General features: G+C 53.4%; 106 protein-coding genes and 1 tRNA gene (1 of these 107 running past the window's edge). 39 read left to right on the top strand and 68 right to left on the bottom strand.

Features of this window, described 5'->3' with window-relative positions:
* Positions 1-752 carry the 3' portion of a phosphoglycerate dehydrogenase gene (serA, locus tag ACP7IZ_RS00535; RefSeq protein ID WP_006115262.1) on the top strand. The gene continues 508 nt to the left of window position 1, outside the view, so the window shows 752 of its 1,260 coding nt (coding positions 509-1,260); its start codon lies off the left edge, out of view; it ends in the stop codon at positions 750-752.
* Positions 753-754: 2 nt separating this feature from the next.
* Positions 755-2,266, top strand: a complete 1,512-nt coding sequence (locus ACP7IZ_RS00530; protein ID WP_426847425.1) for a YifB family Mg chelatase-like AAA ATPase — start codon at positions 755-757, stop codon at positions 2,264-2,266.
* Between the two features lie 28 nt (positions 2,267-2,294).
* Here the strand turns inward: ACP7IZ_RS00530 and metC are convergent, their stop codons facing one another.
* Positions 2,295-3,503, bottom strand: a complete 1,209-nt coding sequence (gene metC, locus ACP7IZ_RS00525) for a cystathionine beta-lyase (RefSeq protein WP_426847424.1) — start codon at positions 3,501-3,503, stop codon at positions 2,295-2,297.
* Positions 3,500-4,441 (bottom strand): sulfurtransferase, encoded by a 942-nt coding sequence (locus tag ACP7IZ_RS00520; protein WP_426847423.1) that lies wholly within the window; start codon positions 4,439-4,441, stop codon positions 3,500-3,502. Before ACP7IZ_RS00520 ends, metC begins: the two co-directional genes overlap by 4 nt.
* A 69-nt stretch (positions 4,442-4,510) precedes the next feature.
* Here ACP7IZ_RS00520 and ACP7IZ_RS00515 point away from each other — a divergent pair, with 69 nt between their 5' ends.
* The gene (locus ACP7IZ_RS00515; protein ID WP_426847422.1) at positions 4,511-5,602 is read left to right on the top strand and encodes an AI-2E family transporter; all 1,092 of its coding nucleotides are present in this window, start codon (positions 4,511-4,513) and stop codon (positions 5,600-5,602) included.
* The gene (locus ACP7IZ_RS00510; RefSeq protein WP_006115267.1) at positions 5,599-6,282 is read left to right on the top strand and encodes an endonuclease/exonuclease/phosphatase family protein; all 684 of its coding nucleotides are present in this window, start codon (positions 5,599-5,601) and stop codon (positions 6,280-6,282) included. Before ACP7IZ_RS00515 ends, ACP7IZ_RS00510 begins: the two co-directional genes overlap by 4 nt.
* A 3-nt stretch (positions 6,283-6,285) precedes the next feature.
* Here ACP7IZ_RS00510 and cls read toward each other — a convergent pair whose 3' ends face one another.
* Positions 6,286-7,713, bottom strand: coding sequence for a cardiolipin synthase (gene cls / locus ACP7IZ_RS00505; RefSeq protein ID WP_426847421.1), 1,428 nt, complete (start codon positions 7,711-7,713; stop codon positions 6,286-6,288).
* On the opposite strand from cls, the gene ACP7IZ_RS00500 reads away from it, so the two are divergent.
* Complete coding sequence (locus ACP7IZ_RS00500) at positions 7,712-8,161, top strand: YraN family protein (RefSeq protein ID WP_426847420.1); 450 nt, start codon at positions 7,712-7,714, stop codon at positions 8,159-8,161. The two genes, cls and ACP7IZ_RS00500, sit on opposite strands and share 2 nt — an antisense overlap.
* A gap of 59 nt (positions 8,162-8,220) precedes the next feature.
* Here ACP7IZ_RS00500 and ACP7IZ_RS00495 read toward each other — a convergent pair whose 3' ends face one another.
* The 9 genes from ACP7IZ_RS00495 to purB all read right to left on the bottom strand — a co-directional run bounded on the left by ACP7IZ_RS00495 (position 8,221) and on the right by purB (position 15,043).
* Complete coding sequence (locus ACP7IZ_RS00495) at positions 8,221-8,538, bottom strand: hypothetical protein (RefSeq protein WP_089178941.1); 318 nt, start codon at positions 8,536-8,538, stop codon at positions 8,221-8,223.
* A 72-nt stretch (positions 8,539-8,610) separates the two neighbouring features.
* Positions 8,611-8,949 (bottom strand): Grx4 family monothiol glutaredoxin, encoded by a 339-nt coding sequence (gene grxD, locus ACP7IZ_RS00490; RefSeq protein WP_006115271.1) that lies wholly within the window; start codon positions 8,947-8,949, stop codon positions 8,611-8,613.
* Positions 8,950-8,976: 27 nt separating this feature from the next.
* Complete coding sequence (locus ACP7IZ_RS00485) at positions 8,977-9,207, bottom strand: BolA/IbaG family iron-sulfur metabolism protein (protein WP_006115272.1); 231 nt, start codon at positions 9,205-9,207, stop codon at positions 8,977-8,979.
* Between the two features lie 27 nt (positions 9,208-9,234).
* Positions 9,235-11,439, bottom strand: coding sequence for a phosphoribosylformylglycinamidine synthase subunit PurL (gene purL, locus ACP7IZ_RS00480; protein ID WP_426847419.1), 2,205 nt, complete (start codon positions 11,437-11,439; stop codon positions 9,235-9,237).
* On the bottom strand, positions 11,436-12,137 hold the full coding sequence (gene purQ / locus ACP7IZ_RS00475; RefSeq protein ID WP_035351398.1) for a phosphoribosylformylglycinamidine synthase subunit PurQ: 702 nt from the start codon (positions 12,135-12,137) through the stop codon (positions 11,436-11,438). The genes purL and purQ overlap by 4 nt, the downstream gene beginning before the upstream one ends.
* A complete protein-coding gene (locus ACP7IZ_RS00470) occupies positions 12,134-12,505 on the bottom strand; it encodes a Rap1a/Tai family immunity protein (protein WP_035351396.1) in 372 nt (123 codons plus the stop codon). Before ACP7IZ_RS00470 ends, purQ begins: the two co-directional genes overlap by 4 nt.
* Complete coding sequence (gene purS, locus ACP7IZ_RS00465; RefSeq protein WP_063354001.1) at positions 12,502-12,744, bottom strand: phosphoribosylformylglycinamidine synthase subunit PurS; 243 nt, start codon at positions 12,742-12,744, stop codon at positions 12,502-12,504. Before purS ends, ACP7IZ_RS00470 begins: the two co-directional genes overlap by 4 nt.
* Positions 12,745-12,772: 28 nt before the next feature.
* On the bottom strand, positions 12,773-13,540 hold the full coding sequence (purC, locus tag ACP7IZ_RS00460; protein ID WP_003630621.1) for a phosphoribosylaminoimidazolesuccinocarboxamide synthase: 768 nt from the start codon (positions 13,538-13,540) through the stop codon (positions 12,773-12,775).
* A gap of 153 nt (positions 13,541-13,693) precedes the next feature.
* Positions 13,694-15,043 (bottom strand): adenylosuccinate lyase, encoded by a 1,350-nt coding sequence (purB, locus tag ACP7IZ_RS00455; protein ID WP_012812894.1) that lies wholly within the window; start codon positions 15,041-15,043, stop codon positions 13,694-13,696.
* Positions 15,044-15,214: 171 nt separating this feature from the next.
* On the opposite strand from purB, the gene ACP7IZ_RS00450 reads away from it, so the two are divergent.
* From ACP7IZ_RS00450 to ACP7IZ_RS00435, 4 genes are read left to right on the top strand one after another with little or no spacing between them, the layout of a single operon-like run.
* Positions 15,215-15,826: a TerC family protein gene (locus tag ACP7IZ_RS00450; RefSeq protein WP_426847418.1), complete on the top strand. Its 612-nt coding sequence runs from the start codon at positions 15,215-15,217 to the stop codon at positions 15,824-15,826.
* Between the two features lie 58 nt (positions 15,827-15,884).
* Positions 15,885-17,861 (top strand): transglycosylase SLT domain-containing protein, encoded by a 1,977-nt coding sequence (locus tag ACP7IZ_RS00445; RefSeq protein WP_426847417.1) that lies wholly within the window; start codon positions 15,885-15,887, stop codon positions 17,859-17,861.
* Between the two features lies 1 nt (position 17,862).
* On the top strand, positions 17,863-18,339 hold the full coding sequence (locus ACP7IZ_RS00440; protein ID WP_426847416.1) for a phosphatidylglycerophosphatase A family protein: 477 nt from the start codon (positions 17,863-17,865) through the stop codon (positions 18,337-18,339).
* Between the two features lie 18 nt (positions 18,340-18,357).
* Positions 18,358-18,870, top strand: coding sequence for a CinA family protein (locus ACP7IZ_RS00435; RefSeq protein WP_426847415.1), 513 nt, complete (start codon positions 18,358-18,360; stop codon positions 18,868-18,870).
* A gap of 59 nt (positions 18,871-18,929) precedes the next feature.
* On the opposite strand, the gene ACP7IZ_RS00430 is transcribed toward ACP7IZ_RS00435, so the two are convergent.
* The 13 genes from ACP7IZ_RS00430 to ACP7IZ_RS00370 all read right to left on the bottom strand — a co-directional run bounded on the left by ACP7IZ_RS00430 (position 18,930) and on the right by ACP7IZ_RS00370 (position 32,878).
* A complete protein-coding gene (locus tag ACP7IZ_RS00430; RefSeq protein WP_426847414.1) occupies positions 18,930-19,355 on the bottom strand; it encodes a hypothetical protein in 426 nt (141 codons plus the stop codon).
* 148 nt (positions 19,356-19,503) lie between these two features.
* Complete coding sequence (locus tag ACP7IZ_RS00425; protein WP_006115282.1) at positions 19,504-19,992, bottom strand: type II toxin-antitoxin system RatA family toxin; 489 nt, start codon at positions 19,990-19,992, stop codon at positions 19,504-19,506.
* Positions 19,992-20,972 carry a lipoyl synthase gene (gene lipA, locus ACP7IZ_RS00420; protein ID WP_426847413.1) on the bottom strand — a complete coding sequence of 327 codons (981 nt, stop codon included), beginning with the start codon at positions 20,970-20,972 and terminating at the stop codon, positions 19,992-19,994. The genes ACP7IZ_RS00425 and lipA overlap by 1 nt, the downstream gene beginning before the upstream one ends.
* Positions 20,973-21,093: 121 nt before the next feature.
* On the bottom strand, positions 21,094-22,506 hold the full coding sequence (gene lpdA, locus ACP7IZ_RS00415; RefSeq protein WP_426847412.1) for a dihydrolipoyl dehydrogenase: 1,413 nt from the start codon (positions 22,504-22,506) through the stop codon (positions 21,094-21,096).
* Between the two features lie 30 nt (positions 22,507-22,536).
* Complete coding sequence (locus tag ACP7IZ_RS00410) at positions 22,537-23,784, bottom strand: pyruvate dehydrogenase complex dihydrolipoamide acetyltransferase (RefSeq protein WP_426847411.1); 1,248 nt, start codon at positions 23,782-23,784, stop codon at positions 22,537-22,539.
* 11 nt (positions 23,785-23,795) lie between these two features.
* Positions 23,796-25,145 carry a pyruvate dehydrogenase complex E1 component subunit beta gene (locus ACP7IZ_RS00405; protein ID WP_426847410.1) on the bottom strand — a complete coding sequence of 450 codons (1,350 nt, stop codon included), beginning with the start codon at positions 25,143-25,145 and terminating at the stop codon, positions 23,796-23,798.
* Between the two features lie 8 nt (positions 25,146-25,153).
* Positions 25,154-26,164, bottom strand: coding sequence for a pyruvate dehydrogenase (acetyl-transferring) E1 component subunit alpha (pdhA, locus tag ACP7IZ_RS00400; protein WP_426847409.1), 1,011 nt, complete (start codon positions 26,162-26,164; stop codon positions 25,154-25,156).
* Positions 26,165-26,291: 127 nt separating this feature from the next.
* Entirely contained in the window at positions 26,292-26,768 is a 477-nt protein-coding gene (gene moaC / locus ACP7IZ_RS00395) for a cyclic pyranopterin monophosphate synthase MoaC (RefSeq protein ID WP_003625539.1), read from the bottom strand.
* A 1-nt stretch (position 26,769) separates the two neighbouring features.
* Positions 26,770-27,636, bottom strand: coding sequence for an indole-3-glycerol phosphate synthase TrpC (gene trpC / locus ACP7IZ_RS00390; RefSeq protein WP_426847408.1), 867 nt, complete (start codon positions 27,634-27,636; stop codon positions 26,770-26,772).
* Between the two features lie 17 nt (positions 27,637-27,653).
* The gene (trpD, locus tag ACP7IZ_RS00385; protein WP_426847407.1) at positions 27,654-28,766 is read right to left on the bottom strand and encodes an anthranilate phosphoribosyltransferase; all 1,113 of its coding nucleotides are present in this window, start codon (positions 28,764-28,766) and stop codon (positions 27,654-27,656) included.
* Entirely contained in the window at positions 28,766-29,362 is a 597-nt protein-coding gene (locus ACP7IZ_RS00380) for an anthranilate synthase component II (protein WP_426847406.1), read from the bottom strand. Before ACP7IZ_RS00380 ends, trpD begins: the two co-directional genes overlap by 1 nt.
* A 58-nt stretch (positions 29,363-29,420) precedes the next feature.
* Entirely contained in the window at positions 29,421-30,962 is a 1,542-nt protein-coding gene (gene trpE / locus ACP7IZ_RS00375; protein WP_426847405.1) for an anthranilate synthase component I, read from the bottom strand.
* The gene (locus ACP7IZ_RS00370) at positions 30,959-32,878 is read right to left on the bottom strand and encodes a SurA N-terminal domain-containing protein (RefSeq protein WP_426847404.1); all 1,920 of its coding nucleotides are present in this window, start codon (positions 32,876-32,878) and stop codon (positions 30,959-30,961) included. The genes trpE and ACP7IZ_RS00370 overlap by 4 nt, the downstream gene beginning before the upstream one ends.
* A 246-nt stretch (positions 32,879-33,124) precedes the next feature.
* Between ACP7IZ_RS00370 and tpiA the strand changes: the two genes are divergently transcribed.
* The 4 genes from tpiA to kdsA all read left to right on the top strand — a co-directional run bounded on the left by tpiA (position 33,125) and on the right by kdsA (position 36,842).
* Complete coding sequence (tpiA, locus tag ACP7IZ_RS00365) at positions 33,125-33,865, top strand: triose-phosphate isomerase (protein ID WP_426847402.1); 741 nt, start codon at positions 33,125-33,127, stop codon at positions 33,863-33,865.
* A gap of 26 nt (positions 33,866-33,891) precedes the next feature.
* Positions 33,892-34,236, top strand: a complete 345-nt coding sequence (secG, locus tag ACP7IZ_RS00360; protein WP_006115295.1) for a preprotein translocase subunit SecG — start codon at positions 33,892-33,894, stop codon at positions 34,234-34,236.
* 141 nt (positions 34,237-34,377) lie between these two features.
* Complete coding sequence (locus tag ACP7IZ_RS00355) at positions 34,378-36,012, top strand: CTP synthase (RefSeq protein WP_003625521.1); 1,635 nt, start codon at positions 34,378-34,380, stop codon at positions 36,010-36,012.
* Entirely contained in the window at positions 36,009-36,842 is an 834-nt protein-coding gene (gene kdsA / locus ACP7IZ_RS00350) for a 3-deoxy-8-phosphooctulonate synthase (protein ID WP_426847401.1), read from the top strand. The genes ACP7IZ_RS00355 and kdsA overlap by 4 nt, the downstream gene beginning before the upstream one ends.
* Positions 36,843-36,956: 114 nt before the next feature.
* Here the strand turns inward: kdsA and gyrB are convergent, their stop codons facing one another.
* The 6 genes from gyrB to mutM form a co-directional block, all read right to left on the bottom strand.
* Positions 36,957-39,395 carry a DNA topoisomerase (ATP-hydrolyzing) subunit B gene (gene gyrB / locus ACP7IZ_RS00345; RefSeq protein ID WP_426847400.1) on the bottom strand — a complete coding sequence of 813 codons (2,439 nt, stop codon included), beginning with the start codon at positions 39,393-39,395 and terminating at the stop codon, positions 36,957-36,959.
* 90 nt (positions 39,396-39,485) lie between these two features.
* Complete coding sequence (recF, locus tag ACP7IZ_RS00340) at positions 39,486-40,634, bottom strand: DNA replication/repair protein RecF (protein ID WP_426847398.1); 1,149 nt, start codon at positions 40,632-40,634, stop codon at positions 39,486-39,488.
* A 45-nt stretch (positions 40,635-40,679) separates the two neighbouring features.
* A complete protein-coding gene (gene dnaN, locus ACP7IZ_RS00335; protein ID WP_426847397.1) occupies positions 40,680-41,804 on the bottom strand; it encodes a DNA polymerase III subunit beta in 1,125 nt (374 codons plus the stop codon).
* Positions 41,805-41,919: 115 nt separating this feature from the next.
* Positions 41,920-43,353, bottom strand: coding sequence for a chromosomal replication initiator protein DnaA (gene dnaA, locus ACP7IZ_RS00330; protein ID WP_426847396.1), 1,434 nt, complete (start codon positions 43,351-43,353; stop codon positions 41,920-41,922).
* 339 nt (positions 43,354-43,692) lie between these two features.
* Positions 43,693-43,962, bottom strand: coding sequence for a 30S ribosomal protein S20 (gene rpsT / locus ACP7IZ_RS00325; protein ID WP_012812907.1), 270 nt, complete (start codon positions 43,960-43,962; stop codon positions 43,693-43,695).
* 137 nt (positions 43,963-44,099) lie between these two features.
* A complete protein-coding gene (gene mutM / locus ACP7IZ_RS00320; protein ID WP_426847395.1) occupies positions 44,100-44,939 on the bottom strand; it encodes a bifunctional DNA-formamidopyrimidine glycosylase/DNA-(apurinic or apyrimidinic site) lyase in 840 nt (279 codons plus the stop codon).
* Between the two features lie 29 nt (positions 44,940-44,968).
* On the opposite strand from mutM, the gene ACP7IZ_RS00315 reads away from it, so the two are divergent.
* Genes ACP7IZ_RS00315 through ACP7IZ_RS00295 form a run of 5 tightly spaced genes read left to right on the top strand, consistent with a single transcriptional unit; the run spans position 44,969 to position 50,623 of the window.
* On the top strand, positions 44,969-45,751 hold the full coding sequence (locus ACP7IZ_RS00315; RefSeq protein ID WP_006115302.1) for a class I SAM-dependent methyltransferase: 783 nt from the start codon (positions 44,969-44,971) through the stop codon (positions 45,749-45,751).
* 11 nt (positions 45,752-45,762) lie between these two features.
* Positions 45,763-46,995, top strand: a complete 1,233-nt coding sequence (coaBC, locus tag ACP7IZ_RS00310; protein WP_426847394.1) for a bifunctional phosphopantothenoylcysteine decarboxylase/phosphopantothenate--cysteine ligase CoaBC — start codon at positions 45,763-45,765, stop codon at positions 46,993-46,995.
* Positions 46,996-47,027: 32 nt separating this feature from the next.
* Positions 47,028-47,507 carry a dUTP diphosphatase gene (gene dut, locus ACP7IZ_RS00305; RefSeq protein ID WP_426847393.1) on the top strand — a complete coding sequence of 160 codons (480 nt, stop codon included), beginning with the start codon at positions 47,028-47,030 and terminating at the stop codon, positions 47,505-47,507.
* Complete coding sequence (locus tag ACP7IZ_RS00300) at positions 47,504-49,252, top strand: ABC transporter permease (protein WP_426847392.1); 1,749 nt, start codon at positions 47,504-47,506, stop codon at positions 49,250-49,252. Before dut ends, ACP7IZ_RS00300 begins: the two co-directional genes overlap by 4 nt.
* Positions 49,253-49,267: 15 nt before the next feature.
* Positions 49,268-50,623 carry a nitrate/sulfonate/bicarbonate ABC transporter ATP-binding protein gene (locus ACP7IZ_RS00295; protein ID WP_426847391.1) on the top strand — a complete coding sequence of 452 codons (1,356 nt, stop codon included), beginning with the start codon at positions 49,268-49,270 and terminating at the stop codon, positions 50,621-50,623.
* Between the two features lie 11 nt (positions 50,624-50,634).
* Here ACP7IZ_RS00295 and msrA read toward each other — a convergent pair whose 3' ends face one another.
* The 5 genes from msrA to ACP7IZ_RS00270 form a co-directional block, all read right to left on the bottom strand.
* Positions 50,635-51,171 carry a peptide-methionine (S)-S-oxide reductase MsrA gene (gene msrA / locus ACP7IZ_RS00290; protein WP_426847390.1) on the bottom strand — a complete coding sequence of 179 codons (537 nt, stop codon included), beginning with the start codon at positions 51,169-51,171 and terminating at the stop codon, positions 50,635-50,637.
* A gap of 79 nt (positions 51,172-51,250) precedes the next feature.
* Entirely contained in the window at positions 51,251-53,944 is a 2,694-nt protein-coding gene (locus ACP7IZ_RS00285) for a valine--tRNA ligase (RefSeq protein WP_426847646.1), read from the bottom strand.
* 141 nt (positions 53,945-54,085) lie between these two features.
* Positions 54,086-54,727, bottom strand: a complete 642-nt coding sequence (locus ACP7IZ_RS00280) for a DUF2497 domain-containing protein (protein WP_006115309.1) — start codon at positions 54,725-54,727, stop codon at positions 54,086-54,088.
* A gap of 36 nt (positions 54,728-54,763) precedes the next feature.
* The gene (locus ACP7IZ_RS00275; RefSeq protein WP_426847388.1) at positions 54,764-56,203 is read right to left on the bottom strand and encodes a TolC family outer membrane protein; all 1,440 of its coding nucleotides are present in this window, start codon (positions 56,201-56,203) and stop codon (positions 54,764-54,766) included.
* 120 nt (positions 56,204-56,323) lie between these two features.
* Positions 56,324-57,040 carry a protein-L-isoaspartate O-methyltransferase family protein gene (locus ACP7IZ_RS00270; RefSeq protein ID WP_426847387.1) on the bottom strand — a complete coding sequence of 239 codons (717 nt, stop codon included), beginning with the start codon at positions 57,038-57,040 and terminating at the stop codon, positions 56,324-56,326.
* Between the two features lie 153 nt (positions 57,041-57,193).
* Here ACP7IZ_RS00270 and ACP7IZ_RS00265 point away from each other — a divergent pair.
* Both ACP7IZ_RS00265 and ACP7IZ_RS00260 read left to right on the top strand, forming a co-directional pair.
* Positions 57,194-57,267: transfer RNA gene (locus tag ACP7IZ_RS00265), tRNA-Cys, on the top strand.
* Positions 57,268-57,625: 358 nt separating this feature from the next.
* A complete protein-coding gene (locus ACP7IZ_RS00260; RefSeq protein ID WP_087636314.1) occupies positions 57,626-57,886 on the top strand; it encodes a hypothetical protein in 261 nt (86 codons plus the stop codon).
* Between the two features lie 429 nt (positions 57,887-58,315).
* On the opposite strand, the gene ACP7IZ_RS00255 is transcribed toward ACP7IZ_RS00260, so the two are convergent.
* Positions 58,316-59,158 carry an SDR family NAD(P)-dependent oxidoreductase gene (locus tag ACP7IZ_RS00255; protein WP_426847645.1) on the bottom strand — a complete coding sequence of 281 codons (843 nt, stop codon included), beginning with the start codon at positions 59,156-59,158 and terminating at the stop codon, positions 58,316-58,318.
* Between the two features lie 31 nt (positions 59,159-59,189).
* Here ACP7IZ_RS00255 and ACP7IZ_RS00250 point away from each other — a divergent pair, with 31 nt between their 5' ends.
* Entirely contained in the window at positions 59,190-60,338 is a 1,149-nt protein-coding gene (locus tag ACP7IZ_RS00250) for a hypothetical protein (RefSeq protein ID WP_426847386.1), read from the top strand.
* Between the two features lie 24 nt (positions 60,339-60,362).
* On the opposite strand, the gene thiL is transcribed toward ACP7IZ_RS00250, so the two are convergent.
* From thiL to nrdR, 3 genes are all read right to left on the bottom strand, one after another.
* Positions 60,363-61,352 (bottom strand): thiamine-phosphate kinase, encoded by a 990-nt coding sequence (thiL, locus tag ACP7IZ_RS00245; protein ID WP_426847385.1) that lies wholly within the window; start codon positions 61,350-61,352, stop codon positions 60,363-60,365.
* Entirely contained in the window at positions 61,321-61,845 is a 525-nt protein-coding gene (nusB, locus tag ACP7IZ_RS00240; RefSeq protein WP_006115316.1) for a transcription antitermination factor NusB, read from the bottom strand. Before nusB ends, thiL begins: the two co-directional genes overlap by 32 nt.
* 65 nt (positions 61,846-61,910) lie before the next feature.
* Complete coding sequence (gene nrdR, locus ACP7IZ_RS00235; RefSeq protein ID WP_006115317.1) at positions 61,911-62,387, bottom strand: transcriptional regulator NrdR; 477 nt, start codon at positions 62,385-62,387, stop codon at positions 61,911-61,913.
* 138 nt (positions 62,388-62,525) lie between these two features.
* Between nrdR and ACP7IZ_RS00230 the strand changes: the two genes are divergently transcribed.
* A complete protein-coding gene (locus ACP7IZ_RS00230; RefSeq protein WP_426847384.1) occupies positions 62,526-63,044 on the top strand; it encodes a copper chaperone PCu(A)C in 519 nt (172 codons plus the stop codon).
* A gap of 63 nt (positions 63,045-63,107) precedes the next feature.
* Here the strand turns inward: ACP7IZ_RS00230 and glpK are convergent, their stop codons facing one another.
* The 12 genes from glpK to ACP7IZ_RS00170 all read right to left on the bottom strand — a co-directional run bounded on the left by glpK (position 63,108) and on the right by ACP7IZ_RS00170 (position 77,107).
* Positions 63,108-64,607 carry a glycerol kinase GlpK gene (glpK, locus tag ACP7IZ_RS00225; protein WP_426847383.1) on the bottom strand — a complete coding sequence of 500 codons (1,500 nt, stop codon included), beginning with the start codon at positions 64,605-64,607 and terminating at the stop codon, positions 63,108-63,110.
* 27 nt (positions 64,608-64,634) lie between these two features.
* Positions 64,635-65,465 (bottom strand): MIP/aquaporin family protein, encoded by an 831-nt coding sequence (locus tag ACP7IZ_RS00220; protein WP_006115320.1) that lies wholly within the window; start codon positions 65,463-65,465, stop codon positions 64,635-64,637.
* Positions 65,466-65,510: 45 nt separating this feature from the next.
* On the bottom strand, positions 65,511-67,031 hold the full coding sequence (gene glpD, locus ACP7IZ_RS00215) for a glycerol-3-phosphate dehydrogenase (RefSeq protein ID WP_089178968.1): 1,521 nt from the start codon (positions 67,029-67,031) through the stop codon (positions 65,511-65,513).
* A gap of 140 nt (positions 67,032-67,171) precedes the next feature.
* Entirely contained in the window at positions 67,172-67,942 is a 771-nt protein-coding gene (locus ACP7IZ_RS00210) for a DeoR/GlpR family DNA-binding transcription regulator (protein WP_006115322.1), read from the bottom strand.
* Complete coding sequence (recQ, locus tag ACP7IZ_RS00205; RefSeq protein WP_426847382.1) at positions 67,939-69,819, bottom strand: DNA helicase RecQ; 1,881 nt, start codon at positions 69,817-69,819, stop codon at positions 67,939-67,941. Before recQ ends, ACP7IZ_RS00210 begins: the two co-directional genes overlap by 4 nt.
* Positions 69,820-69,823: 4 nt before the next feature.
* Entirely contained in the window at positions 69,824-70,201 is a 378-nt protein-coding gene (locus ACP7IZ_RS00200) for an OmpA family protein (RefSeq protein WP_426847381.1), read from the bottom strand.
* Between the two features lie 78 nt (positions 70,202-70,279).
* Positions 70,280-71,974 carry a thiol reductant ABC exporter subunit CydC gene (cydC, locus tag ACP7IZ_RS00195; protein ID WP_426847380.1) on the bottom strand — a complete coding sequence of 565 codons (1,695 nt, stop codon included), beginning with the start codon at positions 71,972-71,974 and terminating at the stop codon, positions 70,280-70,282.
* Between the two features lie 2 nt (positions 71,975-71,976).
* Entirely contained in the window at positions 71,977-73,698 is a 1,722-nt protein-coding gene (gene cydD / locus ACP7IZ_RS00190) for a thiol reductant ABC exporter subunit CydD (RefSeq protein ID WP_426847379.1), read from the bottom strand.
* 92 nt (positions 73,699-73,790) lie between these two features.
* Entirely contained in the window at positions 73,791-75,473 is a 1,683-nt protein-coding gene (locus tag ACP7IZ_RS00185; RefSeq protein ID WP_426847644.1) for a sensor histidine kinase, read from the bottom strand.
* Between the two features lie 101 nt (positions 75,474-75,574).
* Complete coding sequence (locus ACP7IZ_RS00180; protein WP_003624310.1) at positions 75,575-75,787, bottom strand: NepR family anti-sigma factor; 213 nt, start codon at positions 75,785-75,787, stop codon at positions 75,575-75,577.
* 74 nt (positions 75,788-75,861) lie between these two features.
* Positions 75,862-76,455, bottom strand: a complete 594-nt coding sequence (locus ACP7IZ_RS00175) for a sigma-70 family RNA polymerase sigma factor (protein ID WP_426847378.1) — start codon at positions 76,453-76,455, stop codon at positions 75,862-75,864.
* Between the two features lie 100 nt (positions 76,456-76,555).
* Complete coding sequence (locus tag ACP7IZ_RS00170) at positions 76,556-77,107, bottom strand: sigma-70 family RNA polymerase sigma factor (protein ID WP_426847643.1); 552 nt, start codon at positions 77,105-77,107, stop codon at positions 76,556-76,558.
* Positions 77,108-77,195: 88 nt separating this feature from the next.
* Here ACP7IZ_RS00170 and ACP7IZ_RS00165 point away from each other — a divergent pair, with 88 nt between their 5' ends.
* The 3 genes from ACP7IZ_RS00165 to treF all read left to right on the top strand — a co-directional run bounded on the left by ACP7IZ_RS00165 (position 77,196) and on the right by treF (position 81,925).
* Entirely contained in the window at positions 77,196-77,945 is a 750-nt protein-coding gene (locus ACP7IZ_RS00165) for a response regulator (protein ID WP_426847377.1), read from the top strand.
* A 51-nt stretch (positions 77,946-77,996) separates the two neighbouring features.
* Entirely contained in the window at positions 77,997-79,805 is a 1,809-nt protein-coding gene (locus tag ACP7IZ_RS00160; RefSeq protein WP_426847376.1) for an ABC-F family ATP-binding cassette domain-containing protein, read from the top strand.
* A gap of 65 nt (positions 79,806-79,870) precedes the next feature.
* Positions 79,871-81,925, top strand: coding sequence for an alpha,alpha-trehalase TreF (gene treF / locus ACP7IZ_RS00155; RefSeq protein WP_426847375.1), 2,055 nt, complete (start codon positions 79,871-79,873; stop codon positions 81,923-81,925).
* 15 nt (positions 81,926-81,940) lie between these two features.
* Here the strand turns inward: treF and ACP7IZ_RS00150 are convergent, their stop codons facing one another.
* Positions 81,941-83,056, bottom strand: a complete 1,116-nt coding sequence (locus ACP7IZ_RS00150) for an S-(hydroxymethyl)glutathione dehydrogenase/class III alcohol dehydrogenase (RefSeq protein WP_426847374.1) — start codon at positions 83,054-83,056, stop codon at positions 81,941-81,943.
* 215 nt (positions 83,057-83,271) lie between these two features.
* On the opposite strand from ACP7IZ_RS00150, the gene ACP7IZ_RS00145 reads away from it, so the two are divergent.
* Complete coding sequence (locus ACP7IZ_RS00145) at positions 83,272-83,613, top strand: zinc ribbon domain-containing protein YjdM (protein WP_426847373.1); 342 nt, start codon at positions 83,272-83,274, stop codon at positions 83,611-83,613.
* A 59-nt stretch (positions 83,614-83,672) separates the two neighbouring features.
* Here ACP7IZ_RS00145 and ACP7IZ_RS00140 read toward each other — a convergent pair whose 3' ends face one another.
* Positions 83,673-84,977: an aromatic amino acid transport family protein gene (locus tag ACP7IZ_RS00140; protein WP_426847372.1), complete on the bottom strand. Its 1,305-nt coding sequence runs from the start codon at positions 84,975-84,977 to the stop codon at positions 83,673-83,675.
* Between the two features lie 227 nt (positions 84,978-85,204).
* Here ACP7IZ_RS00140 and ACP7IZ_RS00135 point away from each other — a divergent pair, with 227 nt between their 5' ends.
* The gene (locus tag ACP7IZ_RS00135) at positions 85,205-86,119 is read left to right on the top strand and encodes a ketopantoate reductase family protein (protein WP_426847370.1); all 915 of its coding nucleotides are present in this window, start codon (positions 85,205-85,207) and stop codon (positions 86,117-86,119) included.
* Positions 86,120-86,134: 15 nt separating this feature from the next.
* Positions 86,135-87,007: a PhzF family phenazine biosynthesis protein gene (locus ACP7IZ_RS00130; RefSeq protein ID WP_426847369.1), complete on the top strand. Its 873-nt coding sequence runs from the start codon at positions 86,135-86,137 to the stop codon at positions 87,005-87,007.
* 27 nt (positions 87,008-87,034) lie between these two features.
* On the opposite strand, the gene ACP7IZ_RS00125 is transcribed toward ACP7IZ_RS00130, so the two are convergent.
* Both ACP7IZ_RS00125 and ACP7IZ_RS00120 read right to left on the bottom strand, forming a co-directional pair.
* Positions 87,035-88,405 carry an amidohydrolase family protein gene (locus ACP7IZ_RS00125; protein ID WP_426847368.1) on the bottom strand — a complete coding sequence of 457 codons (1,371 nt, stop codon included), beginning with the start codon at positions 88,403-88,405 and terminating at the stop codon, positions 87,035-87,037.
* On the bottom strand, positions 88,402-89,415 hold the full coding sequence (locus ACP7IZ_RS00120; protein WP_006115339.1) for an ABC transporter substrate-binding protein: 1,014 nt from the start codon (positions 89,413-89,415) through the stop codon (positions 88,402-88,404). Before ACP7IZ_RS00120 ends, ACP7IZ_RS00125 begins: the two co-directional genes overlap by 4 nt.
* A 148-nt stretch (positions 89,416-89,563) precedes the next feature.
* On the opposite strand from ACP7IZ_RS00120, the gene ACP7IZ_RS00115 reads away from it, so the two are divergent.
* From ACP7IZ_RS00115 to ACP7IZ_RS00100, 4 genes are all read left to right on the top strand, one after another.
* A complete protein-coding gene (locus ACP7IZ_RS00115) occupies positions 89,564-90,094 on the top strand; it encodes a DUF2165 family protein (RefSeq protein ID WP_426847366.1) in 531 nt (176 codons plus the stop codon).
* Positions 90,095-90,130: 36 nt separating this feature from the next.
* Positions 90,131-90,922 carry an ABC transporter ATP-binding protein gene (locus ACP7IZ_RS00110; RefSeq protein WP_426847365.1) on the top strand — a complete coding sequence of 264 codons (792 nt, stop codon included), beginning with the start codon at positions 90,131-90,133 and terminating at the stop codon, positions 90,920-90,922.
* A 3-nt stretch (positions 90,923-90,925) separates the two neighbouring features.
* Entirely contained in the window at positions 90,926-91,693 is a 768-nt protein-coding gene (locus ACP7IZ_RS00105; protein ID WP_426847364.1) for an ABC transporter permease, read from the top strand.
* 235 nt (positions 91,694-91,928) lie between these two features.
* Positions 91,929-92,939, top strand: coding sequence for an isopenicillin N synthase family dioxygenase (locus tag ACP7IZ_RS00100; protein ID WP_426847363.1), 1,011 nt, complete (start codon positions 91,929-91,931; stop codon positions 92,937-92,939).
* Positions 92,940-92,959: 20 nt separating this feature from the next.
* Here ACP7IZ_RS00100 and ACP7IZ_RS00095 read toward each other — a convergent pair whose 3' ends face one another.
* Positions 92,960-94,330, bottom strand: a complete 1,371-nt coding sequence (locus ACP7IZ_RS00095; RefSeq protein ID WP_426847362.1) for an 8-oxoguanine deaminase — start codon at positions 94,328-94,330, stop codon at positions 92,960-92,962.
* Between the two features lie 65 nt (positions 94,331-94,395).
* On the bottom strand, positions 94,396-96,735 hold the full coding sequence (locus ACP7IZ_RS00090; RefSeq protein WP_426847361.1) for a TonB-dependent receptor: 2,340 nt from the start codon (positions 96,733-96,735) through the stop codon (positions 94,396-94,398).
* Between the two features lie 330 nt (positions 96,736-97,065).
* Between ACP7IZ_RS00090 and ACP7IZ_RS00085 the strand changes: the two genes are divergently transcribed.
* Genes ACP7IZ_RS00085 through ACP7IZ_RS00065 form a run of 5 tightly spaced genes read left to right on the top strand, consistent with a single transcriptional unit; the run spans position 97,066 to position 101,610 of the window.
* A complete protein-coding gene (locus tag ACP7IZ_RS00085; RefSeq protein ID WP_426847360.1) occupies positions 97,066-98,391 on the top strand; it encodes an allantoate amidohydrolase in 1,326 nt (441 codons plus the stop codon).
* A gap of 2 nt (positions 98,392-98,393) precedes the next feature.
* Positions 98,394-99,635 (top strand): pyridoxal-phosphate-dependent aminotransferase family protein, encoded by a 1,242-nt coding sequence (locus tag ACP7IZ_RS00080; protein WP_426847359.1) that lies wholly within the window; start codon positions 98,394-98,396, stop codon positions 99,633-99,635.
* 17 nt (positions 99,636-99,652) lie between these two features.
* Entirely contained in the window at positions 99,653-100,057 is a 405-nt protein-coding gene (gene hpxZ, locus ACP7IZ_RS00075) for an oxalurate catabolism protein HpxZ (RefSeq protein WP_035351335.1), read from the top strand.
* Between the two features lie 12 nt (positions 100,058-100,069).
* Entirely contained in the window at positions 100,070-100,258 is a 189-nt protein-coding gene (locus tag ACP7IZ_RS00070) for a DUF4089 domain-containing protein (RefSeq protein ID WP_426847358.1), read from the top strand.
* Positions 100,255-101,610, top strand: coding sequence for an AtzE family amidohydrolase (locus ACP7IZ_RS00065; RefSeq protein ID WP_426847357.1), 1,356 nt, complete (start codon positions 100,255-100,257; stop codon positions 101,608-101,610). Before ACP7IZ_RS00070 ends, ACP7IZ_RS00065 begins: the two co-directional genes overlap by 4 nt.
* A gap of 3 nt (positions 101,611-101,613) precedes the next feature.
* On the opposite strand, the gene xdhC is transcribed toward ACP7IZ_RS00065, so the two are convergent.
* The 8 genes from xdhC to ACP7IZ_RS00025 are packed head-to-tail and all read right to left on the bottom strand — an operon-like array spanning position 101,614 to position 110,935.
* Entirely contained in the window at positions 101,614-102,429 is an 816-nt protein-coding gene (gene xdhC, locus ACP7IZ_RS00060) for a xanthine dehydrogenase accessory protein XdhC (RefSeq protein WP_426847356.1), read from the bottom strand.
* Between the two features lie 9 nt (positions 102,430-102,438).
* Positions 102,439-104,787: a xanthine dehydrogenase molybdopterin binding subunit gene (gene xdhB / locus ACP7IZ_RS00055; protein WP_426847354.1), complete on the bottom strand. Its 2,349-nt coding sequence runs from the start codon at positions 104,785-104,787 to the stop codon at positions 102,439-102,441.
* Positions 104,780-106,261: a xanthine dehydrogenase small subunit gene (gene xdhA, locus ACP7IZ_RS00050; protein WP_426847353.1), complete on the bottom strand. Its 1,482-nt coding sequence runs from the start codon at positions 106,259-106,261 to the stop codon at positions 104,780-104,782. The genes xdhB and xdhA overlap by 8 nt, the downstream gene beginning before the upstream one ends.
* Positions 106,262-106,296: 35 nt before the next feature.
* Entirely contained in the window at positions 106,297-107,757 is a 1,461-nt protein-coding gene (locus ACP7IZ_RS00045; protein ID WP_426847352.1) for a nucleobase:cation symporter-2 family protein, read from the bottom strand.
* 3 nt (positions 107,758-107,760) lie between these two features.
* Entirely contained in the window at positions 107,761-108,093 is a 333-nt protein-coding gene (gene uraH / locus ACP7IZ_RS00040; RefSeq protein WP_426847351.1) for a hydroxyisourate hydrolase, read from the bottom strand.
* Complete coding sequence (gene uraD / locus ACP7IZ_RS00035; RefSeq protein WP_426847350.1) at positions 108,090-108,599, bottom strand: 2-oxo-4-hydroxy-4-carboxy-5-ureidoimidazoline decarboxylase; 510 nt, start codon at positions 108,597-108,599, stop codon at positions 108,090-108,092. The genes uraH and uraD overlap by 4 nt, the downstream gene beginning before the upstream one ends.
* Entirely contained in the window at positions 108,596-109,489 is an 894-nt protein-coding gene (gene puuE, locus ACP7IZ_RS00030) for an allantoinase PuuE (protein WP_426847349.1), read from the bottom strand. The genes uraD and puuE overlap by 4 nt, the downstream gene beginning before the upstream one ends.
* A 27-nt stretch (positions 109,490-109,516) precedes the next feature.
* Positions 109,517-110,935, bottom strand: a complete 1,419-nt coding sequence (locus tag ACP7IZ_RS00025) for an NAD(P)-binding domain-containing protein (protein ID WP_426847348.1) — start codon at positions 110,933-110,935, stop codon at positions 109,517-109,519.
* 156 nt (positions 110,936-111,091) lie between these two features.
* Here ACP7IZ_RS00025 and ACP7IZ_RS00020 point away from each other — a divergent pair, with 156 nt between their 5' ends.
* Complete coding sequence (locus ACP7IZ_RS00020; protein WP_003624361.1) at positions 111,092-111,994, top strand: LysR family transcriptional regulator; 903 nt, start codon at positions 111,092-111,094, stop codon at positions 111,992-111,994.
* 4 nt (positions 111,995-111,998) lie between these two features.
* Entirely contained in the window at positions 111,999-113,321 is a 1,323-nt protein-coding gene (gene guaD, locus ACP7IZ_RS00015; protein ID WP_426847347.1) for a guanine deaminase, read from the top strand.
* Here the strand turns inward: guaD and ACP7IZ_RS00010 are convergent.
* Positions 113,318-114,910, bottom strand: a complete 1,593-nt coding sequence (locus ACP7IZ_RS00010) for a gamma-glutamyltransferase family protein (RefSeq protein ID WP_426847346.1) — start codon at positions 114,908-114,910, stop codon at positions 113,318-113,320. The two genes, guaD and ACP7IZ_RS00010, sit on opposite strands and share 4 nt — an antisense overlap.
* 84 nt (positions 114,911-114,994) lie before the next feature.
* A partial coding sequence (locus ACP7IZ_RS00005; RefSeq protein ID WP_426847345.1) for an ExbD/TolR family protein occupies positions 114,995-115,343 on the bottom strand: 349 nt, incomplete at its 5' end.

Here is a 115,343-nt window from a genome sequence, read left to right as displayed (position 1 = left end):
CCGTGCTGGCAGAAGCCTTTGGCATGCGCGTGGTGTATTACGATGTGGTGGACAAACTGGGCCACGGCAATGCGCTGCCAGTAGAAACGCTGGAAGACCTGCTGGGGCAGAGCGATGTGGTTAGCCTGCACGTGCCACAGTTGCCCACAACCAAAAACCTGATGGGTGAAGCCCAGATCAAGGCGATGAAGAAAGGATCTTTCCTCATCAACAATGCACGCGGCAACGTGGTTGATCTGGATGCCTTGGCAGAAGCGCTGAAAAGCGGCCATCTGCTGGGTGCTGCTATTGATGTGTACCCCAAGGAGCCCAAAGGCCCGAACGACAAGCTGGAAACACCATTGCAGGGGCTGGATAACGTTATCCTTTCCCCGCATGTTGGTGGTTCCACCGTGGAAGCGCAGGAACGCATTGGCGTGGAAGTGGCGCGTAAGCTGGTGGAATATTCCGATGTGGGGTCCACCTTTGGTTCCGTAAATTTCCCCGGCGTACAGTTGCCGCAAAGCCCACGTGGCACCCGCTTTATGCATGCGCACCGCAACGTGCCGGGCATGATGATGCGCCTGAACGAAATCTTCATGAATGCAGATTGCAACGTTACGGCGCAGTTTTTGCAGACGGATGGAGAAATCGGTTACGTGGTGATTGAAGCCGATACCGGTGGCAGCACGGAACTGGATGATCGTCTTTTGCAGGCATTGCGTGGGCTGGAAGGCACAATCCGCGCACGCTTGATTTACAAAGGTAAATAAGCGTGTCTATCGGGGCGGGAATACTCAATTCCCGCATCCGAAGCTTTGCCTTTTGCGGCATAGAAGCCCGCCCTGTTTGGGTGGAAGTGCAAATTTCCAACGGTTTGCCAGCCTTTTTAATGGTTGGCCTGCCGGATAAAGCCGTGGCAGAAGCGCGCGAGCGTGTGCGTGCGGCACTCACTTCCATTGGGCTTGCGCTGCCCGCCAAGCGTATTCTGGTTAATCTGGTTCCTGCGGATATTCCCAAGGAAGGATCTCATTTCGATCTTCCCATTGCGTTGGCATTGCTCACCGCTATGGGCGTGATACCGGGTGAGGAAGTGGCGCGTTATGCCGCTTTAGGTGAACTTTCCCTAGATGGACGGCTTAACCCTGTTGCGGGCGTGCTTTCTGCTTCTCTGGAAGCCTCTTCCATGAACCTGGGTTTGGTGTGCCCTGCGGCGCAGGGGCAGGAAGCCCTGTGTGGTGGAGATATTTCCATTCTGGCCGCACCAGATTTGCTAGCACTTATCAACCATTTTAACGGGCTACAGGTTTTATCTCCCCCAGTATTTTCTGCGCAGGAAGATGAGCCGGTATCTGAACCCGATTTGTCAGATATACGTGGGATGGAAACAGGCCGCCGCGCGCTGGAAATTGCAGCGGCAGGCGGACATTCCCTCTTGTTAAGCGGGCCGCCGGGCGCGGGTAAATCTATGCTGGCAGCGCGTTTGCCTAGCCTGTTGCCAGATCTTTCTGTGGCGGAAAGTTTGGATGTCTCGCGCATTTATAGTGCGGCGGGCTTGCTGGTAGGCGGTCGGCCTATCAGACGCCCTCCATTTCGTGATCCGCATCATTCGGCCAGCCTGCCTGCTTTGGTAGGTGGCGGTGCACGTGCGCGACCGGGCGAAATTAGTTTGGCGCATCGAGGTGTGCTGTTTCTGGATGAATTGCCAGAATTTTCCCACTCTGCTTTGGAAGCACTGCGGCAACCGTTGGAAACAGGCCAGATCAGCATTGCACGTGCTGCCGTGCATGTCACCTACCCTGCTCGCTTTCAGCTTATTGCGGCCATGAACCCATGCCGTTGCGGTTATCTGGGTGATGCCAGCCGGGAATGCAGAAAAGCTCCGCGCTGTGGTGAGGATTACATGAACCGTCTTTCTGGCCCACTGCTGGACAGAATAGACATGCATCTTGCCATGCAGCCCTATGAACCGTTGGGATATATGGCCGGTCCACCGGGAGAAAACAGCGCAACAGTAGCAGAGCGTGTGCGGTGTGCCCGCCAGATGCAGGCAGAGCGGCAAGGCGCGCGCAAAAACGCAGAAGCCGCTTTGGAAGATTTGTGCGTATCGGCAGAAGCGCAGAATATGGCACAAGCTATAGCGGCCAGATTTCGTTTTTCAGCACGTGGTTATACGCGCATGTTACGCGTAGCGCGCAGCATTGCTGATCTTGCTGCCGAGGCAGATATTCAGCCCCAGCATGTGGCAGAAGCGGCTACCTATCGCAGCCGGAGTTCTGCTCATTAACTCCGGCTGGTGGCTATGGTTTTCTTGGTTACTTACCGGGTAGCACTTGCAAGCCTTGTTCCAGATCAGCAATCAGATCATCCGGGCTTTCCAATCCAATTTGCAGGCGGAAGGCGGGGCCGTCCTGCACGGGGGATTCACTGCTTCGGGTAATGCTGCCAGTAGTCGGTAGAATCAGGCTTTCATACCCACCCCAAGATGCGCCGATGCCATACATCTTCAGGGCATCAATCATGCGCTGCATATCCTGCGCTGTGTAATCGGCTTTCAGCACAACGCCAAATAGGCTGCCTGCTCCGGTAAAATCGCGTTTCCAATATGTATGGCCGGGGCATTCTGGTAATGCTGGGTGCAGCACGCGGGCCACTTCCGGCCGGGTTTGCAGCCACTTGGCAATCTGCAAGGCAGATTTTGCCTGCTGGGCTAACCGCACGCCCATAGTGCGAAGGCCACGTAGCGTAAGCCAACATTCATCTGGCCCAGCCACCTGCCCCATCTGAATGGCCGCATCGCGCAAGGTATGCCACAGGCGCGTGTCCGCAACGGTAATGGCCCCTGCAATAACATCTGAATGGCCTGCCGGGTATTTTGTAAGCGCCTGAATGGAAACATCTACACCATGCTTGAATGGCGCAAAAATGCCAAAGCCCCATGTATTATCAAAAAACAGCAAAGCCCCATGCGCATGCGCAACTTCTGCCAGCATGGCAACATCCTGCACCTCAAACGTGTGGCTGCCGGGGCTTTCTGTAAACACCACGCGCGTATTGGGGCGCATAAGGGCGGTTATGGTTGCGGCATCTGCGCAAGGTGGAAAATAGGAAATTTCCACGCCAAAGCGCTTAAGCATGTTTTCTGCAAAGCGCCGGGTTGGGCCATATACGTTATCGGCCAGCAGGCAGTGATCTCCTGCTTTTAGAAAAGCCAGAAGCGGTGTGGTGCAGGCAGCCAAGCCAGAGCAGACAATTTGTGTATCTGTACCGCCTTCTATGGTTGCAATAGCCTTTTCCAACGCGTGTTGGGTGGGGGAGCCCATAGCCCCATAAATACTCACATGCTCATACCGTTTGCGGCCAGTTTGCTGCATGGCATCCAAGGATGGAAACACAACGGTAGAGCCACGTTCCAGCGGCAGGTTTACATAGGTTCCTGCCTCTGCCGCTTGTGGGCGGGCAACATGGCTGAGGGAGGATGCCAATTTCAGCCAACCGGTGGAAACCCTGTTTTCGTCTGTCATGCTGTGCGTTCCACTGTTACGGGCGCATGGGGGAAGCTGCCCCATTCTGCCCAGGATCCATCATACAAGGCGCCCATATTAAGCCCGGCAATAGCCAAACCTGCCGTGAGCACTGCTGCTGTCATACCAGAGCCACAGGTGGTTATGGGGGCATCAGATTCCGTAACGCCTACTTGTGCAAATAGAGCGTGCAACTGTTCTGGGAGCAAAAACTGCCCTTTTGTATTCAGCAGGTTTTTATACGGCAGGCTGCGTGCGCCTGGCATGTGGCCAGAGGCAACATTGGGCCGTGGTTCTGGGGTTTCACCATAAAAACGGGCAGCACTGCGGGCATCCAGAATAGGGCGTGTATTGTGTTTTACAACATCCAGCACGTCTCCTAGCCCTACAATACGCGTATAGCATGTACGTGGCTGATAGGGCGCGGGCAACGCTGCGGTAGGGGCTGCTACTTCTGTTGGGTGCCCACCACGCACCCATGCTGGCAATCCACCATCAAGAATAAAGCTGCGTTCATGCCCAAACAGGCGTGTGAGCCACCACCCGCGGCAAGCCGATGCAACATTGCCCTGATCATAAAAAACCACCGTATCTTGCGCGGTTACGCCCAGCCTGCCGAACAGGTGGCTAAACCGCGCAGCAGAAGGGGCTGTATGCGGCAATGCGCTTTCTGGATCAGAAAACAGTTCGATATCAAAATACCGGCTGCCGGGAATATGCGCTGAAGCAAAGTTTTGCTGCGGGTTAAAGGTTTCTCCGGGCAACAGAGCGGTGGCATCCAGCAGATGCACACCGGGCGTACCAAGCATTTCAGCCAGTTTTTGTGTGGAAATAAGTGGTGACATATCGGCTGCCTGACCCATTGTGATTTTGAATATTCTGCGGTCAAGATCACACAGCCCTGTCTGGCTGGCAAACAAAACATCATGGTGCGTCATGTTGGTTGTGCATAGAGAAGTTTTGTTTTCACACCAGACAAAAACCGGATTTCATGATTTAATGGCGGAATGGCAACTGGTCAGCCCGCTTCTACCGAACGCATCATGCGGCTGCTGCTTTTGGGCGGCATTACGTATGGGTGTGTGCTGGTGCTTGCACCCTTTTCTTCCGCCCTGCTATGGGCGGGTGTGCTGGCTTATACAACGTGGCCATTGTTCCAGCATTTGCGGCGGCGCATGGGGCCAAATGCGGCCAGCCTGACCATGACAGTGCTGTGTGCTGTAGGCGTAGTGTTGCCGTTGGCATTTTTGGCATCTGCCTGCGTATCATCCGGCCCACGCTGGGCGCGGCAGGTTATGGCGTTTGTTGGCACTATTCATGAACTGCCCCCCCTACCCCATTGGATAACATCACTGCCCACATTTGGGCCTGATATCAGCCATCATTGGGAACGCTGGAGCCGCAACATCAGCTCTGTGGGGGATGAACTGCGCCCCTACGCGGGTGAGATTATTCAGTCTCTCCTTGAAGTGTTGATGCGCATGGCCAATGGGGCCCTGCATCTGGTTATGGCGCTGTTTATTGCCTTTTTTTTCTGGCTGAGCGGCCCCATGTTATGGGATACGGTGCAAGCCGTTATGGTGCGTATTGCAGGGCATCAAGCCGGGCGGCATCTGCATATAGTGGGCAGCACAGTACGCGGAACAGTGTATGGCATTTTAGGCACTGCGATCATACAGGGTATTCTCACAGGTTTGGGCCTGTGGCTGCTGGGGGTTGGAGAAGCCGTTATTTTGGGTGTTCTGGCGGCATTTCTGGCAGTTTTTCCCATAGGTGCGCCTTTGGTGTGGATACCTGCCGCCCTATGGCTGTTTGGTATGCACCACCCAGGAAAAGGCATTTTACTGCTGCTTTATGGTGTTTTGATTATATCAGGGGCAGATCACCTTATTCGCCCGCTGTTTATTGCACGCGGCAGTAAGCTTCCCTATTTGCTGACAGTGCTGGGTGTTATTGGCGGCCTACTGGCCTTTGGTGGTGTAGGCATTTTTCTGGGGCCAATCCTGCTGGCTATAGGCTTTACACTCACAACAGAATTTGCAGCGGATGAAGCCGCGCAACCTCTTACGCAGGATGAAAAAAGGACTCTGACATCATGAGGCGTCCACTCTCTCGGCTGGTTGAGTTTGCGCGTCGCAAGTCAGCCCATTCCTTTGTGTCCTGTGATATGGAGGGCGTGCGGATTATCAGTTGGAATCTGTTGCGGCGTACCGGGGCAACTGTGCATGATATTGCCGCCCTTATTGAGGCCGAAAAGCCCGATGTGCTGCTTATGCAAGAGGCCACAATAGAAATAGACGTGCTGCCAGATGTTATTGGCGGCCACTATGCGCGTAATCCGCAACCGGGGCGTATTCATGGTGTGGCGTGCTGGAGCCGTATTCCGTTCGCGCGCGCGCCCAGAGCTTGCACCATTCCTTCTGGCCCACTGTTTAAGCGCCATGCCCAGATTATCGAGTATGAAAATTTTTCTTTGGCCAACGTACATCTGTCTCATGGGCAGATGTTGAACCGTAAGCAGTTGCGGCGTTTGGCTACACTGCTTTCCCCCCCATGCGCCATTCTGGGGGACTTCAACCTGTTAGGCCCAACATTGGTGCCGGGCTTTAAAGATGTAGGCCCAAAGGCACCTACGCACCGGATGGTAGATCTTCTGCCTATCAGAATTGACCGGTGTTTGGTGGAAGGCATGCAGTGTTTAAGTGCGCGTGTTCTGCCGGTTTTTGCCTCGGATCATCGGCCTATTGCAGTTACTTTGCGGCCATTGATCGGGCTGTAACTTTTACAGATAAGGCATGAACAATCTGGCAAACGCATCGCGGATCTGGATGATTTTGTTGCGGTTATCCAGATCATAATGTGTGAGCCGTTTGTTGCGGTGCTTGGTAATAAAGTCATCCAGCATTTCGGCCAATACGGTATCGTATATTTCCATATTGATTTCAAAATTCAGCCGCAGGCTGCGAATATCAAGGTTGGAACTGCCTACAAAAGACCATGCCCTATCCACCACCATCAGTTTGGAATGATTAAAAGGCGGATTTGCCAGCCACACCCGCACCCCTGCGTTCAGCAAAGGTGCAATATTGGCTGAGCAGGCCCAGTCCAGCGGGAGATGATTGCTCTGGCGGGGTATAACCAAATCAACCTGCACGCCCCGTAGGGCCGCTAGGCCCAGTTCGGACATCAGGCGTTGGCCCGGCAGAAAATAAGGGGTCATCAACCTTACGTTTTTGCGGGCCAGCGTAATGGCCTGCAACATGGTGTATTCTATTTTTTCCAGATCCGTATCTGGCCCGGCCGTAACAATACGCGCCAGTGATTCGCCCGTACTTTTATGCTCCTGAAAATACAGATCACCATGTAGGCGTTCCTGCGTGGTAAAATACCAATCCCACGCGGCAGCTTCGGCCAATTGGCGCACAACCGGGCCTTCTACTTTAAAATGCGTGTCTGATACCGGGTGCTTGGGTTTGCGGGAGACCATATTTTCATCGGCAATATTTAGCCCGCCCAGAAAGCCAATACGCCCATCTACCACCAGAATTTTGCGGTGATCTCGTAAATTGATAAAAGGCATCCGCCACGGCAGCAGAGAATGCATAAAGCGTGCGCACGGCACCCCTGCCCGGCGTAACCGATGATAAAGCGGTGAAAGAAAATAGCCGCTGCCGATGCCATCAACCAGCACACGCACCTGTACGCCGCGTTTATGGGCTGCAACCAGTTTATCCGCAAACAAGCCACCTACTTTGTCATCTCTGAAAATATAGGAACACAGCAGTATGCTCTTGCTGGCGTGTTCTATGGCATCCAGCATATGCGGGTATGCGCCATCTCCATCATGCAGCGGAATAATGGAGTTGCCTCCTACCAAAGCGCGACTGCTAAGCTTGCCCACCATAAGCGCCAATGGGGCAAACTGCCCTTCCAGCTCCCTGTTCCAAGATGAAGGTTGTTCTGTTTCCAACCGCCGGGGGGAGCGATCTCCTACCAGTTTTTTGGCCAAGCGGGTAACGCGGTTGATGCCGAACATTAGATAAAGCGTTGTGCCCAGCAGCGGCATAAAAACACATGCGCCTATCCACCCAATAGCGGATGCCGTGTTGCGTTTTGTAAGTAGAATGTGCAACCCGACAGAAACAACCAGCACAAACCTGATAACTGTAAGCGCAAGCGTAAAGGGTGAAATGGACAAGTCTGGCAACATGATAGGTAAAATGCTCACACAAAATGGGCTGGGCTATAAGATACCGAACAAAGTAGCTGCAAAACAGGGGCCAGCATTTTTACAGAAACAAAGAAGCGGCAGTGTTGCTTACACGCAAGGCGTAGCTGCTGAACAGCAAGCCTGCGACTGGCTAGAGCAGGACGGATGGACTGTGCTTTTGCGTAGAGCCCGCACCCACCGCGGCGAAATTGATATTGTGGCCAGTAAAGCAGCAGTTCTGTGTTTTGTGGAAGTAAAAAAACGGCGTTCTATAGAAGACGCGTTGGTAAGTTTACAACCAGCGCAACAGCGGCGTTTGTTCCGCGCTGCGGAATGCCTGCTGCAAAAACATCCGTATTGGCAATACGAAGAAATGCGTTTTGATCTGTTTGTATTTGATGATGCAGGCAGAATGGAACGGTTGGAAGATATTATCCGCCAAATGTAAAAAGGCGCTCCTGCAACAGGAACGCCTTTAAAACATGAGTGGGTGTAAAAGAGAAAAGATCAGGTGCGGTGGCGGCGTTTTACACTATGTGCAGAAACGGCATGCGCAGGATGATAGCTTACAAGGCGCACCATGCTATGGGCTTTACCATGCTGCGCAGCGGCCAGAACAACACGGTGTGAAGACTTGGCCGCAGCAACATGCCGCACATGATGCACAACTGGCGGCGGCGCTGCTGTAAGCGCCGCAAAAGTCAGCTTGCTGGCTTCCAGATCAGAAATAATGCGTTCTGCCCGAGCAGAGGAAGATGTGGTGACTAACCCTACGCCAAGTGCTGTAAGAGCAAGAGCGCCACGTACAACCGCAACTCGTTTCATTAATCTGATCCCAACCTGTTTCTCTTTTCTTCAGGAACTATACAGTCCCTTCCCCACTTGACAACCTAAAAATCAGGCTGGGGCGTTACAAGGAATGTTTTTTTCCTTGAACAGGTTTTGGAGTTCGCCGGACTGATACATTTCGGTAACAATATCGCACCCGCCAATGAATTCCCCTTTTACGTAAAGCTGGGGAATTGTCGGCCAGTTTGAGAAATCTTTAATACCCTGACGGATGCCCGGATCAGCCAGAACATTTTCGGTTTTGAAGGGTACGCCAAGGTGCTGGAGAATCTGCACTACGCGCGCAGAAAAACCACACTGAGGGAAATCAGCATCCCCTTTCATGAACAGCATGACGGGGTTGGCTTCAATATCCTGCTTGATGCGCTGCTGTGCTGTGTCTGTCATGGTCTGATATCCTTAAAAGCTAAGTGATTAGGGAGCAGAAGTTGTAAGCGCCAGCGCATGCAGCTTGCCGCCCATGTGGCCCTGCAAGGCCTGATAGACAAGCTGATGCTGCCGCACGCGTGAAAGACCCCGGAAGGCTTCGCTCACCACGGAACAGGCATAATGGTCACCATCCCCTGCCAGATCATCAATCTTGATCTGGGCATCCGGAAAAGCCTGCCGGATATAGGTTTCGAGTTCTGTGGCGGACATTGCCATCGGTCTGCTTCCTTCCCGCTTGTTTTGTTAGTTGCCCATCAGCGTCGGGAAAAACGCTTCATGGGCTGTTTTTAGGCGTGCTGCGGATATGGTGACGCCGCTTGGCAGAATCAAATCATTTCCGCCTGAGCGCGCAATAATACGTGCAGGCACCCCGGCAGCTTTGGCGCGTTCACACAGGGCTTTGCCATCTGCCACACACGCCAGATAACGGGCCTGATCTTCCCCAAACCAGAAAGCTTCTGGCCGGATGCCGGAATCTGGGCTTTCCAGTTCACACCCAATGCTGCTTGCCATCACCATTTCTGCGGCAGCAACCATAATGCCACCATCAGCAATGTCATGGCATGCGGTAATGGTGCCATCCAGAATGGCGCTACGCACAAAGTCACCATTGCGTTTTTCAGCAGCCAGATCGACCGGCGGCGGCGCGCCAGCTTCCTGCCCAAGAATTTCACGCAGCCAGATGGTCTGGCCGAGTTCACCCTTGGTTTCACCAATCAGCACCACGTCAGATTCCGGTTGCATACCAAGGCCAACAGCCTTGTTCACATCATCCAGAACGCCCAACGCGCCAATGGCGGGTGTGGGCAGAATGGCGGTGGTGGAGCCATCTGGGTTACGTGTTTCGTTATAAAGAGACACGTTACCGCTGACGACCGGGAAGTCCAGCGCTGAGCAGGCTTCACCCATACCTTCAACCGCAGCCACAAACTGGCCCATGATTTCGGGTTTTTCAGGGTTAGCAAAGTTCAGGTTATCCGTTACGGCCAAGGGGCGTGCGCCGGTGGCTGTAAGGTTACGCCATGCTTCTGCAACAGCCTGTGCACCACCTGTTTTAGGGTCTGCCTGACAGTAGCGTGGCGTGCAATCGGTGGTAATGGCCAGACCAATGTCTGTATCTTCCACCTTTACAATAGCTGCATCAGCAGCGCCCGGACGGCGGACTGTCTGCCCCCCTACGGTGCTGTCATACTGGTTCCATACCCATGCGCGGGAGGCCAGATCTGGCGAACCCACCAGCTTGAGCAGCGTGGCATCCAAGGAAAGCGGTGCATGCACGCCTTCCAGCGGAGCCGGCGCCTTGGGTGGTGTTGCTGGGCGATCGTAAATGGGGGCCTGTTCTGCCAATGGGTCTAGCGGAATATCAGCTTCCAGCTGCCCTTTGTGCTTAACGACGATGTGGCCGGTTTCTGTCAGATGCCCGATAATGGCAAAATCCAGTTCCCATTTTTCAAAGATCTTGCGGGCCACGTCTGTCCGATCAGGGCGCAGCACCATCAGCATGCGTTCCTGGCTTTCAGACAGCATCATTTCATAAGCCGTCATGTTCGGCTCACGCTGTGGCACGGCATCCAGATCCAGCTCGATACCCACGCCGCCCTTGCCTGCCATTTCTACGGAAGAAGATGTCAGACCAGCAGCGCCCATGTCCTGAATAGCCACAATGGCATCTGTTGCCATCAGTTCCAGGCAGGCTTCAATCAGCAGCTTTTCAATGAAGGGGTCACCCACCTGCACCGTGGGGCGCTTGGAAAGTGCATCTTCATCAAACTCGGCGGAAGACATGGTGGCACCATGAATACCATCACGCCCTGTGCGGGAGCCCACGTAAACAACCGGGTTGCCAACACCAGCCGCAGCCGAAAGGAAGATGCGGTCCTTACGGGCCAAACCAACCGTCATGGCGTTTACCAGCGGGTTGCCATCATAGGCCGGGTGGAAGTTAATTTCCCCGCCTACCGTGGGTACGCCAACGCAGTTGCCATAGCCGCCAATACCACGCACCACACCATCAATAACGCGGCGGGTAACGGGGTTTTCCGGGCTGCCAAAACGCAGGGCGTTCAGGTTGGCAATGGGGCGTGCACCCATGGTGAACACATCGCGCAGAATACCACCAACACCCGTAGCCGCACCCTGATAGGGTTCGATAAAGGATGGGTGGTTATGGCTTTCCATCTTAAAGATGGCGGCATAGCCCTGCCCAATATCCACCACACCTGCATTTTCACCGGGGCCATGAATAACCCACGGTGCTTTGGTTGGCAGCGTGCGCAGCCATTTGCGGGAGGATTTGTAGGAGCAGTGTTCCGACCACATCACGGAGAACACGCCCAGCTCTGTCAGGCTGGGGGTGCGGCCCATAATGGACAGCACACGACCGTATTCCTCGGATGTCAGCCCGAATTCACGGGCAAGAGATTCATCAACGGTTACAGGCTTATTCACCGGACTACAGCCTCCACCAGACCTTGGAATAACGGCAGACCATCTTCACCGCCCATCAGAGGATCAACCAGATCTTCTGGATGAGGCATCATGCCGCAAATGCGTTTGTTTTCGCTAAGAATGCCCGCAATGCTGTTAACGCTGCCATTGGGGTTACTATCGGCATCATCAGCCTGCACGTTGCCTTTGGCATCGGCGTAGCGGAAAGCCACAAGGCCTTCGCCTTCAAGCCGTTCCAGCGTGGCGATATCTGCCGTGTAATTGCCATCACCATGCGCCAGCGGAGTGCGGAAGACATCGCCCTTTTTCCACTTATGGGTGAAAGGCGTGTTTTCGGCCTCAACCTTCAGGTAGCAGTCCTGAGACAGGAAGCGCAAATTGGCGTTGCGCAACAGCGCACCGGGCAGCAGCCCTGTTTCTGTTAAAATCTGGAAGCCGTTGCAAACGCCCAAAATATGGCCGCCCTTCTGGGCGTGGGCTTTGATAGCCCCCATGATGGGAGAATGCGCGGCCATAGCGCCACAGCGCAGATAATCGCCATAGCTAAAACCACCTGGCAGCACGACCAGATCGGTATCTCCCAGATCTGTTTCATGGTGCCAGATCATGCGCGGGGCCTGCCCTGTAACACGCTTAAGGGCAATGGCCATATCGCGCTCCCGGTTCGTGCCGGGGAATACGATAATTGCTGCTTTCATTTTTTCACACTGCACGGATAAGAGGCATGCAGGGCGGCAAAAACACTTTCACCAACCGGCTTGTCCAGTGTTTCGGAATGCGCTTTCAGCCAAGCAAGAACCTTGGAGCGCATTACGGGCATGGTTTCTGTGGTAGGCACACAAAAACCAGCAGGCGCAGATGGATCACCCTCATTCCGATCATTGATTTTGGAAAGAGAGACACCATCCGTCAGGCCACCAATATAGGCATCGCAAATGCCAGCGCTGGTGGGGCGTGTGCACAGGCGGGCAAAGTTACCTGCCTTCATGGGCGCAATGCGCTGGGCATGGGCAAAGCCCGGTGCCGCACATGCCAAGGCCAGTGCTACAAGGAGGGTGCGCTTCATTCCACCACCTCTACAGCGTAATCTTCAATCACCAGATTGGCCAGCAGATCACGCGCCATGGCATCGGCTTTTTTCTGGGCTTCTTCGGCTTTTGCGCCGGGCAGATCCAGTTCAATCACCTTGCCTACGCGCACATCCTGCACGCCTTCAAAGCCAAGCGTTTGCAATGCGTGGCTGATGGCCTTGCCCTGCGGATCCAGAACACCGTCCTTTAGCATGACGGTTACACGTACCTTCATTTTCAAGCTCCCGTTGCCACCAGCGTGGTTACTGGACCGTTTCCGGCCCTTTCATATCTCCGCCTGCCCCGTTTTCTGGCAGGATACCCATGCGGCGCGCCACTTCCTGATAGGCTTCTTTTACGTTGCCCATATCGCGGCGGAACCGGTCTTTATCCAGTTTTTCGTTTGTGTGCATATCCCACAGGCGGCAGTTATCTGGCGAGATTTCATCCGCCAGCACAATCTGCATATCTTCGCCTTCCCAGATACGGCCAAACTCCAGTTTAAAGTCTACCAACTGGATGCCAATGCCGCTGAACAGGCCGCACAGAAAGTCATTTACCCGCATGGCCATGCCGGTAATTTCTTCCATATCGTGCGGACAGGCCCAGCCGAAGGCGATGATGTGGTCTTCTGAAACCAGAGGATCACCCAGCGCGTCATTCTTGTAATAGAATTCCACAATCGGGCGTGGCAGGCGCTCACCTTCGGGAATATCAAAGCGCTTGGAAATGCTGCCAGCGGCAATATTGCGCACAACCACTTCCAGCGGAATGATTTCCACTTCCTTTACCAACTGCTCACGCATGTTGATGCGGCGGATAAAGTGCGTGGGAATGCCGATTTCCTGCAACCGTAGCATCAGAAATTCACTGATACGGTTGTTCAGAACGCCTTTCCCGGTAATTACGCCGCTTTTTGCGCCGTTCCCTGCTGTGGCATCATCCTTGAAATATTGCACAAGGGTGCCAGGTTCGGGGCCTTCAAAAAGGATTTTGGCTTTACCTTCATAAAGCTGACGCCGACGGGCCATGATGATCCTTACCTGTCGAAAAAGGGTAAAGCCAGTTCGGGCAGAACTGGCTATTATTCAAAGGGCCAGCCAGTATGGCCCCTTATATGCTAATATGGTTCATAGCAGGCTTCCGGGTAGGAAGATATATCCTGCTATGACAAGGGAGCCTGCTTACTGGCGGGGCCCTGTTTCACCAAAGATTTTTTCGTACTGGGTATCCAGCGCTTTCAGGTGCTGGCGGCTATCCATTGCCGCGTCCAGAACGTCTGGAGAGATACGGCCAGAAATTTCCGGATCTGCATCCAGATTTTCACGGAAAGTTTTGCATTCTGGCGTGCCCAGTTTGGTCCATGTTTCCATGGCGTTACGCTGCACGATCCGGTAGGCATCTTCCCGCGAGAGGCCAGCTTTGGCCAGTGCCAGAAGCACTTCGCCGGAATGTACCACACCGCCAAGGCTTTCAATATTAGCGGCCATGCGGTCCGGATACACCAGCATTTTGGAGATCATGCCGGATAGGCGCACAAGGGCAAAATCAAGCCCGATTGTGGCGTCTGGGCAGATGTTCCGTTCTACAGAAGAATGGCTGATATCGCGTTCATGCCACAGTGCTACGTCTTCCAGTGCCGGAATAACGGCGGCCCGTACCAGACGAGCCAGCCCCGTAAGGTTTTCGGTCAGCACCGGGTTGCGCTTGTGCGGCATGGCGGAAGAGCCTTTCTGGCCCTTATGGAAGAATTCTTCTGCTTCACGCACTTCAGAACGCTGGAGGTGGCGTACTTCAATTGCCAGACGTTCAATGCCGCTGGCAATAACAGCCAGAGCACAGAAATAAGCAGCATGCCGATCACGCGGGATAACCTGCGTAGAAACGGTTTCCGGTTTCAGGCCCAAGCGTTCTGCCACGTAGGATTCAACGCGCGGGTCCAGATGCGCATAGGTGCCTACAGCGCCAGAAATGGCACAGGTGGCAATTTCAGCGCGTGCGGTTTCAAGCCGTTCTTTGTTACGGGCAAATTCTGCGTAATGGCCAGCCAGCTTCAGCCCGAAAGATGTGGGTTCGGCATGAATGCCGTGGCTGCGGCCAATGGTGAGAGTGTGTTTGTGTTCGAAAGCGCGTGTTTTCAACGCATCCAGAACACCATCCAGATCTTTCAGCAGCAGGTCTGTAGCCTGCACAAGCTGCACGGCAAGGCAGGTATCCAGCACATCGGATGATGTCATGCCCAAATGCACAAAGCGGCTTTCGGGGCCAACCTTTTCTGCCAGCCATGTCAGGAAGGCAATAACATCGTGCCGGGTTTCGGCTTCAATTTCATCAATGCGGGCCAGATCGGCATCAGAAAAAGCGGCCATTGCGGCATCGCCCTTTTCGCGCACAACCTTGGCGGCTTCCTTGGGCACGGTGCCATATTCAGCCATGGCTTCACACGCCAGCGCTTCAATTTCAAACCAGATGCGATAGCGGTTTGTGGGAGACCAGATGGCGGCCATGACGGGGCGAGTATAACGCGGCACCATAACGCAGAATTCCTTAACCAAAAAAATAAAGCCAACAGGTGGCGTCTCTCTAGCGGATTTCGCGCCTTTCGTCTGCCCGCAAAGCGGAAAACTTTGACTTTTTGTGTTCCTTCCCGAAACTGCCGCCTTTTCGGGCGCATTTTGCACCCTGTTTTTCGAATCGGAGCTTACGTGAACGGCTTTCTAGATTCCTTCAGCCTGACAGCATTTGTCGCCTTTTTGCAGGTTGTGCTGATTGATGTGACACTGGCGGGGGATAACGCCGTTGTTATTGGTATGGCGGTGCGGTCTCTTTCTGGCGCACAGCGGCAGAAAGCTATTCTTGCCGGTGTGGGGCTGGCGGCCATTATCCGTATTTTGCTGGCTCTGGTGGCTGTGCGGCTGTTGGAGATTGTGGGCCTTACGCTGGCCGGTGGCTTTTTGCTGCTTTGGGTATGCTGGCGCATGTACCGCGAAATGCGGGACAACCATGCGAATGACGATACAGGCCCCGCACCCCCAGGAAGTTTGGGGAAGGCTATTTTCCGTATCCTGATAGCAGATTTATCCATGAGCTTGGATAACGTGCTGGCTGTTGCCGGTGCCGCGCGAGAGCATCCGGGTATTTTGATAGCAGGCTTGGCACTTTCCGTACTGCTTATGGGGCTGGCGGCTTCTGTTATTGCGCGCTTGCTGGATAAATATAAGTGGATTTCCTGGGTTGGCCTGCTGATTGTTCTGGCTGTTGCCATAGAACTGATAGTTAAAGGTGGTGGCGAAGTTTGGGGGCATTTGCCCCACTGATTTTTGGGCGGTGCGGAAAGCACTTGCCAACGTGCGGGAAACGCGCTGATTCTGCGGTATGAAACGTTTTGCGATTTCTTACCGATACCGCCTTGTGGCGGCTGTTTCTCTGGCGTGTGTGGGGCTGAGCGCCTGCTCGTCCCCCTCGTCAGAACAGCAAGGAGCTTCTGAAAACCGTTTGGCATGGCCAACGGAGCAGCAGGCCGCCCAAGGCACGCCCCCTACAAGTGATGTTGCCAGCCGGTTGACTGTTTGGCTGGGGTTGGTGAAATCCTCGCAGAACAGTGCGCAGGCTTATGCTGATTTCCTGCAAACGCGTCCAGTATGGCCACGCTGGCAGTTGCTGACATCGCGCATGCAACTTGCTTTAGCCAAGGAAACAGATCCGGCAGTGCTGGCCCGGCTGTGTGCTTCGCAAAATCTGACATACGGCCCAGCGCTTGCGCAATGTGCCACGCAGCTTCCGGCTTCGGCAGATTTAAGCAAACGTTTAAATACGGAAGCCGCACAGGCATGGGCAAATGGCAACGATGCCAGTTCCGCAGCCACAGCTTTGCAAAGCAATTTTGCATCTGCCATCACGCCAGAACGTTCTTGGTTGCGGTTTGATCGTGAAGAAAAAAATGGGTTGGTAGCGGCTGCCAAGCAAACCCTGCCCTATCTTCCTGCCCAAAAGCAGCCACTTGCACAGGCCCGATTAGCTTTCCGTGCAGATGACCCGGCAGCAGAAACATTGGCCGCTGCCCTGCCCGCTAACCAGCGGTCTGATCCGTACCTTATTCTCGATCATGCGCGCTGGCTGCGCAAACAACAGCGTTATGATGAAGCTGTGGCGCTATGGAAAAGCGCTGGTGCAGAGGCTGAACGCAGCACACATGGTGCCTCATTTTGGCGAGAACGGGATACGCTGGCGCGTGAACTGATTCAGGCTGGCCGTGCCGCAGATGCTTTTGCCGTGGCAAATGATACAGCCACAACACCAACAAACAGGCTGGATGCACAGTTTCTTGCCGGGTGGATTGCCCTGCGCCTTCAGCATGATCCTGCAACGGCAGAAACTTTTTTCCGTCCACTAGCTCAGTCCTCTGCGCTTATTACACGGAGCCGTGGCTTTTACTGGCTTGGGCGTGCACGTGCCGCAGCGGGGGATTCCGCTTCAGCCCATGCAAATTGGCAGCAGGCCGCGGCCCTGCCCGGAACATTTTATGGGCAAATGGCTGCGGCTGCGTTGGAAGGCCGCAATAACGTGCTGCTAGACCCAGCCAATGTGCCAGAGGAAACGCGCACACGCCTTAAAGCGGAGCGTGACCCAGAAACAACCACATCGGAAGATGTTTACGTTTCTGGTAGTGAACTGGCGCAGGCAGCGCAGATCCTTGTTTCATGGGGAGATCGCTCGCATGCGCGAGACTTCATGAACATGCTTGAGCAACAGGTTACAAGCACGCCGCAGCGTCTGGCGCTTTCCTCTTTATCTGCACAGTTGGGATTGCCGGATATCGCTGTAACAGTCTCCCGCCATGCAGGGCGCGATGGTGTCTTTCTGCTGCGCTCTGGTTGGCCACTTCCTTATACGCCGCCATCCAGCACTTTGCCCGCCGGTGTGGCGCTCGGCCTGATGCGGCAGGAAAGTAACTTTAATCCCGATGCTATTAGCCCTTCCAATGCTATTGGGCTTATGCAGCTTAAACCTTCCACTGCGGGAGATATGCTGCGCGTAACGGGTCTACCTGCCTCTGCGGCAACGGCTGCCGGGCTGCATGATCCAGAAAACAACATGAAGTTGGGCACAGCTTATCTGGAGCACATTCAGTCTCGCTTTGGGGCAGTGGTGCCGTATATGGCCGCAGCCTATAATGGTGGCCCTACCCGTTTGGCGCGTTGGCTAAACACAGCCGGCAACCCTGCCCAGAACGGCGCTTCTGCCGAAGAGATGATCGACTGGATTGAGAGCATTCCCTATTCCGAAACACGGAATTACGTGCAGCGTGTGTGGGAAAACATGACCATCTATGTGGCATTGGGGAACAAGTAAAATGGATATCGCACGGCTGATTGCAACATTTGGTGGTTGCGGGCTTTCACCCCGCGCGCCGGGTACGGTTGGTTCCTTGGCGGCATTAGTGGTGGGGATGCCTTTGCTAAAGCGCCCTCGCCTTTTGGTGGCGGGTATTGCTGCGGTAACTGTGGTGGGCTGGTGGGCCACAAAACGCAGCGGCAAAGGCGAAGATCACAGTTGGATTGTGATTGATGAAGTGGCCGGAATGTGGATAGCCTTGCTGGCTTGCCTGCCAAAAACAGAGGAACAGGCCCGTGAAAAATGGTTCTGGATGTACCCTTTGCTGGCGTTTGCCTTTTTCCGCTTGTTTGACATTACAAAGCCCGGCCCGGTTGGCGTGCTGGATAGACGGCATGATGCCATAGGTGTGATGGGAGATGACGTGATTGCAGGCGCCATGGCCGCGTTATGTGTGAGAGGCGTGCGTACAGTTGTGGGGCGCGCATCACACTAAGCGGAAGGTTTTTTGGTAATGTCTGCGACTGATGCTTCTTTTTCAGAGTTTTCTGTGCTGGCTGCTGCTGAGCGCACCCTCTCCCGCTTGCGGCAGGTAGATGGGCATATGGTTACAGCGGAAAGCTGCACTGGCGGCTTGGTTGCAGCAATGTTAACGCATTTTCCCGGTTCTTCCGATGTAACGGAAGGCGGGTTTGTAACGTATTCCAACGCCATGAAGCAAAAGGTGCTGGGGGTTCCGGCCAAAGTATTGGAAAAGCACGGAGCCGTAAGTGCGCAAACGGTGGAAAAAATGGCCGAAGGCGCTTTAAAGGCTTCACCCGTTGCTTCTATCTCGGTTGCTATTTCCGGTATAGCTGGGCCGGATGGGGGATCAGCAGAAAAACCCGTAGGGCTTGTATGGTTTGCAACGGCCATGAAAAATGGCGCTGTTATCTCGGATAAGCAGGTTTTTTCTGGTAGCCGGGAAGATGTCAGAGCGCAAGCGGCACAGCATGCGTTTGAGTTGATTTTGCAGCGTTTGAGCTGAAATTTGCAAAAAAAATACTGCTGCCGAAACAGATGTTGGCAGCAGTATCTATGTTTATATTACTGAACCGGAACAGGTGCCGGCAGTGGTGCATTTGTTGGAACTGTAGCGGTAGGAGCTGTAGGCAGAGCTGGTGCTTTTACGCCTGTGCCAGCAGCCACCGGAGCCGGAATACCAGGAGCAGACACGCTAGGTGCTGTAAGCACAGGTGCGGATGGCGCCGTTACGGCAGGTGTTGCGCCAGCAATGGCCGGAACCTGATTGTTCTGCGCCGCAGCCAGGCTTTTGGCATTTAGATCAGCTGTTTCAGCATCACCATTGTTCTGTGCAGATTTTTCACCCGCAGCACATTTGCCTTTTAGGCAATGTTCATGATGGTGATGTGCATGCATGCCGTGATGCGTTGCGGTTTCGGCAGCCATAGCTGGCGCAACAGCCAGAGTTGCAGAAGAAGCCAGCAGAGCTGCTGCGAAAAGTTTTTTCATATGGATATATTCCTTAATAAGGTTGAATCGCCTTTTCACAGGCAATTCCCATATTCCACAATAGGTTACAGAAAATTGCCTGCGTGCATCATAAGCAGGGTTTCAACCGAAACAAAGGAATAAACCAAAGAAAATATCCACTCTGCTTTCAGGTGGCAGGGTGTTCACTGGTACAGGTTGTTGTTGTGTTGGTGATGGGCGTTTGTGGCGGCCCATATACTTCGCGCGCGCGCTTGATAAAGGCAGAAACCATCAATCGTGTGGCTTCTGTAAACACCACGCCAATAGCGGCCTGCAAAATGCGCGAACGGAATTCAAAATCTACAAAAAACTCTACAAGGCAACCTTCAGGCGTTGCAGTGAATTTCCAGATGTTGCGCAAATACCTAAAAGGCCCGCGCTCATACCGAACAGTAATGGATGATGGGCGGTCCAGCGTAACGCGCGATGTAAAACTTTCCCGGAATGGGCCAAAACCAATGGTTAAGTCCGCAACCAGTTCTGTAGCGGTGCGCGTGCGCACTTTGGCAGCAACACACCAAGGCAGAAACTTGGGATAATGACCAACATCGGCAACAAGATCAAAAATCTGATCCGGGCGATAAGGTAAAACACGCTTTTCTGCGTGCTGTGGCATTACTGATCCTCCTTCAGGCGGGCATTGCGTGTCTCACGCAGTGCGGCAAAGTCGGCATCGGCATGGTAGGAGGAGCGCGTAAGCGGGCTGGAACTTACCTGCAAAAAGCCTTTTACGCGTGCCATTGTGCCGTAGTCCTCAAACTCTGCCGGGGTAACAAAACGTGCAACTGGGGCATGTTTGGCTGTTGGTTGGAGATACTGGCCCATTGTAATAAAATCTACATCTGCCACGCGCAGATCATCCATGACCTGAGCGAGTTCCATCTTTTCTTCCCCCAAACCAAGCATGAGCCCGGATTTGGTAAAGATGGACGCATCAAGCTGTTTAACCCGATCTAATAAGCGCAAAGATTGGTAGTAACGCGCCCCCGGCCGAATGGTCGGATACAGGCGTGGTACGGTTTCCAAATTGTGGTTGAAAACATCAGGCCGTGCGTCAACAACCACTTCTAAGGCATTCTTTTTACGTAAAAAATCAGGTGTCAGGATTTCGATGGTTGTTTCTGGCGCCGCCGCACGAATGGCATGAATAACACGGGCAAAATGGTGTGCGCCCCCATCTTCCAGATCATCCCGATCTACCGATGTAATAACCACATGCCGCAGCCCAAGGCGCGCCACTGCTTCTGCCACACGGGCGGGTTCATCCGCATCCAACGCATGCGGCAGGCCGGTAGTAACATTGCAGAATGCACAGGCCCGGGTGCAGATTTCCCCCATGATCATCATGGTGGCATGGCGCTGAGACCAGCATTCCCCAATGTTGGGGCATGCGGCTTCCTCACACACAGTTACCAGTTTGTTGCTGCGCATAAGCGCGCGCGTTTCGTGGTAAATGGGGTGATTGGGCGCCTTAACGCGTATCCAGTCCGGTTTGCGGGCTATGGGGTTGTCTGGCCGATGTGCTTTTTCTGGATGACGCAGCTTGTTGGGGCTGCTGCCTCCTGTTCGATGATCAATCACAACGCGAATAGACATATCTTTGCCCGCTTTTGCCAAGGGTTACCACAGAACTGGAACGCTCCTGCCGTGGCGTCAAGGCAGGAACGCTCCATATAGCGCTCTGGCAACATCAAACCCTTGAGATGATACACCAAAACTAGAAGTGAAGCGCTCCACCATAAGCGGCCAGAACAGCTTCGTGCATGGATTCAGAAATGGTGGGATGTGGGAAAATGGTTTCCATCAGCTCGGCTTCGGTCAGCTCTGCTGTGCGGGCAATAACAAAGCCCTGGATCATTTCCGTAACTTCCGCGCCAATCATATGCGCACCCAGCAGCTCACCTGTCTGGGCATCAAATACGGTTTTCACCATGCCTTCTGGTTCACCCATAGCAAGTGCTTTTCCGTTTGCCATAAGCGGGAACTTGCCAACGCGCACTTTATAGCCCGCTTCCTTGGCGCGTGCTTCCGTATAACCAACAGAAGCCACCTGTGGGCGGCAGTATGTGCAGCCGGGAATTTTTGTAATATCAATAGGATGCACGGTTTTGCCAGCAATAGCTTCAACGCACATGACAGCTTCATGGCTGGCTTTGTGCGCAAGCCACGGGGCACCTGCCAAGTCACCAATGGCGTAAACACCGGGCTCACCCGTGCGGCACAGATCATCCGTTACCACATGTGTGCGGTCTACTTTGATCTTGGTGCCTTCCAGCCCGATGTTTTCAACGTTGCCCACAATGCCCACAGCAGAAATAACGCGGTCCACGGTAATGGTTTCCGTTTTACCGCCCACCTCTACTGGCACAGTAACATCGTTCTTGCCCTTTTTCAGCGCACCAACCTTGGCGCTGGTAAGAACACGCATGCCCTGTTTTTCAAACTCTTTACGCGCCAAGGCGCTGATTTCTTCATCTTCCACGGGCAGAATGCGCGGCGCAACCTCCACCAGCGTAACTTCAGAACCCATATTGCGGTAGAACGAGGCAAATTCTGTGCCGATAGCGCCAGACCCAATGACCAGTAGCCGTTTGGGCAGTTCATCTGGCACCAAAGCTTCCCGATAAGACCAAACAAGTTTGCCGTCTGCTTCCAGCCCCGGCAGCGCACGTGCGCGTGCACCTGTGGCCAGAATAACGTGTTTGGCTGTGAGGGTTTGCGGCGCACCACTTTCTGGCTGCACCAATACTTTGCGTTTACTACCGGCAGCAACGCCATCCAGTTTACCAAATCCTTTAAAAACAGGAACTTTGGCTTTTTTGAGCAGGTGCTGAACACCAGAGGCAAGCTGTTTGGAAACGGCGCGTGAACGGGCAACAATTGCTTTAAAATCAAAGCTTACGCCATCTGCCTTAAACCCATATGTGCCAAGGTCATGCAATAGATGGTTGATCTCGGAAGCACGCAGCAATGCCTTGGTGGGGATACAGCCCCAGTTCAGGCAGATACCCCCAAGATGGTTGGCTTCCACCACAGCAACAGAAAGCTTAAGCTGCGCTGCCCGAAGTGCCGCCACATAACCGCCCGGCCCACCGCCAACAACGATGATATCAAAATCAGTCTGGCTCATAATATGCCTGATCCTCAGAAAGCCACGCGGTTAGAGAACGAGTGAGAGCGGAGATTCAACCGCTGCACGGAAAGCAGAAAGCCAGCGGGCTGCCGCAGCACCATCCACCACGCGATGATCAACCGAGAGGGTAACGGTCATAACAGTGGCAATAGCCAGTTCATTCCCTTTTACCACGGCCTGTTTTTTGCCCGCTGCAATAGCCAGAATGGCAGCCTGCGGCGGGTTAACAATGGCAGCAAAGTCTTTCACGCCATACATACCCATGTTGGAGATGGAGAATGTACCGCCCTGAAATTCTTCTGGCTTCAATTTGCCAGAGCGGGCGCGGGAAATCAGATCCTTGGCTTCCTGGCTGATGTCTTTCAGGCTCTTGCGGTCTGCCTGTTTGACGATAGGTGTGATCAGCCCATCATCCAGAGAAACCGCAACCGAAATATCTGCATCTTCGTGCAGGATCATGGCATCTTCGGTGTAGGAAGCATTCACTTCCGGCACCTGCTTAAGGGCAACAGCAGAAGCCTTAATGAGCATGTCATTCACAGACAGCTTAAAGGCATCGGCCCCTTCTGCCGGAGACATGGCATTAAGCTGTGAACGCAAAGCCAATAGCGCATCTAGCTCCACATCTATGGAGACATAGAAGTGCGGAATAGTGGATTTGGACTCACTCAGGCGGCGAGCAATAACCTTGCGCATGGTGGTGTGCGGCACAGCACGGCTACCACCAGATGCGGGCGCGGCAGAAGCCACCTGCCCTATGCTTGGGGCTTTGTTAAGAGCCGCTTCTACATCCCGTTTGACAATACGGCCATTCGGCCCCGTGCCTTTAACTGCTGCCAGATCAATGTTCTTCTGGCGCGCAATGCGGCGCGCAAGCGGAGAGGCCACAACCCGGCCAACAGGCTTGTCTGCCCGTTGTGCTGGTGCTGCCTGTGTTGCTATAGGAGCAGAAGCAGCCGCAGGCTGTGGTGCCGTGGCGGGGGCGGCAGATGCCACGTTTTTAGGTGTGTCGATATTGTCTGGTACCGCCTCGCCTTCTTCTACCAGAATGGCGATAGGTGTGTTTACGGCAACACCTTCTGCACCTTCCTGAACAAGAATACGGCCCAGAATACCTTCCTCAATGGCTTCTACTTCCATTGTGGCTTTATCGGTTTCAATCTCGGCCAGAACATCGCCGCTATTTACGGCATCCCCTTCCTTCTTCAGCCAGCGGGCAAGTTTGCCCTCTGTCATGGTAGGAGAAAGGGCGGGCATTAAAATTTCAGTCGCCATCTGTCATTCCCTCACATCAGGCCAAGTGCGGCTTTAACCACATCTTCAGGCTGTGGCAGGGCCAATTTTTCCAGATTGGCGGCAAATGGCATTGGCACATCCACACCCGTTACACGGGCCGGTGGGGCATCCAGCCAATCAAACGCATGCTCGATCACCTGTATGGCAACTTCTGCGCCAATACCTGCAAACGGCCAGCCTTCTTCTACCGTTACCAAGCGGCTGGTTTTTTTAACGCTTTCTACAATTGTGTCTGTATCCAGCGGACGCAGGCTGCGCAGATTGATAACTTCTGCCTCAATCCCCTGCTTGGCCAGCTCAGCAGCCGCATCCAGCGCTGTGGTGACAGCAATAGAGAACGCAACGATGGTGACATCAGAACCAGCACGTTCGATCTTGGCTTTACCGATGGGCACAATGAAATCTTCATCAATCGGGCATGGGAATTTGCGCCCGTAAAGAATTTCGTTTTCCAGCACCACAACGGGGTTGGGGTCACGAATAGCGGCGCGCAACAGGCCTTTGGCATCTGCGGAAGACCAAGGCACAACCACTTTCAGGCCCGGCACATGGGCATACCAGCTACCGTAACACTGAGAATGCTGCGCACCTACGCGAGATGCCGGGCCGTTTGGCCCACGGAACACAATGGGGCACCCCATCTGGCCGCCAGACATATACAGCGTTTTGGCTGCGGAATTGATGATATGGTCAATAGCCTGCATGGAAAAGTTCATGGTCATGAACTCAACAACGGGCTTTAGGCCAGTAAGGGCTGCACCCACGGCCATGCCTGTAAAGCCATGTTCGGCAATTGGCATGTCAATTACGCGCTTATCGCCAAATTCCTGCAACAGGCCTTGGGAGATTTTGTAAGCCCCCTGATACTGGGCCACTTCTTCACCCATCAGAAAGACATCTGGATCATGCCGTAATTCGGCGGCCAGTGCATCACGTAGGGCTTCACGCACAGTGATTTCCTGCGTTTCACCCCAGTCTTTTTCTTCTTCAACCGGCGTAGAAGCTGGTGCGGCAACAGAAGGTGAAGGCTGTGGTGCGGAGGCGGGTTCTGCAACAGCTACGTTTTTAGGCGTATCGATATTATCGGGCACCGCTTCACCTTCTTCCACCAAAATGGCGATAGGTGTGTTTACGGCAACACCTTCTGTACCTTCCGGTGTTAGAATGCGGCCCAGAATACCTTCCTCAATGGCTTCTACTTCCATTGTGGCTTTATCGGTTTCAATTTCGGCCAGAACGTCGCCGCTATTTACGGCATCCCCTTCCTTCTTCAACCAGCGGGCAAGTTTGCCTTCTGTCATGGTAGGAGAAAGGGCGGGCATTAAAATTTCAGTCGCCATGTTTATGCTCAAGCCTCCAGAACAACATCCGTATAAAGTTCGGCCGGATCGGGTTCCGGGCTGGTCTGCGCAAATTCTGCAGAGTCGTTTACAATGCCCTTGATCTCGGTTTCCATTGTTTTCAATTCTGCTTCTGTCACGCCAGAATCCAGCAGGATGTGTTTGACGTGTTCAATAGGATCTCGCGTTTTGCGGACTTCATCCACCTCATCTCGCGTGCGGTATTTGGCAGGATCTGACATGGAATGGCCGCGATAGCGGTATGTCATCATTTCCAGCAGGTAAGGCCCCTTGCCTTCACGGCAATGTTTTACGGCTTCTTCTGCTGCGGCATATACGGCGGCAACATCCATGCCATCTACCCGTTTGCCGGGAATGCCCCATGGTTCGCCATTTTTGTACAATTCGTGCGAGGCTGATGCCCGCTCAACAGCGGTGCCCATGCCGTAACGGTTGTTTTCAATCACAAAAATACAGGGAAGTTTGAGCAGAGCCGCCAGGTTAAAGCTTTCGTAAACCTGCCCCTGATTGGCTGCGCCATCACCAAAATAAGCTACGGAAACTTCATCGGTGTTGCGGTATTTGTTGGCAAACGCCAGCCCGATACCCAAAGAAACCTGAGCACCAACAATGCCATGCCCCCCGTAAAAATTCTTCTCGCGGGAGAACATATGCATGGAGCCACCCTTACCGTGAGAATACCCGGTAGAACGGCCCGTAAGTTCCGCCATCACGCCACGGGGGGTCATGCCCGCCACCAGCATCTGGCCGTGGTCTCGGTAGGATGTAATCAGCTTATCGCCTTCATGCAGGCTCATCTGGATACCAACCACCACAGCTTCTTGCCCGATATACAGGTGGCAGAAACCGCCAATTAGGCCCATGCCGTAAAGTTGCCCGGCTTTTTCTTCAAAGCGGCGGATCAGGAGCATGTCATAGTAGGCTTTAAGAAACTGGTCTCGTGTTAAGGAAGGACCGTTATTTCCTGCCTTGCCGACCTGTTTGGCGTTCGTTCCCATGCGTGATGAACCTTTTGCGATATGTAAACAGTTCGTAATAAATGGTGCGTAACAGCGGCATCCGTTTCCGGGTCTTCAGATGTTTCCTAAAGCTCCAGTAAAACTGCCTGCTGTTTCGCGTGTTTTATTATGCAGCGTTGTAGTCTCCTGAGCGGCCCCCACTTTTATGAAGGAGCTTTATATTTTCTATCTGCATGCCGCGGTCAACTGCTTTGCACATGTCGTACAGCGTAAGGGCCGCAGCAGATACGGCGGTTAACGCTTCCATTTCCACCCCGGTTGCGCCAGTTGTTGTAACAGTTGCGGTAATCTCGATCCTGTTATCATTCGGAGCCAGATCCACAGTTACACTGCTTAGGCTAAGTGGGTGGCAGAGCGGGATAATATCTGCTGTTTTTTTTGCAGCCATAATGCCAGCAATGCGGGCCGTTGCCAGAACATCACCTTTTGGGGCGGCGCCTGAAAGGATCATTTCCAGCGTTTGGGGCTGCATAATAATAGCCCCGGTGGCAACAGCCTTGCGGCGCGTGGCAGCTTTAGCGGAAACATCCACCATATGCGCATGCCCGGCTGCATCCAGATGTGTGAGTGCTGGAGAGGGCACGTTAGGCCAGCCCCAGCAGTTTTTTGGCGGCATCACCGGGATGCGGATCTCGCAGCAGGGATTCACCTACCAGAAAGCCCGTTACGCCAATGCCGGAAAGCTGCACGATATCTTCATGCGTTTTGATGCCACTTTCAGACACAATAATCCGATCTGGCGGCACAAGAGGAGAAAGCTCCCGCGTGGTATCCAAGCTGGTCTGAAGCGTTTTGAGGTTGCGGTTGTTGATACCGATCAGGAAGGTATCCAGCGCAAGGGCACGGTTCAGTTCTTCCTCATCATGCACTTCCACCAGCACATCCATGTCTAGCCCTTTGGCGTGGTCAACCAGTTCCAGCGCCATTTCATCGGACAGGATAGACATAATGAGCAGAATGCAATCTGCCCCGATCATGCGGCTTTCATAAACCTGCCACGGATCAAGGATAAAATCCTTGCGCAGAACAGGAAGGGAGCATGCAGCCCGCGCCTTGCCCAGATCTTCATTATCACCATGAAAACAGGAGCTTTCCGTTAGCACGGAAATACAGGCTGCCCCTGCTTGCTCATATTCTGCGGCAATTTCTGCCGGGTCATACGTTTCGCGCAGGATACCAGCGGAAGGAGAAGCCTTTTTGATTTCTGCAATCAGGCCAACTGCGCGGTCAGCAGCCTTTTCCTTCAGCGCCCGACCAAACCCACGTGGAGCCTCTTTGGTTTCCTGCGCCTTGGCTGTGATTTCCTTAAGGGACATCAGGGTGGAGCGATGTTCAACTTCCAGCTTGGTGCGTGCGCAGATGCGGGAGAGAACATCCGGCAGTTCGTCAATCTTGCTGGCAAGAGTGTCCGAAGCAGAAGCTGCCGAGGACGCGAGTGGTGTATCGGTCATGATTATCCTGTCATGTCTCAGGCGCGTGCATCCGGGTTGGAAGCGCGCAAACCATTTAGCACTGCCAAAGCCGTGCCATCATCCAGTGGGCGTGCGGCCAGAGCCACACTTTCCCGCAAGGCCTGCGGATCAATGCGTCCGTCCCGCAGGAGTGTTACCCGCCCTGCCACATGAAGTGCGCAGGCGGCGTTCAAAACAACTGTATCACGATATGCTCCTGATGCGCCATGCAGCAAAGCTTCCAGAGCTTGTGCATTGTATTGGGCATCTCCCCCCAATATGGAGCTGACCGGAGCATAGGCAAGGCCAGCCATTTCCGGCGTAATAGAAAACGAGCAGATGGCATCATTTTCCAGCGCTACAACCTGTGTAGGGCCTGCCAGCGTAATTTCATCAATGCCGCCCTGCCCGTCTGATGGCAGACCGCATGCGGCCCAGACCTTCAGGGACCCAAGATTTTTGAGCACATTGACCATAGGCTCCAGCCATGCGGGCGAAAACACCCCCACAAGCTGCCGCGTAACACCTGCCGGGTTTACCAATGGCCCCATAAGGTTAAACAGCGTACGCACGCCCAAGGTTTTACGCACCGGAGCAGCAAAACGCATGGCGGGATGATGGTGCGGGGCAGATAGGAAAATGGCCCGGTGTGCCTGCATCTGCTCTGCCAGAACCTCGGCTTGCGCAGAAAGCGGAACACTTAGCGCAGCCAGCACATCGGAAGCGCCAGAACGCGAAGAAATAGCCCTGTTACCGTGTTTGGCAACGGGCACACCAAGCGCACCCAGCACAAAGGCAACAGCAGTGGACACATTCAACGTGCCGTAATTGTCTCCGCCCGTGCCGCATACGTCTATCGTATCGGCGGGCATGGCGGGCACGGTGTGCATACGGGCCCGCAAAGCCGTGACACCGCCAAGCAATTCATCCTGCGTTTCACCACGCACGCGCAATGCCATAAGAAAAGCCGCAATGCGTTCCGGCGCAATCAGGCCATCCATAATAACGCCAAAAGCAGCTTCGGCTTCAGTAGCGCTTAGTGTTTGCCCGTCTGCAACACGTGCCAGAATGGTAGAAAAAAACTGCTCACCTGCTGCTTGAGATGCGGCGCCATGAAGGGTAGCGGACATCAGGCAATGGCCTGTTTTTCTTTCCAGGCAGATGCGATGGAAAGAAAGTTTTTCATCAGATCATGGCCATATTCCGAGGCAATGCTTTCCGGATGGAACTGCACGCCTGAAATGGGATACTGCCGGTGGCGCACACCCATAATAACGCCATCTTCCGTCCATGCTGTAACTTCCAGAGTATCTGGAATACAGGCAGGTTCAAGCGTAAGGCTATGATAGCGCGTGGCATTGAACGGGTTGGGTAGGCCTGCAAAAACATCCTGCCCGTTGTGGAAAACGGGGCTCACCTTGCCGTGCATGGGCGTAGGTGCACGCACCACCTGTGCACCAAACACCTGCCCGATAGCTTGATGCCCCAGGCATACGCCAAAAACAGGCACCTGACCGGCTGCGGCAGATATCAGATCGCAGCAGATACCGGCTTCATTGGGGGAACATGGGCCGGGAGAAAGCACAATGGCATCCGGCTTAAGAGCCAGTGCATCTTCTACGCTCAGGGCATCATTGCGGCGGACATCACACTGTACCCCCAGTTCACCCAGATAGTGAACAAGGTTGAAGGTGAAGCTGTCATAATTGTCGATCAGAAGGATCATGGCCGAATGATGACCTTATGTACTGTTGGGGTCAAATAAGAATGGAACAGAAACGACATTAAGAACGCCCTGCCCTTGCCTGTTCCAATGCGGCTTCTGCGGCGCGGAATACGGCGCGGGCTTTATGGCGTGTTTCTTCATATTCTGTTTCTGGCACGCTGTCTGCCACTACGCCGCAGCCAGCTTGCACATGCATTTGCCCGTCTTTTACAACGGCCATGCGCAGCCCAATGCATGTATCCATGTTGCCGCCAGCGCCAAAATAGCCAATGCACCCGGCGTAGGTGGCGCGGCGGGTGCGTTCTACTTCATCAATAATTTCCATGGCGCGGATTTTGGGCGCACCTGTCAGCGTGCCTGCGGGAAAAGCGGCCACAAGGGCATCCAGCGCTTCCAGTTCCGGCTTGAGTGTGCCTTGCACGTTGGAAGAAATATGCATGACGTGGCTGAAACGTTCAATCACGAATCGTTCCGTCACTTTAACCGTGCCGGGAATACTCACACGGCCCACATCATTACGGCCAAGGTCTATCAGCATCAGATGCTCGGCCAGTTCCTTTTGGTCGGCCAGAAGATCTTTTTCAAGTCGCAGGTCTTCTTCTGCCGTTTTGCCGCGCGGGCGTGTGCCAGCAAGCGGGCGTACCGTCATGGTGCCATCCTGCAAGCGCACCAGAATTTCGGGCGAGGACCCAACAAGTGAGAAATCACCAAAATCCAGATGGAACAGAAATGGCGCTGGATTAATACGCCGTAGCGTTCGGTACAGCGCCAGAGATGGAAGCGGAAATGGCGTAGAAAAACGCTGGCTGGGGACAACCTGAAAGGCATCGCCAGCCGCAATATAATCCTGAATACGCTCAACTGCCTGACAGAACTCATCCTTGCTGAAGGAGGAGCGCGGTTCCGCCGGTTCTGGCAGGTTTTCTGGCTGCTTTGGTAAAGGCGGCAGTGCTCCTGACAGACATTCCCGCGCGCGGCGCAACAGATCTTGCGCTTTATCCCAAGCCTGTGCTGCGGTTTCATCTTTTTGTGGGCGAACAGGCGCGGCTAGAATCAGCTCATCGCTTACCGTGTCAAACACAGCAAAAAGACCGGGGCGCATGAGAATGGATTCAGGCAGGTTCAGATCATCCGGTGGCGCATCTGGCAGATGCTCCATCTGGCGCACCATGTCATAGCCCAAATATCCAAACAGGCCCGCAACCATTGGGGGAACGCCTTCGGGCAGTTCCATGCGCGTGGCATGGATCAGGGCGCGCAGGCTTTCCAATGGCTTTTCTGTAAGAATACGCGGGGCAATATCCGGGTTTTCCGGACTTTCATTCAGCGTGATCTGCCCGTTATGGCAGGTCCAGATGATATCTGGCTTGAGGGCAATAACAGAATACCGCCCGCGCGATGTGCCACCTTCTACACTTTCCAGCAGCAACGTATTTTTGCCGGTGCCACCATCAAAGCGCGCAAGGCGCAGATAGGCTGAAACAGGTGTTAGCAAATCTGCTGCTTCTACAGAAAACACAACAGAAGGCAGACCTTGCGCCCAAGCGGCTTCACACTGCTGGCGAGAGGGTGAAGGCGCAATGCGTGCGGTAATGCTCATGGCGTGGCTTCTCCTCCAAATCCGGCGGCGGATAGTGTGGCCATAACAGCGCGTTCGTTAATATGGGGCGGCGTGCGCTTGCTTAATGCATCCACATAACTGGCAACCAGATCATCACTATCTGCCTGTGCCAGAGAGTCTTTCAGGCGCTGTACGCCATCGGCTGGGGCTGGTGGGTTGGGCACGAACAGCTTTGTGACAACCGCTACAAGGAAGTGGCCGTCATCTTCTGCCATAACCGCCTGCCCCGGCTGCATGCGTGGCAGATAATCCATGAGTGCGGCCGGAATGTTTTTGTTGGGCTTGGCGAAGGAGAAAGCCGCATCCCGCGTAAGTTGTGCGCCTGGGGCGTTTACTGTGCCTAAAGCCTGCTTGTTTTTGGCTGCCAGATACAAGGTTGTTGCCTGCTCATTTGCAGCATGCTTGCGGGCTTCATCCTGCCATGCGGCCAAAACGTCTGTTTGTGCCTGTGCAAAGGTACGGGGGGCTGCGGGTGTAGCGGTATCCACTTCCACAGCAAAGCTGCTGTTGTCCGGCCCATCCACAAGTGTTGCACGTGCGCCGGGTTTTTGGGTGAAAATCTGGTGGATAATGGCTTCACGCAGCTTGCCGGATGCGGGCAACGGTGCGGGTTCTTTATCAGCCGTCATGCCTTGCGCATCCAGTGTGCCTGCCGCAGCAACAGCGCCCAGATCTGCTGGAATGGCATCTAGCCCTTGGCCTGCAAGCGCATCTTGCAGCTTGCGCTTGCGCTCACCTGCAACAGATGGCGCAACAGCCGCCCGATACTGCGAGAGGATGTCTTTTTTTGCATCCTCATACGGCGTGGTGTGTGGGGCCGTTATTTTGGTGACGCGAAAAACAGCCCATCCACCTTCGGTTTTAAGCGGATCGCTGACCTGACCTTCTGGAGCCTGGAAAACAGCCTGCCGCAGAGTAGCAGAAGGAATTGTAGACGGGCGAGCATTTGGCATTTCTACCGCAGCCGCATCTTTTGCGCTGTTCTGGATAGCCTGCCAGTTGCCACCTACTTTCCACGCGTTGGCAATGGCGGTTGCCTGTGCCTGATCTTGCAGGGTTATAAGCTGGATATCGCGCGTTTCTGGCACGTTGTAGCGAGATTTCTGCTCATCATAGATGCGCTTGATATCGGCTTCATCCATGGTGATGCTGTCTGCCACTGTCTGTGGGGAAAGCACCACAATTTTGGCGTGGCGCAGTTCTGGCGTACGGAACATCCACGGATGGTTGTTGTAATAGCGCTGCAATACGGCATCATCTGGTGCTTTGGGGGTGGGCTGCGCAGCAAACGGAATGCTCACAAAATCCACCACGCGCGTTTTTGCACCGTAGGTTAGAAAGCGCTGGAGCATTGTGTCGGAAACGCTGCCCGCCTGCGCCAGGGGTTGTAGAATGGTGCGTGTGGTCAGATCATTCCGCACCATGTCCAAAAAGCGTTGCTCGGTTAACCCGCGGTCACGCAGTTTCTGATTAAAGCTGGCGCGATCAAACTGGCCATTCGCGCCTTTAAAATAAGGGAGCGAGAACACTTCATCCCGCACGGCCGAATCAGGCACCGCCACTTTCAGCTTCTGTGCGGTATTCAGCAGCTCTGCTTGCCCAATCAGGCGGTGCAGAATCTGGTAGGCAACCTGCCGCTGCATGGCCAAAGGAATTTGCGATGGGTCTGTTACCCCCATCTGGCGGGCAATTGTTGGCAGTTCAGATTGCAGGGCTGTGGCCAGATCATCGGAAGAAACCTGCTGTTGCCCCACTTTGGCGACAACATCCGTTTCTTCCCCCATATAGCCCATAACATCGCCTATTCCCCAGCCGACAAAGGCCAGAAAAATGACAATTGCAGTCACCCGGCCCAGCCAGGACTCAACAAAAACGCGACGTAGATAGGAAATCATGACCCGATGGATCCACAGCTATGCTTAAAAAACATCATACCACAAAGGGTATGCACAGGCGCGGCACCATAAGGGTAGCTGCGGTGCTTGACCAGACATAACCGCGCCTGCACGCCAGACAGGCAAGAATTAAGGTGCCTGCTCTCTTGCCCCAAGGGGGGCGTCTATGGTTTAGCCTTCATGTAAGAACCATATTATAAACGCACGTGCCCGCTGGCATGGCGCGCTACAGGCAAGGAGCAGGACATGACCAGACAGATTATTGTCGGCAACTGGAAAATGAATGGCCTAAGCCGTGATTCGCAGGAACTCGTCAAGGCTATCACCAGCGGCCTGCCCGCCAACAGCGCGGATGTGGTGGTGTGCCCGCCCTTTACCCAGCTTGGGCTGCTGACAGATGCGTTAAAGCCCACACCGGTAAAGCTGGGTGCGCAAGATTGCCATCAGGATGTTTCTGGCGCGCATACGGGTGATATTTCTGCCCCCATGCTGGCTGATCTGGGCGTATCCTATGTTGTTTTGGGCCATTCAGAACGCCGTCAGGAACACGGTGAGCTGGATGAAACCGTGCGTGAAAAAGCCATGGCCGCCGCCAAAGCCGGGCTGACCCCGATTGTCTGTATTGGTGAAACCGAAGATCAGCGCGAAACTGGTGAGCACTTTGATGCGCTGGGTTGGCAGATCAAGGGCTCTTTGCCCGATGGTTTTAATGGTATTTTGGCATACGAGCCCATCTGGGCGATTGGTACAGGCCTTGCCGCCACCACTGATCAGATTGCCGAAACCATGAAATTCCTGCGTGAAGAATTGGTGCGGCAGTTTGGAGAGGCTGGAAAAGTCATCAAAATCCTGTATGGAGGGTCCGTAAACGCCGGGAATGCGGCCTCCATCCTGCCTATTCCTGAAGTGGCGGGTGCGCTTGTTGGCGGTGCCAGCCTTAAGGCGGACGCGTTTCTTTCCATCGTCAGCGCAGCATCTGCTGCCTGATTTGCTGTTCTGATCTGGAATCTGACATGACCACAGCCCTGCTGATCCTGCATTTCTGTGTGACCATAGCCCTGATTGGCGTTGTGCTAATTCAGCGGAGTGAAGGCGGTGGCCTTGGAATTGGCAGCAGCCAGGGCATGGGTGCGTTCATGTCCGGCCGCGGAACAGCCAACCTGCTTACGCGCACAACGGCTGTGCTGGCTGGTGTGTTTATGCTGCTTTCCCTGTTGTTAGCCATGCTTTACAAAGGCTCCGTTACGGGTGAAGGGCACGATATTCTGGCCCAGCCCCCGGCAGCCACAGCGCCCGCACCTGCGGCCCCGGCAACAACAGCTCCTGCTCCGCAGCCAGCTACTCCGGCGCATCCGTAAAATGCAGGTTTCTCTCTCCTTTCCGCCATGTGTAAGGAGAGAGCCCTTTTATCCCTTCAGCTCCGCATGTCCTGTGGCATGCGGTAGTTTGCGTTTGTCCATCTTTACCCGCCCGGCCTTGTCCGTGTAGGAAGTCTGCTCATGACCCGCTTTGTTTTTATCACCGGTGGTGTGGTATCCTCTCTTGGCAAAGGCATTGCATCTGCTGCCCTTGCTGCCCTGTTGCAGACGCGTGGCTACAAAGTGCGCCTACGCAAGCTTGATCCCTACCTGAACGTTGACCCCGGCACCATGAGCCCCTACCAGCATGGGGAAGTGTTTGTGACCGAGGATGGCGCCGAGACAGACCTTGATCTTGGCCATTACGAACGCTTCACGGGGGTAAATGCTTCTAAGGAAGACAACACCACAACAGGCAAAATCTATTCAGATGTTATCGCCCGTGAACGGCGTGGTGATTATCTGGGCGCAACCGTGCAGGTTATCCCGCATATTACGGATGCCATTAAAGACATTGTCGTTGCCAATACGGATGATCTGGACTTTGTGTTGGTGGAAATTGGCGGCACAGTTGGCGATATTGAAAGCCTGCCGTTTCTGGAAGCTATCCGCCAGCTGCGTAATGATCTGGGCCCGGATCAGACCATGGTTGTGCACCTTACGCTGCTGCCGTGGATACCTTCTGCAGGTGAGCTGAAAACCAAGCCGACCCAGCATTCCGTTAAGGAATTGCAGAATGTGGGGATTCAGCCGCAAATTTTGCTGTGCCGCTGTGATCGCCCTATTCCGCCAACAGAGCGGCGTAAGATTGCCAATTTCTGCAATGTGCGCCCCGAAGCCGTTATTGCCGCGCGGGATGTAGATACCATTTACTCCTGCCCCCTTTCCTACCATGCAGAAGGTATGGATACCGAAGTGCTGCGTTACTTCGGCCTGCCCCACGCTGAAGAACCTGATCTAACAGGGTGGGAAAAAATTGTAGATGCCATCCGCCACCCCGATAACGAGGTGCGCATTGCAGTGGTTGGTAAATACACAGCCCTGCTGGATAGCTACAAATCTCTGAACGAAGCTCTGTTGCATGGTGGCATTGCCCACCGCACCAAGGTTGTTCTGGATTGGGTGGATGCCGAAGTTTTTGAAAAAGACCCGGCATCACTGGAAGCCAAACTGGGCGATGTAGATGCCATTCTGGTGCCCGGCGGGTTTGGTGAGCGTGGGTCTCAGGGTAAGATTGAAGCCATTCGCTTTGCGCGTGAAAAAGGTATTCCGTTCCTTGGAATATGCTTTGGCATGCAGATGGCGGTTATTGAATGCGCCCGTAATCTGGCTGATCTGCCCAACGCATCTTCTACCGAATTTGGCTATACGGAAGAGCCTTTGGTGGGGCTGATGACCGAATGGGCACGCGGTAACGAACGCCTGCGCCGGAGCGAAGGTGGAGAACTGGGCGGCACCATGCGCCTTGGCGCTTACCCAGCCAAGCTGATTGAAGGCTCCCGCGCGGCAGAAGTGTATAACGCAACGTCCATTCGTGAGCGGCATCGCCATCGGTATGAAGTGAATATCCATTATAAGGATCAGCTTGAAAAAGCCGGGATGAAGTTCTCTGGCCTTTCACCTGATGGCATCTTGCCAGAAGTGGTGGAATACCCAGATCATCCGTGGTTCATTGCTGTGCAGTATCACCCGGAACTCAAGTCTCGGCCATTTGCACCGCATCCGCTGTTCGCCGGATTTGTGGGGGCTGCGCTGGAAAAGGCTAAAAAAGCATGATGCAGGCATTGGGGTCGGATTTTCAGCTTGGCTCTTTGTACATTGGCAATGATCAGCCATTTGTGCTGATTGCCGGGCCGTGCCAGATTGAATCCGCTGCACATGCAATGGAAACAGCCACGGCTTTGAAGGAAATCTGCCAGAAGGCTGGTATTGGGCTGATCTATAAAAGCTCGTTCGATAAAGCCAACCGCACCAGCATTTCCAGCGCGCGTGGTATTGGCATGGCCGAAGGGCTGGATATTCTGGCTAACGTGCGGAATACGCTGGATATTCCGGTGCTAACAGATGTGCATGCGCCAGAACAGTGTGCTCCGGTTGCAGAAGCTGTGGATGTGCTGCAAATCCCGGCTTTTCTGTGCCGCCAGACAGATTTGCTATTAGCTGCCGGTAAAACGGGCGCTGCGGTGAATGTGAAAAAAGGCCAGTTTCTTGCTCCGTGGGATATGAAGCACGTTGCGGCCAAAATTGCCTCTACGGGTAACAATCGCATCATGCTGTGTGAGCGTGGCACCAGCTTTGGCTATAATACGCTGGTAAACGATATGCGCGGCCTGCCTATTATGGCCCAGACCGGCTACCCCGTTGTGTTTGATGCCACGCATTCCGTACAGCAACCGGGTGGCTTGGGGGGTGCATCTGGTGGCCAGCGAGAGTTTGCCCCTGTGCTCTCTCGTGCAGCTTTGGCCATTGGTGTGGCATCTCTGTTTATTGAAACGCATGAGAACCCAGACCAAGCGCCCAGCGATGGCCCCAACATGTTACCAATTAAAAGCCTGCCAGCCTTGCTGGAGCAGTTCAAGCAGATTGATGCTCTGATTAAAGGGTAAACTGGGCGAAGCTAGTATTTTTGCCAACAAAAAAGCCGCAACCTGATTTTTCAGGCTGCGGCTTTTTTTATAGTCACAAAGGGGGAGAGGTAAACTCTCCCCCTTTGTGCAGGGTTAGACGTCCAGATTGGCAACTTTAAGTGCGTTGCCGACAATGAAATCACGTCGGGGTTCAACAATATCCCCCATCAGAGTGGTGAATACATCGCCTGCTTCTTCTACATCGCCTACGCGTACCTGCAACAGCGTGCGCATAGCCGGGTCCAGCGTGGTTTCCCAAAGCTGAGCGTCATTCATTTCGCCCAGACCTTTAAAGCGGTTAATTGTCAGCCCACGGCGGCCCTGTGCCAACAGTCGGGTATAAAGATCCGCCGGACCACTTAGCTGGTGTTCGGTGGTATCGTTTTTCAGCGCCACGCCTTCTGCAAAGTCTTTTTGCAGGCGGTTTGCTTGTATGGTCAGCCAGCGGGCATCGTTGCTGGCCAGCATGGTTGGGTCAATGCGGTAAACTTCCCCTACCCCACGCACATTACGGGCCAGCTCTACACCATCTGCACTGGCAACGGCTTTCCAGCTTTTTTCATTTTCAGCAGATGCTGCATCAAGGCGCTGCTGAAGGGCAGGCATCCGCTGCTGGAGCAGTTCAACATCTGTTGTTAGCGCGCCAGCCAAGGCAACCTGTTCGATAATCCAAGAAGGAATACGATTGGAAAGGCGGTTAATAGCTTGCGCTGCCTGCCGAATGAACGGAAGGTCTGCGGCCAGCTCCTCACCACTTACCACGCGTTTGTCCGTGTAAACAAAGCTGGCGTTGTTCAGGGCCTTGTTGAGCAGATACTGCTCGAGTGCGGCATCGTCTTTCAGATACGTTTCTTCATTCCCGCGTTTGGCACGGTAAAGCGGCGGCTGGGCAATATACAGATAACCGCGCTCAATCAGTTCTGGCATCTGGCGGAAGAAGAAGGTCAGCAGCAGCGTACGAATATGAGATCCGTCCACGTCAGCGTCAGTCATAATGACAATGCGATGGTAACGCAGTTTTTCAATAGAGAAACCGCCCTGCTCTGGTTCGCCACGTCCAATACCAGTGCCAAGAGCCGTAATGAGCGTGCCAATTTCGGCAGAGCCTAGCATACGGTCAAACCGCGCGCGCTCTACGTTCAGGATCTTGCCTTTTAGCGGCAGAATGGCTTGGAAGCGCCTATCACGCCCCTGTTTGGCGGTGCCGCCTGCGGAATCACCCTCCACAATAAACAGTTCAGCTTTGGCTGGGTCACGCGCCTGACAGTCTGCTAGTTTGCCGGGCAGTGATGAAACATCCAGAACCCCTTTGCGGCGTGTAAGCTCACGCGCCTTACGGGCTGCTTCACGCGCAGAGGCGGCATCCAGCACCTTAGAGACAACAATTTTTGCCTCTTTGGGGTGGGTTTCAAACCAGTGGCTGATGATGTCTGCCGCCGCAGCATGCACAACGGGCTGCACTTCGGACGAAACCAGCTTGTCCTTGGTTTGGGAAGAGAACTTGGGGTCTGGCACTTTAACGGACAGAACAGCCGTCAGCCCTTCCCGCATATCTTCCCCTTGCAGGGAAAGCGCATCTTTTTTGGCAATGCTTTCGGCATATTTGCCAACAACACGGGTAAGCGCCTGACGGAAACCGGCCAGATGCGCCCCACCATCGCGCTGCGGAATATTGTTGGTGAAGCACAGCATGGTTTCATGGAAGCTATCATTCCATGTGAGCGCGAACTCAACCTTAATGCCGTTATCCGGGTTTTCTAGGCTACCAGTAATGGGCGGCGTAAACAGCGAGGTGCGAGACCGATCCAACCAATCTACAAAAGCTTCTAGCCCACCTTCGTAAAAGAATTTTTCTTCCCGCACGGGGGTAACGCGTGCATCGCGCAGCACAATTTCCAGCCCGGAGTTCAGGAAGGCCAGCTCACGCAGGCGGCGCTCCAGAATGGTGAAATCAAAATCCGTTTTGGGGAATGTTTCACTGCTGGGTTTAAAGGTTACTTCCGTGCCTGAGGGTTCGGAAGATGGGCCAACCACTTCCAGCGGGGCATCGCGCTCACCATGCTGGAAGCGAATGAAGTGTTCCTGCCCGTTACGCCAGATGCGCACTTCCATCCACTCAGAAAGCGCATTCACCACAGCAGCCCCCACGCCGTGCAGGCCGCCAGAAACCTTGTAGGAATTCTGGTTGAACTTGCCGCCAGCATGCAGGCGGGTTAGCACCACTTCGGCGGCGCTAATACCCTCTTCTGTGTGCATGTCTGTAGGAATGCCACGCCCGTTGTCGCGCACGCTTACGCTGCCATCTGCATTAAAAGTGACAATGCAGCGCGATGCAAAACCGGCCTGGGCCTCATCCACCGCGTTATCAATAATTTCAAACGCCATGTGGTGCAGGCCAGAGCCATCGTCCGTATCACCAATGTACATGCCGGGCCGTTTACGGACAGCATCCAGCCCCTTCAGCACAGAGATCGACGCGGCATCATACTCTTCGGAAACGGCAGATGGCGTGGGCTGAGAGAGGTCGGTCATAAGAACGGTACGCTCCGTACAGGAAAGAACAAAAAACCTTTTATTCTTATACCCTGATCAAGCCTCTGGGGCCAGATTGAGCCGCATGTTTTATGGCTCTGATGGCAAAAAAGCACCGTTTTTCAAGGTTTCAAACTGAGCGCTGTGCTTAAGCGGGGCAAAAGGTGCCTGATCTGTGCCGGTAAGCAGCACAGTTGTGCGAAAATCCTGCACAATTTCCAGCAATGAGGCCCGGCGCGCAGCATCCAGATGCACTAAAGGTTCATCCAATAGCAAAATGGGGGGCTGTCCGCGGTAGTCGGTTACAAGCCGAGCGTGTGCCAGCACAACGCCAATAAGCAAGGATTTCTGCTGGCCAGTACTGGCGAGCGCTGCTGGTTGTCTGGACGTGAGATCTTCCAGCAAAAAATCACTGCGATGCGTGCCAAATGTGGCGCGCCCACGTGCGGCATCATCTTCTCGCAACTCGGCAAGTTTTGCGCGTAGCCAATCTTCTACGGCTAGCGCGGGAGATGTTTCCAGTTTCTGGGCAATAGCGCATTGCAGCATCGCAATGGCGGCAGGAAAAGCGCCCAGACCATTTTGGGCGTAATGGCACATCTGGCGCACGGTTTCCTGCCGAGCCGCGGCAACAGCCACAGCATGACGCGCCATGGAGGCTTCTAACCCAGATAGCCATGAGTGTTCGGAAAAGCGTGTTTGAAGCAGGCGATTGCGTTGCGTCATGGCACGATCATATGCGGCCAGTTCTCGCGCATGGTGCGGTGTTACCGCCATAACCAGACGGTCTAGAAAGCGCCGCCTACCGGATGCGCCCTCACTAAATAACCGATCCATCTGTGGGGTAATCCACACAGTAGCAAGAGTATCTTCCCACGCCTCTTGCCCACGGATTTGCCGGCCGTTGAGCAAAAAAACGCGGCGCGGCCTTTCCTGCCCGCCTTGCGTGCCAGTGCCAAGTTCAAGAAACTCATCTTTCGTTTCAATACGCGCAGAAACGCCCCAGTTGATCGCGCCCATTCGGCCAAATTGTGTAAGAGGTGCCGCGCGCAGTCCTCTACCAGGTGAGAGAAGAGAAACAGCTTCCAGCAGGTTGGTTTTGCCGCTGCCGTTTTCGCCTGTCAGCACCAATAGGCTTGCATTGGGGGACCATACAAGCCGTTCGTAATTGCGAAAATTGGAAAGCGTAAGTTTAAGAAGCCGGGGCATGCCACGCTGCTTCTGTTGGCCTGCCTGCATTTGGGCAATGCAGGCAGGCCGTAAGTGTTAAAGCAAAAAAGCGGATCACACGCGCATCGGCATGAGAACATAGAGTGCGGATGGGCTATCTACATCGCGCACAATGGTGGGGGATGCGCTATCTGCAAACGCAAATTCCACCTCTTTTTCTACCTGATCTGTAATATCGTTAAGGTAGCGTGCCTGAAAACCGATTTCCAACCCTTCTGCATCGTAGGAAATGCGGTTGTCATCCAGCTCTTCCTTAGCCATGCCCTGCTCTGTACTGCTGGCAGACAGAGTAAGCAGGCCGGGTTCGAGCGTGAGCTTTACCGGGCGTGAGCGTTCCTGACTAATGGCGGCAACACGTGCCACGGCATCTGCAAAATCTTTTTTGCCAACCCGCAGGATGCGTGTGTTGTTGCGTGGGATCACCCGTTCGTATTCAGGGAACGTGCCATCAATCAACTTAGATGTAAGTGTAACGGGGCCTGCCGTGAACTGAATACGCGTTTCAGAAAGTGCGATTTCCACTTCTTCTGGCGCTTCATCAATCAGTTTGCGCACTTCGGCCACGGTTTTGCGTGGGACAATAACCCCCGGCATTCCGGCGGCGCCTGCTGGTAGATCGGCTTCCACACGGGCTAGGCGGTGTCCATCTGTAGCCACGGCGCGCAGCTTGGGTTCGCCATCTACTTCTGTGCCATGCAGGAAGATACCGTTGAGGTAATAACGGGTTTCTTCGGTGGAAATGGCAAAACGTGTGCGGTCTATTAGTGAATGCAGCGTTGTTGCGGGCAGTTTGAAACGATATGGGAAATCCCCTGCCCCCATGGATGGAAAGTCATCCACACTCAGCACGTTCAGGCGGGTAGCGTAGCGGCCCGCACGCAGTAGAAGTGGGCCTTCACTATCGGCCTGATCCAGCTCTACATCCACGCCATCGGGCAGCTTGCGCACGATTTCGTACAAAACAGATGCAGGTGCAGTTGTAGCCCCTTCCCGCGTGATGTTGGCGGGAACACCTTCAACCACTTCAATTTCCATGTCCGTGGCTTTCAGGCTGAGCTGTCCACTAGCGGCCTGAATAAGAACATTGGCTAGAATGGGTATGGTGTTACGCTTTTCTGCAACACTCTGGATATGGGCCAACGCCTTAAGCAGTGTTGCACGTTCCGCCGAAAACTTCATCTAACCCTCTTTCCTGCAAGACAGGGCCTCTGTTTGGCAAGAGGCACCTGCTTTTTCCACCTCGAAAAGTAACAGGTGGGCATTATCAGTCAATCCCTTTGGAATCTCTACGTTTTCAGCTTTCCAGCATCCGCCGCAGGAGTTCCACATCTTCTGCAAAAGCAGCGTCCAGCCCCATCAGTTCCGTAACGCGATTTACCGCATGCATAACGGTTGTGTGGTCACGATTACCGAACTTGCGCCCAATTTCTGGCAGGGAGCGGCTTGTAAGCTGCTTAGCCAGATACATGGCAACCTGCCGGGGCCGCGCCACATTGCGCGCCCTGCGGGCAGATGACATGTCTGTTAGGCGGATGTTCCAGTGCTCGGCTACTTTTTTCTGGATTTCCTCAATCGTCACACGCCGGTCGTGCGCCTTGAGAATATCGTGCAGCACTTCTTGTGTGGCTTCCAGAGTAACCGGGCGGCCAAACAGATTGGCGTGAGCAATGAGGCGGTTGAGCGCGCCTTCCAGCTCACGCACATTGGACGTGATTTTGTGTGCCAGAAATTCCAGAACCTTACCGGGCACCACAACGCCAGAGGCAGCGGCTTTTGATTCCAGAATGGAAATACGTAGCTCAAACGTGGTGGCATGAATATCTGCCACCATACCGCAGCCCAAACGCGTGCGTAGCCGATCTTCCAGCCCCGACAGATCGGATGGGGATTTATCAGCCGAAACCACAATCTGCCGCCCGGCATCTACCAGCGCATTAAAGGTATGGAAGAATTCTTCCTGCGTGTTGTCCTTGCCGATCAGGAACTGCAAATCGTCAATCATCAGCACATCGACGGAACGCAGTTGCTCCTTGAACTCGATGGTAGATTGCGAACGAATGGCCGCAATAAACCGATACATGAACTTTTCGGCAGACATATAGGCCACGGACACATTGCCGCTCTGGATCAGCTCGGCCCCGATGGCATGCATCAGATGTGTTTTACCCAGCCCAACACCACCGTAAAGGAACAGCGGGTTAAACCCGACGCTGGAGGGTTTTTCTGCAACCCGGCGGGCGCAGGCATAAGCAAATTCATTGGGCTTGCCCACCACGAACGTATCAAACGTAAAGCGGCTATCCAGCGCAGTTACCAAGTCACTCCGCACTTCTGGCGCGGTGCGTGCTGCTGGGGTGGCCTCTTCCTGCGCGGGTGCTGCTGTGTTGGCGCTAGGCACATTTTCCAAAGGTATGGGGGCCGGATCTCCGGCGCGGGCAACCTGTAGCTCCACCCGGCGGATACTGGGGATTTCCTGATTCCACAGTTCACTCAGGCGGTCACCATACTGGCTTCTTACCCAGTCGCGCAAAAAGCGTGTGGGTAAAAGCAGGGTGATTTCATCACCATCAATCGGGCCCAGCGCAATTTTGGTCAGCCAGGTGCGGTATTCAACTTCGCCAACTTCGCCCTTCAGGCGGGCGCAGATACGCAGCCACGATTCCTCAAGCCCCTTGCCGTCTTCAAGCCGGGAAAAGGCGCTTTCGTCATCGTCCACTCCGATTGTCATTTTTGCTCCCGAGCGGTCATTAAGGCGCGAATGGGTTCACGCATTTTCACAAAACAGGCGGCACGTGTGCTGCCCGTGCTGTGTAACATCTGTAACGGCCTTGGCGGCCTATGGTGCAGGCTTGCTTATATCTTGCGGAAGATAGCCCGAACAGCGCCAAGCCATCCAGCAAGGTAAAGCAGTGAGAGCAAATGGAGCAATCAATATTTCATGCTGCCTGCCCTGCTTGCGCTTTATCCAGCCAAGGTGGTGATAAAAACAAAGCCGAACCATCTGGGTGATGATTCGGCTTTATCTCAAAGCGTCAGATGGCCACCATAAGGTAGCCCCGCACTTTCCTCAGGCCGGAGCCAGTGCTTTCACACGGGCAGACAGGCGGGAAATTTTGCGGGCCACCGTGTTGTGGTGGATAACGCCCTTAGTGGCCGCACGCTGGATTTCTGGCTGAGCAAGGCGCAGTGCTTCGCGCGCAGCGCCATGATCACCAGCTTCAACTGCGGTTTCTACTTTCTTGATGAAAGTACGCATGCGGGATTTGCGGGCGGTGTTACGAGCAGTCCGCTTCGCGGTCTGCCGGATGCGCTTACGCGCCGAAGCGATATTCGCCATGAGTTTCTATTCTGTCCAGCACTTAAGAAAGATTAAAAGGGCAGACACGCCGGAACGCGCTACCCAAAAGAGTAAGCGGTGCTGTAATGCACCTAAGCGCCTTCCGTCAAGCTTCTTCCGTGCCGACCACTAGGATTTTACCCGTTTTTCTGCCTTTGGGGACAAAAAAATGTGGATCGTCCGGCCTGCGTTATCTGCTGCACGCCAGAACATGCGGGTGTGCCGGGGCAATTGGGGCATGGCTTACCCGTTTGCCCATACACCCGCCATGCGTGCTGGAAATACCCCAGCCCGCCCTCTGGGCGTACATAATCTTTCAGGCTGGAACCACCTGCCTCTATGGCTTCTTCCAGCACATCACGTATGGCTTGCACCAATTTACGGGCTTTGGGGCCGGTAAGATTGCAGGCCGGCATGGTTGGGGCAATGCCAGCCCGAAACAGGGCTTCGCACACATAAATATTGCCTAACCCCGCCACAACCTTCTGATCAAGCAGGAAAGGTTTGATCGGCATCCGCCTGTTCTTGCTGGCAGCCAAGAGCGTTTTGGGGGTAAAATCTGGCTCAAGCGGCTCTGGCCCCATGCCTGCCAGCAATGGATAGGTATCTTCCTGATCGGTTGGAACCAGATCCAGCATGCCAAACCGGCGCGGATCTATGTAACCACAGCGCTTTCCATTTTGCAGAATCAGCACAACGTGCTCATGCAATAATGGCGTGGTTGGAGAATCGAGAAGCACGCGCCCAGACATGCCCAAATGCCAGATTATGGACATTCCACCAGACAGGCGCATAAGAATATATTTGCCCCGGCGGCGAAAGCCTTCTATCCGGCGGCCTTCTATTGTTTGTGAGAAATCGGCAGGAATCCGCCATCTCAGGTCGTGACGGCGCACAATTGCTTCTTTGATGGTACCGTTTTGCAGGGCAATCTGCATCCCGCGCATTACGGTTTCTACTTCAGGGAGTTCCGGCATGGCTAAAAAGCAGGGTATAGGGGAACCCCATGACCGACAACAGCTTTACGCCCTCCCCCGCTTCTTCTGACGCAACAGTGGAAGAAACGGATTTCGGCTTCCGTTCCGTAAGGAAGGAAGAAAAGAAAAACCTTGTTCGTGACGTGTTTGATAGCGTTGCGGGTAAGTATGACGTGATGAATGATATCATGTCCCTTGGCATCCATCGGGTATGGAAGCGTATTTTTGTAACAGAGCTTGGCCCGCAGCCCGGCATGTCTTTGTTGGATCTGGCCGGTGGCACGGGTGATATTACCTTTGGCTGGCTGAAGGGTGGCGGTGGCTCCGCCATTATGACCGACATTAACAGCAGCATGCTGTCTGTTGGGCGGGACCGGGCCATTGATCGTGGTTTTGTATCCGACCTGTCTTTTTGCGTTGTGGATGCAGAAGCTATTCCGCTGCGCGATATGTCCGTCGATCGGGTTTCCATCGCTTTTGGCCTGCGGAACTGCACAGATAAAATGGCTGTGCTGCGTGAAGCACGGCGTGTGCTCAAACCCGGCGGGCGTTTTCTGTGCCTCGAATTTTCCCGCGTTCAGGTGGCGGCACTGGCACCTATTTATGATGCGTGGTCTTTCAAGGTGCTGCCTGCCATGGGCAATCTGATCGCCAAGGACCGTGAAAGCTACCAGTATCTGGCGGAAAGCATCCGCACCTTCCCAGATCAGGAAACACTGGCAGATATGTTCCGTGAGGCTGGGTTCTCTCACGTGCGGTATCAGTCCCTTTCCGGTGGTATTGCGGCCATTCATTCCGGCTGGCGCGTATAAGGCCAAAGGGTATGGACGTGGCTTTGCCTTCCCGTTCCGTTTTGCTCATTGTGGGCGGCAGTATTGCCGCCTTCAAGGCGCCGGAGTTGATACGTCTGCTTAAAGGCGCTGGCATGCAGGTGCGCTGCGTGCTTACGGAAGGCGGAAGCCAGTTTGTAACGCCCCTTACCCTGCAAGCGTTAAGTGAGCAGCCGGTTTATACAGACCTGTTCTCGTTAACGGCTGAGCAGGAAATGGGGCATATTGCGCTTTCCCGCTGGGCAGATTTGGTTCTTGTTTGCCCTGCATCTGCCAATTTACTGGCACGCATGGCCGGTGGTTTGGCGGATGATCTGGCCAGCACGCTTTTATTGGCGACAGATGCACCTGTAATGGCTGTTCCCGCCATGAATGTGAGAATGTGGGAGCACGCCGCTACGCAGCATAACGTAGCCACGTTACAGCAGCGCGGTGTGCTTGTTGTGCCGCCAGCTATTGGCCCCATGGCCTGTGGTGAATTTGGCGCAGGCCGGATGCCGGAACCCGCCGATGTTTTGGATGCCGTGCAAGCATTTTTCCGCCAGCGGCAACAGCAGAATGGCCCTTTGGCGGGTAAGTCTGTTCTGGTAACAGCGGGCCCTACGCAAGAACCGCTAGACCCGGTAAGGTATCTGGCTAACCGATCTTCCGGCAAACAGGGCTATGCCATTGCTGCTGCGTTGGCGGATCTTGGAGCTTCCGTGACATTGGTAAGTGGCCCAACCATGTTGCGCGCGCCTTCTGGTGTCACGTTTGTTCCGTGCGAAACCGCTTGCCAAATGCTGGAATGCGTTAAAGCAGCGGCCCCGTTTGATGCGGCTGTCTGCACCGCGGCGGTGGCAGATTGGCGGCCTGAGGTGCAAGCGGGGCAAAAAATTAAAAAAACCAGCCGAGACGATGTGCCCGCTCCTATTCGGCTGGTGCCTAACCCAGATATTCTGGCCGAAATTTCCGCTCCCGGCCCACAGCGCCCTATGCTTGTTGTGGGGTTTGCCGCAGAAACCGAAAAGGTTGAGGAGCACGCAACCGCCAAGCGCCAACGCAAGGGATGTGACTGGATTGTTGCAAACGATGTAAGTGCTGGCACAGGTATTATGGGGGGTGATAGAAATCAGGTTGTTCTGATAACCGCCCAAGGAAGCGAGCGCTGGCCACATATGCCAAAAGAAGAAGTTGCACAAAGGCTTGCTTCTCGCATGGCAGATTGGTTTACAGAATCCTGCTAGATTGTTTTTGAAATTTTGATAGAGGCTTGTTGATGTCTGCACCCATTTCTCCTTCGGCTGATCTTAGTGTGCAGGTGCAACGCCTCCCTCATGCGCAGGGTTTGCCCCTGCCCTCCTACGCCACGGCTGGGGCTGCGGGGATGGATTTGCTGGCCGCAGTGGCAGAGCCCGTGGTGTTGCTGCCCGGCGCACGCGTGTTGGTGCCAACCGGGCTGCGCATAGCCTTGCCCCGTGGGTATGAACTTCAGGTGCGTCCGCGTTCTGGCTTGGCTCTCAAGCACGGCATTATCCTTCCCAATTCTCCCGGAACAGTGGATGAAGATTACCGTGGAGAACTGGGGGTAATTGTGCTGAACGCCGGCCAAACCCCGTTTACCATTGAGCGCGGCATGCGTATTGCACAGGCCGTTGTGGCCCCCGTTACACGGGTGGCATGGGCCGAATGTGATGAGCTGGATGAAACCCAGCGCGGCGCAGGTGGATTTGGCAGCACGGGAACCGGAGTGCCATGAACAGAAGCTGGATGAACCTTGTACCTCGGCCACAAGGTTCGTCTTCTCTGCCTTTACGTTATCTGAACAGCGCAGATGCTCTTCTGCTTTTGTGTCTGGCGGCTGCGGCAATAGCGCTGGGGGCAGCAGTAAGGCACATGCTGGGGCCATTGGTGGCGCCCGCCAGCATGCCCATACATTTGGATATGTGGCATTTGCCCGGCTATGCGCTGCGCACAACCATACGCATGTTTGCGGCTTTGGCGTGCTCTTTGGTGTTCACGTTTGTATATGCAACGTTGGCGGCAAAAAGCAGGCGTGCAGGGCAGATTTTGATACCTTTGTTGGACGTACTGCAATCTGTTCCCATCCTTGGATTTCTGTCTTTCACCATCACGTTTTTTCTGGGGTTGTTTCCGGGGCGCATACTGGGGGCAGAATGTGCGGCAATTTTTACTATTTTCACCAGTCAGGCATGGAACATGGCGTTGGGCATGTATCAGGGCCTGCGGTCTGTGCCGCCTGAGCTGGAAGAAACCGCACGCTGTTTTGGCCTAACAAGCTGGCAGAAGTTCTGGCGGCTGGAAGTGCCCTGCACTATCCCCTCCTTGGTGTGGAACGCCATGATGTCCATGGCCGGTGGCTGGTTCATGGTGGTGTATTCTGAAAGCATTACCGTTGGCAGCACGGATATTACGCTGCCGGGCATAGGCTCCTATGTTGGTATGGCCATAGATCAGCAGAATATTGGTGCTGTAGCCGCAGCCATTGTGGCCATGATGGTTGTTATTCTGGTTTATGATCAGGTGCTGTTTCGGCCTTTGGCTGCATGGGCCACACGCTTCAGGCTGGAAAGTGTTAATACGGCCCAGGTTGTGGAGCCATGGTTTTTGCGGCTGGTGCGCCGCACGCGTTTGCTGCGGATGGGGGGCAATGCCCTGCTTTCTGTTGGGCGGCGTATAAGCTACCTGCCTCTGGGGGCTCGCCCCGATACAGTGCAAGCCACAGCGGATGACAGCAATGGTGGTGCGGATTGGCTGTGGTGGGGCTTTCTTCTGATCGTCTGCCTTGCGGCTTCATGGCAGGTGTGGGCTTACGCGCATACGCATTACACGCTTGGCCAGATTGCCTATGTGTTTGGGTTGGGTGGCATAACATTGCTGCGTGTGGTCAGTATGCTGGTGCTGGCATCGTTAATATGGGTGCCGGTGGGTATCTGGTGCGGTTTGGACCCCACGCGCGCCCGGCGGGCGCAGATATTGGCACAGTATGGGGCAGCTTTTCCGGCTAACCTGTTCTTTCCGGTGTTTGTGGTGGTGATTGTACATTTCCATCTGACGCCGGACATCTGGCTAACCCCGCTGATGATTTTGGGCGCGCAGTGGTACATCCTGTTTAACGTTATTGCTGGGGCCTCCTCCTTCCCGTCCAATTTGCTGGAAGTTGGCCGAAATCTGGAAGTAAGAGGCTGGTTCTGGTGGCGGCGCATTATACTGCCGGGCATTGCACCTTATTACCTTGTGGGCGTTATGGCGGCCGCAGGTGGCGCATGGAATGCAGCCATTGCATCGGAAGTGGCGCAGTGGGGAGAAACAACCTTAACGGCCCACGGTCTGGGCGCTTATGTTGCGCAAAGCACTCAGCTGGGAAACATTAGTAATGTTGGGTTGGGTACGGTGGTGATGTGTGTATTTGTCATGTTCACCAATGCTTTGGTATGGCGGCCTTTGTCGGACTTTGTCGCTCGTCGCCTGAAACTGAACTGAACCGGATAGAGAGCAATGGCATCTGGCCCAGAGAAAAAAACATTTCCATCCGGCTCTGTTTTGGCAGAAGCACGTCATGTTAGCCGTTTTTACCATAAGGACAGCGCTGCTGATGTGCAGGTGCTGGATAACATTAGCCTTACCTTGCATGCCGGAGAAATAGTTGGGCTGCTTGGGCGTTCAGGTTCGGGCAAATCTACCCTGCTGCGTATTCTAGCTGGTTTGCTGCCGCCCTCTTCTGGTGAGATATTGTGGAAAGGGCAGCCTCTGCATAAACCTACGCAGGAAATTGCGGTGGTGTTTCAGTCCTTCGCCCTCTTTCCGTGGATGACGGTTGAAGAAAACGTAGCGCTAGGGCTAGATGCGCGCGGAGTGCCTGCCGCAGAGCGTGACAAGCTGGTTGATGATGCCATAGATCTGATCGGCTTGGGCGGGTATGAGAATGCTTGGCCCAAGGAGCTTTCTGGCGGCATGCAGCAGCGTGTAGGGTTGGCTCGTGCTTTGGTGGTGCATCCTGACTTGTTGCTTATGGATGAGCCTTTTTCTGCCCTGGATGTGCTGACAGCGGAAAATTTGCGCACAGATCTGATAGAGCTGTGGTCGGAAGAAAAGCTGCCGGTTCAATGTATGCTGATTGTGACGCATAATATTGAAGAAGCTGTGTTGATGTGTGATCGTATCGTGATTGCATCTTCCAACCCCGGGCGCATTGCGCATGTGCTGAACGTGCCGTTTGCACACCCACGTAACCGCGAAGATGCAGAGTTCCGCCAACTGGTGGACCACATTTATGCGTTGATGACGCAGCGTGCCCCTATTGTTTCTGAAGCCGATCTGGCTCGCCGAGGTACGCCGCAAGGCGCTGCCCTTACCCGCTCCTTCCGCGCTTTGGTGCCTGTTTCTATCACTATGATGATCGGAATGATGGAGGCCTTGGCTGCGCCCCCGCTTAATGGTCGAGCAGATTTGCCGGTATTGGCAGAAAAGCTTCAGCTTGAACTGGATGATCTGTTCCCACTAGGGGAATCTCTGGAACTTTTGCGTCTGGCAGAACTGGAAGATGGAGATATCCTGCTCACCAACGAGGGCGTACATTTTGTTCTGAGCGATTTGGATGAGCGCAAGGCTATTATGGGCCACGCGTTGCTCCATAACGTGCCGTTGGTGCGTATGATCTGCACCCTGCTGGATGAACGGCCATCTCACAGCATTAAAGCAGAGCGTTTCCGTAGTGAGTTGGAAGATAGCATGTCTGCCGATTACGCGCGCCAGACACTCCAGACCATTATTGGCTGGGGCCGGTTTGCGGAACTGTTTGATTATGATGAAGAAGGAGACCGCTTTTTTCTGGAAGATGAAACTTCAGAATAAGCCGTCTGTTTTTATGCAGGGCTAAAGTAACGCGCGAACTCCTTGCGGGCTTTAGCCACTTTGGGGCTGATAACAACCTGACAGTACCTCGCCATAGGGTTGCGGGCGTAATAATCAAAATGCGCTTCTTCCGCTGGCCAGAAAGTGGTGAGAGGCTGAATTTCCGTCACCACAGGCTGATTGCCCCAGATTTTTTCCTGCGCGATTTCTTGTTTGGCGCTTTCTGCAAGCTGCTTCTGCTGGTCATTTTCATAGAAAATGACGGAGCGATACTGCGTGCCCTTATCATTCCCCTGTCGGTTCAGGGTTGTGGGGTCATGCATAACAAAGAAGATGCGTAGAATTTCAGCATAACTGATAATGGCAGGGTCAAACTCCAGCCGGATAACCTCGGCATGGCCTGTCTGCCCGGTGCACACTTGCTGATAGGTAGGGTGTTGCACAGTGCCGCCTGCATAACCCGGCGCAATAGAGAGAATGCCTTTCATGCCACGGTAAACAGCTTCCAGACACCAGAAGCACCCACCGCCGAGTATTGCTGTTTCCATGCTGCTGTTCTCTCCTGCTTGTATGCTCATATAGCCTGCCAGCAATTAAGCCAGCAGGCTATATGGGATCGCGCGGTTGTTACCCTATGCGAGATAGAGCTGCCTTCAGGCGCACGCACTCACCCTGCTGCGCTTCCAGACGGTCCCGCATTTCCTGCACCACTTCGGGTTTGGCGCGTGTAACAAAGTTTTGGTTGCCAAGTTTCTTTTCAGTTTTGGCAACTTCATCTTCCGCCTTACCCAGTTCCTTTTTCAGGCGGGCGCGTTCGGCATCCAGATCAATCAACCCGGCTAGCGGGATGATAAGAGTTGCCTCATCCACCACAGCCTGCGCGGAACCGTGCGGAATATCACCCTGCAATGGCGCAATTTCAGAAACACGTGCCATGCGGCCAATGGCTTCCTGCCAACGCTGTGCGTGGTCCAATGTTTGCGGCAAGGCATCTTTCAAAAACACTGGGGCTTTCTGTGCTGGTGGCACGTTCATTTCAGCCCGCACTGTACGGATTTCCGTAATCAGGCGAATAATCTGGTCGCACTCTGCCTGAGCCGCTTCTGCACCGGCTGGCACAACAGGTTCTGGCCAGCTTGCAGAAATAAGGCTGCCTTCTTCCCCATATCCAAAGGAGTGCCACAGCGTATCCGTTACAAACGGAATAACAGGTTGTAGCAGGCGCAGGATAACGCCCAGAACATAAGCCGCTACAGCGCGAATTTCTGCAGCTTCGGCTTCATCCGTAGAGTTAAATACGGGCTTTGCGAACTCAAGGAACCAGTCACAGAAGCGGTTCCATACAAAGCGGTAGCAACTGAGTGCGTATTCATCAAAACGGTAGGAATCCAGCGCACGCGTTGCTTCTGTAATAGCAGCGGCCGCTTCGGCAATAATCCACCGACCAAGCGGAGATTTAACGGTTGCCGGATCAAACCCTTCAACAGGTTTAACGCCATTCATTTCACAGAAGCGAGCGGCATTCCACAGCTTGGTAATGAAGGCACGGTAATCTTCTACCCGTTTGCGACCCAGTTTAACGTCTCGCCCAATGCCGGTGAGTGCGCAAATGGTAAAGCGCATAGCGTCCGCACCGTACTGGTCGATCAGTTCCAGCGGATCAATACCATTGCCTTTGCTCTTGGACATTTTCTGCCCGTGCTCATCGCGCACAAGGCCATGAATGAAAATGTTGCGGAACGGCACATCATGCATGAAGTGCTGGCCCATCATCATCATCCGGGCAACCCAGAAGAAGATGATGTCAAAGCCTGTTACCAGAACATCAGTTGGGTAATACCGGGCGAGTTCTGGTGTTTTATCTGGCCAGCCCAATGTGGAGAACGGCCATAGGGCGGAAGAAAACCACGTGTCCAGCACATCATCATCACGCCGCAGTACTTCTACCTTGCCGTAATGGGCGTTGGCCTGTGCCTGCGCATCGGCTTCATCATGCGCCACAAACACATGTTCGTCTGGGCCATACCATGCCGGAATACGATGGCCCCACCAAAGCTGGCGCGAAATACACCAAGGCTGGATATCACGCATCCAAGCAAAGAAGGTGTTTTCCCACTGTTTGGGAATAAAGCTGGCGCGGCCGGATGTAATGGCTTCCACGGCTGGGCCAGAGAGCTTGCCAGCATCACAATACCATTGCGTGGTTAGGCGTGGTTCAATAACCGCTCCACCACGTTCAGCATGCGGCACCTGATGGCGATGGGGTTCGATTTTTTCCAGCCAGCCATCTTCTTCCAGACGGGCGACAATAGTTTTACGTGCTTCCTCGCGGGAAAGGCCAGCCAGACTGCGCACAAAGGCTGGGTCAGCCAGTCCTTCAACGGCGCTGAGGTCTTGCTCAATTTCATCCAGCACAATGCGGGCCTGATCGTCCAGAACAGAGATCATGGGCAGGTTGTGGCGGCGGCCGACTTCGAAGTCATTAAAATCGTGCGCGGGAGTGATTTTAACGGCACCCGTGCCTTTTTCCGGGTCCGAATGTTCATCTGCAACAATCGGAATCAGGCGGCCAGTCAATGGCAGACGAACGGATTTACCAATCAGGTTTTTATAGCGCTCATCTTCTGGGTGAACGGCTACAGCGGTATCGCCCAGCATGGTTTCTGGCCGCGTGGTGGCAACGGTAATTGTTGCATCCCCAGCGCCTTCAACAGGGTAGCGAATATACCATAGATTACCGGCAACATCCTTGCTTTCCACTTCCAGATCAGAAATGGCGGAGCGGAAAACCGGGTCCCAGTTTACCAACCGGCGATCACGATAAATCAGCCCTTCATTATAAAGGGTTACGAACACTTCCCGCACTGCGCGGGAAAGGCCTTCATCCATCGTAAAGCGTTCACGCGGCCAATCGAGAGAGGAGCCAAGGCGGCGAAGCTGCTTTGTAATGCCGCCGCCGGATTGTTCCTTCCATTCCCACACGCGCTCAATAAACGCATCACGGCCCATTTCCTGGCGGGTTTTGCCTTCGGTGGCCAAGGTGCGTTCCACCACCATCTGGGTGGCAATGCCTGCGTGGTCTGTGCCGGGCTGCCACAGGGTGTCAAACCCCTGCATACGCTTCCAGCGGATAAGCGTGTCCTGCAATGTCATGGTAAGGGCATGGCCCATGTGCAGGGTGCCGGTAACATTCGGCGGTGGAATCATAATGGTAAACGGCTTTTTGCCGCTGCTGGGCTGTGCAGAAAATGCCTTTCTGCTTTCCCATAATTCGTACAGACGTGTTTCTATCTGGGCCGGCTCAAAAGACTTGTTCAGCATATGTATTCCACCACACAACGTAAAAAAGGCGGCAGGCATGTACTGCCTCCGCCTTTGCAGAGCAATCATCCGGTTTTTGGCAGAGCACCCGTTACTGAAATGTGTGCGTTCACCCAGTAACGGCGTGTCTGGTTTCCGGTATTACAGACCGCGCTGCGTCAGACGTTCCACTTCCTTACGGACAGCAGCCTGCACGATGCCTGCAAGATGTGCATCCAGCCACTTTTTAAGGAATACGCGCACTTCCTGGCGCACGATATCTTCAACAGTCAGAGACCCTTCATGTGAAATAGCCACTTTTCTCTCCTCATGCTCTCTTAGATACTTATCCTGCAGGGTTTTCTGCAGAACAGCGAATGAATTTGATGTATCTGACATGGTTTCGTCATTCAGGGGGATTGGGAGAGGACCAGACATATCGTGTTCTGCCTTTTCAGTTAGCGGGATCTGTCTCAGATCAGTTACGGATAGGATACCGTCATCATGAGCGATAGGTGATGACTGCACAAGAGCCGTGTCTTCTCCCATATTGACTGGATGATGCGCTGAACTGTTGGGCTGGCTGGAATGATGATCCGGCTGCGATTCCTGCACAAGCCCTTCCATCATGGAAGGGGAAAGAACCAGCATATCGTCGTCTTCATCACCCTCTGCGGAGTCTGTGTCCGAAGAAGGGGGAGCCATGGCTGCCAGATGCTCATCATGCAGGGTCTGCCGTATAGAAGACAGCACATCTGCTACTGATTTACCTGTGCCTTCAGATGGATCCTGTGACGATGCCATACAATAACCCCTGCCCTTACCCTTGCTGTTCAGCTTTTAGCGCCCTGGCTGGCTGACCGCATAATCGTTCAGCCCCCAAAGACGATCTTTTACAGCGTTATAGTAAGCTTTGTCATCATAAAGAGGAACATTCAACTTGAGATCGGCTGCGGTTAGGCGGCCAATGGCTGCGGCAACGTTGTACGAAGTCAGCACCATATTGCTTAAGCTTTGTACAAGGGCCACCTGCGCCTGCAGCAAAGTTTGCTGTTGCTGCAACACTTCCAGCGTTGTGCTGGTGCCTACAATAGCCTGACGTTCCACCCCATCAAGAGCCACGGTGCCTGCCTGAATAGCGGCGCGGTTACTGTTGATTGCGGCCTGATAGGCAACCAGTTTCTGCCAGTTTGAAACAGCATCCTGCGCGGCCGTTCTGCGCTGCACATCAACTTCACGGTGTGCTGCTTGCGCCTGCTGCTTGGCCTGCCGCACAGCTGCGTATTCTGAGCCCCCCTGATAAACCGGGATATTGAAGTTGATCATGGCGTATTTGTTTTCGTCAATCTGGTTATTCAGGCTTTGGTTTACCTGCCTGGAATAAGCCAGAGTGGCGGAAACTTTTGGCATAATTGCTGCCATTGCAACGGATACCGCATCTTTTTGGGAAGATTCGGTAAAGAGTGCATTGATGACATCTGGATTGTTTTTAACCGCCATAGCTGCGGCCATCTGCTCATTTTTAACAGGCAATACCAAAGGCTGCGGCGGCACCAGATTAGGCGGCGGCGCCATGCCGATAATCTGCATATATGTGGCCTGTGCAGTTTGAAGTGTGCCTTCAGATTGCTGGCGGGTGGCTTTGGCTGTTGCATAAGCAGATTCAGCCTGCGCAACGTCTGTGCGCGTAATTTCCCCTACCCGGAAGCGTTCATTCGTTGCGCGGAGCTGTTGTTGAAGCACGCGTTCGTTGTTGATGTTCAACTGCAGGAGCTGCTCATCTTCAATAACGGAAACATACGCATTCACAACCTGCTTGAACACTTGCTGTTCGGCAGAAATCAGATGCGCGCGGGCTGCCATAACTTTGTTAACAGCTTGATGCGTGGAAGCCGTGGTTTTGCCACCCGTATATAGCGGCTGATTAACAGTTACGCCTGCCGTATAACCAGGGGTGTTATATTGGCGAATATAACCAGTAGAAGGCTGATCTGCCTCACCCTGATAATCGTTCACACCCTTATAGTATGTTAGGCCTACTGTGCCGGTTACGGTTGGCCGCCAGCCAGCCAAAGCGGTTGGCACCTGTTCATCGGTAGCGCGTAAGGTGGCGCGTGCTTCCTGAAGGGTCGGGTTTGTCAGATAGGCCGCAGCAAGTGCTTCCTGCAGCGTATGTGGCACAAAGGTTGGCGAACCACTGCCATCGTATTTCTGCCCCCATGCAGTGGAACTGCATAGCACAACAGCCATACCCACCCCTGCTCCGCAAATACGCCGCATCTGATACTCCTGATTCAGTTACCGTATTGCCGCTTAAGGCACTGCTCATGCCACGATACTGAACCTATTTCTACAAATTTGTAATCATCTGCGGCAGAATATATTTCTAAAAGTTTATTTCTAGAATTCAAAAGTAACGGGTGCGGCAAGATCGGGCAGTAAAGGTAGCTGTGTTTCAAAAAGGTTAGTGACAATAAAACTGGACGCACTTTCTGGCTCTCTTCTGGCCGTAAAAGCTTCTGCTAATCTATTGGGGGTGGCCATAACACCAGCCATGATGCCGGATGTGGCCAGTTGCGCAGCACAAAAAGCGGGAAAACGCAGAATAGCACCATCAAAATAAATGACATCATAAGGCGTGTTGCCCGTTGCGCCCTCGCTAAGGGGCGCGATGGTCCATGAAACGTTCAGAGCTTCTTGCTGGCAGAAGTGCTGCCCTTGTTCGGCAAGGCGTATGTTTGATTCAAGCGCCGTAACATCGGCACCAAGGGCGGCAAAAAGTGCTGCTGTGTACCCGGTTGCTGCCCCCACAACAAGAACCCGCGCCTTTTCTACTGGCATAACGGCCTGCACAAGGCGCGCTGTGAGCAAAGGTTGAGGCAATGCACGCCCCTGCCCTAGAGGGAGTGTCATATCTGCATAAGCTACAGATTGCTGATCGGGCATAACACAGCATTCGCGGGGTAATTCCCGCATGACCGATAATAATGAGAGGTTTGTAATTTCTGAAGGACGAAGCTGATCGTCCACCATAAGGTTACGAGCTGTTTCCATATCTTTATCTTTTGGATACGGCATTGGGTAGGAATTCTGCTGTATTGCGGCCTGAAGTATCACGTTTTCCTATCCCTTGCGGTTAAGGTTTATGCCCTTTGCAGTTCCTGCCAGATTAAGGGCAAAACATTTTGTGACACACAGATTTAAAATTCGCACAACACAACGGCTTGACCAATGCGCCAGAACAGGAGATAAGGCTCCCCATCACCCGATGGTCTGGTGGCAGAATGGTGATGCAGCGGACTGCAAATCCGCGAATGTGGGTTCGATTCCCGCCCAGACCTCCATTTCCCTACGAAACTAAAAGACAATGCTTGACATTTTCCGCAGAAAACTGCGGTTGTCAGCTCTTATTCGTATGACATGGAATGACGCGGCGGAAGATGCCGGAATTTGTCGCGCAAAGCCCCGAAATAAACCCCACTTAAATGAGCTGATTCGGAAGAGATTTACCTGCGTGAAGGCAGATGATTTTTCTGCTGTCAGGAAAAGCTGCCCTATTGCACGTATAGCTTACAATGTGTGTTCAGAAGCCCTTGGGGAGTCTGCATATTTTGGGTGGTCTGGGGTGCAGGTAGAAGCGTTGCTACTTGTGGCTGCTGCGTTCACATTCCCGCTGTCATAATTTTGCAAAGGAATACTCTCGTGGGTAATGACACTACAGCACAAAATGGCGTTCTGCGTTCCGTTAAGGTGCAGAAGGATGGAAGCACCAAAGCTAAGCTGTGCTTTACAAAGCAGGATCAGAATATTGAATTTTCTGTAACGGTCACCCTGCCCCCAACGCCTGGTGCAAGTGCCGATGCTGCTTTTGTTGATACAGCCAATCTGCTGGGCCTGACCAAGGTTGCTATTCAGAAACTGGCAAAAGATCAGAACATCACGCTTCCAAATTTTGCGGAATAAAAGATACTGCGGGCAGCGAATCTGTAAAAGGTGCTGCTGCCCGCATATCTTGGGCTCCGGTGTGCCATGCCGGGTATAAATATTTCGTAAAATAAGGGCTTGGCTTGTGCAGAAAAAATTTGCTGATGTTTTTTTGGAGAAAGTAGAACAGATAAACGCTGGGCGGACTATTTATGCCAGCGCAGGTGCTTTTTTATGTGTCTGTTTTATGCTGGGGTTGGCTAATCTGATCTGCCATTTTGGCCTGCATATTGATCTGGCGTATCTGGTGCGAGATCTTATTTTTATCATGGCATTTTATTTTTTCCTGCCGCCTCTCATTTTATGGGTTGGAAAAGGCAGATTACCGGGTGGTGAGAGTTAGTTTTTTTCGCTCCATCAAGCTTGTGCTTCACTTTTTTTCAAGCAGCACAAGCTATCCAGAAAAACTTATTGTCGCTCTTTTTGGCCAACAATCAGGCTGCGTAAAATGCGTTCGCGCAGGCATTGAGGCAGCAGCCGCTCAAGAACGCGCAGCACCCGAAATGGCCACGGAAAGATATAAACTTTCTTTCTTTTGGTAATGGCCCGGATAATGCGGCGTGCAGCACTTTTGGCTGAAACCAGAAAAGGCCGTGGCCCTTCCAGCCTGCGGCTCATAGGCGTGTCTATAAAGCCGGGCACAATCAGCGTGAGGCCCACACCTTTATCTTCCCACGCCAGTCCTGCCGCACGCGCAAAAAAATCCAGCCCACATTTAGAGCTGCTATAGGCAGGAGAGCACGGTAGTTCGTAAAAACCTGCAACAGAGCCGATAAGGGCAATATGCCCGCCTCCATTAGGAATCATATTCTGGGCAGCGGCTGTGGCCAAAGCTACGGGCGTGGCATAGTTAACCTGCGCGAGCTGCAAGACCTTTTGCGGGTCTTCTGTCATGCTGTCTAATGGCTGTATGTCAGAGAGCCCTGCCCCCAGAATAACCAGATCAGGTTTATGCTCAGCATAATCTGCCTCAAATGCCGCCAGAGCAGCTTCACCATCACACAGATCAATCTGGCGGGTAAAAACAGCAGAGCCGCGTGCACAGCACGTTGTGGCAATTTCTGTCAGCCGTTGCGGGTTTCTGCCCCATAGTATCAGTGTCCGGCCTGGCCGTGCGTAACGTTTGGCCAGTTCCATTCCAATTCCGCCGGTGGCCCCAGTCAGCAGAACAGAGCGTGCGGTGTGTTTTCCGTTCGCAACAACTTTCACACTTTTCCCTTTCCCAATGCTGCGTAATAAGGCATCACCCACTGGCTTTTGGCTTTCACACAACGGAGTGGCAATGTCTTCCCCCACTCAGATTACGGTTACACCTGTTTCGGGTTCACGCCAGCTTTCTCTCTTTATAAAACTACCACGCCTTCTTTACGATGGCTTGCCAAGTTATGTGCCTCCTTTAGATATGGAGCAGCGGGATATTTTTTCACCCACGCATGCACCATTTTTTGAGCACGGCTTTGCTTGTTATTTTCTTGCGTGGCGGAATGGAAAGCCCATTGGGCGTATATCTGCCCAGATAGATGCCTTGGCTCTCAAGCAGCCCGGCCCGCGCACAGGCTTTTTTGGGGCGCTGGATACGCTGGAGCCGGAATGCGTGGCCCCATTGCTTGAAGCCGCGATACAATGGCTGAAATTGCGCAAAATTGAGCGCATACGTGGCCCGTGGACACTGAATAGCAATGGTGAATCCGGGATTATGGTGGAGGGGCAAGATGAGCCCCCCATGATTGGCATACCGTGGCACCCCAAAACTCTGGGGCCAGCGGTTGAGGCTGCTGGGTTTAAGCGTGCGGTAGATTTGCTATCCTACCGGATGGAAACCAGCCCTTCTGCCGAGCGCGCAAACCAGATACCTGCCAACATTCGGCAGCGCTTGGGTGCAATTACCATGCGCGGCCTGCGTAAGGATAAGGTGAATGAAGATGCCGAAATCCTGCGCGAAATCTATAATGATGCGTGGTCTGATACGTGGGGAAATATTCCCCTTACGCAGGATGAGGTCAAAAGCCTGCTAAAAGCGCTTAAGCCCATTTTGCGGCCAGAACAGTATGTGCTGGCTGAAGTGGCCGGAGAACCGGCTGCCATTGCGCTGGTTATTCCCAACATGTTTGATATCAGCGGTGATCTGGGTGGTGCGCCCTCTCCGCTGGGCTGGCTCAAGCTGGCTTCTCGCGTAATGAGCCATGATTTCCGGTCTGCGCGGGTGGTGCTGCTGGGTGTGCGCAAGAAGTATCTCGGCACCGCCCTGCGCGCCATGCTCCCTGCCCTGATTATTGATGAACTGATGAAGCGTGGCCATGTGCTGCCTTATCGCAGTATTGAGCTAGGCTGGGTGCTGGAAACGCATGAAGGCCTGCGTAAGCTGATTGAGCGCATTTCTCCCACGCCTTACAAACGGCACCGAATGTACGAAAAACTTCTGGCAGAATAAATCGCGCTCTGGCGGGTGGAACGCCTAAAGGTGGCTCCACCCGTGGGAACGGAATTGCAGGCTTTTGCCTGCGCTATCTACAACCGTTACGCCTGTAGATCCCTGCGTAAATTCTCCGATACGGGTTACTTTTATGGGGCCGCAGGCGGTATCTAATACGCCTTTGCGCAGCAATGAGGCTTCATGCTGCGTGGGAACGGCAAATAAAATCTCGTAATCATCGCCGCCAGTCAGGCAGGTTTCCAGCCATTTGGGGCCTGCTTGGCGAGCTGCGTCTGATAGAGGAACGGTATCTGCGTGGATGGTCACATGCAGCGTGTTTTCCCGCGCGAGATGCCCTGCATCTTGGAGCAAACCGTCTGAAATATCCATGGCAGCAGAAGCAAGGCCATATAAGGGTAAACCAATACGGGGCTGTGGCAGGCGATAACGCTGCGCCAGATGGCCAGATGGATCAGGTATTTCACCTTTAAGGGCGCGTAGGCCTAATGCGCCATCACCAATAGTGCCGGTAACCCATAAACCATCACCAGCCTGCGCGCCTTGTCGGCGGATAGCCTGACCCGGCAACACAGAACCAAGAATGGTGAGCGATAAGACCAGCGGACCACGGGTGGAGGTTGTATCGCCCCCCAGTAACTGGAGCCCGAATTGCTCCTGATCCGCTTTGAGCCCTTTGCAAAACTGCGCCACCCACTGTTCGGTAATATGAGGCGGGCGTGCAAATGTTAGCAGCCAACCTTCCGGGCGGCTGCCCATGGCAGCCAGATCAGACAGGTTACAGCGTAGCAGCTTGCGGCCAATGGTTTCTGGCGGATCATCAGGCAGAAAGTGAACATTTTCTACCATACCATCCGCTGCAATCACCAGTTCTCGCCCTTCGGGCGGCGTGAAAACAGCGGCGTCATCCCTCAATTCAAGGGCAGCAGCCCCAGCCAGAGCAGAAAAGTGCTGCCGGATAAACGCAAATTCCTGCGGCAGATCAGTCTGGTTGCTGGGTTTGTTCTGTATCATGGTTCCGTTCAGCCGCCAGACGTTTGAAGAGCGTATCCAGAACGCCGTTCACAAGGCGCGGTTCGTCACCAGAGAAGAAGGCGTGGGCCACGTCCATATATTCGTTGATCAGCACAGGGGCTGGCGCATCGCCTTCTGTTGCTTCTGCCGCGGCAGCCAGAAGCAATGCGCGCAATACGGGGTCTAGCCGTGCAATGGGCCACGTTTCTGGAAGCGTTTTTTCAACTTCCTGCGTAACCTGCGTGCGTAGGGAGGTTACCAGCCGCACAATGTGGCTGAAAAGCTGTGTATCGGCCTCTGGAATGCAGCCGTCTTCATAGCTTGCGCCGTCCAGCGTTGTGCCAAACCGATGGACCAGAAACTGTTCAATAACGTTTTCTGGGCGGTCTCCATTCTGGTCAATCTGGAACAGGGCCTGCACAGCGGCAACGCGTGCTGCCGTGCGGGGCCGTTGCGCCCCTTTCAAACGGGGTTCGTCCTGTAGTTCTGTCATCCATCCCTCCTGCCCGGCCAGTCAGTTGCAAAGCCGGGTTTCATGGCGCTTTTCTGTTCTAAGGTCTAGTCTTTTCCGGGGGCTGGGGCGCCACCTGATTCCATAAGGTTCAGAATTTCTGAAAAATCCTTGGCTTCCGTAAAATCGCGGTACACGCTTGCAAACCGCACATATCCAACGCCATCCACTTCCTTAAGGGCATCCATTGCCAGTTCACCTATGCGGGTGGATGTCACCTCGGTTTCTCCGTTCCCCTCAAGCTGGCGCACAATGCCGGTAACAATCTGCTCAATCTGTTCTTCGGAAACAGGGCGTTTGCGCAGGGCAATGCGGATGGAGCGTGCAATTTTTTCCCGATCAAAGGGCGCGCGCCTGCCATCGTTTTTCACCACAACCAGCTCTCGCAGTTGCACACGTTCTACCGTGGTAAAACGCTGCCCGCAGGACAGGCATGCACGCCGCCGCCGAATGGCCAGTCCTTCCTCATTGGGGCGACTGTCCTTGACCTGACTATCTGGGTTCCCGCAAAAAGGGCAACGCATGGTGGTATCAACCTTCCCTCAGGCGCATTTTTGGCTGGCGTTTTCTGTTGTTAAAAGAGCGCGTATGTAAAGGCACCACTTATTTCTTTTGGGCCGTTTCGTCCATACCATGTGGCGGTCCATCTGGATGGAGAAATTATGAAACGCAGCCATTTTGCTGTTCTGTTCTGTGCAGCTCTTTCTTGTTCAGCCTATGCCTTACCGCAGGCGTTGGCCGATAATCAGCCTCCCCAGCCCGTTTTGCCGGAGCAGGTGAACGCTCAAAAAGATATTACCATATTTGACACATCTCTGCATCTGGCATCGGAAGGAGAACCGGCAACAGTTTATTTTGCCCTGTCCAATGCCAGTGAAACCGCGCATCTGCTTACGGGGGTAAGTTCTCCCGTTTGCCAGAAACTGGTGGGCCATCATGCCGATCAGGAAAGCACAGGCGGTACTAGGGTGCTGTTTACCCATCTTGCCCTGCCGGGCAACTCTACACTGGTGTTTCCGCCGGGCGGATACCACCTGCTCTGCTTTGGCCTTTCCAATAACGTGCACGCCAATCAGAACGTGCCATTTACATTTACATTTATGGGTGGATCTTCAAAAACCGTATCTGTTCCTGTTCAGGATGCAGGCACAGATGCAGAAAGCGACCATAAGCCAGACTGATTACGCCTTAATTCAGCAAAGCGTTGCTCTGGCAGGAAAGATCTTCCCGCCAGAGCTTGTTTTTTAGCTGCCCGTATAGGTGCTAAGGGTGCGCTTAACCGCCTGATGCCATCCGGCAATCATGGTGCGGCGCTGTTCATTTTCCATTTTAGGTTCGAACAGAGAGCCCCGTGCCCATTCGGAAGCCACGGTCTGCTCGCTATCCCACACACCTGTTGCAATGCCCGCCAGAAAGCCTGCGCCCAGAGCGGTGGTTTCCACATTGCGTGGACGTTCCACCTTGGCCTGCAGCATGTCTGCAAGAAACTGGCAGTACCAGTCATTGGCAGACATGCCGCCATCTACGCGAATGCTATCTGTGGTGCCACCGCCATCCTGCATCATGGCTGTAACCAGATCGAGCGTCTGATAGGCTACGGATTCCAAAGCAGCACGGGCAATATGCGCAGCACTTGAATCCAGCGTAAGGCCGCAAATCAGCCCGCGTGCATCCGGGTCCCAATGCGGGGCGCCTAGGCCTACAAAGCCCGGCACCATGTAAACGCCGTGGCTATCTGGCACACGTGTCGCCATATCATCGGTTTGAGATGCGTGGGTGATCAGGTGCAGCCCATCACGCAACCATTTGATAGCGGCACCCGCCACAAAAATGGAGCCTTCCAGCGCGTAGGTGGTTTTGCCATTAATACGGTAGGCAATGGTGGTGAGCATGCGGTTGCGAGATGTTACGGGTTTATCCCCCGTATTCAGCAGCAAAAAGCAGCCTGTGCCATAGGTGGCCTTGGCCATACCTGGTGTAAAGCACGCCTGCCCGACCACAGCGGCCTGCTGATCCCCCGCAATACCTGCGATAGGAATAGGCCGGCCGAACAGTTCGGGATCAGTTTCACCGTAAATGCAGCTGCTATCTTTCACTTCTGGCAGAAGTGCCGCAGGTACGCGGAAAAGACGCAGAAGGTCTTCATCCCACTGTTGGCGGTGGATATCAAACAACATGGTGCGAGATGCGTTGGTGACATCCGTTGCATGTACCTTGCCGCCAGTCAGGCGCCACAGAATGAAGGAATCAATGGTGCCAAAAGCCAGTTCGCCTTTTTCTGCACGCTCACGGGCCTGAGGCACGTTATCCAGCAGCCATGCCAGCTTGGTGGCGGAAAAATACGGATCAATCAAAAGCCCGGTGCGTTCGCGCACCAGTGTTTCTGCGCCTTCATCACGCAGTTTCTGGCACACATTGGCCGTGCGCCGATCCTGCCAGACAATGGCGCGGTGGATAGGCTTACCAGTGGCGCGTTCCCACACCACAATGGTTTCGCGCTGGTTGGTAATGCCAATGCCCGCCACCCGATCTGCCGCGCCAGATTTCTCCAGCGCTGTGCGTGCGGTGTTAACGACATCTTTCCAGATATCTTCCGGGCAGTGTTCTACCCAACCCGCCTTGGGGTAATGCTGTGCAAACTCCTCTCTGGCGGCAGCGAGTTCCTGCGCATCACGATCAAAGACAATGCTGCGTGTTGATGTCGTTCCCTGATCAATAGCCAGGACACAGTCTTGCTTACTCATTAAGGAGTATCCTTCTGCGTGTTGCGGTCAGTCTGCCGCCGTCGTGGTCACCCGGGCCCTTGCGGGCATAAATGGGCGGAGAAGTGTCTGGTAAAGTGTGGCACCCACTAAACCGCCCACCATGGGGCCAGCAATAGGCATCCACCAATAATTGCCGGGGGAAGGAAACGCGGCACGTCCCCATCCTGCAACAAAACAGAAAATGCGCGGCCCAAGATCGCGCGCAGGGTTGAGCGCCCAGCCTTCCAGAAAGCCGGAAGATGCACCCAAAATGGCAACCAGCAAGCCAATAATCAGCGCACCGGAATTAGCCTGCGGGGCCACGGTATTGTATTCACAGGTAATGGCAAAAATACCCAGTACCAAAATAGCGGTAAGGATAACCTCATTCATCATGGCGTGAAGTGGGGTTACAAAATCACCGGGATGGGTAAAGAAAACGCCAGAAGCCGCGCCGTCATTCACCCAGTCCAGATGATTGGCGAGCGCGTAATGCTGGATAACAGAGCCATACAGGGCATATACAAGCGAAGCGCCTAAAAAGCCGCCCCCAACTTGCGCCACCCAATAAGGCACAACTTTTTTCCAAGAAAAACCACGGTAGCATGCCAAAGCCAGCGTAACGGCCGGGTTGGCATGCGTGCCAGATACAGAACCAGTGACATAGATGGCCAGCGTAACAGCCAGCCCCCACGTAATGGCAACACCCCAGTAAGCCTGCTTGAAGGGGCTGGGATCATACAGCGAGAACATTGCTGCCACTGAATCCCCTATAGTCACAATAATCATAACAGCCAGACATTCGGCTATCATTTCCCCAAGCAGGGCTTTTCCTGTTTTTTCCATGACCTTCCTCATTATTATTTTTCTTGTTGGAAAGGACGTATCTATGGTTCTCAGATATCAGGCAAGTTTCTTCCCGACATATGCTTCAACATTGGCTTTTTCTGCATCGCTCAGATGCAGACCCAGCTTGCTGCGGCGCCACAGAACATCTTCTGCCGTGCGAGCCCATTCGCGAGAGATCAGATAATCTACTTCACGCGATGTTAAGTCACCGCCCAGCACTTCGCCCATATCCTGCATGCTATTGGCTTCACCAATAATTTCGTAGGTGCGGCTGCCATAATTGCGCATCAGGCGCCATGCAAGACCTTCTGGCAGCCATGGGGCTGTACGGCGCAGGCGCGCCAGAGCCTGATCAAAGCCGCCATCCCCCAAGTCACCACCGGGCAGAACTTCCTGTGCAGTCCAGCTTTCGCCACCCACTGCGGGCAGAACAGGTGCCAGTTTTTCCAGCGCGTGTTCGGCCAGTTTGCGGTATGTGGTGATCTTGCCGCCAAAAATGGAAAGCAGTGGCGCACCGTCCTGCGTATCCAGATCCAGCACGTAATCACGCGTTACGGCAGAAGCGTTGGCAGAGGCATCATCATACAGCGGACGCAGGCCAGCGTAGCTCCACACCACGTCGCTTTCTTTCACCTGCACGTTCAGGTAGCGGTTTACGCTTTCACACAGGTAAGTCACTTCATCGGGCGCAATGTTCACTTTGCCCGGTTCCTGCTTCCACGGAATATCGGTGGTGCCGATCAGCGTAAACTTCTGTTCATACGGAATAGCGAACACAATACGCTTATCCGGATTCTGGAAGATGTAAGCCTGCGGGCCTTCATACACACGCGGCACAATAATATGGCTGCCTTTGACCAACCGAACAGATTTGGAATTCGGGATCTTCAGCGTATCGGCCAGCAAACGTGCAACCCACGGGCCAGCCGCGTTGACCAGCGCCTTGGCGCGTACGGTTGTGGTTTTGCCGGTTGCGCGGTCTTCCAGCGTGGCTTCCCACACACCGTTGGCGCGGTTGGCCGCAATCAGGCGTGTGCGTGTACGCACATCTGCGCCACGTTCTGCGGCATCCATGGCGTTCAGCACCACAAGGCGGCTGTCCTGCACCCAACCATCGGAATACACAAAACCTTTGGTGTATTCTGGCTTCAGAGCCGCGCCGGATGAATGCGTGCGGAAATCAATGCCGCGAGACTTCGGCAGTGTCATGTTGGAGGCGAGGTGATCGTAAAGGAACAGGCCAGCCTTAAGCATCCACGCCGGGCGCACCAGTTTGGAATGAGGCAGCACAAACCGAAGTGGCCACATAATATGTGGGGCCATTTTCAGCAGGCGTTCACGTTCCATAAGGGCTTCGCGCACCAGGCGGAATTCGTAATATTCCAGGTAACGCAAGCCACCGTGGATCAGCTTTGTGCTGGAAGAGGATGTGTAGCTGGCAAGGTCATCCTGTTCTACCAGCAGAACAGAGGCGCCACGGCCAACAGCATCTCGTGCGATGCCTGCGCCGTTTACCCCTCCTCCAACAATGAGCAGATCATAAATGCGGGCGGGAGATGCAGTAGGTGTGGTCATGGTTTCTTCCGGTTTCGGTCAGAACGCAAACTTCTGTCTTTTATTCGTATTCGAAAAGAAAACGCAAGAAGAATGGCGTCAATATGGCCAGATGGCGGTTTTTAACGGCCCTTCCTGCTTTCCTTTACGAAAATCATGGATCATGGTTGGGCAATATGCAGTTTGATATCGTGTTCTTTTAACAGCGCGCGAATGCCCGCTGGTGGTGGTTGATCGGTATAAAACGCGTTGACCTGCGTAATATGCCCTACCCGCGCCATGGGTCTGCGGCGGAACTTGGTATGGTCTGCCAACAAAAAAACAGTGCGGGCATTGCGCAGAATGGCCTGTGCAGCGCTAATTTCATCTGCATCAAAATCCAGCAATGTGCCGTCTTCATCAATGCCGCTAATGCCGATCACGCCAAAATCCGCCCGGTATTGTTCCATCATGGCGGCGGCGGTGGGGCCAACTATGCCGCCATCACGCAGGCGAACGTGCCCACCCGTAATAATCAGACTACATTCCGGAGCGGGGGCCAAAAGCGTGGCTACATGAATATTGTTGGTAATCACCCGCAGTGCCTTATGGGTGCGGAGAGATTGAGCAAAGGCTTCTGTGGTTGTGCCGATATTGATGAAAAGCGAAGCCCCGTTGGGAATGGCCTGTGCGGCATTACGCCCAATGGCTTCCTTTTCGCGCAAATTCAGGATCTGCCGATCGGAATAAGAAATATTTTCTGATGGCGAAAGAGAGCTGGCCCCACCATGATGGCGCGCCAGCAGCCCTTGTGCGGCCATGATGTTGACGTCTCGGCGCACGGTTTGCACGGTAACATTGAGTTCACGCGCCAAATCTTCACTGGTTGCATAGCCGTGTTGCTGCACCAGCTTAAGAATGCGAAACCGACGTTGTTGCACTGCCTGTGTCATGTCTGCGCTGTCTCAAGAACCTCCAGCACGGCTTCTCCATACCGTTCCAGTTTGGAGCGCCCTACCCCTTTGATATCTCCCAGCTCATCCAAATCTGAGGGTTTTTCCATGGCGATATCGCGCAGCACGGAATCATGGAAAATAACGTAAGGCGGAATTTCCTGTTCCTGTGCTTCTTCCCGACGCCATTGGCGCAGGGCATCAAACAAGGCTTTGCTATCTTCCGTAAGGGCAATGCCTGCGCTTTGGCTGCTGCGGTCTGATATGCGGCTGGCTGTTTCCACGACAGGGTCTGCGCGTAGGTGAATTTCTTCCTCCCCGCGTAAAATGGGGCGCGCTACATTCTGGTTTAAAATCAGGCCGCCATATTGGCCTTCTGTGCGCAAGGCCCCACGCGCAATAAGCTGGCGCACCACGCCGCGCCAGAACTGCTCGCTTTTATCCTTACCAATACCCCACACGGTCAGCTTGTCATGCCCATTACGCTTAACGGCTTCTGTGGTTTTGCCGCGCAGCACACTGATAACATGCAGCGCACCAAAACATTGCCCAGTGCGATACACAGCAGAAAGCAGCTTGCGGGCGGCTTCTGTGCCATCAAATGTTAGCACCGGATGTAGGCAGTTATCGCAATGGCCGCAGGGTTCGGCCAGTTCCTCACCAAAACAATGCAATAACGCACGGGTGCGGCAACCCGTGGTTTCGGTTAGTGCGATCATGGCTTCCAGCCGGCTGCGCATAATCCGTTTTTCGCTTTCTGGCGCGGCGGATTGATCCAGCCAATAACGGGCGCGAGCCATGTCCTCCCCGCCGTAAAGCAGAAGTGTGTCAGATGGCAGGCCATCGCGCCCTGCCCGGCCAATTTGCTGATAATAGGCCTCTGGCGAGGATGGCATATCCAGATGCACAACAGCGCGCACGTCTGGCCTATCTATGCCCATGCCAAAGGCGACAGTGGCAACAATAACAAGGGGTTCACCAGACCGAAAACGCAGGAGTGCGGCACGTTTTTCTATGGGGGAAAGCCCGGCATGATAGGCCAAGGCAGGCCACCCGCGTTCACGCAGAGAAGCGGCCATGCGTTCTGTGCGGGCACGGCTGCCGCAATATACAATACTGGCGGCATCCTTATGCCGCTCCAGTGCTGTAATAAGCTGGCGGGTTTCAGACGCTTTGGGCTGCACGGAAATGTTGAGGTTAGGCCGATGAAAGCTGGAAACCAGCACCTCGGCATGCGGCATATCCAGCGCCGTTAGAATATCTTCCCGCGTGCGTTCATCCGCGGTAGCGGTAAGGGCAATACGTGGCACATGCGGAAAATGGCGCGGCAACGCTGTAAGGGCGCGGTATTCTGGCCGGAACTCGTGCCCCCATGCCGAAATACAATGTGCCTCATCAATAGCGATAACCGAAAGCGGTATGCGCACAAGCCTGTCCAGCGTGCCAGATGAAAGCAGCCGTTCTGGGGAGATATACAGCAGGTCTATCCGCCCATTTGCCAGATCTGACCTGATTTTGGCGGCTTCATCCCCTTCCAGTTCAGAATGGAGGGCCGCTGCATTGATGCCAAGTTGGCGTAGGCCTGCAACCTGATCATCCATAAGGGCAATAAGGGGTGAAATAACCAGCCCCATGCCTTCGCGGCACAGGGCGGGTATTTGGTAGCAAACACTTTTGCCGCCGCCGGTTGGCATAAGCACCAGTGTATCTCTGCCTTCCATAACGCATTCAACGGCTTGCGCCTGAAGGCTGCGGAAACCCGGAAAGCCAAAAACCGCCTGCAGAACCTCCTGCGGCGGTTTGCCAGCAAACCGGTCCCGTTCCAGCCTGCTATGTGAAAACTGAGAGGGCGTGGATATGGAGCCGGTTTCTGTCATTCTATCAGGGGTTGGCCAGTTCGATCTCCACGCGGCGGGAGCCAACCTGCATACCTTCGCTGCTGGAAGGTGCGCGTGGGGTCTGAACGATATGATCACCCGCCACACCATCTTCGCTCAGCTGCTGGGCAACAGCTTTGGCGCGCTGAATGGCTAAAAGCGCATCTGCAGAAAGATCCTGCCCTGCATGTGCGTAACCTTCCACCTTTACAATGCGGGAAGGATGCTTTCTGGATTCGTCTGCCACCTGCAACAGGACATTGCGAGCATTGTCATCCAGCTCTGTTGAACGAGCGGAGAAGAAAACCACGTATTTGCGTGGTGCATTGCCAGCACAAGCAGCCAAAAGGCAGAGACCAGCAACAGGAAGCAAGCGGCGCATATAAAATGTCCTAATCAAGATATGTCATTATTTCCTAACTGGTGCCCTGCCGGGGGCATTACGTCAACATAGATTTGTTTATGCAACGGCGGCCTTGGCAACTCCGGCAGAAAGCCGCCAGATGCGATCCAGCTTTTCAACGCCAGTCAGGCGGTGCGCGATAAGGATAACTGTGCGCCCTTCTGTAACGGTATTGAGTGTGTGCAGGAAGTCCTGCTCGGTCTGGGCATCCAGCCCAGTGGCGGGTTCATCCAAAATCATGATGGGAGCTTGCGTCAGCAATGTGCGGGCCAGCGCAATACGCCGTCCCTGCCCGCCAGATAGCCGCACACCGCCTTCACCCAGCCATGTATCCAGCCCTTCTGGCAGGTTACGCACAACATCTGCAATGGCGGCTTCTTCCAACGCCTGCCACAGGTCTTCTTCCCTAGCATCTGGGCGGCCCAGTAGCAGGTTGGCGCGGATGGTATCATCAAACAGATGCGTGGCTTGGGAAAGCCATGCGATACGCCGGCGCAAAGAGTCTGCCTTAATGCGGGAAATGTCTTCCCCGCCCAGTGTGATTGTTCCGGCTTCTGGTGTGGCAGCTTTAAGAAGGAGAGCTGCAAGGCTGGATTTGCCCACGCCAGATGGCCCCAGAATGGCCACGCGTGCACCTGCGGGAATATCCAGCGTAAGGCCATCAAACACCCATGGGCGATTTGCAGCCCAGCGGAACTTTACGCCTTCTACATGGATATGCGTATCTAGCGGTGCATCTGTTTGCTCAGACGCGGGAATGGTGATGGCGGAAGGTTGTTCAGCCACTTCCACTACGCGGCGTGCTGCTGCCCCCATTGCACCAGCTTGTAGCCCCGCACGGGTAAGTGCAGCGGCACTTTCAAAAGCAGCAACGGTTAAAAACAGAATGCCCACGCCTTCCAGTGCAGGAATATGTTCTGCAAACAGGCCGCCAATGCTTAGGAGCACAGCAAACACGGCAATCTGTCCGGCCAGAAAGGCCATGGCGTTGGCAAGGGCCGCCCGCCGCGCCAAGCGGAGCTGGTCTTGCAGGAGAGCGGCATCTGCTGCCTGCACACGTGCCAGCATACGGCCTTCTGCGCCAAAAGCGCGGATTTCACGCAGGCCACCAACCAGATCCAGCACCGTAATGCGCAAATGGGCCAGATGATGCACGATCTGGCTGGCAGATGCTCGGCTGGAGCGCGCAATCATCCACGGCACCACAAAGGCAGAGCAGGCAAATAGCAGCCCTACAACAAGGCCCAGCAATACACTGGCATGGCCCGCAATAATAACGAGGGCCGGAAATGTAACGCAGGCACAGATAAGTGGCACCACAATGCGCAGGTAAAGGCCGTCCAACGTGCCAATGTCTGAAACAAGGCGGGAAAGCATATCCCCCGCCCGACGGAAGCCCAGACCGGCAGCAGCACCCTGCGCGAGGGAGCGGAAAAACCACACACGCAAATCAGCCAACGCGCGGAACATGGCATCATGCGCAAACAGGCGTTCTGCATAACGCAGGATCACACGGCCCGCACCAATCCAGCGCAAAGCCGTTGTGGCAATAACAATTTCGCCCATAACGCAACCGGCCAGCCGCAGCCCAGATGTTTGCATGAGCGCCAGACCAAAAGCCAAGGCCAGCAGAGCCAGAACAATACCGCCAGCAAGGCGAACACCCTGCTTGCGCCAGAGCGCAAAAACAGTGCGGATGGCTTGCCAATCTGTCAGTTCCCCGGTGGGGCGTGGGTTAGGGAGAGAGGTCATGCTCAGGCTGCTCCCTGTCGGCTGATAACGCGGCCGCCGGCCAGATCTATGCGGCGGCCTTTGAACATATGCACGGCGGCAGAATGGGTGGCCAGAATAACGGTACGGCCTACGGCCAAGCGTTGCAGGCTTTCAAAAACGCTTTTTTCTGTTGCCGGGTCCAGATGTGCTGTGGGTTCATCCAACAGCAGCACCGGAGCGTTTTTCAGATAAGCACGCGCAATGGCAATACGCTGGGCCTGCCCACCAGAAAGACCAAACCCACCTTCCCCAATCCGGGTTTCAAGCCCTTCGGGCAGGCTGGGCAAAAACTGATCAACAGCAGCAGATTTTAGCGCGGCCTGAAGTTCGACATCGCTGGCATCGGGTTTTGCGAACAGAATATTCTCACGCAATGTGCCAGCAAACAGAACGGGTTTTTGCCCAATCCATGAGACCATGCGAGCCAGTGCGTCTGGCACAATGCTATCCAGCGGAGCGCCGTTGAACAGAACGCGCCCGGTATCGGGCTGAATGAAGCCGAGCAGCAATTCCATGATGGTGGATTTGCCAGAACCAGAAGCCCCGGCCAGAATCAGCGTTTCACCTGCAGGCACAGTAAAGCTGACATGGTCTAGCGCTAAACCGCGCGCTGGGTCCCATGAAAAACTGACATCATCAAAGGAGACCATCACGCCATTGGCGTTGACGGTGCGGGCGCCCTCCGGCGCAGGGCGTTCTTGAGCTTCAGGGAGTTCCAGAACAGCTGTAGCAGCCCCTTGGGCGTGTGCTCTATCCTGATAAGCAAGGGCCAAGCCACGGAGGGGGGCAAAAAACTCCGGCACAGCCAGCAAAACAAACAGCCCCGCCGTAACAGCATGCACCAATGCGGGGGCGCTTCCCTCCGCCTGTAGGGCCAGAGCCTGCCGGCCATCCATAATGGCGATGGCAATAAGAGCAACAACCATGGCGCAGTCGATAGAGGCGGAAGACAGAAAGGCAACCCGCAGCACCTTCATGGTGCGTTGGCGCAGTTCTTCTGCGGCATCGCCCAGCTTGCGGGTTTCATCTTCCGCGCGGCCAGCCAGAACAATGGTGGCAATACCTTTAACGCGATCTAAAAACCGAGCTTGCAGGCGTGTCATGGCCAGAAATTGATTGCGGGAAGCCACAGCCGCCCCAATACCAAACAGAGCCTGCCCGAAAGGTACGGCTATACCGCATAGGCCCAGAACCAGTGCTGCATGTGGCTGCACAATGGCTATGGGAATAAGAATGGCAACAGGTGCAGCAATCCAAAGAATAGAGGCTGGGATCCAACGGCCAAAAAAGCCATCCAGTGCTTCCACCCTATCTACAATGGTGGAAGCCAGCACCCCGCTATGCACGCGGCGCAAAAGTGCAGGCCCACCTGTAAGAACAGAGGCCAGAACCTCACCACGCAACCGGCGGCGTGCGGCAATGCCTGCACGCGCGGCACCTGTATCGGCCTGAACCATAACCAAAGCGCGTAGAATGGCCAGAACCGGAAAGGCCAGAAAAGGCCATACAGGCATAGGGCCTGCGGCATCTGCCATCTTCCAGTTAACCAGGGCATGCCCCAGCACAACGGCCACACACCAGACCTGCCCTATACCGACAAGACTGGAGAGCAGCCCGGCTCCAACCACTGATCGCGCTGCCTGACGCCCCAGACGCGATTGTGTCCGTGTCCAGTTGCGGATTGCTGCTTTCTCGTTGCTCATAACACAAGGCGTTTATACCGACAGACGCAAGACGCAAACAGTTTAGAAAGCCATCCCCCGCTGCAATCTGGGCATAGCGTGCATTTTTTGCCTTATTTTCTGGCCTCTGGCGGGTTTTCTGGCAGGCGCATCACCAATGTATATTGCACGCCGCCTTCCCCTTTATACGTAAGCGTTGCTTTAAGCTGGCGCGCAAATGCGTGAATAAGTTTTAGGCCAATGCCTTGATGTATCGGCGGATCTTCCCACGCGCACCCTACCCCGTTATCCCCAACCTGAAGGGTGAGTTGCCCGTGGCTGCGGTGCAGGCGCACAAAAATGGTGCCTTTCTGGCCATCCGGAAAAGCATATTTAATGGAGTTGGTGATAATTTCCGTAACGATCAGGGCAAGCGGCACGGCTTGATCCGGGTCCATCCAGAAACTGTCTGAAATCACATCCAGCGTAATGCGCCCAAATTCAGATTCTCCGGCAATGTGAAGCGTCTGCTCACAAAGCTCTTGCAAAAAGACAGACATGTTCAGGCTGTTCAGGGCATCTTCTGCATAGAGTGTCCGATGCAGTGTTGCCAACGCCCGAATTCTATCTCGCGCCAGGGCAAATTCTGCCCGCACCTCCGGGTGTTCAATCTGATTGGCCTGAAGGTTGAGCAAGGAAGCCACAATCTGGAGATTGTTCTTAACGCGGTGATGCACTTCCTTCATCAGCAGTTGCTGATGCGCCATGGCTTTTTTAAGCCGCGCTTCATGGCGGGAGAGGCGGCGTGTGGCACGGGTAAAAGCCTGCCCAAGGCGTTGAAGCTCAAGCGGCATGGAACGGGTGATGCGCGCATCAAAAATCCCTTCCATCTGCCATTTCTGCACGGAGTATGTGAGGCGGCGCAAAGGGCCTATCAACACAATATTGGCGGCCAACGTAACGGCAACAAGCCCGATAACCAGCAGCAGCACCAACCCTACAATTTGCAGGATCATGGTATGCAGGGCATCAGATTCCATGGATGTGCGTTGGGTAGAAACCAGAATATCCGCCCCACCCGCAATAGCACCCAGTGCGTATCCCGCCAGCCCGGTGGGGAGCGTGATAATGCTGCGCTCACTGTTTTCCAGCGCGTTTTTGAGTTCATGCACAATGGAAGGCGGCGGAGGTTGCCATCCGCAATCTGAACATACGGGCAGCAATTGCCCATTATGCATCAGCAGCCATGCCTGTATGGGGTTATCGTCCTCTGCAAAAACCTGCCAGCCGGAGGCGCTGCCCAGATATGCCCTTTGCCGAGATATCTGGAGAATACCCATTAGATAACCATGTGCTTCTGGTAGAGCTAGAAACCCTGCGGGTACGGTAATCCGCAAAAAAGCGCCACCTTCACCCGGTCCACCACTGGTCTGCACGGCTTCAAGTAGTGTGGAATGCACATCGGTTGGTGCAGAAAGCGCCCCTACCTCCGCACATCCTCGCCCTTGGGGGGAAACGGATTGTATGGGCTTTCCTTCATCATCCAGCACGGAAAGAAAGCAGTAACGCTGCCCACTAATGGTTTCCATAAGCCGCAGGGCATGCACGATCTGATCGGGGGTCAGATCCATATGGCCTATGGTTTCAAGGGCGCTACGTAATCTATCTGTATCATGGCGGAATTGCAGGTCCAGCCGCATAATGGCGTTGCCAGCACGCTGCGCACTGCCAAGAGTAACTTCGCGGTAATTATGCAGCGCCAGTACGGCGCCAATGGCAATAACAGGAACGGCTGAAAGGCAGATCAGCAGCCGCATTCGTGCGCTTGTGGTGCTGAAAATACGCCCCAGACCAGACAGAAGGGAGGCCGCTACCCGGCTTGCAGGGCCTTCCCCTCGCCCACTGATATGCAAAATGCTTAATCCTGTTTTTCTCGATCTTCCTGAATAAGCTTAAGCAGCTCTTCAGGCACGGGTTCATTCACAACGTTATCGAACATCTGGTGCAGGCCACGCTTTAGCCATAGGTCAAAAGCTTTATCCCGCTTTTTTTTCGGCTTTCGGGAGTGGGCGTCGTCTCTCCTTTTTCCCATCCTGAACTCCGGTTTCTGCCATGCCATCCATCCGGGCATGGCCTGTTGGGTGCTGTGTTTGCACGACTCTGCGGGCTTTGGGTCCCTAACATCAGTATCGTACGCCATTGCGCTTATGCCGTCTGCTGTGCGTTACGCGTTGTGTTTCGGGCCGTGCGGGTTTTGCGTCGGGTAGAAGAAACTCTTGTGGTAGATTCTGCGCTTGTTTTGCCAGAAACACCGCCTTCGTCTTCTCCCATCAGCCAGACTTCCAGCTGTCGGCGCGCCCGAAAGACCCGGCTTTTTGCTGTACCCACAGCGCATCCGGCAACGTCTGCCAGTTCCTGATAGCTCATCCCCTCCAGAACACCCAAGACCAAAGCTTCCCGCTGGTCGTCTGGCAGCCGTGCAAGCGCTGCATCCAGCTCCTTCAGAGCCAGCCTGTCTTCATGCCGCCCGCTTACAGACAACAGGGATTGAGGGGTATCATCAATGTTCCCGACTTCCCGCTTTTTGCGCAGGTCGGAGATAAAACGGTTACGCAAGATACGGTGCATCCATGCAGCAAAATTGGTGCCCATTACAAAACTGTCCTGCGCCGCCAAAGCATTGCACACAGTATCCTGCACAAGATCTTCGGCCATAGAACGGTTGCGGGTAAGCGCCAATGCCTGCACGCGCAGCTTGGGGAGGATAGCGATAACCTGATCATGGAAAGAGGCTGTCATTTTTGTGTTCTCCGCCTTGTGGATCTCTTACCCCTTCAATGTTTGGCGAAGTGGAAAGGTTACATTCAAAAACAAGCGAGTGTTCACGAAAACGAGAGCCTTAGGTTTGTGTGCCCTCTGGCCCATTTTTTCCATCCTGCGTGGCCATAACTTTTTTAAGCGCGGCCCGCGCGCGGGAAACGCGGGCCTTCATGGTGCCCACTTCTACCCCACATATGTCTGCGGCTTCTGCGTATGTTAGCTCTTGCGCACCAACAAGCACCAAAGCCTCACGCAGGAGCGGAGATATCTGCCACAACAGGCTTTCCAGCTCCTGCATTTCGGTTTGCGCGTGCGGTGACGATTCGGAGGTTGATGCGGGATGGTGCCCGTAATCTTCCAGCGCAATGCGTTCCCTACGGCCTTGGCGGTGCTGTTCCAAAAACAGATTGCGTAAAATGGCAAAGCACCATGCCCGCAGGTTTGTGCCGGGTGTAAAGCTTTCTGCCTTATCCAGAGCACGCACAATTGTGTCTTGCACCAGATCATCTGCAATGGCGGAATCACGCGCCAGAAAGCGTGCAAACCCACGTAATGCAGGGATAATTGCAAGAAGTTCTGTGCGAAACGTGCGCCGCGTGGCAACATGGGTGGAATGTGGAGTGCGAGTCAGGATAAATCCCCTTTCCGGAAAGCCGGTGCGCGTGCATCATCGCGTTCTCGCATGTTTTTGTCATGACCCATTATGAAGGAGACTTGCCATGTCAGAGTCGCTGCGTGACGGCCTGATCCGGGCCCTCCCTTATGGCAGACGTTACGCGCGGGCGCTGACAGGCAGCCAACCAGAAGGTGATCTGCTGGTGGCCGAAAGCCTGCGCGGCCTTTCTGCGCAACGGCTGAAGGAAGGCTTCACGCCCCTCTATCAGCTCTATGAGGCAATTTCAGGGCTGTTTTCTCGCAAGGGGTTTGCTGCGGAATATGATGTTGCAGGGCTTTCTGTAACACAGCGCCAGCTTTTGCTTTTGATCACGCTGGAAGAAGTGCCGGTTGAAATGGCCGCGCGGATTACAGGCGTGCCCCCCAAGCAAGCGGAACAGGAACTGGAAGACGCACAGGGCCGCCTGCACAAAAATGTACAGACATCCGTGCTGATTATTGAAGATGAACCCATTATCGCCATGGATATCGAACAGCTTGTGCTGCAATGCGGGCATCAGGTAGCCGGCATAGCCCATACACAGGCGGATGCGGTAAAATTGGCCAAAGAAACCAAGCCGGGGCTTATTTTGGCAGATATCAACCTTGGCCCTGGGGGAGATGGCATACAGGCGGTGGCAGAAATTACCTCCTCCTTCAATGTGCCGGTTATTTACGTAACAGCGTATCCCGAACGTCTGCTGACTGGGGAAACCATGGAACCCAGCTTTGTTATTACCAAGCCGTTTGACCCCCTCACCCTTGCTGTTGCCACGTATCAGGCTGTCAGTAGCGCACGCACACAGGCTGCGTAACCAAATCAGCCTTTATTGCTCTTTCATAAATACGGATTATCTTTTCTAAGCATGGCGCATCCTCCTTTACTCCACCTGCAGGACATCACTCTTACACTGGGGGGGAACCCACTTCTGGATGGCGCTGGCTTTGCCGTTGGTCGGGGTGAGCGGCTGTGCCTTGTGGGCAGAAACGGCTCGGGTAAGTCCACTCTTCTCAAAATAGCGGCTGGTGTTATTCAGCCGGATTCAGGCTCTGTTTTTGTGCAGCCCGGTGCTTCCCTGCGCTATCTGCCGCAGGAGCCGGATTTAACCGCCTATGCCACAACAGCAGATTACGTGGTGGACCAGATAGGAGACCCGGACATGGCATGGCGAGCTGCGCCATTGCTGGATGCGCTGGGCCTTACGGGCAAAGAAAATACGCAAAACCTTTCTGGCGGTGAAGGCCGGCGTTGCGCCATTGCCGGGGCGCTGGCTGCGGCTCCTGATGTGCTGTTGCTGGATGAACCGACCAACCATCTGGACATGCCCACCATTGAATGGCTGGAGCGTGAATTGCTGAGCCTTGGTTGCGCCATGGTGATTATCAGCCATGATAGGCGGCTTCTTTCTACGCTGTCACGCTCTGTTGTGTGGCTGGATCGGGGGGTAACCCGCAGGCTTGATGAAGGCTTTGGGCGGTTTGAGGCCTGGCGTGAAGAGGTGCTGGAACAGGAAGAGCGCGATGCGCACAAACTGGACCGGCAGATTGCGCGAGAAGAAGACTGGATGCGTTATGGCGTAACCGCACGCCGTAAACGTAACGTGCGCCGCGTGCGAGAACTGGCAGATTTGCGCACCGCCCGTAAGGAAGCTATTCGCGCCCCCGGTACCCTCACCCTGAACACGCAGGCCGCTGCAACATCCAGCAAGCTGGTGGCCGTAGCTGAAGATATCAGCAAGGCATGGGGTGAAAAACAGGTGGTTCGCCATCTGGACCTGCGTATTCTGCGCGGAGACCGGCTGGGTATTGTTGGGGCCAACGGTGCAGGCAAAACCACATTGCTGCGTATGCTCACAGGACTGGATCAGCCCGATAGCGGCACAATCTCGCTTGGCCCATCCCTCAATATGGTTACGCTGGACCAGCAGCGCCGGAGCTTAAACCCAGAACGCACCTTGGCCGATACCCTAACCGAAGGTGGCGGTGATATGGTGCTGGTGGGCACAGAAAAGCGCCACGTTATTGGGTATATGAAAGACTTTTTGTTCCGTCCGGAACAGGCACGCACGCCCGTAAGTGCTCTGTCTGGCGGGGAACGTGGGCGGTTGATGCTGGCCTGCGCCTTGGCCAAGCCTTCCAATCTGCTGGTGCTGGATGAACCGACTAACGATCTGGATCTGGAAACACTCGATATCTTGCAGGATATGCTGGCCAGTTATGAAGGCACAGTGCTGCTTGTAAGCCATGATCGTGATTTTCTGGACCGTGTTGCGACATCTGTTCTGGCAACGGAGGGAGATGGTAACTGGATAGAATATGCCGGTGGATACAGCGATATGCTGGCCCAACGGCACCAGAAACCACTTACAACCGCTGCCGTGGTGGAAAATGAACCTGCCAAACCCAAGGATGCGGCCCCAGCACGCGGCCCCGCCAAAAAACTGAGTTATAAGGACCAGTTCGCGCTGGATAATCTGCCCAAGGAAATGGAAAAGCTGGAAGCGCAGGCTGTAACGCTGCGTGAAAAACTGGCTGATCCAGACCTGTATGGCAAAAACCCAGCGCAGTTTGAAAAAATTTCGGTCGATTTACAAAAGCTGGAAACAAAGCTGGCCGAATCTGAAGAACGCTGGCTGGAACTGGAAATGAAGCGCGAAGCCCTGCAAGCAGATTAAAGGCTGGCGCATTTTTCAATCATCTTCGACTTGCAGGTAAGCAGTGGCAATGCCTATGTTTTGGTATGCCTTGTTTTACTGGTTCTCTTTATAAGCGCACTCTTCCTTTCTGTAGTGTGGCGCTTCTTGCTCTCCTAACCGCAGCGCCTATGGCGTACGCGCAGGATGTGTCTGGTGCTGCGGATGCTGAAGGCGCGCAACCATTGCTCAGTCTGGCGCCTTTACCGCCGGGGAGTACACAGCCAGCAGCCCCAAAGCCGGAGGGGCGAAAAGCGCCAGAAGTTATGGCCAAAAGCAAGAGTGAAGCGCCAGTAGCAGTGGAACAGGATATCCGTCCGCCTTCCATTGCGTTTGATGGGCTTTTTGCAGCCATCCATCAAACACGCATGTTTACAGACCCCAAAGTGGTTTCAGACATTGTGCCCGATCGCTCTCCTACTGATCTGGTGGCATTATGGAAGCAGGAAAAAGATAAGCCGGGCTTTAACCTGAAAGACTTTGTAACAGAGCATTTTACTATCCCTGCCCTGCGCTCTGCCGCCTATACGCGCAAGCCGGATGAAAGTGTGCGGGATTACATTTCCGGCATGTGGGATGTTCTGACGCGAGACCCGGACGTGGCCATGCCGTGGTCTACCCTACTGCCCCTACCCTATAAATATATTGTTCCGGGTGGGCGGTTTGCAGAGATTTATTACTGGGACAGCTACTTCACCATGATCGGCCTGTATGAGGATGATCATGTAGACCTTATGCGTGATATGGTGCGCGATATTGCATCGCTTATCGATACATATGGGCATATGCCCAATGGCAACCGCACCTATTACCTCAGCCGTTCTGGCCTGCCATTCTTTTCCCTCATGCTGGATTTGCTTGCCAGCCATGATGGGCAGATTGCCTACACATCCTTCCTGCCGGAACTGCAGAAGGAATATGATTACTGGACCTTGGGTGCGGCCAATCTGCCGCCGGGCATGGCGCGGCACCATGTGGTGCGCCTACAAGATGGTACCCTCATGTTCCGCCACTGGGATACGCGCAGCGCCCCGCGTGATGAAAGCTGGCCGCAGGATATGGCCACAGCGCAGGAAACAAGCCGCCCTTCTGGCGAAGTCTGGCGTGATTTGCGGGCCGCGGCGGAAACCGGGTGGGATTTTTCATCACGCTGGTTGGCTGATGGTAAAACGCTGACAACAATCCAAACCACATCACTGCTGACAATTGAGCTGAACTGTCTGATGGTGCATCTGGATCAGACACTCTCCCATGCCTATGCGCTGAATGGGCAGGAAGATAAGGCCAGTTATTACGCGCAGCAGGCAGAAATTTTACGTTCTGGTATTAATCGGTTTTTGTGGAACGAAAAACAGGGTGCCTATTTTGATTACAATTGGCGCACCGGGCGGCAGACGGATATCCTTTCCATTGCCACTTCCATGCCGCTGTTTTTGCATCAAGCCAGTGTCAATCAGGCCGATGCTGTGGCCGAAACCCTTAAAACCCGCTTGCTGCATGTGGGCGGTTTAACCGCAACAGAGCATCCAACAGGCCAGCAGTGGGATGCCCCAAATGGTTGGGCACCGTTGGAATGGATGGCCGTTAAAGGGCTGGAACAATATGGGCATCACGAATTTGCGGCCGATATTGCGCGCCGTTGGATGGCCCGCGTGATTGGCACCTTTGAACGCAGTGGTGTGTTGCTGGAAAAATACGATGTTTCTGCCACCGAGATCAGCCCAACAGGCGGTAAAGGTGGTGGGGAATACCCCATGCAGATTGGCTTTGGTTGGACGAACGGCACCTTGGTGGGCTTTATGAACCGCTACCCGCAAAATACGCGGCAGGTGTTGGATAATAACCCACTGGCAGATCAACCCTCGCAAGAACCTCTGCCCCCAATTGATGCGTGGGATGCAAAGGGCCCGGAAATTCCAGTGGAAGAACGTTCGCCCTTGCGTGGTGTGCCGTTGTCATCCCTCAATATGGAACAATTCAACAAGGATGATGATGGAGACGATGATGATGACGCCCCTGCGCAGGATGCCCCGCACAGTGCGCCTTCATCAGACAAACCGATCCAGCATAACGATCAGCCAGTTAAACCAAAGGATCAGTAAGCACCGGTTAGTGTATTACGGGGTGTAGTGAATTACACTCCGAATGGACTTGCCCTCGTGCATCAGGTCAAACGCTGTGTTGATATCTTCCAGCGGCATGGTGTGGGTTACAAATGGGGCCAGCTCAATTTTGCCTGCCATGGCATCTTCCACCATGCCGGGGAGCTGTGTGCGGCCTTTAACGCCACCAAATGCCGTGCCTTTCCATGTACGGCCCGTTACCAACTGGAACGGACGGGTGGAAATTTCCTTTCCGGCACCGGCCACGCCAATAACTACGGATTGGCCCCAGCCACGGTGTGCACACTCCAAGGCCGCGCGCATAACTTCAACATTGCCGATACATTCAAAGCTGTGGTCCACGCCCCAGCCTGTCATTTCAATAATAACCTGCTGAATGGGGGCCTCATAATCCTTGGGATTAATGAAATCCGTAGCCCCAAAAGCCTTGGCCAGTTCAAATTTGTCCGGGTTGGTATCAATAGCAAAAATCCGTCCGGCCTTGGCTTGGCGCGCGCCCTGAATAACGGCTAGCCCGATACCGCCCAATCCAAAAACAGCTACAGAATCCCCTTCTTGCACTTTGGCTGTGTTGTGTACGGCCCCAATACCTGTGGTAACGCCACAGCCCAGCAGGCAGACCTGTTCGGGGTTGGATTTTGGGTTGATTTTAGCCAAGGAAACTTCGGCTACCACCGTGTATTCACTAAAGGTGGAACACCCCATGTAGTGGTAAAGAGGCTGGCCTTTGTAGGAAAAACGGCTGGTGCCATCCGGCATCACGCCTTTACCCTGTGTGGCACGCACGGCAATGCACAAGTTGGTTTTGCCAGAAGTACAGAACTCACACTTACCGCATTCTGCCGTATATAGCGGAATAACGTGGTCTCCGGGCTTAACGCTGGTAACGCCTTCGCCAACTTCCATCACAATACCTGCACCCTCATGCCCTAGCACAACGGGAAATAGACCTTCAGGGTCCTGCCCCGAAAGAGTGAAGGCATCTGTGTGGCAAACGCCCGTGTTCAGGATTTTAACCAGAACTTCCCCGGCCTGTGGGGGGGCTACATCAATTTCAACAATTTCCAGAGGCTGGCCCGGTTTGAATGCAACTGCGGCGCGTGATTTCATGAAAACCTTCTCCTGTTCCTCAAGGCTGGCAGTAATCTGCCATATTCACTTGCCTGTTGATATTGAGAGTTCGGGGTGAACCCATCACAATTTCCCCTCAATATAAACATCGTGGTATTTCGTGTTCTCCATCATAAATGGTATTTATCAAAAACACCTTCTGCCCCTGCCCTTTGGGTTCAGGATTTCAGACGGAGAAATTAAAGGATGATAAAATGAAGTGCCCTTCTTGCGGTTCCGAGTATCCCTATCATGATGGAAATTTGTGGGTTTGCCCGGAATGTGCCCATGAATGGAATGAAGAAACCCAAGCGGATGCTGCAGAAGCAGAGGATTCATCTGTTGTGCGAGATGCCAACGGAAACCAACTTGCTGATGGTGATACGGTAACGGTTTTGAAAGACCTGAAAATTAAAGGATCTTCTCAGGCTGTTAAAGGCGGCACCAAGGTTAAGAACATTCGGCTGGTGGATGCGGGAGATGGCCACAACATTGCCTGTAAGATAGCTGGCTTTGGTGCGATGAACCTGAAATCAGAGTTCGTGAAGAAATCCTGATTAGTCAAGCAGAGGGCGCATGTTTGAACATACGCCCTCTGGTTTGTTGGGCTTTGTGTTTACATCCACGCCAACAAGGGTGAAATGCAAAGTAGAACGCCAATAAGGGTAATAAATACGAGGCTGGGCTTGCGATATTTGCGCAGATCAGGCGTTTTTACCACCAGCCAGACGGGTAGCAAGCAGCCAATAATACCAAAAATCGGGCTGCTGAATGTTGTAAAAGACAACACCGGCAAATTGGCAACCACCGCACCCCATGAAAGGAGAATAGCAAACCCCATAACGCCATACTGAACCCAGTTGCGGTGCAGATGCCCAGGTTTGACCCAATGCCCCAGCATGGAACTGAAAATACCCACGCTGGCTTCCCGAAAACCAAGGTAGACCCCAAAAAATGCTGTCATAACGGCAAAAAGGTTCAGAATAACGCCAATTAAGCTGATAGAACTTGCCGGAAATACCTGCGCAATAATGGCTAAGGCAGAAATGTTTTGCTGATACGCGGCAATGGCATCACTTGGCTTCATGGCCAGTGTAAAGGATATTGCGTAGAAAAAGACCGTTACAAACAGAATGGCAAAAGCAATATTCATGGCCCGCAAGGCCTTGTAACGCGCCACTTCTGGAGATTTTTCCCGTGCCCGGTAGGAAATAACCATTGGGCTGAGGGTTTGAATAAACAAAATGGACGTAAGCGTAAAAGGCAGCGTGATAACGGCTTTTGTTACCAACGTGCCAACGGGAGGTAATGCGCCAAGGTTGGCGGTGTTCCAGCGTGGGATCATGAAAATACCCATGGCTGCTACAATAAGCAGTTTGGTGATCACCATAAAGGAAGACATGCGGAACAGCAGCTTTTCCCCGCGAGAGGCCAAGCCTACCAGAACGGCCAGCAGAATAAGCGGGTACCACGCATAATTGGAAAGCAGATGCGGCGTTATGCCAAAGCTGTGCAAGTAAGATGCGCTATCCCGCGTAATGGCGGTGGCATATACAAACATCCATATAACCAGCATGACAAAATAGAGCGCACCCAATAATGTGCCCCAACCCCGCCCCAGATAGCTGGAGATCATATCTGGGTATGTCTGGCTGACGCGCGCAGATGCCAGTGTGTTGATGAACAGCCGCTGAAACAGATACATACCGGGGTATCCGACAACAGCAGACAGTAAAAACACCCACACGCCCATCAGCCCTACCTGAACGGGCAGAAACACAATACCCGCACCAATGGCCATGCCAATGCTCATGACAATCCAGCCGATATCTGTGCCATCAAACCGGGTTGCCTCTTTCCATTTCTGGGGAGAAAGCGCATCGGGTCCGGCGTTTAATAGGCGTGTATCAGGAGGCTGCATAAATGTTTCCGTAATCTAGGTGATCTCATTTATAGAACGAGTAGATTGAGAAAACGCATAAAACAACAAATTTTACGTAATCAGATAAATCAACGAATAAAAATCGTTAATTAAGAGCTTTAAAGCTAAAGCTGTGTCCGGCCAATACGCTTCATTTTAATGATGTCTGTGCTATGGGCGTTTTTAGCCATCAATCCCATCTTCTTAGCGGTATTGTTTTTATAAAAATGAACACACAGTTTTCTCCAAGCACCAAAACCGTTGCCCTTATCGGTGCTGGAGCCGTCGGGCTTTGTCTAGCTGCGGCTTTTATACGGGCTGGGTGGCAGGTTGTGGTGTGTGGAGCGCGGGCGCGCTTTCCTCAAATTGAAGAAACTGTAGGAACAGATACCCACACCTATTCTATCCGGCATGCTGCCACACCGGCAGATATTGGCCCTTGCGATACCGTTATTCTGGCCGTGAAGTCTTACCAAACCCAAGATGTCTCCGTCTGGCTAAGCGCGTTTAACCGGGCCAGCGCCACTTTTCTGGTTGCACAAAACGGGCTTGGACAAAAAGAGCGTGTGGCCGCCTATGCGCCACACGCCAATATTCTGCCAGCTATTGTTTATTTCAATGCGCAGCGTTTTGCCCCCGGCAGGGTCACGTTAAAGCGTATTGGAGCGCATGATTTATGCGTGCCAGATGATACCGCAGCACAATATTTTGCAGATGTTCTGCAAAAAGGAGGCATGCGGGTGCAGATAACAGCAGATATGGCCACTGCACTGTGGTTGAAATTGCTGGCAAATATTACAGCCAACCCTATTACCACGCTTACAGGCCGCCGCACAGGAATCATGCAAGAATGCACTATTCAGGCTGCCGCACGGCAGATTATGACCGAAGCAGTAAAGGTTGGGCAAGCTGAAGGCGCAAAACTAACCGCGCGGCATGTAGAGGATATTCTTTTATGGCTGCAAACCATACCGGCAGAAAGTGTCACATCCATGTTGCAGGATCGTCAGGCCGGACGACAGTTGGAATATGAAGCTTTAACAGGTTACGTTGTGAAAGCAGCAGAAAAACATGGAATTGATGTTCCACTGAACCATCTGGTTTTGTCTCTGTTATCTTCTATCCACCCCGCAGATCCGTAAAGGCACAGCAGCATCATGAAACGTGCGTTTAAAGTTGTAGATGTTTTTACAAAAACGCCTCTTCTGGGTAATCCGGTAGCCGTTGTGCTGGATGCAGATGGGCTGGATACAAAAACCATGCAGGCCATTGCAGGTTGGACAAATTTGTCTGAAACCACGTTTCTATTACCACCTCAAAACCCGCAGGCCGATTACCAGTTACGCATATTTACCCCACGGCATGAGCTCCCATTTGCCGGTCACCCAACTCTTGGCAGTGCTCATGCCGTGCTGGAAGCCGGGCGCGCTGCGCCACGCAATGGTGTGTTGGTGCAGGAATGTGGTGTTGGGCTTGTAAAGCTGGCTGTGGATGGGGATGGCGTAAACAGAACACTCTCTTTTGCCGTGCCTCCAGCAAAGCTTACCCCATTAAACCCAGCCCAGATTGAAAGGTTGGAGGGTATTTTGGGCGCTACAGTTGAGCGTAAAATTACCCCCATGATTGTGGATATGGGCGTGGTCTGGATTGTTGCGCAACTTTCCAGCGCAGCTAAAGTGCAGGCCTTGCGCCCAGATTTTGCACGTTCCGTGGCGTTTGAGCACAGCCTTGGCGCTACCGGAATTACGGTTTTTGGGCCGCATACAACAGGCGATGCCCAAATAGAAGTGCGGTCTTTTGCCTGTTCTCAAGGTGTGCAGGAAGACCCGGTATGTGGCAGCGGAAACGGAAGTGTAGCCATATTTCGCCAAGCACATGGGCTGCTGCCTAAAAGACATAGCGCCTATATCGCCACGCAAGGGCATTGCCTTGGGCGATCTGGCCGCATTGCGGTGCACATTGCCCCTGATGGTCAAATAGCAATTGGCGGCCAGTGCGTGACAACAGTGGATGGCGTTTTACAAAACTAACGGAAACTGTTTTGAAGCACCTTCCCTTTATACAGACACAGCCTCTGCCAGACGTTTTACAACGTGGCGTGAATGCTGCATGAGTTCTGGCAGATCAACACTTTTTACGACACCATCATACACCACGGGTTTACCCGCTTTCAGCACGTGCCGAACACATGCTGCCCCGGAAGCAACGGGTGCAATAAGCGGATCTGCCAACCCAGCATGACGCGGGTGATTGATATCGTGCACAACCAGATCTGCCACCATACCTTCCGCCACGGCTCCTATATCTGGTAGCCCCAGAATACGGGCACCCTCGTAAGAACTCCAGCGCACCACATCTTCGCACCGAATAGCATCTGCGCCCTGCACGAAGCGATGCAAAAGCCACGCGGTATGCATTTCTGCCCCCATATCGCAGGCCTCGTTTGAAGCCGCGCCGTCAACCGCCAGAGAAACACGCCCCCCAGCCTGTTCCAAAGCCGGTGCTGGCGCAATGCCAGAACCCAGCCGCCCGTTGCTTTGCGGGCAATGGGCCATGCCTGTTTGAGTTTGGGCCAGAAGCGCTATTTCGCTGGCATCAAGGTGCACCAAATGGGCAAACCAGACATCCGGGCCTAGCCAGCCATGCTCCCCTACAAACTGAACGGGGCGCATGCCGTACACTTCGTTGCAGTATTTAACGTAATTTTCTGTTTCAGAAAGATGGGTATGCAGGCCAATGCCCATGCTACGTGCGCCTTCCGCCAGTGCACGTAGCTCATCCGGTGTTACGCCCCATGTGGGGGTGTTGGGCGCTATGGCAATGCGTCTGCTGCTATCTGGTGCCGGATCATGATAACGGCTGACCAGATCACTCACGCGCTTGAGCATTTCATCCAGCGTTTCTGTGGGGGCTGGAACAATTTCATCCGTATCAAACTTGCGGGTTCGGGTGGTGCCTCCACGCGCCAGAACCAGCCGCATCCCCAGTTTTTCCGCTGTTTCAAACAGCACAGCGGCAGGATCATACTGATAGCTGCGGGCAAACAGATAATGATGATCCACTACCGTCGTGCAGCCGGAGAGAAGAAGCTCTACCATACCAACCTGAGCAGCAGTTTGCAGCGTATCTTCATCCAGATAACGCCAATACGTATTGGGTACCAGGCGCAGCCATTTTTCAAGTGGCGCATTAATGGCTGATGGAATGCCCTTCAACATGCTTTGGAACAAATGATGGTGGGTGGAAACCAAGCCCGGGGTAATCACCCCACCCTTTGCATCCAGCACCGTATCTTCTGCCTGTTCGGGAATATGCCCAATGCTGACAATGCGCCCCGCCCGTATGCGGATATCTCCTGTGCGCCGTTCCTGTGGCCCTTTCAGGCCAGTGAGAATGCCGGATGCGTTGCGTATAACCAGATCATTCATGCGGGCATTACCTTGGCGAGATCTGTGAATTTGCTTGTAAAGGCGGATTGCCAGTTTACGGTTTTATCCAGCAGATCATTATCCACCATAAATTGATACGTTGCCTGCCAGCGGGCTTCTGTCATGCAGCCTAGCCCTAATGTTTTTGTATCTCCACCTTCCACAACATTGGCTTTGGCCATGGCGTTATGGCCAAACATGATCTGGCCTTCTGTCATGCGTGGGTTGGCTTTGCGTATCAGGGCATTGCCGGGTTCTGGGTCTTGCATATAATCCTGCCACCCTAAGAGAGAGGCATGCACGAAGGCTTGCGTGGTGGCATCATTTTTGTCTGCAAATTCGTGCGTGGTCAGCACGGGTGTGCCGTATGGTGGGTAGCCCAGATCTGCAAATGGAAAGAATTTTACAGGCACATTGCGCTGCTGGGCCTCGTAGGGTTCGGACGATGCGTAGGCTTGCACAGCCATTTCCGGGTCCAGAAAAAATGGTTGCAGGTTAAAGGTGTAAGGCTTTGCCTGTGCTGGGCTATAGCCAAACTTCTTGCACAGCCACCCCCAGTAGGATGCATGGGCGGGGCTGGAAATGAGAATGGGATGATTACGTAGCTGGGCTAGATCTGTAATGTTATCGTGCGTCATCAACCCTTGCAGATCATGCTGGAAAGAGGACATGACAGTCAGCAACGGCATGCCGCCCTGTATGCCGCGTAGGGTTTGAAAATCATAACCTGTTACAAAATCTGCGCGGCCTGCGGCCAGTATTTGCATGGTATTTACCTGCGGGCCGCCCATATCTATTTGTACATCCAGCCCTTTTTGCGCATAAAACCCCTTGGCCAGCGCCTGATAAAATCCGCCTACTTCTGCCTGCGCAAACCATGATAGCAGCAGCCTGACCGGCGTTGCGGCATGCGCACGTTTAAACGGCGTAAATGCAGCAACAGACGATGCCGCAGCAGCTGAAAGCAATGTTCGACGTGTAAGAGACATTCCGAGTTCCTGCACTGGCACGATCTGTTTATTTCGTATCCGGTATGTTCATACAGAACGTACGCATTTGGGAAGCTGTAAAATAGAGCACGCGCCATTGCTTTTTTTGTAATGATTTCCCCCTTGATCTTCGCAGGATTGAATGGCCTAAACTGCATAAATCATTTCTATGCAGGAATGTTATATGTTGCGCCTGTCCGCTTTTTCTTCCCCGGTTGTTCTTTCTCGTCTGGCTAAAACTGCCATGGTGGGGGCATTGGGTACGTTTGGCCTGATTGTCGCGCTGAATAACGTGACTGATTACAACTCCAATTTTCAGTTTGTGCGTCATGTTTTAAGCATGGACACAACTTTCCGTGGGAACAGTCTGATGTGGCGCGCCATATCCCAGCCTGCTCTGTGGCACCTGTTTTACGGCCTGATTATTCTGGGGGAAGCTGCAACGGGTCTGCTTTTTGCCATTGCAGCTTGCCAGATGGGTGCGCGCCTTCTGGCCCCGCAAGATACGTTTAGAGCAGCAAAAAAGTTTGTGCCCGCTGCCACCGCTCTGGGGTTTCTGATCTGGTTTTTTGGCTTTTCTGTTGTGGGTGCCGAGTGGTTTCTCATGTGGCAATCACAGGCATGGAACGGCCAGCAACCTGCATTCCGCTTTTTTATCACTATGCTGGCTGTGTGCATTTACGTGCAGCAGCCCGAATAATCTTTTGCCTTTTCTTCTGCAAAGTTTGGATAGATCATGCAAGAAACCGTTATCAGCATTCAGTCTGCTGAAAAAACCTTTCCAAACGGTGTTCAGGGGCTGGCACCTATTACCTTGGATATTCATCCCAAAGAACGTATCGGCCTGATTGGCCCTTCTGGTTGCGGTAAAAGCACGTTGCTAAAGCTGATTGCCAATTTACATCAACCTTCCTCTGGGCATTTGAAGTGGTGGAACAAAGGGTTTGCAGAAGTAGGCAAGGAAAACCGGCGGCTGTCCTTCGTGTTTCAGGAGCCTACCCTCATGCCGTGGAGCACAGTACGCAAAAACGTGCGTTTGCCGCTGGATCTGGAAGGTATCTCTCCCGCAGTATCAGAACCACGGGTGCAGCATGCGCTGGAAATTGTTGGCTTGGCCCATGCGGCAGATCGCTTTCCCGCCCAGCTTTCAGGCGGGATGAAGATGCGTGTCTCCATTGCGCGGGCATTGGTCACGCGCCCTAACCTGCTTTTAATGGATGAACCCTTTGGCGCTTTGGATGAACTCACCCGCAATCGGCTGGATGAAGACATGGCCACATTATGCGCCAAGGATGACCTTACCCTGTTGTTTGTAACGCATTCTTTGTATGAGGCCGCTTTTCTTTCTACCCGTGTTATGGTTATGGCGGCGCATCCGGGGCGTATATTTGCCGAATATAAAATTGATCCTGCCATCCCCAGAAATGAGGATTTTCGCTTAAGCGATACATTTGCCACGATCTGCCAGGATCTCAGCAAACTGCTTATCGAAGCCTCTCATTCCTCCCTTCTTGCAGAGGTGGCTTAGCCTATGCCCGCCCGCCTGATATCCATTTTTGCGCCTCTTGCTGTTGGCATTCTGTTTCTGCTGTTATGGCAGGGTGTCTGTTATTTTTGGCACATTCCGCCTTACCTTATGCCCGCGCCATCTGATATCGCACACTCTCTGGCCAGCAATATTGGCACCTTGTGCCATGCGTTGTACAGCACGCTTACGGTAACATTGGCGGCGCTTTTGGTTTCTGTGGTTTTAGGTGTTTTGGTTGCCTTTGTGCTGGTGCAACATCCGCTGATCGAACGCAGCCTGATGCCCTATGTGGTGCTCATGCAGGTAACGCCTGTGGTAGCCCTTGCCCCGTTGATTATCATTTTAGTGAAAACAACGTTGCTGGCTCTTGTTATCTGCGCCACGTTGATTGCCATTTTCCCTATTATTTCCAACACCTTGCAGGGTCTTAAAAGTGTTGATCCGGGGCTGGCGGCGTTTTTCCGTATGCATAAAGCCTCGCGCCTTAAAACGCTTTTGCGCCTGCAAATACCCAGCGCTTTGCCCATGTTTATGGCGGGCTTGCAAATTTCTAGCGGTTTGGCCCTTGTTGGCGCTGTAGTGGCAGAGTTTGTGGCTGGCACAGGTGGGAACAGCGCTGGCTTGGCCTACGAAATTTTGCAGGCTGGTTTTCAGATGGATATTCCGCGTATGTTTGCTGCGCTGTTCATGATCACCCTTACGGGTCTTGCGCTCTATATGGCTACCAGCAGCATCAAAAAACTGGTGTTATATAATCGCGTTCAGCATTGAAAATTGGCCTTGTTACCTGCGTAATTTTGTTGACTATTCGAAATATATTCATCTATACTACAAAAAGTGAGTAGAAGCGGTCGGAATAGAAATATTCTGGGCATTGCTCCACCATGTTGGCCTTATTCAGCATGGGGGAAGCTTTGGCCGCTAGATACTATGCTTTCCCACATGCTGGTTAGTGCCAACTGCTACGCCCCACGGGCCAGTTTGCAATTTGTGTGTGAGAAACGCCATGACCCTAAACACCAAAACCACTCCAAATTACTCTATGGAGGAGCTTAAGCGCGAGGCGACTATTGGCAGTATGGGCACAACCTCTGCCCGCTCTATTCCAGTGATTAATTTTTCAGATTACGAGAACAGGCGTAGTCAGATTGCGGATGATCTGTGGAATGCTGCTACAAAAGATGGTTTTTTTCAGGTTATCAATCACGGTATTTCGTTGGAAGATATTGATAAGGCCTTTGCAGAAGCAAAAAGATTTTTTGCTCTTCCCATGTCAGAAAAAGAGGTTTTCAAAAAGAAACCAACCGTGAATGCTGGCTGGGAATATTGCTCTCAGGTGCGGCCTTCCACCGGTACGCCAGATAACAAGGAATCTTACCAGATTACTTTGCCGGAAATGGATAATCTGTGGCCTGATGAACAAGTTCTTCCCGGATTTCAGGCAAAACTTCTGCAATTTGAGGAAGATAACTGGCAACTTGCCATGAAAATACTTTCCTGTTTTGCAGAAAAACTTGGGTTTAAAACAGATTTTTTTGCAGAGTGCTGTAAAAGATCTTCTCCGGGGTATCAGTGTACCTTACGTCTTATCCATTACATGAGCATGGAAAACGCCAAACCGGAAGATTTCAAGCAATGGCGCGCCGGTGCCCATTCAGACTTCGACTGTCTCACGCTTTTGCATCTGCGAGAAGGTGAAGGCGGCTTGCAGCTTTGCCCAGGCAACGAAATTTCATCCAATGCGTGGACAGAAGTTACACCCGTAGCAGGTGCCGTTACCTGTAATATTGGCGATATGCTGATGCGTTGGAGCGATGATAAGCTTAAGTCCACCCTCCACCGTGTGCGTATGCCGCAACCGGGTGAATATCTTGGCCCACGTTTGTCTGTTCCATTTTTCTGCCAGGCAAACCGGGAGGCTGTGATTGAAGGGCCAGAAGGTAAATATCCCCCCATCACAGCGGAAGACTACATTTATCAGCGCTTACATGCCAATTTTGTGCAAAAACACAAGTAAAGGATAAATATGGGGGAAGTTTAACTTCCCTCATACAGTTTTTGTGCCAGCCGGTTATGCTGTTCTATTACGGCATGCACATCCAGCTTTGTGAAATGTCCGTCCTGTATCAGCACCTTGCCATTAACCATGCTAAAGGCAACGGAAGATGGTGTGCAAAACACCAAAGCAGCTACCGGGTCACTTAATGCACCAGTGTATTCCAGCTTGCGCATATCAAATGCAATAATATCGGCTGCTTTTCCCACCGCTAATTGGCCAATATCTGTGCGGCCCAGAACTTTGGCCCCTCCGCGCGTGGCTAAAGCCAACACATCACGCGCTTTAAGCATGATGGCCTGTTCATCCTGCGCAGATAACAGGCGAGAAACCAGCATAGCTTGCCGGGCTTCTGCCAGAATGCTCGCACCATCATTAGAGGCAGACCCATCAACCCCTAGTCCTACCGGAACACCATGCTGTTGCATGGTCCAAACAGGGGCAATGCCAGATGCCAAACGCATGTTAGAACATGGGCAATGGGCTATTCCCGTGCCCGTTTGGCCAAATCGGACCATGCCTGCGGTGTCTAGTTTAACGCAATGGGCATGCCATACATCGGCCCCAACCCAGCCAACATCTTCTGCATATTCTGCTGGTGTTTGGCCAAAGCGTTCCTTGCTGTAAGCTACATCATGCTCATTTTCGGCCAGATGTGTGTGCAGCCGGGTGCCTGTGGTGCGGGCCAGTTCTGCCATATCACGCATAAGCTCCGGGCTGACAGAAAAAGGCGAGCACGGCGCACCTCCTACAGTTAGCATCGCCAGAGGCTCTGGGTCATGGTACGTTTCAATCACGCGCAACGTATCACGCAGAATATCGGCTTCTTTTTCTACCAAAATATCTGGTGGTAGCCCCCCTGCGCTTTCTCCAACACTCATGCTGCCACGGCAGGCATGAAAGCGCATGCCCATTTCAAGCCCAGCCTCAATTTCATCATCAAGGCGGCATCCATTAGGGAAAAGGTAGAGATGATCACTGGTTGTGGTGCAGCCAGACATCAACAGTTCTGCCATAGCCGTGCGGGTGGAGGCTTTTACCATTTCTGGCGTTAAGCGTGCCCAAATGGGGTAAAGTGTTTGCAGCCACTGGAAAAGCGATGCGTCCTGAGCCTGCGGAATAACCCGCGTTAAGGACTGATACATGTGGTGGTGCGTGTTCACCATGCCGGGCATCACCACATGGCCAGACATATCCAGCACGTCATCTGCTGGGGGATGTGGGTCTTCCATACCACCAAGGGCGACAATCTGCCGCCCTTCTATCGCGATCCACCCGTTTTTCAACTCTTGCCTGGCATCATCCATTGTGACGAGGCAGAGGGCATTTTTCAGCAAGTATCGACGTGACATGGTAAAAACACCTAGCCCCTCCCTTTGTAGTAAAGAGAGGGGCGTTAAGTTTGTTCAGGACGGTATTAGAAAGAGGTAGAAATTGTGCCTGTCATGGAGAAACGTGGTTCCACCATAAAGGTATTGCCGTAACCAGTATATGCTGCGGAGCTACCGCTATAAACCGTGCCGGAATCATGCTTGCTGTAAACAGCGCCCATGGCACCTGTGCGCACAATAGAGCCCGTAAGGTTGGTGAAGTTCAACCGGAATGTGGGAGACTTCACAAAGCCAAATGGCTTGAAGTGATACCCAACCGTCAGGCTGTTGGTCACGTAACCCGGTATTCTCTGATCCCCGGCAACGCTCACGGATTGCGGGCCGGTGTAATGTACGGAACCATTGGCAAAGAAGCCTTTATACTTATAGGTCAAACCAAAGTTAGCCATAACCCGTGGCGCCATAATGGCCTGCGTGCCCTTGGAATGCAGCATGATGTTCTGGTACGGATCGAACACGTTGCTATCCTGCGTGGCGTGCAGATACTCCACAGAAGCATAGGGGCTGAAACCGTGGATTTCACGCCCGGCAATCATGAAGTCCAGCCCGCGCATGGTCTGACTGCCGATGGAGAACGGCCGGTAGTTGTTCATGCCCAAATACTGGTCAACCACACGGTTGGTAACGTTGTAGTTGAAGAATGACAGATCCATCATCATGTAGCGGTTGTGGTAGCGATACCCCAGTTCTTCCTTGATGGAATACTGGTTTTTCAGGATAGGCACATCTGTGTACAGCCAGCCCATATCGTTTTCTGTCGGCTGGCGGTAATCCCCTTCCGCATTCACATAGATCTGGTTCTGATCGTTAATATTGTAGCTGATGGAAAGCTGCGGCAATGGCGCCGTGCTGTTGCGCCCCTGGCTTCCGTAGTAATCCTTGTTCCATGCGTTGGACATAACAAACTTGAAGCCGCCGTTAATCAGCAGTTTGTCGTGCAGATACTTGGCTGTATCCTGAATGAACAGCGAATGGATTTCATACCCAGCAACCTGCCGATCGCCTTTATCAATACGATACTGAGACCAGTTCGGGCTGGGGGCACCGCCAGCAGGCATAGCAAAACTGGTAGGATAGCTACGGTCTGACTGGCTGTTGTTATACCAGTAACCGAAGGTCAGGTGGTTGTGCCTGTCAATATCGTAGCTGAGGGATGCCGTAGCCCCCACTACCCGGTCACCATGTTCCTGAAAGTAACCGATTGTGTTCTGCATATCACCCGCAGCATTCGCTTCCGCGCCATTGGGTTTGGCGCTCCAGCCCTGCCCGTAGGTGAGGTATGGGTGCAGATCAAACGAGAGCTTGTCTGTAATAACGGTGTGGATTGGCGCACTCAGGAAAATCTGGTTCCAGTGGTCAGCATTGTTCTTCCAATAGTTTGCATTCCCCGGATGGGATGAACGATCCCAGCCCTGCCCCGTGTGCTTATACAGCATGAACTGATCTTCTGTAGGGTAGTTATCAATGGTCCAGTCAGCCGAGTTCCATGAGATAAACAGGTTGGCGTTGGAACCGTTTTCCCAATCCTTGCGTGCGCCAAAATCAATATGCTTACGCTCGTTAATGCCAGAGCCCATCCAGCTACGTGCATGCGTGTTGGAGAAGGAAAAGTAGCCTCGGATACCGCTATTGCCGATATCACCGGAATCAAGGCGAATAAATTCGCGCGAGAGATTGTTGGTGCCGTAGGAAAAATCCGTCATACCGCCAAATTTATGTGACGCGACATGGGATTTGGAGTTCATTACCCCACCAGCGGCAGACATAACCGGCAGATCACGCGCGGCACTGCCCGGGGTGATGCTAACTTCATCCACGTTTTCTGAATCAATAATTTCTGCCAGATATTTTGCCTGCCCGGCAGAAATGCCATCTACCATAATGGCCATATCACGGTCTGTCAGGCCGCGTGTCTGCACCTGTCCGCCCTGCATGCCCGATGTATCTGGCGTGGTAACGTTCACGCTTGGCAGGTTTTTAACCAGATCCAGCGCGGTGGAAACGGGGCTGCGCATATCAATATATTCTTTGGTGACTGTCTGCACCGCATGAGGGGCTGTTTCAAGCCGCATCATGCCGCCACCGCCATTGCGCTTGCGGCGTGTGGAACCCACCGAGATTTCTTCTGCCCCATGCGCCTCAATTGCTTTTGTGGAGCGTGGGCGTGCATGTGCCGCAGAAGGCGTTGAAGATGCCCGTGTAAGCTGGGATGATTTTTTGGCTGCCGTAGCCGTTTGTGCCTGAGCCGTAGAAAGGCTGGCGCAAAATCCAACAGCACTGACAAGGCAGGACAATGTTGCAAGATGTTGGCGGTATGTCAGTCGGGACAAAACTGGGCGGGACGGCGCAATAATCCGAAAGGACATGAGAAAATTCCTCAGCAGGGAAGCTTAACAACGATGCAGAAACAGGAGGTCAGTTTATTCAAATTGACCTGTGTAGAAGCCGTAATTTGAAAATCGGCAGAGATCTTTGAGTAAGCTTCCGACATGAGATTAAGGCTCCGGGCAGCGGGCGGATAAAACGATACGATATCGATATATATAGGCATATAAGCGATCGCACAAAAACAAAAAAAGCATTTTCTTGTTGCCGTTTTAAGAGCGCTATCTGATCTGAATTTGGCAATGCAACATTGCTTTTTTTGCTTTTGAGAGAACAGAAAAAACCTGCGTATAATTTGTTTCGCCCTTGATATGGCGCAAGAAGTAACGTTTTTTATTGACCTCCTAACCCTAGAGGCCTGCATGCAAATCCTGCCCAATGTTCCATGTGTTGCAGATGCGTCCGGGAAAAGGGCAGTACAACGGTGTGACTTTTTAGGTCACATTCCTTTTTCAGATACATCAGAGGGCTTGTTCCGCTCCTATCTTTCCCCTGCCTATATGGCCAGCGTAAAGCAGGTGCGCACATGGATGGAAGAAGCCGGTATGCACTGCCGGATAGATGCCGCAGGTAATCTGATTGGCCGCTATGAGGCCCTTACCCCCAACGCTCCTGCCCTGCTTATTGGTTCTCATCTTGATAGTGTCAAAAACGCAGGCAAGTATGATGGCACATTAGGCGTTATTCTGGGCATAGAGGCTGTTGCCAGCTTTCATGCACAACAAAAGCGCTTTTCCTTCGCCATAGAAATTATTGGGTTTGGAGATGAAGAAGGCTCGCGCTTTCCGGTTTCCATGCTGACATCCCGCGCTGTGGCGGGCTCTTTAGACACGTTGCCAGACGTGCAGGATACTCAAGGCACCAGCATCCAGCAGGCACTTCAGGAAAGAGGGCTAGACCCCGCATGCTATCTGGAAGCCGCTTATAAGCCTTCTCAGGTTCTCGCGTATTTTGAAGCGCATATAGAACAAGGCCCTGTTCTGGAAAGTACGGGCCATGCGGTAGGCTTGGTAACATCTATTGCCGCGCAATATCGGTTTAAGATGACAATGAAAGGCATGGCCGGGCATGCAGGCACATTGCCCATGCATTTGCGCCAAGATGCTCTGGCCGCAGCCGCAGAAGCGATTTGCTGTATAGAAAAGATTGCGCAATCCGGCCCGAATGATCTGGTGGCAACCGTAGGGCAGATGAGCGTAAAGCCAGGTGCCCCCAATATTGTACCCGGCTGGGTGGAATTTAGTATTGATGTGCGGGCTGGCACGGAAGATGTGCGCAACAAAGCCGCAGAAACACTCACTCATGCTTTGCAGGGAATCAGCCAAAAACGCGGCGTGGAGATGCAACTTGCCCTCCAGCATGATCTTTCCGCCACGCAGTGTAACCCGCAGCTTAGCAACATTCTTGCCGCATCCATCCAGACAGTAACGGGCCAACCGGCTTATCCACTTGTAAGCGGTGCTGGGCATGATGCCATGATTATGGCGGCACTGGCCCCTGTATGTATGCTGTTTATCCGCTGTGAAAAAGGCATAAGCCACAACCCAGCCGAAGCTGTGCAGGATCAGGATGTAGAAACAGCTTTACGTGTCATGTGCGATTTCATCCAGAATATTCCATCAGAAAAAGCCATCTAACCATGGAGCAAACCCGTATGATTCCACCAATGTTTAAGCAGATAGATCCGCCCCAACGGTTTCTGATGGGCCCCGGCCCTATTAATGCGCATCCTCGTGTTTTGCGTGCCATGTCTGCCGATATGCTGGGGCAGTTTGACCCGGAAATGACAGAATACATGAATGAAACCATGGCGCTGTACCGCCAGGTATTCATGACACAGAACCAATGGACGTTTCTGGTAGATGGTACGGCCCGCGCCGGTATTGAGGCGGCTCTTGTTTCCTTGGTGGAACCGGGTGCAAAAATTCTTATTGTGCGTGCCGGACGCTTTGGCTTGCTGCTTTCCGAAATTGCCGAACGGGTTGGAGCAGAAATCTGCACGCTGGATCTGCCATGGGGTGAAGTAGCCTCGCTGGCGCAAATAGAAGCGGCATTGCAGGAACATCAGCCACAGGTTCTGGCCTGTATTCATGGTGATACCTCCACCACAATGGCGCAGCCTTTGGATGGTGTTGGAGCATTGTGCAAAAAATACAATGTTCTTTCTTATGCCGATGTAACGGCCACGCTGGGTGGCGTGCCTGTTTGCACGGATCGGTGGGGGATTGATGTGGTATCTGGCGGCTTGCAGAAATGTATGGGTGGGCCGCCGGGTTCTGCCCCCATTACTATTTCGGACCGGGCTGCTGAACATATTATGGCCCGCCGACATGTAGAGGCGGGTATCCGCAATGCAAGCCTTACGGATGGGCAGCGGCCGCGTATTCCATCCAATTACTTCGATCTGGCTATGGTGATGGATTACTGGTCTGAAAAGCGGCTGAACCACCATACCGAAGCAACCACCATGTTATATGGCGCCAGAGAGGCCGCTTGTATTGTGTTGGAAGAAGGGCTGGAAAACCGTTTTGCCCGCCACAAAATGGCCAGCACGGCACTTATTGCAGGCCTACGTGCCATGGGTCTAACCATTTTTGGTGATGATGCCCACCGTATGGCCAACGTAACGGGGGTATGGATTCCGGCCAGCGTGGATGGAGATAAAGTCCGACTGCGTATGCGTGAGGATTTTGGCATTGAAATTGGCACGGCTTTTGGCCCGCTAACTGGCAAAATCTGGCGTATTGGCACCATGGGTTACAATGCCGTTAAACACAAAGTGCTGCTGACATTGGGCGCATTGGAAGCAGCTTTGGCCGCCGAAGGGTTTAAGCCACCGCGCGGGGCTGCTGTGGATGCCGCCCTAGCATCTTGGCCGTAACCAGTGGGGGACGCGTAATGGAACTGAATAATCCAGAAACACTCCGGCAGGTTGAAGCATGTTCAGACCGTTACGAACGTGCTCTGGCCGAAAATGATGTGAAAGTTCTGGATGATCTGTTCTGGAATGGCCCGGAAGTGGTGCGCTACGGCGTGGGAGAAAACCTGTATGGAGCGGAAGAAATAGCAGCTTTTCGCCGCTCCAGAAAAGGAGGCAGCCCCCCGCGCCGTAACCTGCGGCGCACCATTACCGCTATTGGCACTGAAAGCGCTGTTGTCAGTCTGGAATTTCAGCGTGAAGGCTCAGACCGCACCGGTCGGCAAATGCAAACATGGATCCGGACAGACAATGGATGGAAAATTCTGGCAGCACATGTCTCGCTCATGGCAGCTCGCCCAGAAACCGAAAGCCCTGCTTTATAAGGAAATAGGCCCATGACCGCCCCTTCCTCTAATCAGGAAAATCTTGTTCGCGCACGCGCTACAGCCATAGGGCTTGATCTTTCCCCCACATGCCTACCGGGAGTGATAAGCAATTCCGCCCTTTTGGCGCACTATGCCAAACTGGTTGAACAGCACACTCTGCCCGATACGTGTGAACCAGCATACGAGTACATTCCATGACCCATTTTTCCAGCGCGCTTGCCATTGCGGAGGCTATTCGCTCTGGTAAAAAAAGTGCAGTTTCCACTATCCAGGAAACATTAAATACGTTGCGTACACAGGATAACGATATCCGATGTGTGACGCATATTTTTGCAGATGAGGCTTTGCAGCAGGCTCGTAAAATAGATGCCATGCGGCAGGCGGGCCAAACCTTGCCCCCTTTGGCAGGGGTACCGTTTGGCGTAAAAGATTTGTTTGATATTGCAGGCCATGTCACTACGGCGGGCTCTATTGTGTTGCGCAATACACCACCTGCGCAAAAAGATGCCGCCATTGTGCAGCGGCTTAAAGCTGCAGGGGCTATTCCCGTGGCAACATTGAACATGGATGAATTTGCCTACGGGTTTGCAACCGTAAACGCCCATTATGGCACCACCCATAACCCGCATGATCTGGCCCGTATGGCTGGCGGGTCTTCCGGTGGGTCTGCCGCGGCTGTTGCTGCGGGTTTTCTGCCTTTTGCCCTTGGGTCTGATACCAACGGGTCTATTCGTATTCCGGCATCATTATGCGGTGTATGGGGGATAAAGCCCACTTTTGGCCGCCTACCCCGTGCGGGTGCCTATCCGTTTTCTGCCAGTTTGGATGTGGTGGGCAGTTTTGCATCCTCTCTGGATGATCTGATCACAACATTTTACGTGATGGATGGCAGCACTCCAGCGCCAGAACCAGCCGTAGATACGCTTCGGGTTTCCAGGTTGGGAGGATGGTTTGCATCCAATCTGTCTCCTGCCCTTGTGGCTGCGCTGGACCGTGTTTGCGCCAGCCTGAAAAATTCTAGCACTGTTGAGTTGCCGGAAGTAGCAAGCGCACGTGCGGCATCTTTTTTGATAACAGCGGCGGAAGGTGGAAACCTGCATCTGCCGCGCCTGCGCAAACAGGCAGAAGAGTATGATCCCGCTACGCGAGACCGCTTGATTGCAGGGGCCTTGTTGCCATCATCCACTTATTTGCAGGCACAGCGGTTTAGAAACTGGTTTCGGCAGAAAATCCACGAGATATTCCAGAAAACAGATGTTCTCATAGCGCCAACGGTTATGGGAGAAGCCCCTTTGCTGGATGAGCCAACCATTATGGTGGATGGCAAACCCGTGTCTGCCCGGGCCAATCTAGGCTTGTTTACGCAGCCCTTAAGCCTGCCGGGCTTGCCTGTGTTGTGTTTGCCGTTGAAAAATACAGGCTCTTTGCCACTTGGTTTACAGCTTGTTGCTGCTCCGGGGCAGGAAGCCGCGCTGTTTAGTGTTGCGCGGGCGTTGAAGAAAAGCGGCTTGGCAGGATGCGTGCCCCTGCCAGAAAAGGAAATGGCCTGAACGTTATTGGGATGGGTGGAGCACATGCTCCACCACTTCCGCCGCCACAAGGGCTGCAATAACTTCTGGCCGTTTATCCCTGATACCGCGCTCTCCTATGGGGCAGATGAGGGACTGTAAACGCTCTTCTTCCATGCCAAGCTGGCGGAAGCTGTGTTCAAACCGCCTGCGTTTGGTGGCAGAGCCAATAAGCCCCACATAAGACAGATCATTCCGCAAAAGAGCAGATTCTATAATCAGCGCATCCAATGTGTGGCTGGGTGTAAGCACCAGCACGCCTGATTTAGCCGGTGTGGCGTGCAATATTGGCTCCCATTGGTCTGTTATGCGTGTTTCTACACCAGCGGGAACATTGCCAAACTCCTGCGCTCTGGGGTCCACCCATGTTAACTTCAAGGGTAATGGTGCCAACGCATAGGCCAAGGCACGGCCAACATGGCCTGCCCCAAACATAAGTAAAACTGGGCGTAATTTCAGTTCTTGCTGTATGTTGTTTTCCAGTTCCTGCACAATATCTGGCGTTACACGCTCTAGCCGCACACGGGCCCAACCTCCGCAGCATTGGTTGGTATTTTGCCCACCCAGAATAAATTCGTGCTCACGCAGCTTTTCGTGTTGGCACAGCATTTGGCGCGCCTGTAATACGCATTCATGTTCTAACGCGCCGCCCCCTACTGTTCCGGCCAGAAAAGAGGTGCCTACCAGCATAAAGGCACCAGTCTCCCGCGGGGTGGAGCCTTTGGCTTCTATAACGCGCACAAGAATGAGCTGTTCTGGATGGTGGTGCCAGTGTTGGAGAACCCTTGCAACCTCTCGCATAATCAGCTCCTATTCGTGAGACATGTCCTTTTGTTTTTTAAGCCGTTCTACTGTGCGTAAAATCTGTTCTGGCGTGGCAGGCGCATCTAGCTGTGGGCAGATACGGTAATCCGCAATGCTCGCTATGGCGTCTGATATGGCATGCAATACAGCCAGCCCATGCACAAAAGGAGGTTCCCCCACGGCTTTGGAACGGAAGATGGTTTCTTCCCGGTTAGGGGAGTTCTCCAGCAACTTCACATTAAAAATTGGGGGTCTGTCTGAACAAGCTGGAATTTTATAGGTGCTGGGGGCGTGCGTGCGCAGCCGACCTGTTTGGTCCCATACCAGCTCTTCCATTGTCAGCCACCCTGCCCCTTGGATAAAGCCCCCTTCAATCTGGCCAATATCCAGAACCGGGTTTAGGGATTGCCCCGCATCGTGCAGAATATCTACGCGTTCCATACGGTTTTCACCAGTTAGCAGGTCAACCGCAACTTCCGCACATGCGGCACCATAGGCAAAATAGTAAAATGGGCGGCCGCGGCCTGTTTTGGGGTCCCACGAAATTTTGGGTGTTTTGTAAAACCCGGATGAGGAGAGCGAAACACGGGCCATGTAGGCGGCTTTCACCACATCCACAAACGGAATGCAGCTTTCCCCCACTTGCACGCCGTTGCTTCCAAAGTGCACAGCACTTTCTGGCACCTGCCAGTGTGTGGCAGCAAAGCTGATAAGCCGCCCCTTGATCTTGCTGATAGCATCCAGAACAGCCATGCCATTCAGATCTGCCCCGCTAGATGCCGCTGTGGCAGACGTATTGGGCACCTTGCCTGTGGTTGTGGCGGTAATGCGCACACGGTTTTCGGGCAGGCCAAATTCCCGCATGGCAATTTGCACCATTTTGGTATGCAACCCCTGCCCCATTTCTGTACCACCGTGGTTCACTTGTACGGAGCCATCGGTATAGACATGCACCAGAGCGCCTGCCTGATTGAAATGCGTGGCGGTAAAGGAAATACCAAATTTAACAGGTGTAAGCGCTATACCCCGGCGAATGTATTTGCTGGTGTGGTTAAAGGCGTGAATTTCCTTACGGCGTTTGCGGTAATCACACTCTTCGGCCAGTTGTTCCATGATTTCGCGGGAAATGGAATCTTCCACGGTCATAAAATACGGTGTGATGTTCCTATCTAGCGTGCCGTATGTATTGCGCAAACGCACATCCAGTGGGTCCAGCCCCGTGGCAAAAGCAATTTCCTCCACAACACGTTCAGCCGCGGCAATGCCTTGCGGCCCACCAAAGCCCCGGAATGCCGTGTTGGATTGGGTATTGGTACGAAATGGTTCTGACCGCAGCCTTACATCCGGATAATAATAGGCGTTATCTGCATGAAACAACGCTCTGTCCGTGACAGGGCCAGATAGATCTGCAGACCATCCGCACCGTGCGGCCAGCAGCATATCAACACCCTGAATATGCCCTTGCGCATCAAAGCCGACATTATAATCAATAACAAAGTCATGCCGCTTGCCTGTCATGATCATATCATCATCACGATCAAGGCGACATTTAGCGGGGCGTTGGGTGATTTCTGCGGCCAAGGCGGCCAGACAGGCTGGAGCGTTTGCCTGAGTTTCCTTCCCCCCAAAGCCGCCGCCCATGCGGCGTACTTCTACTGTTACCAAATTGCTGGGGCGGTTAAGAACGTGTGCCACCATGTGCTGGGTTTCTGTGGGGTGCTGTGTAGAGGAGCATACGCGTATCTCTCCTTCTTCGCCCGGCGTAGCCAGTGCGGCTTGCCCTTCCAGATAAAACTGCTCCTGCCCTCCAACCGTAATGCGCCCGGCAAGCCGTTTAGGAGCTTTTTCCAAGGCATTTTCCGCATTACCGCGCACCATTTCTAACGGACGGCACACCATAGAACCGCCTTTTTGGCGGGCATCTTCAATGGAGAGAACGGCTGGCAGATCCTCATAAACAATTTTTGCCAGACGCGCGGCTTTGCGGGCGGCCAGGCGCGTTTCGGCCACAACGGCAAAAATGGGCTGCCCGTAATAGAAAACCTCATCTTTGGCCAAAAGAGGTTCGTCCCCCGCGCCTACGGGGCTGATCTGGTTTTCCCCCAACACATCTTGGGCCGTCAGAACGTATAGAACGCCCGGAAAATTTTTAACGTGTTCCAGATCTATAGAAACAATGCGCGCATGTGCCTTGGTGCTTAAACCGGGTACCACATGCACAACATTTGCGGGGGTGGGAATATCATCAATATACGTTGCCTTGCCGGAAACGTGCAGCCGCCCACTTTCGTGCTTCAGGCTTTGCGTTGCGCCACCGGGAACAATTTTCTGCTCGCTTTTATGGTTTTTAAGCATGGGAAATCTCTCTCCAACCTTCCAGGCAGATAGGCTGACTGCTTCCTTGTGGCGCTGTTTCTTCAAAAAAGCGCGTTAACAGGTTGGCGGATACCGTAGAGCGATACCACGCACTGCTGCGCATATCCGTTAAGGGTGTAAAATCATCCAATATGGCCGTGCGGGCAGCTTCTAACGCGACAATATCCCACTTCTGGCCGACCAAAGCCTTTTCTGCCTTCTTGGCGCGGCAGGGAATGCCCGCCATTCCGCCAAAAGCCAGACGAGCTTCTGTAATGTGGCCACCTGCATCTATACAAAGCGCAAAGGCAGCCATAATTGCAGAAATGTCCTGATCAAACCGTTTGGAAACCTTATAGGCCCGCATAACAGTTTGAGCAGATTGATCTGGTATAAACACGCCTTCTATGAATTCGGCTGGACGGCGATCCTGTTTTCCGTATTCCAGAAAATAGTTTCCAAGCGGAATCTGCCGTCGTGTATTGCCTTGCCGTAAATGCAGCATGGCTCCGGCAGCTATAAACAATGGTGGCCCATCCCCAATGGGTGAAGCATTGCCTATATTGCCGCAAACAGTGGCAGCGTTTCTTACCTGTGTGGAACCAATGCGTTTTATGGTTTCCAGTGCGTCGGGCAGATGGGTTGCCAAGGCAGGAAGGGCCTGCGTGTATGTTACGGACGCACCTATCCACAAACCGCCATCACGTTGTTCTAGTTTATGCAGATCCTTGGCGGATCTTACGGAAACAACATGCGGCAGGTCTCGCAAATGCTTGGTCACCCACAAGCCAACATCTGTGGCGCCAGCCACCAGAGTGGCTGTAGGGCTTTCCTGATAAACGGCTGCAAGCACATCGGAATTGGCTGGCAAAGTGATGCGGCCTTGGGCGTTTTGAATATCTACACTGCTGCCATCCTGTAAGGCAGACAGGCGCAGAATGATGTCTTGTTTTTCCCCATCAAAACGGTTGCCCTGTTGCTGCATGGTGTGGCGTGCCTGCTGCATGGCGCGTATAATAGGTGCATAGCCGGTGCAACGGCATAAATTGCCCGCAAGCGCTGTATTGATGGCTTTAGGATCATCTCCCCCGCCATTTTGCACATAAGCCACCATAGACATCACAAAGCCCGGTGTACAAAACCCGCATTGAGACCCATGCAAGTCCACCATAGCCTGTTGCACGGGGTGCAGGGAGCCATCCGGGTTTTGCAAATGCTCAACTGTAAAAAGCTGTGCGCCATCCAACATCCATAAAAACTGGATGCAGGCATTTACGCTGCGCCATGTGAGCTGGCCGTTTTCAAGGCGCACAACCATAACCGTGCAGGCACCGCAATCGCCCTCATTACACCCTTCCTTGGTGCCGGTTTGGCCTTTCTGGTCACGCAGCCAGTCCAATACTGTGTGAGTGGGAGAAAGATCAGACACTTCGTGCAAGGTCTGACCCAGATAAAACCTTATATGGTGTCGCATTTTTTGGTCTCTGTAGAAGAAGCAGTGGTCAGGATTTATCTGGAACAGGATTTTGGGCGACGTGGCCCAAGCTTATCTTCTGATATCACAACAACGTTCTTCCACATTTCTGGGTGGGTGGTGGCTGGTTGTGGGGTGGCTTCTTTTTCTTCCACAACAGCGCCATGCGTGCCGTGGTTGAAGATTAAATGCAGGATAATGGCGGACATGGCCCCAAGCGTGATGCCACTGCCAAAGATGATCTGAGCCCATGCGGGAAAGTGATCTGCAATGTGGGGCTGTGCTGTAGCAAGCATGCCCAAGCCAACACTGGTGCCAACAATAATGCCGTTGTTTTGGTTATCAAAATCCACCTGCGCCAAGGTTTGGATACCCACCACGGCAACAGCTGCAAACATGGCCAAAGCTGCGCCCCCCAAAACAGGCAGCGGCACGCAGGCCATAAGCACGGCCAGTTTAGGCAAGCAGCCCATAATCATCATGATAAGGGCTGCGGCAGCCACAACCCACCGGCTTTTTACGCCCGTAAGCCGCACAAGGCCCACGTTTTCAGCAAAGCAGGTGTAGGGAAAGGAGTTGAAAATACCCCCCAGCATTGTAGCTGCCCCATCTGCCCGAATGGCGCGAGTGATATCACGCGGAGTGATCTTTTTGTCCACAATCGCACCAGTGGCAAACACATCCCCCGTTGTTTCCAGCATGGAAATCATCATCACGATAATCAGGGAGAGAATGGGCACGATATGAAAACTGGGCAGGCCAAAATACAGCGGGCGCACAATGGTTAAGAGTGGTGCGGATGACACATCTCCAAAATGCGCATCTCCCAAAATCCATGCAACCAGTGTGCCCATAATCAGGCCAACCAGCACAGCAATGGTGCCCAGAAAGCCCTTGAAGAAACGTTGAACAGCCAGAATGCACAGCAGCGTGCCCAAGCCATACGCAACATTACGCAGGCTGACAGGGTTTTGCATGGTGCCCGTGCCTTGGCCATTGACAATATCATTGGCCGCCACAGGCAGCAGAGCCAACCCAATAACCAGAATAACAGACCCGGTGACAACAGGCGGAAAAAAACGGATCAATCGTGAGAAAAATGGCGCCATAAAATAGGAAAAAATACCCGCAACAATAACAGCGCCAAAAATCTGATGCAGCCCTTCAATGCCGCCCCCGGCAGCCATGCCAATGGCGATCATGGGGGTAACGGAAACAAACGTAACACCTTGTAACAGTGGCAGTTTGACCCCCAGAGGCCCAATACCCACGGCCTGAATAAGCGAGGCAATGCCGCAGGTGAAAAGATCGGCTTCAATAAGGTGTTCCAAGGCATCATGCGAAAGCCCAAGAGCACTGGCAAGCAGAATAGGTACAATTACAGATGCAGCATAAAATGTGAGCACATGCTGCAATCCATAAACACCCAACTGCCAGAAAGGCAGGAATTCATCTACAGGATGAACCGCTTGCGGAACGTTTCTGGCAGCTTTCATCTGTTAGCTTCCCCTGTAAGTAGAATAACCATAAGGCGCAGCAAGCAGCGGCACATGGGCGTGCATGGCTTCACCCAACCCAAAAACAATTGGCACGACATCCAGAAAAAGAGGCTCTGGCAGATTCATGCCCTGTTGCTGAAAATAGGTGCCGATTTCAAATTCTAGCCGATACTGGCCGGGCTTGAGTTCAAGGCTTCTGAGTTCTGCACAGCGGCCATCGGCATTTGTTACCCCCGTAAACACAAGAGCATCACCAGCAAAAAGGCGGATTTGCACAGCACTGGCCGGGCGGCCAGAAACTGTATTAAGCACATGTGTGGAAAGAGAGCTCATGCCTGCACCTTATCCTGTAATCTTAAGGCCGCTATTGCATCAATCTGCTTTAGCGCTTCTGCAAGCTCTACTGTAAAGGAGCTTGTCAGACGTTGTTCCAAGGCTTCCAGAATAACGGCTTTGGTGGCTTTGCGGACACAAATAACAAACGGCATGCCAAACTTTTTGTGGTACGCGTCATTCAGGTCACGGAGTTGCTTGTATTCTGCCGGAGAAAGCCGATCTAGCCCGGCGCTCCCCTGCTCCTGCGTTGATTCAGCACTTAAGTCCGGATCTATGCCCATACGGTGGCCAAGTTCTGGGTGGGCACGCACCAACGCCAGTTTTTGACTTTCCGGAGCCTGTTGCACGGCTTGGGAAAAGACCAGTTGCATCTGCTGCAAGGAGGCAAAGGGGCGCTGCGTTACAGCCGCTTCCGCCACCCACGGAGAATGTTCGTAAATGCCCCCAAATGTTGCAACAAACTGTGCGGGAGAGAGCGTGTTTACATCCTGCAAGCGCATCATGCCGGGTGCACCTTCTGCCAATGGCGGGCTACTTCCAAGCGGGTTGGTGTCCACACTCCTTCATGCTGCTGGATGTGCTGTATAAACTTGGCAACCGCCAAGGCGCGTGCGGGCTTGCCTGCCAAGCGGCAGTGCAGGCCAACAGACATCATGCGGCCGCCTTCTTGATACAGCATATCAAAGCAGTCTCGCAGGTAGCGGAAAAACTGTTCGCCTTCTGTAAAGCCGTTCAGGGCCGCAAACTTCATATCGTTCACGTCCAGCGTGTAAGGCACAATGAGCTGCGGCTTGCCGTGTGTTCTGTCATAATACGGAAGATCATCTGCATAGGAATCTGCATCGTAAACAAAGCCACCTTCTTCAGCCACAAGGCGGGCTGTGTTCGGGCTTGTGCGGCCCTGATACCACCCAAGCGGACGTTCACCCGTAACTTGTGTATGTAGCTCTATGGCTTGTCGAATATGCTCACGCTCAACATCTTCTGGCATATGCTGATAATCAATCCAGCGCAGGCCATGAGAGGCAATTTCCCACCCGCTTTTCTGCATGGCAGCAACGGCTATGGGGTTGCGTGCCATAGCTGTTGCCACACCAAACACGGTGGGTTTGATGCCCGCCTGTTCAAACAACCGATGTAAGCGCCAGAACCCCGCGCGGCTACCGTATTCATACAGACTTTCCATCTGCATGCAGCGTTCGCCTACGATAGATGTTGTGCCGATCATTTCCGAAAGGAACGCCTCAGACCCTTTATCTCCATGTAGGACAGAGTTTTCGGCACCTTCTTCGTAATTCACCACAAACTGCACGGCTATACGGGCAGCGTTGGGCCAGCGTGGATCCGGCGGGCAAGCGCCGTATCCCACCATATCGCGCGGGTAATTCTGCATTATTTCCTTACCTTCCAGAACACATCATCAAACACACTGAGGAGGTTCCAGACTAACCAATTCATCTACATTGTAATCCAGCAGGCTTTGCAGGTGTTTTTCACCATCCTGCACAAACAGATCACGCCCGATGCCGAAGGTTAGTTTTTCCACCCCAAACCGCATGGCGCTGATGGATGAGCCAGAAAGCCCCATGCTAGGTGTGGCAGAGAATGTAAAGTTATGGATGGCCGCAAGCATTGGAGCCAGTGGATCGGACGCATTGCGCGGCAAAAACTGGAAGCGTTCGCCCAGATAAGGGTGGCTGCCCAGAAGTGTGCTTTGTTCGTCTTCCGGCGGGGCAAAACAATCCCGCCAAAGGGCAATATGCGGCGCCACTTTAGCCAGTTCTGGCCGCTGGGCCAGATCAATAACAAACCCCGTGCCAATAATCAGGAAGTCAAACCGCATTTCACCATGTGGCGTGGTCACAACCACGTCCTTCCCTTCCTCCTTCACGGAAAGCCACGGAGTGCCCGTGTGGAAGGCAAAGTTTTTATGGCTCCGGCAGCGCCAGAACGTATCCTGCGGGGGCGGCTGGTTGAGATCATAAATCCGCCGCATGAAGCGCCAGCGCACCAGATCATCCAGTTCTGAAAAATAGCTGAGAAACCCAGCATTTTCCATCCAGCGGTATGGGTTTACAGATGGAATTTTTTTACGGCGCAGGCACAGATCAACCTGCTTGGCGCCATGCTCCAAAGCCGTTGCCGCGTTATCAAAAGCCGAGGCCCCGGCACCAAGAACGCCAATGCGTTTGCCGCGCAGTTTTTCAAAGTCAATCTGTTCGCACGTATGGGCATAACGTGCTTTTGGCAGAACTTTTGTAATGAAGTCTGGCACATGCCATGCGCCACCGCCTTCAATACCCGTTGCCAGCACGATTTTGCGCGCCCAAACCTGTTTTTTTACGCCCCCAGCACATGCAAAAGTTAGTTTCAGCAGGTTATCCTGCCAATCAATATCTAATAGTTCGTGTTCATTTTTTACAGGCAAATCCAGAACATCACGCACCCAATCCAGATAAGTCTGCCAATCCTGGCGGGAAATTTTATCCAGCGTGTGCCATGCAGCGGCTCCGTAGCGTGCTTCGTACCAGGATTGAGGTGTCAGGCTGGGAATGCCCAAATCTGGGCCGGTTACATATTTTGGCGTACGCAGGGTTAGCATACGTGCAAACGTAATCCACGGGCCTTCTCCTCCTTTGGGGGCGGTATCAAAAATACAGGTGTTGGTAATGCCGCGCCGCTTCAGCCCAAAGCAGGTGGCCAAACCGCCCTGCCCGCCGCCAATAATAGCAACATCCAGAACATCTTCGCCATCATGCTTGTGGGGAATGCACCAATTGCCTGTTGCATACTGAATTTTTGCGAGATCATCACGCACACGTTTATTAAGCTGTTCCATGCCTGCATATCAGTCCGAAATATGCGTTGCCCGAAAACAATCTGATTCATGCCCCTGACAACGACGATAAAATCAAGCATAATGTTTCACATTCGCATCGTTCTTGTATATGACATAATTCAGCATGGTGCGTTCGCAAAATGAGAGCAAAAGCAAATGCCAGTTTTTTCCCGTTTTCTTCGTTACTTCATGGCTGTTGCTCAGCATGGCTCAATCCGTAAGGCTTCGGACGAATTGCATATTGCCGCTTCCGCTATTGATAGGCAGATTCTTCAGGGTGAAAAATTACTGGGCACGTTATTGTTCGAGCGCCTGCCTACAGGCCTGCGCCTGACAACAGCCGGAGAATTGCTGCTAACATCCTGCCGCCATTGGTCGCGAGACTTAAATACGCTTAAAATCCAGCTTGATAACCTTAAAGGCTTACGGCAGGGCACGGCGGATATTCTTATTCCAGATGCACTTACCAAAGGTTTCTTACCGGTTCTATTGGGGCGGCTGCGTGAAAGCCATCCGGGTATTTTGGTGAGTGTGCATGTGCGCAAAAGCCAGAATATGGGAGAACTTCTGGTAAAGGGACACGCAGATTTTGCCCTTATGTTTAACCCAAGCCATATGCGGGAATTGACTGTACGGGCGCATAAGGAAATTCCTTTGGGGTTTATTTCCCTTCCGTCTCACCCCGTTGCAGCGTTGAGCGAGGCGCGCTTTAGTGTGGCTGCGGAATATCCGGTTATTGTGCCCTCGCCGCCTCTTGCGCTTTGGCGCCCCATTGGGCTTTTGGAAGCAGAAACAGGTATAGAAATAGCTGCTGTTGCACGTGCAGATAATATTCAGATGATCAAATCTCTGGTGCTGGAAGGCACGGGAATTGGGATTTTAAGTTATCTGGATGCCTATGATGAAGTGCAAAAGAAGCAACTTGCTTTTACCCCTATTGTCCATAAAAAACTTACGCCACTATCCTTGGCTTTGTGTGTAGACCGCTCTCGCCAGCTTTCTACGGCAGCACGGTTTATTATTAGCGAAATTGAAAATTTCTTTCTGGAACAGCTATAAAATCATGCCAGTATCTTCAGCAAAAACGGCTATTCGGGGTTGCTTCATTACGTTCACGGGCAATCCTTTTCTGGTACCTCCGGAAGAAAGTCTGAGTGTTGAAGAAGACGGCCTGATTATAATGGAAGCGGGCCGCATAATAGATTGCGGGCCTTATGCGGCCCTTGCGCCTAAGCTAGATAAGGCCATTGCGGTTACACATTACCCGGATAGCATTATTTCCGCCGGGTTTATTGATACGCACGTTCATTACCCGCAAATGCCAGCTATTGCCTCCTGGGGGCAGCAACTTTTACCGTGGTTGGAACAGTATATTTTTCCAACCGAAGCCCAGTTTGATAATTCGGCCTATGCAGAAGCGGTTGCCAGCGCGTTTCTGGACGAACTTTTGCGAAATGGAACAACCACTGCTGCCGTATACTGCACAGTGCATGCGCAATCAGTTAATGCGTTTTTCAAACAATCAGAAAAACGCGGAACACGCATGATTGCGGGCAAGGTGCTGATGGACCGGAATGCCCCAGACAATCTACGAGATACGGCCAAAAGTGGGTATGATGATTCAACCGCTTTAATTCAACGTTGGCACAATAAAGGCCGTCAGCTTTACGCGGTCACACCTCGTTTTGCCATTACCAGCACGCCAGAACAATTGGAAATGGCTGGTGATCTGCTGGCACGCCACCCAGACGTGTTTATGCAAACGCACTTGGCGGAAAATATGGATGAAATAAAAGCCGTTGCCAGCTTGTTTCCAGAATCTGCCTCATATTTGGATGTGTACGCACAGGCAGGGTTGGTTGGGGCACGCTCTATTTTTGGGCATGGCATTTATTTGCAGGAAACAGATTTTCAGCAATGCCATCATGCAGGGTGCACGCTTGCTCATTGCCCGACATCCAACCTGTTTTTAGGGAGCGGCTTATTTAAACTGTTTGATGCCATGCGGTCAGATCGGCCCGTGCATGTCGGCTTGGGTACAGATATTGGCGCAGGCACAACTTTATCCATGCTTGGCACGATGGGAGAAGCCTATAAAGTTTCTCTCATGGCTGGAGGAGAAAGGTTGCAAGCTCTTCAGGCCTTCTGGCTTGCAACGGCTGGGGCTGCAGAAGCTCTTAAACTGGATACAAAAATCGGCCGTATTGCACCCGGTATGGAGGCAGATTTTTGTATATTGGACCCGGCTGCCACGCCTATGCTTGCGCAAAGAACAGCTCACTGCCAGACGGTGCAGGATATGCTTTTCCCATTGATTATCCTGGGGGATGATCGCAGCGTAAAAGCAACGTGGGTGAATGGGCAATCTGTGTATGAGCGGCCTTAAAAAGCCGCCACACATCCATCACTGCGCGGGTCAGCCGCGCCTTCCAGCACACCATTAGCATGCCGCACGATGGCCCCGGCATGCCCCATCATGCTGGAAAAAGGTGCAACGCGTTCTACAGGATGGCCTGCTTTTTCCAGCTTGGCCACAACACCTGCATCCATGTTGCTTTCCACTTTCAGGGATTGGCTCTCACTTCCCCATGTGCGGCCCAGTAACCACCGGGGGGCCGTAACAGCCTGCTGCAAAGGTGTGCCAAACTGTGCGTATCTGGTGAAAACCGCTGCCTGTGTTTGGGGTTGGCCTTCTCCCCCCATTGTGCCGTAAACCATCATCCGGCCATCATCAAAATGCGCTAGCGCTGGATTGAGGGTGTGAAAAGGCTTGCGGCCCGGTGCAAAGGCATTCCATGCGCCTTCTTCCAGTTGGAAGGAAGCACCACGGTTTTGCCATAGAATTCCTGTTTGCGGCAGAAAAACACCAGATCCAAACTCAAAATACAGGCTTTGTATCATGCTGACAGCAATGCCAGAGGAATCAATAGCCCCCATCCATGTGGTGTCTCCGGCCTGTGAGGGCTGAGGCCACGGGGAAGCATGCTGCATGTCAATTTTATGCGCCAGTTCGGTGCACAGTTTTTCGTTGTCTAGAAAAGCCTGTGCATCTTCTGTCATCCACCGTGGATCGCCTACATGCGCATTGCGGAACAAAAAGGCCTGTTTTGTAGCTTCTATCAGGCCATGTATATGCGCAAAGCCCTCGCCTTCCTGCACACCCAGTTTTTCAAATAGCCGCAAGATTGCCAAAGAAGCTACGCCCTGAGTTGGTGGCGGTGCGTTGTAAACGTGTGCCCCCTTCAGCTTTGCAGCAAGTGGTTTTTTGAAGAGAGCTTTATGAGATACAAAATCTTCTGCCCTTAAGGGGCTTTCTGCGTGTTGTAGATCCTGCAACAGGGTGTGCGCAGTGGCACCTGTATAAAAACTTTGCAATCCATCTTGGGCAAGGCGGCGCAGTGTCTGCCCTAATGCCGGGTTCTTACGCACCATGCCGTGCTGAAACAATTTGCCATCTGGCGCATAAGACTGTGCAAAATCCTGATTTTGCAAAAGTTCGCTTTTCTTGGAAGCCAGAAGCTCAGCTTCACTTTCTGAAACAACATAGCCATTTTCAGCATACCAAATGGCATCTTCCAAAAGTGCATTCAGTGGAAGTGGGTTTTTGATAGATGCACTCTGTTGCAAAGCAAGCTGCCAGCCAGAAACAGTGCCAGCCATGGTATTGGCGGCCCAGCCTCCACGCCACGGCACGGTGGTATGCCCTGCTTGACGATATGCATCTGCGGAACTTTGTAAGGCTCCAGCACCGCAGGCTTCTATCACTTCCACCCGGCCATCTGGGTAAGAAACCAGCCAGAAAGCATCTCCTCCAATACCAGTCATATGAGGGTAAACCGCACATAAGGTAGAGGCCATTGCTACAATAGCCTCTAGAGCTGTGCCGCCCTGCTTCAGTATGGAAAGGCCACTCTGGCTGGCCAGATGATGCGGTGATGTCACCATCCCGCGTCCAGACTGGAATGTATGCTGCATGACAATCAACCGCTTTGCATAAATGGAAATAATAAAAACGATGTATCAGATACTTGACCACAATTTCATGATCAAACCCACCCCCTATATTTTACCGTCTGCGAACTGTTCCTGCCCGACGATTCCGAGTTTTGTAACGCCGAGGCGCTGTGCGTCGGCCATGACGTGGATGACGGTTTTGTAGTCTGCCAGACGGTTGGGCTGGAGATGGAATTCTGGCCGGCTGGCCTCTGGCCCGCTGGCGATCTCGCGCAGATGCGCCTGCAGATCGGCTTCCCCATTAATCGGCTGGCCATTCCATGTCAGCGAGTTATCAAAGTCTACAACCAGCGTCACCACAGGGGTTTCTTCCGTGCTGGGCGGCGGGTTGCCCTGCGGCAGATCAATCGAGACCGCCTGCGTCTGCAACGGGATGGTGATGATCAGCATGATC

This window comes from Acetobacter sp. AAB5, from assembly GCF_050106715.1.
Taxonomy (GTDB): Bacteria; Pseudomonadota; Alphaproteobacteria; order Acetobacterales; family Acetobacteraceae; genus Acetobacter; species Acetobacter oryzifermentans.
Note: the sequence above shows the minus strand (reverse complement) of the source record. Positions and strands in the feature narration are given on the sequence as shown.

Bases quoted from the DNA above. Each gene is read 5' to 3' on its own strand.
- gyrB (WP_426847400.1), bottom strand. From the start codon at position 39,395: ATGACCGACCTCTCTCAGCCCACGCCATCTGCCGTTTCCGAAGAGTAT.
- purQ (WP_035351398.1), bottom strand. From the start codon at position 12,137: ATGAAAGCAGCAATTATCGTATTCCCCGGCACGAACCGGGAGCGCGAT.
- ACP7IZ_RS00445 (WP_426847417.1), top strand. From the start codon at position 15,885: ATGAAACGTTTTGCGATTTCTTACCGATACCGCCTTGTGGCGGCTGTT.
- purC (WP_003630621.1), bottom strand. From the start codon at position 13,540: ATGGCCCGTCGGCGTCAGCTTTATGAAGGTAAAGCCAAAATCCTTTTT.
- ACP7IZ_RS00140 (WP_426847372.1), bottom strand. From the start codon at position 84,977: ATGCAGCCTCCTGATACACGCCTATTAAACGCCGGACCCGATGCGCTT.
- glpD (WP_089178968.1), bottom strand. From the start codon at position 67,031: ATGACCACACCTACTGCATCTCCCGCCCGCATTTATGATCTGCTCATT.
- ACP7IZ_RS00495 (WP_089178941.1), bottom strand. From the start codon at position 8,538: ATGAAACGAGTTGCGGTTGTACGTGGCGCTCTTGCTCTTACAGCACTT.
- ACP7IZ_RS00425 (WP_006115282.1), bottom strand. From the start codon at position 19,992: ATGCCACAGCACGCAGAAAAGCGTGTTTTACCTTATCGCCCGGATCAG.
- ACP7IZ_RS00115 (WP_426847366.1), top strand. From the start codon at position 89,564: ATGCAGGAATGTTATATGTTGCGCCTGTCCGCTTTTTCTTCCCCGGTT.
- ACP7IZ_RS00315 (WP_006115302.1), top strand. From the start codon at position 44,969: ATGACCGACAACAGCTTTACGCCCTCCCCCGCTTCTTCTGACGCAACA.
- ACP7IZ_RS00010 (WP_426847346.1), bottom strand. From the start codon at position 114,910: ATGCAGCATACATTCCAGTCTGGACGCGGGATGGTGACATCACCGCAT.
- ACP7IZ_RS00230 (WP_426847384.1), top strand. From the start codon at position 62,526: ATGAAACGCAGCCATTTTGCTGTTCTGTTCTGTGCAGCTCTTTCTTGT.
- dnaA (WP_426847396.1), bottom strand. From the start codon at position 43,353: ATGACAATCGGAGTGGACGATGACGAAAGCGCCTTTTCCCGGCTTGAA.
- grxD (WP_006115271.1), bottom strand. From the start codon at position 8,949: ATGACAGACACAGCACAGCAGCGCATCAAGCAGGATATTGAAGCCAAC.
- uraD (WP_426847350.1), bottom strand. From the start codon at position 108,599: ATGATGCGCTTGCAGGATGTAAACACGCTCTCTCCCGCACAGTTTGTT.
- cydC (WP_426847380.1), bottom strand. From the start codon at position 71,974: ATGACCTCTCTCCCTAACCCACGCCCCACCGGGGAACTGACAGATTGG.
- ACP7IZ_RS00045 (WP_426847352.1), bottom strand. From the start codon at position 107,757: ATGAAAGCTGCCAGAAACGTTCCGCAAGCGGTTCATCCTGTAGATGAA.
- metC (WP_426847424.1), bottom strand. From the start codon at position 3,503: ATGACAGACGAAAACAGGGTTTCCACCGGTTGGCTGAAATTGGCATCC.
- ACP7IZ_RS00430 (WP_426847414.1), bottom strand. From the start codon at position 19,355: ATGAAAAAACTTTTCGCAGCAGCTCTGCTGGCTTCTTCTGCAACTCTG.
- rpsT (WP_012812907.1), bottom strand. From the start codon at position 43,962: ATGGCGAATATCGCTTCGGCGCGTAAGCGCATCCGGCAGACCGCGAAG.
- ACP7IZ_RS00470 (WP_035351396.1), bottom strand. From the start codon at position 12,505: ATGAAGCGCACCCTCCTTGTAGCACTGGCCTTGGCATGTGCGGCACCG.
- cls (WP_426847421.1), bottom strand. From the start codon at position 7,713: ATGTTGCCAGACTTGTCCATTTCACCCTTTACGCTTGCGCTTACAGTT.
- ACP7IZ_RS00380 (WP_426847406.1), bottom strand. From the start codon at position 29,362: ATGATCCTTCTGATCGACAATTATGACAGCTTCACCTTCAACCTTGTT.
- ACP7IZ_RS00405 (WP_426847410.1), bottom strand. From the start codon at position 25,145: ATGGCGACTGAAATTTTAATGCCCGCCCTTTCTCCTACCATGACAGAA.
- ACP7IZ_RS00520 (WP_426847423.1), bottom strand. From the start codon at position 4,441: ATGACGCACCATGATGTTTTGTTTGCCAGCCAGACAGGGCTGTGTGAT.
- uraH (WP_426847351.1), bottom strand. From the start codon at position 108,093: ATGAGCTCTCTTTCCACACATGTGCTTAATACAGTTTCTGGCCGCCCG.
- tpiA (WP_426847402.1), top strand. From the start codon at position 33,125: ATGACCAGACAGATTATTGTCGGCAACTGGAAAATGAATGGCCTAAGC.
- trpE (WP_426847405.1), bottom strand. From the start codon at position 30,962: ATGAGCATTACCGCACGCATTGCGCCTTCACCCTCTCGCCAGCAGTGT.
- ACP7IZ_RS00440 (WP_426847416.1), top strand. From the start codon at position 17,863: ATGGATATCGCACGGCTGATTGCAACATTTGGTGGTTGCGGGCTTTCA.
- ACP7IZ_RS00130 (WP_426847369.1), top strand. From the start codon at position 86,135: ATGAAACGTGCGTTTAAAGTTGTAGATGTTTTTACAAAAACGCCTCTT.
- glpK (WP_426847383.1), bottom strand. From the start codon at position 64,607: ATGAGTAAGCAAGACTGTGTCCTGGCTATTGATCAGGGAACGACATCA.
- ACP7IZ_RS00185 (WP_426847644.1), bottom strand. From the start codon at position 75,473: ATGCGGCTGCTGATCTGCCTTTCAGCCGTTCCTGTTATTGCCATTGGC.
- ACP7IZ_RS00370 (WP_426847404.1), bottom strand. From the start codon at position 32,878: ATGATTTCCTATCTACGTCGCGTTTTTGTTGAGTCCTGGCTGGGCCGG.
- mutM (WP_426847395.1), bottom strand. From the start codon at position 44,939: ATGCCGGAACTCCCTGAAGTAGAAACCGTAATGCGCGGGATGCAGATT.
- trpD (WP_426847407.1), bottom strand. From the start codon at position 28,766: ATGTCCGCTACCCTTCATGGCGCCGCATCTCAAGCAGCAGGTGAGCAG.
- ACP7IZ_RS00165 (WP_426847377.1), top strand. From the start codon at position 77,196: ATGTCAGAGTCGCTGCGTGACGGCCTGATCCGGGCCCTCCCTTATGGC.
- dut (WP_426847393.1), top strand. From the start codon at position 47,028: ATGTCTGCACCCATTTCTCCTTCGGCTGATCTTAGTGTGCAGGTGCAA.
- purS (WP_063354001.1), bottom strand. From the start codon at position 12,744: ATGAAGGTACGTGTAACCGTCATGCTAAAGGACGGTGTTCTGGATCCG.
- ACP7IZ_RS00080 (WP_426847359.1), top strand. From the start codon at position 98,394: ATGGAGCAAACCCGTATGATTCCACCAATGTTTAAGCAGATAGATCCG.
- recF (WP_426847398.1), bottom strand. From the start codon at position 40,634: ATGCAGGCAGGCCAACAGAAGCAGCGTGGCATGCCCCGGCTTCTTAAA.
- nusB (WP_006115316.1), bottom strand. From the start codon at position 61,845: ATGACAGAACTACAGGACGAACCCCGTTTGAAAGGGGCGCAACGGCCC.
- ACP7IZ_RS00410 (WP_426847411.1), bottom strand. From the start codon at position 23,784: ATGGCGACTGAAATTTTAATGCCCGCCCTTTCTCCTACCATGACAGAG.
- ACP7IZ_RS00105 (WP_426847364.1), top strand. From the start codon at position 90,926: ATGCCCGCCCGCCTGATATCCATTTTTGCGCCTCTTGCTGTTGGCATT.
- ACP7IZ_RS00095 (WP_426847362.1), bottom strand. From the start codon at position 94,330: ATGTCACGTCGATACTTGCTGAAAAATGCCCTCTGCCTCGTCACAATG.
- coaBC (WP_426847394.1), top strand. From the start codon at position 45,763: ATGGACGTGGCTTTGCCTTCCCGTTCCGTTTTGCTCATTGTGGGCGGC.
- ACP7IZ_RS00090 (WP_426847361.1), bottom strand. From the start codon at position 96,735: ATGTCCTTTCGGATTATTGCGCCGTCCCGCCCAGTTTTGTCCCGACTG.
- cydD (WP_426847379.1), bottom strand. From the start codon at position 73,698: ATGAGCAACGAGAAAGCAGCAATCCGCAACTGGACACGGACACAATCG.
- ACP7IZ_RS00025 (WP_426847348.1), bottom strand. From the start codon at position 110,935: ATGGAACAGCTTAATAAACGTGTGCGTGATGATCTCGCAAAAATTCAG.
- ACP7IZ_RS00500 (WP_426847420.1), top strand. From the start codon at position 7,712: ATGATAGGTAAAATGCTCACACAAAATGGGCTGGGCTATAAGATACCG.
- ACP7IZ_RS00220 (WP_006115320.1), bottom strand. From the start codon at position 65,465: ATGAGGAAGGTCATGGAAAAAACAGGAAAAGCCCTGCTTGGGGAAATG.
- ACP7IZ_RS00300 (WP_426847392.1), top strand. From the start codon at position 47,504: ATGAACAGAAGCTGGATGAACCTTGTACCTCGGCCACAAGGTTCGTCT.
- trpC (WP_426847408.1), bottom strand. From the start codon at position 27,636: ATGACCGATACACCACTCGCGTCCTCGGCAGCTTCTGCTTCGGACACT.
- ACP7IZ_RS00070 (WP_426847358.1), top strand. From the start codon at position 100,070: ATGACCGCCCCTTCCTCTAATCAGGAAAATCTTGTTCGCGCACGCGCT.
- xdhC (WP_426847356.1), bottom strand. From the start codon at position 102,429: ATGCGAGAGGTTGCAAGGGTTCTCCAACACTGGCACCACCATCCAGAA.
- lpdA (WP_426847412.1), bottom strand. From the start codon at position 22,506: ATGAGCCAGACTGATTTTGATATCATCGTTGTTGGCGGTGGGCCGGGC.
- ACP7IZ_RS00355 (WP_003625521.1), top strand. From the start codon at position 34,378: ATGACCCGCTTTGTTTTTATCACCGGTGGTGTGGTATCCTCTCTTGGC.
- ACP7IZ_RS00065 (WP_426847357.1), top strand. From the start codon at position 100,255: ATGACCCATTTTTCCAGCGCGCTTGCCATTGCGGAGGCTATTCGCTCT.
- ACP7IZ_RS00100 (WP_426847363.1), top strand. From the start codon at position 91,929: ATGACCCTAAACACCAAAACCACTCCAAATTACTCTATGGAGGAGCTT.
- ACP7IZ_RS00280 (WP_006115309.1), bottom strand. From the start codon at position 54,727: ATGGCATCGTCACAGGATCCATCTGAAGGCACAGGTAAATCAGTAGCA.
- guaD (WP_426847347.1), top strand. From the start codon at position 111,999: ATGCCAGTATCTTCAGCAAAAACGGCTATTCGGGGTTGCTTCATTACG.
- treF (WP_426847375.1), top strand. From the start codon at position 79,871: ATGCCTTGTTTTACTGGTTCTCTTTATAAGCGCACTCTTCCTTTCTGT.
- ACP7IZ_RS00435 (WP_426847415.1), top strand. From the start codon at position 18,358: ATGTCTGCGACTGATGCTTCTTTTTCAGAGTTTTCTGTGCTGGCTGCT.
- ACP7IZ_RS00020 (WP_003624361.1), top strand. From the start codon at position 111,092: ATGCCAGTTTTTTCCCGTTTTCTTCGTTACTTCATGGCTGTTGCTCAG.
- ACP7IZ_RS00200 (WP_426847381.1), bottom strand. From the start codon at position 70,201: ATGCGCCGCTTGCTTCCTGTTGCTGGTCTCTGCCTTTTGGCTGCTTGT.
- hpxZ (WP_035351335.1), top strand. From the start codon at position 99,653: ATGGAACTGAATAATCCAGAAACACTCCGGCAGGTTGAAGCATGTTCA.
- ACP7IZ_RS00175 (WP_426847378.1), bottom strand. From the start codon at position 76,455: ATGACAGCCTCTTTCCATGATCAGGTTATCGCTATCCTCCCCAAGCTG.
- msrA (WP_426847390.1), bottom strand. From the start codon at position 51,171: ATGGAAACAGCAATACTCGGCGGTGGGTGCTTCTGGTGTCTGGAAGCT.
- recQ (WP_426847382.1), bottom strand. From the start codon at position 69,819: ATGACAGAAACCGGCTCCATATCCACGCCCTCTCAGTTTTCACATAGC.
- ACP7IZ_RS00180 (WP_003624310.1), bottom strand. From the start codon at position 75,787: ATGCCCGGATGGATGGCATGGCAGAAACCGGAGTTCAGGATGGGAAAA.
- nrdR (WP_006115317.1), bottom strand. From the start codon at position 62,387: ATGCGTTGCCCTTTTTGCGGGAACCCAGATAGTCAGGTCAAGGACAGT.
- purB (WP_012812894.1), bottom strand. From the start codon at position 15,043: ATGGTGCCGCGTTATACTCGCCCCGTCATGGCCGCCATCTGGTCTCCC.
- dnaN (WP_426847397.1), bottom strand. From the start codon at position 41,804: ATGAAGTTTTCGGCGGAACGTGCAACACTGCTTAAGGCGTTGGCCCAT.
- ACP7IZ_RS00485 (WP_006115272.1), bottom strand. From the start codon at position 9,207: ATGGCAATGTCCGCCACAGAACTCGAAACCTATATCCGGCAGGCTTTT.
- xdhB (WP_426847354.1), bottom strand. From the start codon at position 104,787: ATGCTTAAAAACCATAAAAGCGAGCAGAAAATTGTTCCCGGTGGCGCA.
- ACP7IZ_RS00285 (WP_426847646.1), bottom strand. From the start codon at position 53,944: ATGCTGAACAAGTCTTTTGAGCCGGCCCAGATAGAAACACGTCTGTAC.
- ACP7IZ_RS00275 (WP_426847388.1), bottom strand. From the start codon at position 56,203: ATGCGGCGTATTTGCGGAGCAGGGGTGGGTATGGCTGTTGTGCTATGC.
- ACP7IZ_RS00110 (WP_426847365.1), top strand. From the start codon at position 90,131: ATGCAAGAAACCGTTATCAGCATTCAGTCTGCTGAAAAAACCTTTCCA.
- kdsA (WP_426847401.1), top strand. From the start codon at position 36,009: ATGATGCAGGCATTGGGGTCGGATTTTCAGCTTGGCTCTTTGTACATT.
- ACP7IZ_RS00125 (WP_426847368.1), bottom strand. From the start codon at position 88,405: ATGAATGATCTGGTTATACGCAACGCATCCGGCATTCTCACTGGCCTG.
- ACP7IZ_RS00085 (WP_426847360.1), top strand. From the start codon at position 97,066: ATGGCGCAAGAAGTAACGTTTTTTATTGACCTCCTAACCCTAGAGGCC.
- thiL (WP_426847385.1), bottom strand. From the start codon at position 61,352: ATGATACAGAACAAACCCAGCAACCAGACTGATCTGCCGCAGGAATTT.
- ACP7IZ_RS00160 (WP_426847376.1), top strand. From the start codon at position 77,997: ATGGCGCATCCTCCTTTACTCCACCTGCAGGACATCACTCTTACACTG.
- ACP7IZ_RS00145 (WP_426847373.1), top strand. From the start codon at position 83,272: ATGAAGTGCCCTTCTTGCGGTTCCGAGTATCCCTATCATGATGGAAAT.
- ACP7IZ_RS00295 (WP_426847391.1), top strand. From the start codon at position 49,268: ATGGCATCTGGCCCAGAGAAAAAAACATTTCCATCCGGCTCTGTTTTG.
- ACP7IZ_RS00510 (WP_006115267.1), top strand. From the start codon at position 5,599: ATGAGGCGTCCACTCTCTCGGCTGGTTGAGTTTGCGCGTCGCAAGTCA.
- ACP7IZ_RS00250 (WP_426847386.1), top strand. From the start codon at position 59,190: ATGTCTTCCCCCACTCAGATTACGGTTACACCTGTTTCGGGTTCACGC.
- puuE (WP_426847349.1), bottom strand. From the start codon at position 109,489: ATGCAGAATTACCCGCGCGATATGGTGGGATACGGCGCTTGCCCGCCG.
- pdhA (WP_426847409.1), bottom strand. From the start codon at position 26,164: ATGGGAACGAACGCCAAACAGGTCGGCAAGGCAGGAAATAACGGTCCT.
- lipA (WP_426847413.1), bottom strand. From the start codon at position 20,972: ATGTCTATTCGCGTTGTGATTGATCATCGAACAGGAGGCAGCAGCCCC.
- ACP7IZ_RS00135 (WP_426847370.1), top strand. From the start codon at position 85,205: ATGAACACACAGTTTTCTCCAAGCACCAAAACCGTTGCCCTTATCGGT.
- secG (WP_006115295.1), top strand. From the start codon at position 33,892: ATGACCACAGCCCTGCTGATCCTGCATTTCTGTGTGACCATAGCCCTG.
- ACP7IZ_RS00210 (WP_006115322.1), bottom strand. From the start codon at position 67,942: ATGACACAGGCAGTGCAACAACGTCGGTTTCGCATTCTTAAGCTGGTG.
- xdhA (WP_426847353.1), bottom strand. From the start codon at position 106,261: ATGCGACACCATATAAGGTTTTATCTGGGTCAGACCTTGCACGAAGTG.
- ACP7IZ_RS00515 (WP_426847422.1), top strand. From the start codon at position 4,511: ATGGCAACTGGTCAGCCCGCTTCTACCGAACGCATCATGCGGCTGCTG.
- ACP7IZ_RS00150 (WP_426847374.1), bottom strand. From the start codon at position 83,056: ATGAAATCACGCGCCGCAGTTGCATTCAAACCGGGCCAGCCTCTGGAA.